At 63.2% G+C, this 100,646-nt stretch carries 73 protein-coding genes and 3 pseudogenes (1 of these 76 running past the window's edge); 27 read left to right on the top strand and 49 right to left on the bottom strand.

Annotation, left to right across the window (positions count from 1 at the left end; all coding sequences use genetic code 11):
- A partial coding sequence (locus VGO04_RS29215; protein ID WP_327499459.1) for a sulfate ABC transporter permease occupies positions 1–681 on the bottom strand: 681 nt, incomplete at its 3' end.
- Positions 671–1,531 carry a sulfate ABC transporter permease subunit CysT gene (gene cysT, locus VGO04_RS29210; RefSeq protein WP_327499458.1) on the bottom strand — a complete coding sequence of 287 codons (861 nt, stop codon included), beginning with the start codon at positions 1,529–1,531 and terminating at the stop codon, positions 671–673. The genes cysT and VGO04_RS29215, both read right to left, overlap by 11 nt.
- A 415-nt stretch (positions 1,532–1,946) precedes the next feature.
- Here cysT and VGO04_RS29205 point away from each other — a divergent pair, with 415 nt between their 5' ends.
- Together VGO04_RS29205 and VGO04_RS29200 are read left to right on the top strand one after the other, a co-directional pair.
- Positions 1,947–2,549, top strand: coding sequence for an RBBP9/YdeN family alpha/beta hydrolase (locus tag VGO04_RS29205; protein WP_327499457.1), 603 nt, complete (start codon positions 1,947–1,949; stop codon positions 2,547–2,549).
- 336 nt (positions 2,550–2,885) lie between these two features.
- Complete coding sequence (locus VGO04_RS29200; protein WP_327499456.1) at positions 2,886–4,292, top strand: FAD/NAD(P)-binding protein; 1,407 nt, start codon at positions 2,886–2,888, stop codon at positions 4,290–4,292.
- A gap of 10 nt (positions 4,293–4,302) precedes the next feature.
- Here the strand turns inward: VGO04_RS29200 and VGO04_RS29195 are convergent, their stop codons facing one another.
- The 4 genes from VGO04_RS29195 to VGO04_RS29180 form a co-directional block, all read right to left on the bottom strand.
- Positions 4,303–5,154, bottom strand: a complete 852-nt coding sequence (locus VGO04_RS29195; protein WP_327499455.1) for an ABC transporter permease subunit — start codon at positions 5,152–5,154, stop codon at positions 4,303–4,305.
- The gene (locus VGO04_RS29190; protein WP_327499454.1) at positions 5,151–5,942 is read right to left on the bottom strand and encodes an ABC transporter ATP-binding protein; all 792 of its coding nucleotides are present in this window, start codon (positions 5,940–5,942) and stop codon (positions 5,151–5,153) included. The genes VGO04_RS29195 and VGO04_RS29190 overlap by 4 nt, the downstream gene beginning before the upstream one ends.
- A 73-nt stretch (positions 5,943–6,015) precedes the next feature.
- Positions 6,016–7,023, bottom strand: coding sequence for a taurine ABC transporter substrate-binding protein (gene tauA, locus VGO04_RS29185; RefSeq protein ID WP_327499453.1), 1,008 nt, complete (start codon positions 7,021–7,023; stop codon positions 6,016–6,018).
- Positions 7,024–7,188: 165 nt separating this feature from the next.
- The gene (locus VGO04_RS29180) at positions 7,189–7,641 is read right to left on the bottom strand and encodes a flavin reductase family protein (protein WP_327499479.1); all 453 of its coding nucleotides are present in this window, start codon (positions 7,639–7,641) and stop codon (positions 7,189–7,191) included.
- Positions 7,642–7,916: 275 nt separating this feature from the next.
- Here VGO04_RS29180 and ssuD point away from each other — a divergent pair, with 275 nt between their 5' ends.
- Complete coding sequence (gene ssuD / locus VGO04_RS29175; protein ID WP_327499452.1) at positions 7,917–9,110, top strand: FMNH2-dependent alkanesulfonate monooxygenase; 1,194 nt, start codon at positions 7,917–7,919, stop codon at positions 9,108–9,110.
- The gene (locus VGO04_RS29170; protein ID WP_327499451.1) at positions 9,107–10,591 is read left to right on the top strand and encodes an FAD/NAD(P)-binding protein; all 1,485 of its coding nucleotides are present in this window, start codon (positions 9,107–9,109) and stop codon (positions 10,589–10,591) included. The genes ssuD and VGO04_RS29170 overlap by 4 nt, the downstream gene beginning before the upstream one ends.
- Here VGO04_RS29170 and VGO04_RS29165 read toward each other — a convergent pair.
- The 6 genes from VGO04_RS29165 to VGO04_RS29140 form a co-directional block, all read right to left on the bottom strand.
- The gene (locus VGO04_RS29165) at positions 10,581–11,294 is read right to left on the bottom strand and encodes an MOSC domain-containing protein (RefSeq protein ID WP_327499450.1); all 714 of its coding nucleotides are present in this window, start codon (positions 11,292–11,294) and stop codon (positions 10,581–10,583) included. The genes VGO04_RS29170 and VGO04_RS29165 overlap by 11 nt on opposite strands.
- Positions 11,287–11,643 carry a glutamine amidotransferase-related protein gene (locus tag VGO04_RS29160; protein WP_327499449.1) on the bottom strand — a complete coding sequence of 119 codons (357 nt, stop codon included), beginning with the start codon at positions 11,641–11,643 and terminating at the stop codon, positions 11,287–11,289. The genes VGO04_RS29165 and VGO04_RS29160 overlap by 8 nt, the downstream gene beginning before the upstream one ends.
- Positions 11,640–11,984, bottom strand: coding sequence for a glutamine amidotransferase-related protein (locus VGO04_RS29155; RefSeq protein WP_327499448.1), 345 nt, complete (start codon positions 11,982–11,984; stop codon positions 11,640–11,642). The genes VGO04_RS29160 and VGO04_RS29155 overlap by 4 nt, the downstream gene beginning before the upstream one ends.
- Complete coding sequence (locus VGO04_RS29150; RefSeq protein WP_327499447.1) at positions 11,981–12,571, bottom strand: redoxin domain-containing protein; 591 nt, start codon at positions 12,569–12,571, stop codon at positions 11,981–11,983. Before VGO04_RS29150 ends, VGO04_RS29155 begins: the two co-directional genes overlap by 4 nt.
- Before the next feature lie 107 nt (positions 12,572–12,678).
- On the bottom strand, positions 12,679–13,227 hold the full coding sequence (locus VGO04_RS29145) for a peroxidase-related enzyme (protein ID WP_327499446.1): 549 nt from the start codon (positions 13,225–13,227) through the stop codon (positions 12,679–12,681).
- 204 nt (positions 13,228–13,431) lie between these two features.
- Positions 13,432–14,088, bottom strand: a complete 657-nt coding sequence (locus VGO04_RS29140) for a MarR family winged helix-turn-helix transcriptional regulator (RefSeq protein ID WP_327499445.1) — start codon at positions 14,086–14,088, stop codon at positions 13,432–13,434.
- A gap of 193 nt (positions 14,089–14,281) precedes the next feature.
- On the opposite strand from VGO04_RS29140, the gene VGO04_RS29135 reads away from it, so the two are divergent.
- The 4 genes from VGO04_RS29135 to VGO04_RS29120 all read left to right on the top strand — a co-directional run bounded on the left by VGO04_RS29135 (position 14,282) and on the right by VGO04_RS29120 (position 18,224).
- Positions 14,282–14,683 carry a pseudoazurin gene (locus tag VGO04_RS29135; protein WP_327499478.1) on the top strand — a complete coding sequence of 134 codons (402 nt, stop codon included), beginning with the start codon at positions 14,282–14,284 and terminating at the stop codon, positions 14,681–14,683.
- Positions 14,684–14,750: 67 nt separating this feature from the next.
- Complete coding sequence (locus tag VGO04_RS29130; protein ID WP_327499444.1) at positions 14,751–15,278, top strand: MgtC/SapB family protein; 528 nt, start codon at positions 14,751–14,753, stop codon at positions 15,276–15,278.
- 258 nt (positions 15,279–15,536) lie between these two features.
- Positions 15,537–17,420, top strand: coding sequence for a patatin-like phospholipase family protein (locus VGO04_RS29125; protein ID WP_327499443.1), 1,884 nt, complete (start codon positions 15,537–15,539; stop codon positions 17,418–17,420).
- 333 nt (positions 17,421–17,753) lie between these two features.
- Positions 17,754–18,224 (top strand): histidine kinase, encoded by a 471-nt coding sequence (locus VGO04_RS29120; protein WP_327499477.1) that lies wholly within the window; start codon positions 17,754–17,756, stop codon positions 18,222–18,224.
- Positions 18,225–18,523: 299 nt separating this feature from the next.
- On the opposite strand, the gene ppk2 is transcribed toward VGO04_RS29120, so the two are convergent.
- The 4 genes from ppk2 to VGO04_RS29100 form a co-directional block, all read right to left on the bottom strand.
- On the bottom strand, positions 18,524–19,375 hold the full coding sequence (gene ppk2 / locus VGO04_RS29115; protein WP_327499442.1) for a polyphosphate kinase 2: 852 nt from the start codon (positions 19,373–19,375) through the stop codon (positions 18,524–18,526).
- Positions 19,344–21,137, bottom strand: a complete 1,794-nt coding sequence (locus VGO04_RS29110) for a SulP family inorganic anion transporter (protein WP_327499441.1) — start codon at positions 21,135–21,137, stop codon at positions 19,344–19,346. The genes ppk2 and VGO04_RS29110 overlap by 32 nt, the downstream gene beginning before the upstream one ends.
- Before the next feature lie 283 nt (positions 21,138–21,420).
- A complete protein-coding gene (locus VGO04_RS29105) occupies positions 21,421–21,891 on the bottom strand; it encodes a BA14K family protein (RefSeq protein WP_327499440.1) in 471 nt (156 codons plus the stop codon).
- Positions 21,892–22,020: 129 nt separating this feature from the next.
- Positions 22,021–22,713, bottom strand: a complete 693-nt coding sequence (locus VGO04_RS29100; protein ID WP_327499439.1) for a DUF899 domain-containing protein — start codon at positions 22,711–22,713, stop codon at positions 22,021–22,023.
- A gap of 222 nt (positions 22,714–22,935) precedes the next feature.
- On the opposite strand from VGO04_RS29100, the gene VGO04_RS29095 reads away from it, so the two are divergent.
- The 6 genes from VGO04_RS29095 (at position 22,936) to VGO04_RS29070 (ending at position 30,552) form a co-directional block, all read left to right on the top strand.
- Complete coding sequence (locus VGO04_RS29095; RefSeq protein ID WP_327499438.1) at positions 22,936–23,259, top strand: metalloregulator ArsR/SmtB family transcription factor; 324 nt, start codon at positions 22,936–22,938, stop codon at positions 23,257–23,259.
- A gap of 158 nt (positions 23,260–23,417) precedes the next feature.
- Positions 23,418–25,511 (top strand): carboxy terminal-processing peptidase, encoded by a 2,094-nt coding sequence (locus VGO04_RS29090; RefSeq protein WP_327499437.1) that lies wholly within the window; start codon positions 23,418–23,420, stop codon positions 25,509–25,511.
- Positions 25,512–25,666: 155 nt separating this feature from the next.
- A complete protein-coding gene (locus VGO04_RS29085; RefSeq protein WP_327499436.1) occupies positions 25,667–25,840 on the top strand; it encodes a hypothetical protein in 174 nt (57 codons plus the stop codon).
- Positions 25,841–26,060: 220 nt separating this feature from the next.
- Entirely contained in the window at positions 26,061–26,642 is a 582-nt protein-coding gene (locus VGO04_RS29080) for a sigma-70 family RNA polymerase sigma factor (protein WP_327499435.1), read from the top strand.
- Between the two features lie 44 nt (positions 26,643–26,686).
- A complete protein-coding gene (locus tag VGO04_RS29075) occupies positions 26,687–27,718 on the top strand; it encodes a FecR family protein (protein WP_327499434.1) in 1,032 nt (343 codons plus the stop codon).
- 143 nt (positions 27,719–27,861) lie between these two features.
- Entirely contained in the window at positions 27,862–30,552 is a 2,691-nt protein-coding gene (locus VGO04_RS29070) for a TonB-dependent receptor domain-containing protein (protein WP_327499433.1), read from the top strand.
- A 516-nt stretch (positions 30,553–31,068) separates the two neighbouring features.
- Here VGO04_RS29070 and VGO04_RS29065 read toward each other — a convergent pair.
- From VGO04_RS29065 to VGO04_RS29055, 3 genes and pseudogenes are all read right to left on the bottom strand, one after another.
- Positions 31,069–31,554 (bottom strand): hypothetical protein, encoded by a 486-nt coding sequence (locus VGO04_RS29065; RefSeq protein ID WP_327499432.1) that lies wholly within the window; start codon positions 31,552–31,554, stop codon positions 31,069–31,071.
- Between the two features lie 113 nt (positions 31,555–31,667).
- Positions 31,668–31,865 (bottom strand): annotated as a pseudogene (locus VGO04_RS33050) (helix-turn-helix domain-containing protein); the annotation flags it as partial.
- Positions 31,866–32,131: 266 nt separating this feature from the next.
- Positions 32,132–33,498, bottom strand: a pseudogene (locus VGO04_RS29055) (ISNCY family transposase).
- 362 nt (positions 33,499–33,860) lie between these two features.
- Here VGO04_RS29055 and VGO04_RS29050 point away from each other — a divergent pair.
- Positions 33,861–34,457 carry a DJ-1/PfpI family protein gene (locus VGO04_RS29050; protein ID WP_327499430.1) on the top strand — a complete coding sequence of 199 codons (597 nt, stop codon included), beginning with the start codon at positions 33,861–33,863 and terminating at the stop codon, positions 34,455–34,457.
- Positions 34,458–34,480: 23 nt separating this feature from the next.
- Complete coding sequence (locus VGO04_RS29045) at positions 34,481–34,831, top strand: ribbon-helix-helix domain-containing protein (RefSeq protein ID WP_327499429.1); 351 nt, start codon at positions 34,481–34,483, stop codon at positions 34,829–34,831.
- A 307-nt stretch (positions 34,832–35,138) separates the two neighbouring features.
- Here the strand turns inward: VGO04_RS29045 and VGO04_RS29040 are convergent, their stop codons facing one another.
- Complete coding sequence (locus VGO04_RS29040) at positions 35,139–35,798, bottom strand: invasion associated locus B family protein (protein ID WP_327499428.1); 660 nt, start codon at positions 35,796–35,798, stop codon at positions 35,139–35,141.
- Between the two features lie 70 nt (positions 35,799–35,868).
- Complete coding sequence (locus tag VGO04_RS29035) at positions 35,869–44,355, bottom strand: autotransporter-associated beta strand repeat-containing protein (RefSeq protein WP_327499427.1); 8,487 nt, start codon at positions 44,353–44,355, stop codon at positions 35,869–35,871.
- Between the two features lie 484 nt (positions 44,356–44,839).
- Here VGO04_RS29035 and VGO04_RS29030 point away from each other — a divergent pair, with 484 nt between their 5' ends.
- Positions 44,840–46,402: a tetratricopeptide repeat protein gene (locus tag VGO04_RS29030; protein ID WP_414650618.1), complete on the top strand. Its 1,563-nt coding sequence runs from the start codon at positions 44,840–44,842 to the stop codon at positions 46,400–46,402.
- A 407-nt stretch (positions 46,403–46,809) separates the two neighbouring features.
- Here VGO04_RS29030 and VGO04_RS29025 read toward each other — a convergent pair whose 3' ends face one another.
- The 15 genes from VGO04_RS29025 to VGO04_RS28955 all read right to left on the bottom strand — a co-directional run bounded on the left by VGO04_RS29025 (position 46,810) and on the right by VGO04_RS28955 (position 70,756).
- A complete protein-coding gene (locus tag VGO04_RS29025; protein WP_327499426.1) occupies positions 46,810–50,544 on the bottom strand; it encodes a DUF6519 domain-containing protein in 3,735 nt (1,244 codons plus the stop codon).
- Positions 50,545–50,554: 10 nt separating this feature from the next.
- Positions 50,555–52,765, bottom strand: a complete 2,211-nt coding sequence (locus tag VGO04_RS29020; protein WP_327499425.1) for a hypothetical protein — start codon at positions 52,763–52,765, stop codon at positions 50,555–50,557.
- A complete protein-coding gene (locus VGO04_RS29015; protein ID WP_327499424.1) occupies positions 52,758–55,844 on the bottom strand; it encodes a putative baseplate assembly protein in 3,087 nt (1,028 codons plus the stop codon). Before VGO04_RS29015 ends, VGO04_RS29020 begins: the two co-directional genes overlap by 8 nt.
- Before the next feature lie 2 nt (positions 55,845–55,846).
- Positions 55,847–58,351 (bottom strand): hypothetical protein, encoded by a 2,505-nt coding sequence (locus tag VGO04_RS29010; protein ID WP_327499423.1) that lies wholly within the window; start codon positions 58,349–58,351, stop codon positions 55,847–55,849.
- Positions 58,348–58,707 carry a GPW/gp25 family protein gene (locus tag VGO04_RS29005; protein ID WP_327499422.1) on the bottom strand — a complete coding sequence of 120 codons (360 nt, stop codon included), beginning with the start codon at positions 58,705–58,707 and terminating at the stop codon, positions 58,348–58,350. Before VGO04_RS29005 ends, VGO04_RS29010 begins: the two co-directional genes overlap by 4 nt.
- Positions 58,704–59,036 (bottom strand): hypothetical protein, encoded by a 333-nt coding sequence (locus VGO04_RS29000; protein WP_327499421.1) that lies wholly within the window; start codon positions 59,034–59,036, stop codon positions 58,704–58,706. The genes VGO04_RS29005 and VGO04_RS29000 overlap by 4 nt, the downstream gene beginning before the upstream one ends.
- Positions 59,033–59,545, bottom strand: coding sequence for a phage baseplate assembly protein V (locus tag VGO04_RS28995; protein WP_327499420.1), 513 nt, complete (start codon positions 59,543–59,545; stop codon positions 59,033–59,035). Before VGO04_RS28995 ends, VGO04_RS29000 begins: the two co-directional genes overlap by 4 nt.
- A complete protein-coding gene (locus VGO04_RS28990; RefSeq protein WP_327499419.1) occupies positions 59,542–60,714 on the bottom strand; it encodes a hypothetical protein in 1,173 nt (390 codons plus the stop codon). Before VGO04_RS28990 ends, VGO04_RS28995 begins: the two co-directional genes overlap by 4 nt.
- Positions 60,711–61,019 (bottom strand): hypothetical protein, encoded by a 309-nt coding sequence (locus VGO04_RS28985; RefSeq protein WP_327499418.1) that lies wholly within the window; start codon positions 61,017–61,019, stop codon positions 60,711–60,713. Before VGO04_RS28985 ends, VGO04_RS28990 begins: the two co-directional genes overlap by 4 nt.
- 9 nt (positions 61,020–61,028) lie before the next feature.
- Positions 61,029–61,676, bottom strand: a complete 648-nt coding sequence (locus tag VGO04_RS28980) for a hypothetical protein (protein WP_327499417.1) — start codon at positions 61,674–61,676, stop codon at positions 61,029–61,031.
- Between the two features lie 61 nt (positions 61,677–61,737).
- Positions 61,738–65,613: a DUF4157 domain-containing protein gene (locus VGO04_RS28975; RefSeq protein WP_327499416.1), complete on the bottom strand. Its 3,876-nt coding sequence runs from the start codon at positions 65,611–65,613 to the stop codon at positions 61,738–61,740.
- Positions 65,614–65,683: 70 nt separating this feature from the next.
- Positions 65,684–67,333, bottom strand: coding sequence for an eCIS core domain-containing protein (locus tag VGO04_RS28970; RefSeq protein WP_327499415.1), 1,650 nt, complete (start codon positions 67,331–67,333; stop codon positions 65,684–65,686).
- A complete protein-coding gene (locus tag VGO04_RS28965; RefSeq protein WP_327499414.1) occupies positions 67,333–67,617 on the bottom strand; it encodes a hypothetical protein in 285 nt (94 codons plus the stop codon). Before VGO04_RS28965 ends, VGO04_RS28970 begins: the two co-directional genes overlap by 1 nt.
- On the bottom strand, positions 67,614–69,494 hold the full coding sequence (locus VGO04_RS28960) for an ATP-binding protein (protein ID WP_327499413.1): 1,881 nt from the start codon (positions 69,492–69,494) through the stop codon (positions 67,614–67,616). The genes VGO04_RS28965 and VGO04_RS28960 overlap by 4 nt, the downstream gene beginning before the upstream one ends.
- Positions 69,491–70,756, bottom strand: coding sequence for a DUF4255 domain-containing protein (locus VGO04_RS28955; protein WP_327499412.1), 1,266 nt, complete (start codon positions 70,754–70,756; stop codon positions 69,491–69,493). Before VGO04_RS28955 ends, VGO04_RS28960 begins: the two co-directional genes overlap by 4 nt.
- A 420-nt stretch (positions 70,757–71,176) precedes the next feature.
- On the opposite strand from VGO04_RS28955, the gene VGO04_RS28950 reads away from it, so the two are divergent.
- Positions 71,177–71,377 carry a hypothetical protein gene (locus VGO04_RS28950; RefSeq protein ID WP_327499411.1) on the top strand — a complete coding sequence of 67 codons (201 nt, stop codon included), beginning with the start codon at positions 71,177–71,179 and terminating at the stop codon, positions 71,375–71,377.
- A gap of 211 nt (positions 71,378–71,588) precedes the next feature.
- Here VGO04_RS28950 and VGO04_RS28945 read toward each other — a convergent pair whose 3' ends face one another.
- The 4 genes from VGO04_RS28945 to VGO04_RS28930 form a co-directional block, all read right to left on the bottom strand.
- Positions 71,589–72,308: a hypothetical protein gene (locus tag VGO04_RS28945; protein WP_327499410.1), complete on the bottom strand. Its 720-nt coding sequence runs from the start codon at positions 72,306–72,308 to the stop codon at positions 71,589–71,591.
- A 2-nt stretch (positions 72,309–72,310) separates the two neighbouring features.
- Positions 72,311–72,838, bottom strand: a complete 528-nt coding sequence (locus tag VGO04_RS28940; RefSeq protein WP_327499409.1) for a phage tail protein — start codon at positions 72,836–72,838, stop codon at positions 72,311–72,313.
- Between the two features lie 16 nt (positions 72,839–72,854).
- Positions 72,855–74,426 (bottom strand): phage tail sheath family protein, encoded by a 1,572-nt coding sequence (locus tag VGO04_RS28935; protein ID WP_327499408.1) that lies wholly within the window; start codon positions 74,424–74,426, stop codon positions 72,855–72,857.
- Between the two features lie 93 nt (positions 74,427–74,519).
- Positions 74,520–74,894: a hypothetical protein gene (locus tag VGO04_RS28930; RefSeq protein WP_327499407.1), complete on the bottom strand. Its 375-nt coding sequence runs from the start codon at positions 74,892–74,894 to the stop codon at positions 74,520–74,522.
- A gap of 913 nt (positions 74,895–75,807) precedes the next feature.
- Between VGO04_RS28930 and VGO04_RS28925 the strand changes: the two genes are divergently transcribed.
- Positions 75,808–76,752 (top strand): helix-turn-helix domain-containing GNAT family N-acetyltransferase, encoded by a 945-nt coding sequence (locus tag VGO04_RS28925; protein WP_327499406.1) that lies wholly within the window; start codon positions 75,808–75,810, stop codon positions 76,750–76,752.
- Between the two features lie 50 nt (positions 76,753–76,802).
- On the opposite strand, the gene VGO04_RS28920 is transcribed toward VGO04_RS28925, so the two are convergent.
- A complete protein-coding gene (locus tag VGO04_RS28920; protein ID WP_327499405.1) occupies positions 76,803–77,717 on the bottom strand; it encodes a LysR substrate-binding domain-containing protein in 915 nt (304 codons plus the stop codon).
- Positions 77,718–77,817: 100 nt separating this feature from the next.
- Here VGO04_RS28920 and ilvD point away from each other — a divergent pair, with 100 nt between their 5' ends.
- Positions 77,818–79,491, top strand: coding sequence for a dihydroxy-acid dehydratase (gene ilvD, locus VGO04_RS28915; protein ID WP_327499404.1), 1,674 nt, complete (start codon positions 77,818–77,820; stop codon positions 79,489–79,491).
- Positions 79,492–79,566: 75 nt separating this feature from the next.
- Here the strand turns inward: ilvD and VGO04_RS28910 are convergent, their stop codons facing one another.
- Positions 79,567–80,145: an NUDIX domain-containing protein gene (locus tag VGO04_RS28910; protein ID WP_327499403.1), complete on the bottom strand. Its 579-nt coding sequence runs from the start codon at positions 80,143–80,145 to the stop codon at positions 79,567–79,569.
- 370 nt (positions 80,146–80,515) lie between these two features.
- Here VGO04_RS28910 and VGO04_RS28905 point away from each other — a divergent pair, with 370 nt between their 5' ends.
- The 7 genes and pseudogenes from VGO04_RS28905 (at position 80,516) to VGO04_RS28875 (ending at position 87,550) form a co-directional block, all read left to right on the top strand.
- Complete coding sequence (locus VGO04_RS28905) at positions 80,516–81,709, top strand: HlyD family secretion protein (protein WP_414650617.1); 1,194 nt, start codon at positions 80,516–80,518, stop codon at positions 81,707–81,709.
- Between the two features lie 62 nt (positions 81,710–81,771).
- Positions 81,772–83,376 carry a DHA2 family efflux MFS transporter permease subunit gene (locus VGO04_RS28900; RefSeq protein ID WP_327499474.1) on the top strand — a complete coding sequence of 535 codons (1,605 nt, stop codon included), beginning with the start codon at positions 81,772–81,774 and terminating at the stop codon, positions 83,374–83,376.
- 38 nt (positions 83,377–83,414) lie between these two features.
- Positions 83,415–83,882, top strand: coding sequence for a MaoC family dehydratase (locus VGO04_RS28895; RefSeq protein WP_327499402.1), 468 nt, complete (start codon positions 83,415–83,417; stop codon positions 83,880–83,882).
- Between the two features lie 120 nt (positions 83,883–84,002).
- A pseudogene (locus VGO04_RS28890) lies at positions 84,003–84,670 on the top strand (TSUP family transporter).
- 163 nt (positions 84,671–84,833) lie between these two features.
- A complete protein-coding gene (locus tag VGO04_RS28885) occupies positions 84,834–86,375 on the top strand; it encodes a sensor histidine kinase (RefSeq protein ID WP_327499401.1) in 1,542 nt (513 codons plus the stop codon).
- Positions 86,372–86,980 carry a response regulator transcription factor gene (locus tag VGO04_RS28880; protein ID WP_327499400.1) on the top strand — a complete coding sequence of 203 codons (609 nt, stop codon included), beginning with the start codon at positions 86,372–86,374 and terminating at the stop codon, positions 86,978–86,980. Before VGO04_RS28885 ends, VGO04_RS28880 begins: the two co-directional genes overlap by 4 nt.
- Before the next feature lie 87 nt (positions 86,981–87,067).
- On the top strand, positions 87,068–87,550 hold the full coding sequence (locus VGO04_RS28875) for a GlcG/HbpS family heme-binding protein (RefSeq protein WP_327499399.1): 483 nt from the start codon (positions 87,068–87,070) through the stop codon (positions 87,548–87,550).
- Positions 87,551–87,748: 198 nt separating this feature from the next.
- Here VGO04_RS28875 and VGO04_RS28870 read toward each other — a convergent pair whose 3' ends face one another.
- The 7 genes from VGO04_RS28870 to cyoB all read right to left on the bottom strand — a co-directional run.
- Complete coding sequence (locus tag VGO04_RS28870; RefSeq protein WP_327499398.1) at positions 87,749–89,953, bottom strand: TonB-dependent siderophore receptor; 2,205 nt, start codon at positions 89,951–89,953, stop codon at positions 87,749–87,751.
- A 176-nt stretch (positions 89,954–90,129) separates the two neighbouring features.
- The gene (locus VGO04_RS28865; RefSeq protein WP_327499397.1) at positions 90,130–91,014 is read right to left on the bottom strand and encodes an AraC family transcriptional regulator; all 885 of its coding nucleotides are present in this window, start codon (positions 91,012–91,014) and stop codon (positions 90,130–90,132) included.
- Positions 91,015–91,272: 258 nt separating this feature from the next.
- The gene (locus VGO04_RS28860) at positions 91,273–97,362 is read right to left on the bottom strand and encodes a putative Ig domain-containing protein (RefSeq protein WP_327499396.1); all 6,090 of its coding nucleotides are present in this window, start codon (positions 97,360–97,362) and stop codon (positions 91,273–91,275) included.
- 337 nt (positions 97,363–97,699) lie between these two features.
- Positions 97,700–98,455 carry an SURF1 family protein gene (locus VGO04_RS28855; RefSeq protein ID WP_327499473.1) on the bottom strand — a complete coding sequence of 252 codons (756 nt, stop codon included), beginning with the start codon at positions 98,453–98,455 and terminating at the stop codon, positions 97,700–97,702.
- 33 nt (positions 98,456–98,488) lie between these two features.
- A complete protein-coding gene (gene cyoD, locus VGO04_RS28850) occupies positions 98,489–98,893 on the bottom strand; it encodes a cytochrome o ubiquinol oxidase subunit IV (protein ID WP_327499395.1) in 405 nt (134 codons plus the stop codon).
- Entirely contained in the window at positions 98,890–99,510 is a 621-nt protein-coding gene (cyoC, locus tag VGO04_RS28845) for a cytochrome o ubiquinol oxidase subunit III (RefSeq protein ID WP_327499394.1), read from the bottom strand. The genes cyoD and cyoC overlap by 4 nt, the downstream gene beginning before the upstream one ends.
- Before the next feature lie 4 nt (positions 99,511–99,514).
- Positions 99,515–100,646 carry the 3' portion of a cytochrome o ubiquinol oxidase subunit I gene (gene cyoB / locus VGO04_RS28840; RefSeq protein ID WP_327499393.1) on the bottom strand. Its footprint extends 872 nt past the window's final position, so only the last 1,132 of its 2,004 coding nucleotides appear in the window; the start codon falls outside the window, past its right edge; the stop codon is at positions 99,515–99,517.

Genomic DNA, 100,646 nt, shown 5'->3' with positions numbered 1-100,646 from the left:
CAAAACCCCGTAGAGCAGCCCCCATTTGATGTTGGGCAGCGTCACATGCCAGAAGGTCTGCCAGCCGGATGCGCCCAAGGACAGTGCTGCCTCCTCGTCGCTACTGCCCTGTTCCTGCATCAGCGGGATCAGCTCGCGGGCAACGAAGGGGAAGGTGACGAAGACGGTGGCGAGCACCAGGCCCGGCACGGCAAAGAGGATCTGGATGCCATGGCTCTGCAGCCACGGCCCGAGGAAACTGTGCGAGCCGAACAGAAGCACGAAGACAAGGCCGGAGATAACAGGCGAGACCGAGAACGGCAGGTCGATCAGCGTCGTCAGGAAGGCCTTGCCCTTGAACTCGAACTTGGCGATCGCCCAGGCGGCGGCAACCCCGAAGACGAGGTTGAGCGGCACGGCGATGGCCGCGACGATCAGCGTCAGGCGGATGGCGGAAAAAGTCTCGGCGTCGCCAAGGGCGGAGACGAATTCGCCCAGACCCTTGCGCAGCGCCTCGGTGAAGACGGCGGCAAGCGGCAGAAGCAGAAACAGCGCGACGAAGGCGAGTGCTGCGATCGTCAACGTCAGCCTCGCAAAGCGGCTTTCCGAGGTGGCGGCCGCCAGTTCCGGCAAGGCCGGCTGGGGTGCGGCGGTGGCCGGACTGAGGCCGGTGGCCGGGCTGGCGGTCAGGTCATGCGACATAGACATATCTCCGCCGGCTCCAGGCCTGGATCGAGTTGATGAGGAGCAGCATGGAGAAGGAGATCACCAGCATGACCGCGGCGATTGCCGTGGCGGCCGGATAGTTGAACTCTTCGAGCCGGATGACGATCAGCAGCGGCGCGATCTCGGAGATGTAGGGCAGGTTGCCGGCAATGAAGATCACCGAGCCGTATTCGCCGACGCCACGGGCAAAGGCGAGCGCAAAGCCGGTGAGGCTGGCCGGCAGCAGACCCGGCAGAAGCACCCGGCTGATCGTCTGGAAGCGGCTGGCGCCGAGCGTGGCTGCGGCCTCTTCCACCTCCTTGTCGATCTCTTCCATGATCGGCTGCACGGTCCTGACGACAAAGGGCAGGCCGACGAAGATGAGCGCGATGACGATGCCGGCGGGGGTGAAGGCGACCTTCAGCCCGAGCGGCTCGATGAACTGGCCGATCCAGCCGTTCGGGGCGTAAAGCGTCGTCAGCGCAATGCCGGCAACGGCCGTCGGCAGTGCAAACGGCAGGTCGACCATGGCGTCGATCACCCGCTTGCCGGGGAAGCGATAACGCACCAGCACCCAGGCGAGGATGACGCCGAAGACAAGATTGATCACGGCGGCGACAAAGGCCGTGCCGAAAGAGATCTTTAGGGCGTTGAGCGTGCGCTGATCGAGCGCCAGCTCGAAGAACTTGGTCCAGCCGAGCCCGCTTGCGCGAAACACCAGTCCCGACAACGGGATCAAGACGATCAGAACCAGCCAGCTCAGCGTGATCCCGAGCGACAAACCAAATCCAGGCAAAATACTCGGCTGGCGAAACCGCCAGCGGTTCCCACTGCGTCGCTCCGTCAACTTCCCGTCACCTCATAAGCCCTGCGGCCGCTTGGCGACCGCGTATCCCCTCTTCCAAACCGATCTTCAAATCGCCGGTTGGCCGGCTTGTTCAAACGCCGGTGTATTTCGGCGCCAAACTACCAATTTCATGGGCTCCAACAACGCAAAATTTTGACGCGTGCGCGGCCCACAGGGAAACTGATTTCGCTTTTGGGCCGTGTCGAAAGAAACACTCTTCTCCGAATATTGTTCCATGTTGTTTGCCTAAAATACAGGCGCGAGTTCGGAGGCTGAAAAAAGTTATGCTATAGAATTTATAGATATTGGACGTTCCTTGCTTACGCACGGTGCCCGGCTCTCCCATAATCCTGCGATGAATCGGGCGGAAAAACCCCCGCCCAACTTTGAGGCGTCCTCGCAAACGGTTGAAGTCATGGCAAAAACGCTCATCCTCCCAGGGCTCTTTGGATCGGGGTCGGGCCATTGGCAACGCCACTGGCTTGACGATCATCCGCAAGCTGTCCTGGTCGAGCAATCTGATTGGGACCGACCGAATCTCGAAAGCTGGCGCGACAACCTCGAACGGGAGATCCTGCGCTATGGAACCGTCGACCTGGTCGCGCATAGTCTCGGGTGCCTGCTCGTTGCCAGTCTGGCGCGGCGACCGCTCGCCCGGCATGTCCGCAGCGCCCTGCTTGTCGCGCCGTGTGACCTCGGCGCGACCGACCGGCTGCACCCGGGCGCAGTCGACTTCGGCCATATGCCCGAACTGCCGTTGCCTTTTTCGAGCCTCGTCGTCGGCAGTCTCAACGATCCCTACATGCCCTTTGACCGTCTGCGCCATTTCTCGACGCGTTGGGGAAGCCGGCTCGTTGACCTTGGCCACGCCGGCCATATCAACATCGCCAGCGGATTTGGACGATGGTCGCACGGCTATGACCTGTTGAGGGTGCTGAACGGGATTGCGCGTCGAGAACCGCTGATGCAATCGAGTGACCGGCCGGAACGGTTGCCTTTGCCGGGCGGCGTTGCCTGATCGTATTGCACGGCGAAGTGAGGCGAGAAGCGGTGATTTAACACTCCCCTTGATGTCGAGGCAGTTTCGCGCTCTAATAGCGCACTAAGTTTATAGAGTATGCCGTCTAGGGATGACCATGCGCCAGGGTGCCAGGCCAACCAGGATAACGGATACGGGCTCGACCGTTGAAGCGGTCGGCGTTAGGTTCTCCCGACCCCGCAAACTTAGCGCAGATCACGGCTTGCGCACGGGCGGGCGTCGATGCCTTGCAATGCGGTCTGTATCTGCGTTGACGACCGAAACAGCCATGCATTTCAAACTCTGCCGGTTGGAGCCGGCCATAGGAGAGTGCAGATGACTGTCCATGGATTGTTCGCCAGCGTTTCCTCGATAGAAGCGGGTGCAAGAGCCAAACCACATATCGCCATTATCGGCCGTGGATTTTCGGGCGTGATGATGGCGATCGCGCTGATGAAGTCGGTGCGAACCGCATTCCATGTCCATCTCTTCGATCCGCAGCCAACGATCAGCGGCGGACAGGTGTTGGCGGCGGCGCAAAGCGGCGAGATCCTCAACAGTCGTGTCCGCGACCTCTCTGTTGCCGCGGGCCAGCCGGAAGACTTCAACGACTGGCTATCTGCCAACGCCGAATTTCGGGCGGCGGTTTCTGCGGCCATCCCTGGTTTCCAGCAGATTTTCGTGCCGAAGAGCATTTTCAGCGACTACGTCTATCAGCGTTTCTCCGAGGCGCTGACGCGCCGGCCTGACATTTCGATGCAGCTTTCCTGCCAGGCCGTACTTGGGGTTCGCAAACAGGCGAACGGGCGCTTCTGCGTGCTGCAGGAGGGCGCGGCGGTCGAATGCGATGCCGTTGTGCTGGCGACCGGTTTCGGCCTGCGCCGGGGCGAGATGCAGGTTGCCGAAGACGAGAAGCCCCTGGTGCGCGCTCGCCGCCTTGCCGTGCCGCGCCATACGGTGCTGCTTGGCAGTGGCGTGCGGGTCGTTGATCGACTGCTGCAGCTTCGCGACAACGGCTTTGCCGGTGAGATCACCATTCTTTCGCGACACGGCTTCCTGCCCCAGCCGCACACGCGTCTGGCTGCCGCGCCCACCTTCCCAGTCGAGCCGATGCCGACGCGACTGGGCGAGATTGTCCAATTTGTCCGGCATGCCTGCGCGGAGGCCGAGGCTGCAGGGCTTGGCTGGCAAGCGGCCATGAATGGTTTGCGGCGGCGCGCACGGTCCCTGTGGCAGGCGTTGCCTCAGGAGGAAAAGCAGCGGTTCAACCGGCATCTGCGATCAATCTACGACAGTCATCGCAACCGGCTGCCGGCAGCTCTGCATCTGCGTCTGCAGCAGGAGCTTGCAGGCGAGCGGACGGTCTTGCGAAAGGGCTGGGCGGGGCGTCGTCGCCCGGAAGGGCTGATGGTCCGCTGGGCCGGCGAACGCGAAGAAAGCCTGCTTCAAGCCGATCAGGTGATCGATTGTCGCTGTTCGGCGCCCGACCTCGATGCGCCGTTGATGCAAAGCCTCTTTGCCGGCGGCCTTGCCGAGCCCGACGAACTCGGCCTCGGCATTGCGGTCAGTCCGGCTGGAGAGGTTCTGACGGACGGACAGCCCACGCGCAATCTCTACGCGATCGGGCCGCTAGGCGTGGGCAGCCTGCCGGACATCGACCTAGTGCCCGAGATCGTGACGCAGACCTATGCGACCGCAAGGCTGATCGCGACCCGGCATCGGGTAACGCTGAAGACCGGTTGACGGATTTCCGTCAGCGTCGCGTCGACCACGGCACCAGCCAACGCTCGAGCAGGCGCGCCGTCATTTCGAAGACGAACGCGACGGCCGCGATCACGATGATCCCGGCGATCACCACATCCGTCACCAGAAACTGCGCGGCCGACTGGATCATGAAACCGAGCCCGCGTGTCGCCGCCACCAGTTCGGCGGCGACCAGCGTCGACCAACCCGCTCCGAGCGCGATACGGGTTCCCGTCAGGATCGAGGGCAGGGCGCTCGGCAGGATGACGTGGCGCAAGACTTGCTGCCGTGAGGCGCCGAATGCGCGCGCCGCATTGATATGGTCTGCCGAGGCGGACCTGACACCCGTCGCCGTCGACAGGATAATGGGCGGAAGCATCGCCAGCGCGATGACCGCGATCTTCGACGCTTCGCCGATGCCGAGCCAGATGATCACCAGCGGGAGATAGGCAAGCGGCGGCAGAGGGCGCAGGAACTCGACGATCGGATCGAGAATGCCCTTGCCGAGACGGCTCGTCCCGATCGCAAGACCGGCGGGCACGCCAAGGGCGATTGCAACCGTCAAACCACCGAAAATCCTGAGAAGACTGGCGAGCGCGTGCTGGGTCAGCGTCGCATCGACAAAGCCGGTGATGAGAAGGCCTTGCAGCGCATGAAAGACGGCGAGCGGCGAGGGGAGAAACAATGGCGACACAAGTCCATAGCTGGCGGCAAGGCTCCATAGAAAGAGCAGAGCGGCGATGGTGGCCAGCGATATCCATACAAGCGGCACCGGGGCGCGCGGCCGATCGATTTTTTCGCGGCTAGCGACGCCACGGGGTTCGGGCAGCGCAGATGCGGAGCTCTCCAGAGAAAGGCTCATGCGGCAATCCCTTCGTCTTCAGCATGGATGAGCGCGGTCAACTCGTCATGCAGGCGGTGGAACGCGTGGGACTTGCGGATTTCGGACAGCGGCGTCCCCGCGAGGTGATCGCGACCGAATGCCGTCGTGATTTCGTTGATAATCCGGCCGGGACCGGGTGCAAGCACAACCACGCGGGTCGCAAGCAGCAGCGCTTCCTCGACGCTATGGGTGATCAGCAGCGCGCCGACGCCGTTCGCCTGCCAGATGTCGAGGATAAAGCCCTGCATCCGGCTACGTGTCAGCGCATCAAGCGCGCCAAGCGGCTCGTCCATCAACAGGAACTTCGGGTCGGAGGCGAGCGCTCTGGCGATGCCCACCCGCTGGCGCATGCCGCCGGAAAGTTCCCAGACGGGTCTGTCCGCCGCCTCGGGCAGGCCGACGCTGAAAAGCAGCTCGCGCGCACGTTCGAGCCGACTTTGCCTGGGCACGCCGCGCAGTCGCAGCGGAAACGCGACGTTTTCGAGCGCGGTCAGCCACGGATAGAGCGCATCATCCTGAAAGACCACGGCGCGATCAGATCCGGGTCCCGAGACCGGTGTACCGTTGATCGCAATATGACCGCTGGTCGGAGCCACGAAGCCTGCCGCGAGATTGAGGAGGCTGGTCTTGCCCGATCCGGAACGACCGATGACGACGACGAACTCGTCGCGCGCGAGCGTCAGGTCGATTGCGGCGAGCACCGGCACGGCGCCGCTTTCTTTGGCCGCATAACGCAGCGTTACGTTTTCGAGGGAGAGAACGGACATGCGGATTTTCCTGGCCAGACGACGCGTGGCACACGCCCGACCTTGAGCCGGGCGAGTGCTGATCGATACACGCTCAGAACGAGAGCTTTGCAGCCTCCTCAGCCCAGCGAGCGGAGACGTAGGGCGCGTAATCAGGGAGCACCGCGGGGATCTTGCCCTGCTCGAGCAGGAAGGCCGAGGTCTGCGCGACGGCCTTGGCAGTGGCGCCGCCAAGCAGGTCGGAACTTGCCTGTTCCTCCAGCGACGGGAAGTAGTACCCCTTCAAAAGGCTCGGTACGTCCTCAGGCTTCGCGCCGGTGAGGCGGGCGATCTTTTCGGCCTGCGGCGAGCCCGCATTCCAGGCGTCGGGCTTGGCGCGGTAGTCCGCATAGGCATCACCCGTCACCTTGACGAAGCCGGTGACGATTTCAGGATGTTCCTCGGCGAACTTCTTGCTGACGATCCAGGCGTCGAAGGTCGGGCCACCCCATTTCGCGACGTCGGCGGATGTTGCAAGAACGGTTGAGGTCTTCTTGATCTCCGAGAGCACCGGATCCCAGACATAGGCGCCGTCGATATCGCCGCGTTGCCAGGCTGCGGCAATTTCCGGTGGTCTGAGATTGAGGATTTCGACAGACTTCGGATCAATCTTCCAGTGTTTCAGGGCGGTCAGCAGGCTGTAGTGTGCCGTCGAAACGAATGGCGTGGCGATCTTCTTGCCGGCAAGCTGCTCCGGCTTATCGATGCCCTTAACAGCCAGCGCTTCGGCATCGCTGATCAGGCCGACGACGAAAATGGTCTCGAACGGGAGTTGGCGGCTTGCGGCGGCGGCCAGCGGCGACGAGCCGACATAGCCGATATCGATCGAGCCGGATGCAAGTGCCGCAATCACGTCCGCGCCGCCGTCGAATTTCTGCCAGTTGATCTTTGCGCCGGTCACCTTCTCGTAGGTGCCGTCCGCCTGAGGCACGCGCGACGGTTCGACGATTGGCTGGTAGCCGATCGTCAGCGTCGTTTCAGCCGCATGGGCTGGCAGTGAAAACTGGGCGGCCACCAGAAAGGCGGCGCTGGTGGCAAGAAGGGTACGTCTGCGGATGGTCATAATGTGCTCCTCCGTGGGCGGGTTCCGGCCCCGTCACGGAGCCCTGTCGATATGATTATTAAAAAGGTAGATTTTATATAGAAAAAGCATTCCACATTTCGTGCGTTCGACGTGAGGCCATTCCAAAGTTTGCGTGCCGTCGCGATATACGGCACCACACCTGCGTCAGAGCTTGACGCCGCCATAGAGGCCGTTGTGATAGACGATCGGTTCGCCAGAGCCGGTGGTGATTGCAACAACCCGGCCGATGATGATCGCATGGCTATGACGCTCGATAATCTCTTCGACCTCACAATCGATGGCGGCGAGCGCGCCGATCAGTGCTGACGCACCGCTGGCCAAACGGATCCAGTCGGCGCCGTCGTAGCGCGCAGCCCCTTTCGCGCCGTCGATGCCGGAAAAACGTTCCGCAACCCGCTGCTGTTCGCGCGACAGAACGTTCACGCAGAAATGCCGGTAGCGTTCGATGACGGGCCAGGTCGAAGACGTCCTGTTGATGTTGACGACCATGGTCGGGGGATCGACGGAAAGCGCCGTCGCCGAGGTCACGGTGGCACCGGTCCGCTCGTCGCCGACGCCTGCGGTGATGACCGAGACACCACCTGAGAGGTTGCGCATCGCCGCTTTCAGCGCGGGCGGCGTGATCGGTTCATAGCCGTTGGTGTGAACGATGGCGTTGAATGCTGGAGAAGCGGCGAGCGCGATTGTCATGGCAAACCCTCGAAAAATTCCACCTAATTCCCGGTTGCAAACTGCCAAAGCGGGAAAAATTTTTCCTCGCACCAAAAATGAGCGTCCGATTTTTGATTGTCAATAAATTTTATAGAGTTTATGTTTTTCGCAATGAGGTGCGCGGCTCGGCCGCAATCGAGGTTGCAAGGAGGCTTTGCCAAATGGGAATTGTGCCTGAGACGTTCGCCACGAAAATTCCCGAAAAAATCAATGTGCTATGGTTCCTGCCGACCCACGGCGACAGCCGTTATCTCGGAACAACCCGTGGCGGCCGCAATGTCGATCTCAACTATCTCAGGCAAGTGGCACAGGCCGCCGACCAGCTCGGCTATTATGGCGTACTCATCCCGACCGGACGCAGTTGCGAGGATAGTTGGGTGGTCGCCTCGGCGCTGGCGCCGCTCACCGAAAAGCTGCGTTTTCTGATCGCCGTGCGGCCTGGCCTCCTGTCGCCGACGCTGGCGGCGCGCATGACGGCGACACTCGACCGGCTCTCGGGCGGCCGACTGCTGATCAATGTGGTCACAGGCGGCGACCCGATCGAGAACAAGGGCGACGGCATTCACCTTTCGCACACGGAACGCTACGAGGTGACAGAGGAATTCCTCAACATCTACAAGGCTGTGCTGCGTGGCGAAGAGGTCGACTTCAAGGGAAGTCATTTCGATATCGAAGGTGGGAAGCTGCTTTTTCAGTGCGTTCAGAGACCTCAGCCCCCGCTCTACTTCGGCGGTTCGTCGGGGAAGGGGCAGGAAGTCGCCGCGCGCACGATCGACAAATACCTGACCTGGGGCGAGCCGGTTGAGGATGTCGCAAGGAAGGTTGCGGAGGTTCGCGCCTTGGCCGAAGCCGAGGGCCGCGACGTCACGTTCGGCATTCGTCTGCACGTCGTTGTTCGCGAAACGGCAAAGGAAGCGTGGCAGGCGGCCGACGAACTGATACAATATGTGGACGACGACACGATTGCTGCCGCACAGAAGGTGTTCGAGCGCATGGATTCGGTTGGTCAGAGCCGCATGAGCCGCCTGCATGGCGGTCGCCGTGACAAGCTCGAAATCGCCCCCAATCTCTGGGCCGGCGTCGGTCTGGTGCGCGGAGGTGCCGGCACTGCACTGGTCGGCGACCCCGATCAGATCAAGGCGCGTATGGAGGAATACCGACAGGTCGGCATCGACAGCTTTATCCTGTCCGGCTACCCGCATCTGGAGGAAGCCTACCGCTTCGGCGAACTGGTGCTGCCGAACCTGCCGCTTGCCCATTCGATCCCCGCGCGCGAAACGTCGATCAACACCGGGCCGTTCGGCGAAACGATCGCCGGGGACCACCGCCCCAAGCTGAAGGTTTCGCAATCGTGACGGGCGTGCGTCGACCGGTCATTGCCATCGTCGGCGGCGGCTTTACAGGCGCGGTGATCGCAGGAAACCTCGCCCGCAACGCCGCCAGCGACGGGACGTCCATCATCATTCTTGAACCGCGCGAGCGCCTTGGCGCGGGCCTCGCCTACGACACGGCCAATCCGGCCCATCGCACCAATGTGCCCGCGGCGCGCATGAGCCTCGTTCCCGACGATCCCGACGATTTTCTCGATTGGCTTTCGGCCAACGGCGAGCCAAGTGACGACGCCGAAGCGCGCGCGGACGATGGCAACCTTTATGTACGGCGGGCGGTATTCGGCCGCTATGTCGGCGAATTCATCGCCCCGTTCCTGACGAGCGGCAAGGTCGTGCACCGGCGAGAGCGTGTGGCTCACATCGAGCGGCGCGGGAAGCGCTGGCGCCTGAGGTCTACGGCTGGCACGGACCTACTCGCTGACATTGTCGTCATAGCCACCACGCACCCTGCGCCGTGCGCACCGAAGGATGTGGTCGCAGCGTTGCAGGGACACCCGCGCTACGTGCCCGACTCTACGGCCTGCGATGCGCTTGCCTGTATTCGGCCGGACGACAGTGTTCTGGTGCTCGGCAACGGCCTGACGTCAGCGGACGTGATCGCCTCGTTGCGCCGCGCCGACCATCGCGGTCCGATCGTCGCCTTGTCGCGCAGGGGCTTGAGGTCGCGCGGTCATGCCGGCAGGTCCCAGGAACCGTACGGCGATTTCCTCAGCAATCCTGCGCGAAATGCGCTCGACCTACTGCGGCGCGTGCGCCAGGCCATCAGCGAAGCGGCCGCGACCGGGGCCAGTTGGCATGCGGTTTTCGACGCCTTGCGCAGCCAGGGCGGGCAAATCTGGCGTGCCCTGCCGGTGTCCGAGCGCCGCCGCCTCGTGCGGCGCTTGCGGCCCTTCTGGGATGCGCATCGGTTTCGTGTCGCGCCGCAGATCGAAAATCAAATCCGGCAAGCGATCGAAGCGGGGCAGCTACGCGTCCTCGGTGCGCCAATCGAAGGCGTCGAGAGAGATGGCGAGGTCATCGCTGTCAATGTCCGCCACCGGCAGACACGGGCACAGGAACGTCTGCTGTTTGACGCCTGCGTGGTCACGACGGGGCCGGCCCACACCGGCATCCTTTCGAGCCAGAGTTGGCTCACGGATCTCGCGTTGCAGGGCTGGCTGCGCCCGGACGACGTTGGACTTGGCCTTGCCTGCGATGAGGGGAGCCGTGCAATCGGCGTCGACGGGACGTCGGAAAAATCGCTGATCGTTGCCGGGCCACTGGCGCGGGGCACGTTTGGAGAGCTCATGGGGCTGCCGCAGGTCAACGACCACGCGATTTTCGTTGCCGATCAGATCGCCGAGATGCTGGTGCGCGAGGGCAAGGCTGCCGGTCGCCGGCGGGCAACGGCCTCGCAGGTTCGCCGGCAGCTGGCCGCAACGGTCGGCGGCAGCGCTACCCAGTGACGGGTTTGACCTCGCCGTCAAGGCGCCGCGTCCAGTCCTCGACCGCGCGCGTTTGCAGACGCTTGGCCGCGTAGTCGCGCCAGCTCGACGGCAGGATGTCGAGGCCGGCGATCTCCGCGAGCGCGTCGCGGTTCAGCGTATCGACGTAGAGATAGTGCCAGAGCCGCGCGATGGTCCATTCGGGGTGGCGGCGCTCGACCCGTTGCATGACGTCTCCGGCCGAAACCACGCCCTCTTCGATGACCCGGTAGTACCACCCGGTGCGGCCGGACTGCTGAACACGGCGCGCCATGTCGGCAAGGCCGAAACGACGGTTGAGTTTCCAGCAAGGCTGGCGGCCCTGACTGACCTCCAGCAGCGCGCCGCCGAGGCGAAACCGGTCGCCGACGGCCACATCCCTTTCTGTCAGACCCGATACGGACATGTTCTCGCCAAAGGCGCCCGGTTGCTCAAGCAGCGCAAGGAAGCCGATCTCGTCCGCCCAGGCTCGGTAATGGTCCCGAGGATAGTGATGCACGGCCTTGTCGATGCCGCCGTGTCTTTTGAGGTCCCCCTGCTGGTCGCCGGAAAGGCCGGTGGCGCCAAGATGCACCGGGCCAATGGCCGGTCGCTTGTCGATGCCGCTCAAGGTTCCCCGTTCGTCGATCGGGGAAAGCGTGCCCACGAGCAAGGCATCGAGAGGGATCGGCTGGCGGTCAACCATCTGTTGTCTCCAGCCATTCAACGATCATCGCGACGGCTGCCGTCGTCAGACGCGGGCCCAGGCGCCGGGCATCTGAGCGCAGTTCCTGCACCTTCAATCCGGCGGCCGCCAGTTCGCAGGCATGGCCGACGAGCCAGCGTTCGAACGCGGCGCCGGGTTCCGCTTCTGGGTGAAATTGCAGCCCTAAGACGTTCTTTCCGCGTGCAAAAGCCTGCTGGGTAACCTGTTGCGTGGATGCCAAAAGGTCTGTACCTGCAGGCAGGTCATAGGTGTCGCCGTGCCAATGGAGCACAGGGACGTCGACGAGATGACGAAGGCACGAGGTACGCCCCGCCGCCGTCAGGTTCAACGGCGAGAAGCCGATCTCCTTGATGCCTGACGGGTAGACCCGGCGCGGGCGATCAGTTGAGCGCCAAGGCAAATGCCGAGCGTCGGCCGATTGGCCGCAAGGCGCGCCTGGAGCATGGCGATTTCGTCGGTGACGAAGGGGTAGGCTTCGTCCTCGTAGACGCCGATCGGTCCTCCAAGCACGACCACGAGATCGGGCTCTGACGGATCGAAGGAGAGATATCCTTCGCTGCCGACATCGCGGCACTCGATGTCAAAGCCTGCTGAACGCAACGGGTCTGCGAAGCTGCCGAGGTCTTCGAAGTGGACGTGCCTGACGGCGACCGCCTTTCTTGTCGTCATTCTCTTCCAGTCTCCCTGTTGCCGATCGCCGTTCGGGCCATGTCCGGATCGATTGCGCAGCCGTCCGCCGTGCATCCGGTGCGTTCGGGACCAGCTGCGCCAAGCGCCGGCATTGGTTCAGCGAGCAGTGTGGCAAGACGTGCGCCGATGATCATGTCGTCCTCAATGCCGAAGCGATGGTATTCGACATGGCCGTCGCGACCGATGATGATCGCCGTCGGTGTTCCGCGCATACCGAAGCGCTCCATCGTCTTCGGTATCAGCCCGGTATCGGATGGCTCATCAACGGCGATCGGGAAGGTCAGCCGGTATTCATGAATGAAGGCCTTGAGCGCATCCGGGGTCATAACGGCATGATGTTCGAACACCGTGTGCAGGCCGATGACCTGCAGGTCGGTGTCGCGAAAAACGTTCTGGACCCGCTGGGTCTGCGGCAAGCCATGCGAGACACAGGCCGGGCAGAGCATTTGAAACGCGTGCAGAAACACCACCCGCCCGCGAAGCTTTTCCAGGCTCAGGGGTGCGGGTGTGTTGAACCAGGTCGAGACGGCGAGTTCCGGCGCCTTTATGCGAAAACTGCTGTTCATTGTCCTTGTCTCCGGAGAGCGCCGGACGGCGGGTCACCGTCCGGCTGGAACGGGAGAGGGGACGTGCGCGTCTCCTCCTTCCACGTCCCTTTGTGTGAGTGGATGTCTCAGGCCGCTTCGCGAACGAGCTTCACGCCGGGGAAATCGACCGGTACGGCAAGCGCGACGTTGATGTAGTTGGTGAACAGATTGAGCGAGACATGCGCAATGATCTCGACGATATCCTGGTCATCAAAACCGGCATCACGGAGTGCGCGGACATCTGCGTCTGCTATCTGCCCGCGGGCGTCGACGAGCGTCCGGGCAAAGGCGAGGGCGGCTGCCGTCTTGGGATCCGCCGACCTTCCGCGCTGCGCGCTTGCCATTTCGTCAGCGGTCGCCCCGGCCTTGCGGCCGAGAGCGGTATGCGCTGCCAGGCAATAGTGGCAGTCGTTGCGGTCCGCGACGGCAACGGCGATCTGCTCGCCAAGCTTGGCGCCAAGGCGCCCCTTGCCGAGTGCGCCGAAGGAGCCCCACATGCTGGCAAGGGCCGCCGGAGAGTTTGCGACCGCCTTGAACATGTTGGGCGCTACGCCGAAGGCCGAACGGATTTCGCCAAGCAGTTCGGCGCTGGTGCCGGTTGCCGAACTGGGGTCGACTAGATTAATTCTGCTCATGGTTTTCTCTTTCTGTTTGCGTGGAGGGAGAAAATTGCCGGTTCGACGATGGCAGTCGTCGGATCGGCGCCAACATCACCGGCAGTCCGATTGCGAATAGAAACAATGCTTTGGACGCCGATGCTGAAGCTTCGTTCGAAGGTGCCGCTACGGCACCTTCATTTTTAGCGTGTCCGGCCTTGGCCGCGGCCTTTCGCTGCCCGTTCAAGGCGATCCGCGGTTGAACACGCGCCATGCGGCTTGCTGGGTTTCCGGTTCGGCACCGTCATATTCACCGCAGTCGATCCGCAATTGCGCCGGTCCGAAGGCTGCATCGACAAATGCGCAATGATGCGGCGCCTGTGGGTCGTCGTGGACGTTTGGTCGGAAATACCGACAGTTGACGCACATGCGCTGTTCCGGAATGGCACCCGTCGTCTGCAGATTGCGGATGATCTTTACGAGATGGACGAGCAGGTCCTGCTGCTCCAGCTTTGACAGCGAGACAATGGCATCTTCTGTCGCGGAGGCAAGTTGTCCCGCCTGCCGCACCGCTGCTAGGCCCGCTGGCGTTGCAGCGACAGAAAGCGCGCGTGCGTCGCTGGGGTCGGCCTGCTTTTCGACCAGGCCCTTGCGCAGCAGCGCATTGACCGAGTCCGTTGTCGTCGGCTGGCTGACGCCGAGATAGGCGGCGATCTGTTTCACCCGCATTCCGCTCCGGCCGCGGGCGACCAGAAAGGTCAGGATCTGCAGCTGCGTCGGATTGAGGCCGATGGCGTCCGCGGCGGTCCAGGCTTCCGTGCGCATGGCGGTTGCCACGCGGGACAGCCCGTCGCCGATGCGATCAACCAGGGAAGGTGTGGCGTCAGGTTCGTTGCTCATGAGGTATTTATATAGGAATCCTATGTATTGTCAACGCGCATGAAATGCACAGTGAATTTGACGCGCATCAAAGTCGCTGAGACGCGTTCAGAATATCTCTCCTTTTGAACAACCCGGGCACGGGCTGGTCGATCAATTGGAGAAAACGATGTTGAATGCAATCAAGAGCGGATTGGGTGTCGCCATCCTGGCAATGCTTGTCTCAGCGCCTGTAGCCGCCGCAGACTTCGAAGTGCACATGCTGAACAAGGGCAAGGACGGCGCGATGGTGTTCGAACCGGCGTCGCTGAAGGTTGCGCCTGGAGACACCGTCACGTTCATTCCGACTGACAAGGGCCACAATGTCGAGACCATCAAGGGCATGATCCCGGAGGGTGCCGCGGCCTTCAAGAGCAAGATCAATGAAAACTACAAGGTGACCTTCACCGCGCCCGGCCTCTACGGTGTCAAATGCACGCCCCATTACGGCATGGGCATGGTCGGCGTCGTCCAGGTCGGCGAGAGCGCTGCCAACCTCGAGGCCGTAAAGTCCGCCAAGAACCCGAAGAAGGCACAGGAGCGCCTTAACGCGGCCTTCGCGGCTCTCGGAAACTAGGCGTCTGAGCCCCGGAGTGGGGCTATGTCCGTGCGGAACCAATGCGAAGGCTTTGCGTTGGTGCCGCATGGAACAGATCACCGCTGAATTCTTTCCGCCATCGCATATTCCCTATCCGATCATTGTCGCACGGATTATCGGTGCCCTGTTCATGGGTGCGGTCATTGGCTTCGAACGTGAGGCGAAGGCGAGGCCCGCCGGTCTCAAGACCCATATGCTCGTCTGCCTGGCCGCCTGCACCTTCAGCATCATTTCGCTTGAAAGCGTGGGTCTCCGGGGTTTCGTCGACGACCGGGTGCGGATCGATCCGCTGCGGGTTGTGGAAGCGGTGACGGCGGGTGTCGCTTTCCTTGCCGCCGGTACGATCGTGCTGTCGCGCGGCGAGGTCCATGGCATCACGACCGGCGCCAGCCTCTGGCTCGCCGGCGCAGTCGGCCTTTCGGTCGGCTTCGGTCATTGGATCGTCGCGGGCATTGCGGTTGGCGCTGCATTCTCGGTTCTCGTCTTGGTTGGTTGCCTTGAGCCCAAGCCGTCGCGGGAGGGGAACGCCCCAGCACCGCGCAAAGAACCGCTGAAGACGCAAGACGAGCTTTAGGACGCCGGAGCCGGAACGCCGGCAGGTTCCGCCCGCAACGCTGCTGACATTGCCAGATCGATACCCGTCGCAAGGGCTGAACGAGGCCGTCTGTCGCGGCCTTAAGCGCGTGCTGTTCGTCGCGACGCGGACCCACAGGTTGACTTTCGCTACGGGTCACCAGACCACCTCAAAACACGGCTCGAATAGGGAAAATCAGTTCGGCAATCCCTGTCGAAACGGGTTATGGTCAAGGGTGTGTCTTCGAAGGGAGGTTCGATGGACTCTGCCGGTTCTCTCGCCGCCAAGTTGCTATCGGCGACGCTCATGTTCGACAGGACCTCCTTGGCGGCACTGGAGGCCCTCGCTGCCAATTCCGATCGCCGGATCGTCCGACGCGGTGAGGTCCTGGTCCGCCAGGGTGAGCCGTCGGATCGGTTTTTTGTCGTCCTGTCCGGCCGCTTTACCGTGCACAGGGACGATGTGGCCGCCCCCGTTGCCGAGATCGCGCAGGGCGAACTTGTCGGCGAGGTTGGCTTCTTCGCCGGCCTTCCACGCATGGCCACTGTCGTGGCGGTTCGCGATTCCATTGTGCTGTCCATCCGCGATGACCAGTTCGAGGAGGCCGCAAGATCTTTGCCGAGCCTGCGCCAGTCGGTCACCACGTTTCTGGCGCGCCGGTTCGCCATGCAACCGCCGGCATCGCCCCGCACCAAAGATCCGTCTCGGATAAGAACTTTGGCGATCGTTGCGGCAGGCCACAACCGCATTTCGCCTGTTTTCGTCGAACGGCTTCGCAAGGCCTTCGCCGCCGGCACACGCACGGCCTTCCTCGCCAGGGCTGACATCGAGGGGCGTTTCGCCGGTGTGCCGGTCGACGATCAGCCGGTACTCGACTGGCTCAACCACCTGGAAACCAAGGCGGGGGGCATCGTCTACATCGCTGATGAAGAGCCGAGCGACTGGACGCGGGTCTGCATTCGTCAAGCCGACAGCGTCCTTTTGGTTGGCGAGGCGACGCGCTCTGCGGAGCTCAATCCGTCTGAGGAACTGGCGCTGTCGGTTCATCCGCCGTCGAGCCTTCGGCTCGTTCTCCTGCACGGTAAGCGCACCGCAACGGTCTCCGGAACTGCGGCATGGCTGAAGGCGCGTGCTGACATCAGGCAACATCATCATGTTTCGCTGGAGGATCAATCCGACGTCGAGCGGCTGGTGCGGTTCGTTGCGGGAGAGGCGAGGGGCTTCGTCGCTGCCGGCGGAGGTTCGCTCGGCTGCGCCCATCTCGGTGTCTACAAAGCCTTTGCGTCGGCAGGCGCCAGTTTCGACTATCTCGGTGGGACCAGTTCGGGAGCCGCGATGATGGCGGGTTTTGCCAGGGGGCTGGACGCAGACGCAATCGACCGCGCAACCCATCAGATCTTCGTCAAAAGCCGCGCCTTTCGTCGGCTTACGTTGCCGCAATACGCGCTTCTGGATCACAAGGTGCTCGACCGCACGCTGCAGGCGGAATATGGCGACGTCCTCATCGAGGACCTCTGGTTGCCGTTTTTCGCGCTTTCGACGAACCTCAGCAATGGGCAGCCACATGTCCACCGCCGCGGCAGACTCTGGCAAGCGGTCAGAGCGTCCGGCTCCATTCCGGGCGTGCTGCCGCCCTTCTTCACCGCCGATGGCGACATGCTGGTTGACGGTGCGATCATGAACAACCTGCCGCTTGAACAAATGAAGGAACTGAAGGCGGGCCCGAACGTCGTCGTCAGCCTCGGGGCAGATGGTCCGCGCAAGCACCACGTGGACTACGACAGCATCCCCGGCGCGTCCGAGCTGACGGTGCGGCTGCTGAACCCCTTTGGTCGCGCCGGTTTGCCGAAGGTCCCCAACCTGATCCAGGTGATCACGGCAAGCATGTTGGCGCACCGGCCGCACGAAGTTGAACTCGGCGAGAGAGACCTCCTGATGTCGCCACCGGTGTCGGCAGCAATCAGCTTCATGGACTGGAGCCGGCATTCCGAATTGTTCACCGAGGCTCACCACTGGGCGAGGGCGTGGATAGACGAGCGTCTTGGCGAAAACGATCCGAAGCTTCTGGCAATTCTTGGCGTTTCGCCGCGGCCCGAAACACCCGAGAGGCTCGGTATCGCAAAGGACCGGACCTCGCTCTAGCTCGCCATTTTGCTTTCGATCGGGGAGGGCGATCGGGCGAGTTTCACCATTGCTGACGAGTTGTCATCGTCCCCTTGCAGTTGTAGTATTTTAGGTGGGCCTTGTTTGGGAACGATGTTCTGCCCGACCACATGCTCGCCATCGAGAAGTACCATAGGCATAGGAGCCGCTCGGGATCGCAGGGGCTCGCATTCGAAAGTCGTTCGTCCCCGACTGGCGCACCCATCGGGTTCCCTTGAATGTACCTGCGGGACGTCGTTGGTCCATGTGATGCACGGTCATCGTGTGTTGCGGCGCGACAGCGTTCCCCTTTCCTTGAAGTGGATCAACGCGATGCCTGATAACAAAGACGATCTTGTCAACGCCAGCCCGGTCAGCGCCCAGGACCTGCGCAAGCAGATGCTTCAGCGCGAGATGGAGGAAATGGACAAGGAACAGCGGCTGCGGGCGATAGAGGAGCAGAAACACGCTGATTTCGCCGCAGATTTCCTCAAGAAGCATGTGACGGAAGATGAAATTGCCATGGTCCGCCGCCTGGTTGCCAATGCCGTCAAGGCGGGCAAGTTCGAGGCGATGGTCTACAGCTTCCCCTCCGACCTTTGCTCCGACAGCGGTCGTGCCATCAACAGCGGTGACCGCGATTGGCCAAATACGTTGCAGGGCAAGGCGAAAGAGTTTTTCGAACGCTATCAGACCTTTGGCAAGCCAAACGGCTACAAGCTGAAGGCGATGATCATCAATTTCCCCGGTGGCGTGCCTGGTGACGTCGGCTTTTTCCTGAACTGGGCGCCGGACAAGGCCTGAGCCTTGTGGCGATGCGGCGTTCAGTAGGGACGCCCTGAGGGTGTTCGGCGCAAAAGCTCAGCGGCTTTTGCGCGCATGGAGCGTCGCTCCGGTCTCGCAAGCCAAGCGTTTTTCCGTGCTGCGCTGCAGCTTCGCAGGCGCATGAACCGCGCGCAGTTGCGGCTTGAATTGCTGCTTGCTCTGGCCCTTCGTTCGGAGCCGAAAGAAGGACCAGCAATCACTTTATCGGGACAGTGAGATGATCTCCGCCTTGGCGTGTCCGCTGGCGGAGATCATTTCGGCGCGTTCCTGCATTTGAACTAGAACACGTTTGGCACAGTTCGGCGTGTCCGGTTGTCGTCGACGAAATCGTCAGGCCGTTTCTGGCGCTTGCCAAGGTCGGGTTCTACGAACTTGACGCGTTCGTAGGGGATCGACGAGAGAATGTGCGAGATGCAGTTGATGCGCGCCCGCTTCTTGTCATCCGATGGCACGACCCACCATGGCGCATACTCCGTATCGGTCATCCGCAACATCTCGTTGTAGGCGCGGGTGTAGTCCCACCAGCGCCGATAGGACTCCACATCCATCGGGCTGAGTTTCCATTGCCGCAGGGGATCGGCGATGCGTTGGCGGAAGCGCTTTTCCTGCTCCTTCTCGCTGACATCGAGAAAGTACTTCAACAGGATGATGCCGCTTTCGACCATGGCCGCTTCGAAGCGGGGCGCAAGCTCGAGGAAACGACGGGCTGAATCGTCCGAGCAGAAGCCCATGACGCGTTCCACGCCGGGGCGGTTGTACCAGGAGCGGTCGAAAATCACGATTTCGCCGGCTGCTGGCAGATGCTGGATGTAGCGCTGCATGTAGATCTGCGACTTTTCACGATCCGTTGGCGCGGGCAGGGCAGCTACCCGGAAAACGCGCGGGCTGACACGCTCGGTCAGTCGCTTGATCACGCCGCCCTTGCCGGCGGCGTCTCGCCCTTCGAACACAATGACGATGCGTGCGCCAGACTTCTTGACCCAGGCCTGCAGGTGGGCGGTTTCCTCCTGCAGTCGCGCCAGCTCTTTGGCGTAGCCGCTTGGCGAGGCGTCCTCGGAGACCGCGTCTTCGGTAATCCTTTCGTCGCCGTTCTTGCCTTTATTCTTCTTTTTCCCGTCGTGCTTGCCCATTTTTCCCTCCCTTTTCAAAGCGATCATTGCCGGGTTCGTTGCCGAGAGATTTGGTTGCCGCCCCTTCGACCTGCCCGATGCGGCCATAGCGCGCCTCATAGGCGTCGAGCGCATCCTCCATGCCCTCGAAGATCATGCCTGGCCCAATTTGTTCGATGGTGCCGGCCCGATCGAGCAGCGCGCGCGCGTCCGTATGCAATTCTGCAAGGCCAAGTGCGATACCGCGTTCCTTCAACTCGCCCTGCAGCTCTGCCAGCATATCCGCGGCGGTGCTGTCGATCTGGGGGATTGCGCTTGCGTCGATCACGAGCCAGCGGGCAGGCGGCGGCAGCGTCTCGGCGATCGCCGCCAATCGCTCGCGGACGTAGTCGGCATTGTAGAAAAGCAGGCTGTCCTGGATCATGCAGGCGCCGAAGCCCGGGATCGGGCGGGCGGCCGGCATGCGGTGCAGCTTGTAGAAGCCGTCGCGCCCGGGAATTCTTCCAAGCAGGGCGTCGTGCGGATACATGGCTTGCAACAGCAGATAGATGAGTGTTGCCGCAATGGCGATGACCACGCCGTTCAGCACGCCGAGACCGATGGGCCCCCAAAGGGCGATCAGCGCAAAAATGAACTCGATGCGGTTGACGCGCCAGATCCGTCTTAGCCCCCCGATGTCGATGAGGCTCAGCGCCGTCGCCGCGAGAATTGCGCCGAGTGCTGCTACCGGCAAGACCCGCAAAACGTTGCCGAGAAATAGCACCACGACCATCAAGGCCGCGGCCGCAACGATGCTTGCGATTTGCGACCGTCCGCCGACGGCAAAATTCACTGCCGTTCGGGAATCGGAGGCCGTTACCGGAAAGGTGCCGAACAGGCTGGCTGCCAGATTGGCTGCGCCGAAGCCTGTCAGTTCGCGGTTCGTATCGACACGGTAGCCGCCGAGCGCTGCGAAACTTCGGGCTGCGATGACACCTGAGCCAAAGCTCACCAGGAAAATCGCCGCGCCGCCTGTCAGCAGCGCGTCGATTGGGAGGTCCCCAAGGCGGGGTACGGCGAGCGCCGGCAACCCGTCGGGTATGTCGCCGACGACGGCCATGCCACGGCCTTCGAAATCGAAGAGGTACGAAAGCATGACCGCAAGGAAGACGACAACGACGGGTCCTGGAACCGGTGATTTATAGATGCGTGCAACCTGCAGCAGCGCAAAGCACGCCAATGCGAAGGTGAGTGTCGGCCAATGGATGGAACCGGCCTGCCGCATGAGTTCGATAAGGGGGGAAACAAGTCCCTCGGACTGGATATCGACGCCGGTGACGCGCTTGATCTGCCCGATGAGGATCGACAGCGAGATGCCGGCAAAAAAGCCCGTGAGGATTGGGCGCGAAAGAAAGGTTGCGAGCACGCCAAGCCGCACAAGACGGGCGATCAGGCAGAGGACGCCGACGATGAGGGCCAAGAGTGCTGCCGCCGTGACGCGGTCGGCGGTCTCAGCGGGTGCAGAGAAGACCGTTGAAAGGACCGCCGCCAACACCGTCATTGTTGCGGCATCCGGCCCGACAATCAGTTGCCGCGAGGGTCCGAAAAATGCGTAGGCGACCAGGGGCATGATGCTGGCGTAAAGACCGGTCTCCGGTGGCAAGCCCGCGATCGCCGGATAGGCGATGGCGCTTGGCAAGCCCACCGCCGCGATCGCGACGCCCGCCGAAACGTCGTTGCGAAGCCAGCTCGCCTGGTACCCTTCAAGGTTGGCAAGCAACGGCAGGCGAGGGAGGTTCAGCATGCTGATAACCCGGGTCCCTGTCTTCGTGAGAAAGCACTGTCCGCACACCTCAACGGCCGTGCCACGCGAGAAACGCAAGAAGCGCACTCTACCATTGCGTACATTAGCGATGCAAAACTTTTCGTTGGCGCGGGTCAACGCCGACGCTACAGCACGCCGATCGCTTGATCTCTTTCTGGCTTGTCCAGAACAGCGCACGCCAACCGATCGTCGACCGGGCACGTGCATGCCTTCGGACGAAGCCAGGGGATCCTGAGAACCGACTCACAAGCGCACAAGGGTCTCAGTAATAGGGCGAAACGCACGCCTGCCGCGGGCCATAATAGGGTTGGAAGCTGTTGTCGTAGGCCCGGTAGGACCGGTAGCGGGCGTAGCACCAGCGTGTGTGGGCGCCGCCGCCATAGTAGGTCTGGCGGTAGTATCGCGGCGCATAGTAACGCGGACGGTAGTAGGTCGGGCCGTAGTAGCCTTCCTCATAGTCGCCCGGCCCGTAGTAGGGCGGCTGTGCCAGCAGGCCGCCGATAATCGCGCCGGCGGCAAGCCCGCCAAGCGCCCAGGCCCAATCGTCGTTACTACCGTGGTGATGTCCGTGGCCGTAACCGCCGCCATAGCCACCGTAGTGTCGTCTGTATTGCACCTGTTGTGCTCGTGGCGCATCAATTCCCACCGAACCGGCGGTGGGAAAAGCCATGGCCGGGGCGATACTCGTCAGCGCTGTCGCCAGCGACAAGGCAAAGATTGCTAGCCTCTTCATTGGCCTCACCTCTTTTCCTGCCCTCACCTGATTATAGCGCGGAAGCGTTGACGTGGCACTGCGTTTTAGCGGCCTGAAGGGCGCCGGCGAGCATTACTCGCCGGGACTGGTCTACATCCCCGTGGCAGGTTAGCTGCCGTATTCATCGTGTCGCCGGTTCCATGTGTAAGGCTCGCTCTGCGGCCATCCTGCCGGCGAGTTTTCCCAGTGCTCCTGGCGACCGTAGGGGGTCAGATCCAGATAGGTCCAAAGACTGCCGAGATACTCAACGCCTCGTGCGCCGTTGAAATAGGTGCGATAGATGTCATCGCCGTCGCGCAGGAAAACGCTGACGCCGTGGTGTTCGGTCGTTCTGGTTGGATCGTCCGGGTTGCTGCGCGTGACGCCCATGTCTCGGTTGAAATCGCTGCCGAAGGATGAGTACCAGTTTGGGTGCTGCCACTGCATGCGTTGCTGATACTTTTGCAACTTGTCCAACGGTGCGCGCGAAATCAGGACGATTGACGTGTCGCGCGCGTTGAGATGCGCCGGATGGGTCATTGCGTCGACGACCCAGGAGCAGCCGTCGCAACCGGCCTGCCATTCGGGTGCGAACATAAAGTGGTAGACGACCAGCTGTCGGCGTCCTTCAAACAAGTCGGCAAGCTTCACCGTGCCCGACGGGCCGACAAACGAATACGTCTTGTCAATCTCGACCATCGGCAAGCGGCGTCGTTGGGCGTTCAATTCATCCCGGGCACGGGTGTGGGCCTTCTCCCTTTCAACCTGTTGCTCAAGTGCGGATAGCCACTCTTTCAGCGATACGATCTCAGGCAGCATCATCCATCCCTTCCTTTCGTTGTTTCTAAGCTCACCCCTGATCGAGGCTTGTTGAGCGCCGGGTCGCCAACGACCCGTGGCGAGTGGGGCGCTGTGCTTGTCGGCTTTGGCGGCCCCGTCAAATACTTTGCAAGCCTGTTGAGCGGACGCGGGCAAGCCCGCGGAACTACGCCCATTTTGATATTCATCGTTGCTTGCGATTTAAATATGTTGTAAAAACATAACATGTCAAGCGAGCACAATGAAGACCTGGTTTTTAAGGCCCTGGCCCACCCGCGCCGGCGCGCCATGCTTGATCATCTGAAGGACGAAGCGCGCACCACGGGCATGCTCTGCGAGGCCTTCGCAGAAATGGATCGCTGCACTGTGATGCAGCATCTCAAAGTGTTGGGAGAGGCCGGCCTGATTATCGCGAAGCGTGAAGGGCGGGAGCGCTGGAACCATCTCAATGCGCTGCCGATCAAGCGCATCCACGACCGCTGGATCAGCGGCTATGCCGCCCACGCGATGAGCGTCCTCGACAAGCTCAAATGCGATCTGGAAGGCTGAGGCCTTGCTCGGTCGCGAGAATGAAAAAGTCGACCGTAGACCGACGTCCGGCGGATCAATGCACGCAGATATGATCCAGCCGGTTGCCAAAAAACCATAATTGCTTCACGTAGATCCTCAATCGACACTTTTGGCACTAAGAATTGGGTCAACGCTGAATGCGCATATCATACGTCTTCCTCGGTGCATTTTTTGCGATCGTACAGCCCGTATACGCTGACGTCGCCTCGCCACCCGTGCTGGAACCGTTGAAGCAACAGGCGCAAGCCGCTCAGTTGAGCGCGAAGTTTCTCACGCGGTTCAGCTACAAACCTGTTCCGCTCGACGACGCCTTGTCGGCCAAGGTGATGGACAAGTTTGTCAAATCACTTGATCCGGATCGCATGCTCTTCCGGCAAGCGGACATCGACAGCTTCATGGCTGGACGCACCGAAATCGACGACGCGATAAGGCGGAGGGACCTGAAGATACCGTTTGCGATCTTCAATGTGTACGGCAAGCGCGTGGTCGACCGCATGGATTTCGCCCGCAGCCTGCTCAAGCAGGGCTTTGATTTCAATGCGCAGGAAAACTATCCCGTCGTGCGCGAGAACGCGCCTTGGCCGCAGTCCGAAGCCGAGAGTGACGATCTTTGGCGCAAGCGCGTCAAGAGCGACTGGTTGCGCCTGAAGCTGGGGGGAAGGGCCGACGCGGCTATCCGAGAAACGCTCGACAAGCGATATGCCAACGCTCTCGAGCGCGCATACAAGTACAAGAGCGATGATGTTTTCCAGCTGTTCATGGATGCATACACGACGTCGACTGATCCGCACACGGACTATTTCGGCGCGAATGCTTCTGCCGATTTCAATATTGCGATGAAGCTTTCACTGGTCGGTATCGGTGCGGTCCTGCAGGAGCGCGACGACTACACGACGATCCGCGAGCTCGTTCCCGGCGGGCCGGCACAATTGTCGGGCAAACTTGCGGTCGGGGACCGCATCACCGGTGTTGGCCAGGGCAAGGACGGGGCGATCAAGGAAGTGGTTGGCACGCGCCTGGATGAAGTCGTGCAATTGATACGGGGCAAGGAAGGGTCCGTCGTGCGGCTGGATGTCCTGCCTGCGGATGCCGGAACGGACGCCCCCCACCGCGTCGTCACTCTGGTGCGCGACAAGATCAGCCTTGAAAAGCAAGCGGCCCAAAAGGCTGTGCTGTCGGTGAAAGTGGGCGATTCCACGCGAAAGATCGGGGTGATTACGCTCCCGGCTTTCTACGAGGACTTCGATGCGCGCCGCAAGGGCGACAAGGACTACAGAAGCGCCAGCCGCGATGTCGCAAAGCTACTTGCCGAACTGAAGCAAGATGACGTCGATGGTGTGCTCATCGACGTGCGCAACAATGGCGGTGGTTCTCTGGACGAGGCGATCGATCTTACGGGACTGTTCATCGGCAAAGGCCCGGTCGTGCAGCAACGCGACAGCGACGGCAAGGTTGAGGTCAGAAACTCTGATTTTCCAAAGCCTGTCTGGACGGGCCCTGTGGCCGTTCTCATCAATCGCGGGTCGGCATCGGCGTCTGAGATTTTTGCCGCGGCAATCCAGGATTACGGTCGAGGTGTGATCGTCGGTGAACCCAGTTTCGGCAAGGGAACCGTTCAAGCCGTCGTCAATCTTGACCAGATGGTCGGCAAGAGCAAACCCGAATTCGGTGACCTGAAAGTGACGATCGCCCAGTTTTTCCGGGTCAACGGCGGCACGACGCAGTTGCGCGGTGTGACGCCTGATATCAGCTTGCCAGGGTTTTCCGATCCGACAAAGTTTGGCGAAACCAGCTATGACAATGCCTTGCCGTGGGCGCAGATCAAGCCGGCAAAGTATGCGTCCGCTGATACTGTAAAGGCGGCGCTGCCGACACTGAAAAGCCGGCACGACGCGCGGGTTCAGAGCGATCCCGATTTCCAACGCCTGTTGGAAGACATTGCAGACGTCAAAGCACAGCGCGAGAAAGCGTCTGTATCCCTCAACGAAGCCGACCGCCGCAAAGAGTTGGCTGCCAGGGAAAAGCGATTGAAGTCGCGGGCACAAGAGAGCGGCGCCGATACGGATGGGGATGATGGCCTCAATGCGAACGAGCGCAGCCTGAGCGCTGACATTGCCCTCGAGAACGCCCGCAAGAACGCAAAAGATATCGTGCTCAACGAGGCGGTCGCCATACTGGCAGACGAGGGGGATCTGCAAAAAGGCGTGCTGAAGGCGGCCACACAACAATAGGAAAACCGCCTGCGGAAGGTAACTGGGCGGAAGGCGATCAGGCTGAGCCGCGCAAAGCGTGTCACCGATACCATCAACCCGTCGGGCACGGCCGGACCGCGGTTGGTATTGGCATGTCGGGTGCTCAAACCTTCGCGATAAAGGCTGCCCCGAATATGACAGCTGTCTTCACGCCTCACCCGAATTACTGGGTTCTTTTCGGCAACTACCAGACCGGTGACGTCCTCGAGTTCGATGACGTCACCGGCGCTGTCGAAGTGACCTATGGCGGGGCCTTGACCGCTAGAACGGCAGTGCTCGGCCTCGACAATCTCATTACGGTCGAGTGACAGCAATTTGGGGAAGGCCGCTCACCGCGCGCCATGCCGGCGCTCCCGTGAGCGGCGTCACCTCGGCTTCGAATGCTCGCGCCGTGCGGGCATTCGAGACGCGTGATCCGCAGATCATGCGACGTTTTCGCGCAAAGGCGCTTGTCGGCGCTAAAACTTGAGTATAATACACAAGTATTAGCGTGTGGCCGCGGTCAGGCCGCAGGCTCTCCCTCGAAGTATGCACGATGCCTCTCAAAATGCGCTCCCACGACCACCGCATTACGCTTCACGAGGAAGGGGTAGGGCGGTGACGAAATCTCTCAACCAATGGCTGGGCCTGCTGTTCAGGCGTCATCACAAGGACGTGGTGCGTTACGCTTCACGGTTGATCGGCAATCGCCATGACGGCGAAGACGTCGTGCAGAACGCCTATCTGCGGATGGTCAAGGTCGATAGCCGAACCGTCGAGCATCCGCGCTCCTACTTGTTCAAGGCCGCGAGAAACGCCGCGATCGATTTTCGCATCAAGCTCGAGCGTGAATGGTCGCGTCGGGTGGAGTTCGATCAGGCCGATGCCCTGTCTTCGCCGGAGGATTTTTCGCAGCGCCTGGAGTTTCGCGACAGGGTTGCGACACTTTCAGTGCTGCTGAACGAGTTGCCCCTGGCCTGCCGCACGGCTTTCATCATGAACAAGGTCGAAGGCCATTCGCACCGGGAAATTGCCGAGACGCTGGGCGTTTCGGTCAGCATGGTCGAAAAACATATCCTGCGCGCCTTTTCCCATTGCCGCGATGTGAAACGTGAGATGGGTCATGTCTGATTGTTCCATCTCGCTCATCAGGATTTCCGGTCCGCGCGGCGTCCATGGCAATAGACCGGCATCTGTACCGGACAAAAACTTCGGGGTTCTTCTTGAAACAGACTTCGGCACCATCGCACTGTCCTGCGCGGCACATCTCGGACGAGGCGCTGGTATGGATCGTCCGTCTCCATTCCGGGGAGGCGTCCAGCGAAGACTGGCGTGCCTATCAAGATTGGCGCCGGCAAAGTGCAGAACATGAGATGGCCGCCGCCGAAGCGGAGGCGCTTTGGAGCGATGCGTCACACCTGCGCCGGGACAGCAAGTCTGGTCTTGTCTATCCGGGCCGGAGCAGGGCGGGTGTCTCTCGCCGGCACCTGCTGACAGGCATGATCGGCCTCACGGTTGCCGGCAGCGGGTTGGTCGCCGCGCGGCCGTTGCTGCGAACGCTCGCTTCCGACTATGCGACGGAAACCGCCGAAACGCTTCCAATCTCGCTGCCCGACGGTTCGCGCGTTGTGCTCAATGCCCTTTCAGCCATGGATGTTCACTTCAGTGCACAGGCGCGCCGGGTCACGCTGAAGGAAGGTCAGGCGTATTTCGAGGTCGCGGCAGACGCGCGGCCCTTCATCGTGTCTTGTGGCAACGCCCTGGTCGAAGCGGTTGGAACCGCCTTCGATGTCGATGCCAATGCTCCCGATGGATCGCTTGGCGTTGCCGTCACCAGCCATGCGGTCAGGGTGCGATCTGCACTTGGCGGCAAGCCGGACGGTATCACCCTGTCTGAAGGGGAGCGCGTGACGATCGAACGTGACGGCACCATGGGCGCACCCATCGCCCAGGACCCGGCCATCGCCCTTGCCTGGCAGTCCGGGATGTACGTGGCGGAAAACCGCAGACTGGGCGACGTTGTCGCCGCTCTTGCCCGCTACCACGACGGCTGGATCGTCTTTAGCAGCGACCGCCTCAAGTCGGAGCGCGTCAGCGCCGTACTGGATCTGCGGGCGCCCGATGCTTCACTTGCAGCACTTGCCTCCGGACTGCCGATCAGGGTCACCCGCATGACGCGTTTCATGACGCTGATCTCGGCGGCATGACTATAGCGACCTTTGAATTGCTGCATGTTTTTTCGCGACCCTCGTTGAGGATTTTCGCGCAGCGCCTCGTCTCGGCTAATGAGGGACATGACCTGGTACCAGGAACGCTGATCCCTCGCTCATAGCATGGGAATAGGGGTCAGATGTCCAGACAATCGGGGCGAAACAATTTTCTTAACGCGCTCGTGGTCGCAACCACGGCGGTCGGTTCAATTCACGCGGCCACACCGGCCGCTGCACAAGAGGCGCCTACGGCCCGATCCGGTATCGTCGCCTTCGACATTCCGTCGCAATCCTTGACCTCGGCTCTGACGGCGTTTGCCCGGCAGTCCGGGTTGAAACTCGCCTATTCCGCGTCGCTGACTTCAGGGAAATCCGCGCCTGCGGTTGCCGGATCAATCTCGCCGCCGCAGGCGCTTTCGCTGCTCCTGTCGGGCAGCGGACTTTCCTATCATTTGAATGGCGGGACGGCCACGATTACCGAACGCGTCTCCGGCGCCCATGCCGCGAGCCCCGTTGACGGTGCGACGATGCTCGAGCCGATCTCGGTTCGAGGCGGGATCACCGATCCGGTCGACGCACCCTATGAGACCGCAGCGCCGACGGCCTACATCTCCGAAGACAACATCGAGCGCTTTCGCGGCTCGAGCCCGGCCGACATTTTCCGCGGCACGCCGGGGGTCATGTCCGGGGAGGCGCGCAATGGCGCCGGCGCCGTCGACGTCAACATTCGCGGCATGCAGGGAATGGGCCGTGTGGCCGTTACCGTTGACGGCGCGTCGAACGCGGCAACGGTCTATCAGGGCTACCAGGGCATCTCAAACCGAACCTTCGTCGATCCTGATTTTCTGGGAGGTGTCGATATCACCAAGGGGTCCGATGCCGCCTCGAACGGGATCGCTGGCACGGTGGCGATGCGCACGCTCGACGCGGGCGACATCGTCAAGGAGGGGCGGACCTTCGGCCTGCGCGTCAAGGGTGGCTTCGGCACCAACACGTCGAGCCCACCGCCGGCAGGCACGACGGCCGGCTATGCCTGGCCGGGCGGTACATGGGCGCCGCCTGTGGCGACGGCAAAGAGCGATGGAATGGACCGGCCGTCCTTCCTCGACCCGACCAGCGGTTCAGGCAGCATCATTGGCGCGATGCAGGAAGAAAACATCGACCTCATCGCCGGATACGCCTATCGCCGTCAGGGCAACTACCATGCCGGTAGCAACGGGCCGTCCGCTCGGCCGGTCAGCAAGGGGCCGCAGCCCTATTGCTACGCGGGCGGCACATGCTCGCCGACCTTGAGATGGAAAGACTATATCGACAACGTCGGTATCGCCAATTATCGCGCCGGCGAGGAGGTCCTCAACACCCAGCTCCAGACGAAGTCGTTTCTCGCCAAGGGCACCTTCCGCTTCGAGGACGGCCATAGCCTGCAGATCGGCTACAACGGTTTCAGCAGCGAGGCGGGTGACCTGCTTGCCTCGCGCCTGACGTCGGATCGCGGTCAGGCCGTACAGCAGGGACAGACGGCAGGCACCAAAGTCGATGCCGGAACGCTTCGCTACGGCTGGAAGCCTGACGATAACGAGCTCATAGACCTCAAGGCCAATCTGTGGGCGACGCGGCTGGAGCTGCGCAATCCGCGGCGAAGCGGCGTCCCGTTCCCGCGACCGGAAGATTTCGGCCTGCCGGCAAACTATCGGACCGGGTCTGATACGATCATGTGGGGCGCGGATGTCGCCAATACCTCGGTGCTTTCGACCGACTACGGCGCGCTCGACCTCACCTATGGCTTGTCCTTCCAGAGCGAGGACACCAGGCCGAGTGCATTCACGCCCCAACTCGAGACCTGGCTCGACCTTCGCGACGGCACCCGGCAGGAGGCGGCCGCCTTCACCAAGGCTGCCTGGCAGGCGACCGATTGGCTGACGGTCAACGGCGGCCTGCGCTATCAACATTACTGGACGGAGGATAGAAACGCGCCAGAACAAGCGCGCCTTGGCTACACCTACGACACGGCCCTCAGCGGTGGCGGATTCAGCCCATCGGTGGGCGTGACGCTGGAACCGTTCGAAGGCACCCAGTTTTATGTGAACTATTCGAATGCGCTGCGTTCGCCAAGCATCATGGAAGGGGTCTCGGCCTTCACCATGAACGTCAATTCCAACCTCAGGCCCGAGCGCTCAAGGAACTGGGAAGTGGGCACCAATCTACGACGCGACGGTGTGCTGGCCGCAGACGACACAGCGATGATGAAGCTCGGCTTCTTCGACTGGAACGTCGACAACTACATCGCGCGTGAATGGTACACGGATGCTCGCGGCATATCCGGCATGCGCATCCACAACATCGCCGGCGCCCACTTCCAGGGCATCGAACTGTCCGCCCGTTACGAGCGCGGCGGGTTTTCGGCCGAGCTTGCCGCCAACTATTATACCGATGTCGAATTTTGCCGCACGGCCTCGACATGCGGAAACAAGTCGCTCTACGCCGACTACGCTACCAATCAGGTGCCGCCGGAGTACACGGTCGCACTGACGCTGGCGCAAACATTTCTCGACGACGCGCTGACGGTCGGCGGCCGGGTCTCGCGGACGGGTTCGCGCGCCATCGGTCATGGCGACGTCACCGCGCAAGGGGCCTCGCAGTTCATTTCGTTGATTGACTGGAGGCCGTACACGCTCGTGGACGCCTTTGCGGAATACCGCGTCAACGACAGCCTGACCGCCAGCTTCCGGATCGAAAACCTGACGGATGCCTATTATGTCGACCCCTTGAGCCTCGTCCAGCAGCCCGGCCCAGGGCGCACCTTCTACGCGTCGCTAAAGGCGGAGTTTTGAACGGTCTCCGTGAGAGGATCCGCAAGCAAGCATGCCGGTTTTCAAGTCCGGCATGTTCTGGGTCACGATCTCAACGGCGCAGGCCGTGGCGCGATTCAGTCAGTGCTTCGTGTCAAGCTTTGTCATGCACACGGCACGCCGAAAACTGGACCGTGGCGGACATCAGGGGTCGCTGCCGCAACTATACCGCTGCGACCATAGTCCCCAGGACCGCGCACAGCGCCAGGAAAGCAAAGCCATAAGTTAAGGGGCTATTGTCCAGGACCCCTCCAGCGAATGGTCTCAGCACTACGGTAGCGAATGCCGGTTTTAGGGGTAGGGGGCCGTCGTTTTGCTCCCAAGCGCCATGAACAATTGTGGCCGTGTCCCGGAGTTGACGCACTTTCTCGGCTGGTCGTTGAGATGGCGAGCGAGTTGGAACAGGTTGCTTTGCAATTCGGAATGAGGTGGCGAATGCGCGTGTGCCGGCCGCGAGGACCCGTTTGCCACAGCGCATAGACGTCACAGTAGTGGTCTCTATTGCCCGGGGGCGAACAGAGAGGCACTCCCTGTCGGTGACACGAAACCTACGATGCTCCAGCCCCCCGCGAGAAGAATGAGAAATGCGGCCAGCACGAGCTGTCCCGGCCACTGAAAAAGGTCGCGGTCGAGCTTCTTCATCCTTTCGCCAAACTTGTAGATGTCGAATGTCATGATCATTGAGAATAAAATCATTGCCAGTGCGAGAGTTTCGACAGTCATTCCTCCCAAAACAACCGGTCCGCTTTTGGGATCGCCAGTGAGCAATTTTCCAATCGCAAACGCGGCACCGTTCACTGCAAACAGCAAACCGTACCGACGGTGCTTTCCCTCCTCATAGATTTCGATGATGTCCTTTTCAGTTAGGTTACACACGTCTAACCTCCCCAAAAGATGATCCCACCCCGACTGATCGCGACTTCCAAGAACTTCAGTATATTCAGTTTCGCTTGTTCTGGCGAACAGGCGGCGGTTGGGCCGCAAGTCATGGTCCCGGGTGCACGCGTCGCATCGCCTGAGCTCGCCGGCGAGGCTGCTGCTTGCAAAGGATATGGTGAACGCAATGCGGCCATCTCGTTGGCCGTGACGCAGTGCTAGTCGCAGAGTTCCGACATCGGCAGGTCTTCGAAAGCAATGTGGCTGAGTTCACGGAAAACCGTCGAGCGATGCCGCCCAAGCTTCTTGGCGATGACCGTGGCACCAAGGCCGCCCGCCACGGACCGATCCGACGACGTTCGTCGATATCGATTTTGGGGGTAGGCGCGTCTCGTGCGCCGTTCCTTGCGAGTGACCATGGGTATCTATCGCAAGTCGCACTTCATCCTTGAACCCACCCCGACTACACGGGTTGTGGCGGCGAAGTTGAACTGTCCGCTTTGGCGCAAAGTAGAAATGTCACTTTGGGCGGCGCGTCGTCAGCCATTCAGACATGCGACACTCGACATCTCCGCTGGCGCTGAGGCAAGCCCCCGACCGAACCGGCTGGACCGGGTTGCAAGGGAAGGGAGGGGGCGGATGAGACGCACCCATCGGCTTTAGCTTGGACAGTTGAAGCAGCCGGTCATTCCGCCGCATCGAGGTCAGAGAGCGCCTGTCGCCGCCGGGCAATGACCGCAGGATCGTTCATGAAATCCTTCCGACGTCCCGGGCCGCGCGCGCGTCGAACGTAGCCGTTCTTCTCGCTGTTCGTCTTCACGGCGGACTTCGTCTGCTGCTCCTGACGTTCCTTGATGTAGGTCAGGAGTTCACCGAGCCGCTTGTTCTCGGTGATCGCCGCATGCGTCACCCGCTGGTCCTTGTCGAACACCCGGTAGGGTAGGGAATGCCCCTTCCAACGCACATCCAGCCTGCCGTCGGAAAGCGCGTAGGTCTCGACATAGAGACCGACCAGCCCGCGTGTCACCTCGTTCTCTTCCAGCATGATCCGCTGGCGCTCGTACGAAAACGTCAACTGGGCACCGACATAACGCTGCTCACGTTTGCATAGCACGTCGCGCAGCCGATCCGGGGCAAGGTTCAGCGGCCGATGCAGATCATCAGATCGGGCAGGGGTAATGGCAAACTGGCGGTTATAGCGCTCCATGAACCGAGGTAGGAAAGCGTTGCCGTCGTCCATACCGCAGACGCCCTCCAGACGCAGATCCTTAATCAACCGGTCCTGTAGCGTCCGGTTCATCCGCTCGACCCGGCCTTTGGCTTGACTACGCAAAGAATCTCGATGTTTAACTCTGAGAGTGCACGCCCGAACTCGGTCATGCCCTGGCCGCCCTTGGCATCCTTCTTCGCAACCCGGAACACCGAATGCTTGTCGGAATAGAAGGCGACTGGAGCGCCATGCGCCTTCAGATAGAGTTCCAGCGCCTCGAAATAGCTGAACGCACTTTCCGAGCGCACAAACCGCAACTGCATCAGCTTGCCGGTCGCATCATCGATGAACACCAGCAATGAACATGGATCACCGCGATCTTCGAACCAGCGATGCTCGGAACCGTCGATCTGAACCAACTCGCCGTAAGCCTCGCGCCGCAGCCGCGGCTGATGGAACGTCCGTCGCCGCTTGCGCGACAGCCACAGGCCGGCCTCTGACATCCATTGGCGCAAGGTCTCGCGCGACACCGTCAGACCATCACGCTCCGCAAGCTTCTCGGCCGCCAGCGTCGGACCAAAGTCGGCATAACGCTCGCGCACGATCGCCATGGCGTAATCGCGGACGCCGTCGCAGATCCGGTTGTTCGATGGCCGGCCGATCGCCTGGTGCCGGATCGACGCCGCACCGCCAGCGCCGATCCGCTCCAACAGACGACGCACCTGGCGGGTACTCAAGCCCAGCACATGTGCCGCCGACACCAGTGTCATCCGACCGGCAATCACTTTCGACAAGACCTCAATCCGCTGCAGGTCACGCTCGCTCATCGCAATCAATCCCATCCGCAATCTCCCAGGTCATCAAATCCGGGGACTGTGACATTCCAACTTTGCAGGATCAGGACACTTTAACTTTGCGGCTACACGGGTCGATCACATAACATACATTATGGAACTAATGGCGACCGTATCTGCTAGCTGGAGAAACAGCAGCTGATCATGAAATCTGACCAGTTGCAGCCAGTCGGCGATCGACGAGCCAAATCCCGCCGGAAGATCGGAGACTTTGAACCGCGCCGGATTTGCCGGAGGCGCGGCAGACGCTCATCCGATCAGCCGCCTTGAATTTTCCTTGTAGTATTCCGCTAGTACCTGTTCACGCGCCGCGCCTGCTAGGTTCTTGCCATTGGCTCTGGGAGGAACAAATGCCAGCTTCGAAAATTCTGATGATTACCGGTGATTTCACCGAGGACTACGAAACCATGGTGCCGTTCCAGACGTTGCTCGCCTGCGGCCACACGGTCCATGCCGTCTGCCCGGGCAAGAATGCCGGAGACACGGTCGCCACCGCCATCCACGATTTCGAAGGCGACCAAACGTACTCGGAGAAGCGCGGACACAACTTCGCGCTCAACGCCACTTTCTCCAATATTCGCGCTGAGGATTACGACGCCCTGGTCATCCCGGGTGGTCGAGCGCCGGAATACCTGCGGCTCAATCCGGAGGTCCTCAAGGCCGTCCAGCACTTCTTTTCGGCCGGCAAGCCTGTCGCCGCCATCTGCCACGGTGCCCAACTGCTTGCAGCGGCGGGCGTGCTGAAGGGGCGCACGTGCTCGGCCTACCCCGCATGCCGTCCTGAGGTTGAGCTGGCAGGAGGTGTCTATGCGGATATCGCCATCGACGATGCCGTGTCCGACGGCAATCTGGTCACCGCCCCTGCGTGGCCCGCGCACCCGTCCTGGCTGCGGCAGTTCATGGCTGTGCTCGATGCGTCGGCCCTGCTAAAAACAAACGCCGCCTGAGGAGGCCGACAAGGGAGGACGAGATGTGCGAACTGTTCATAAAGGCGGACGCGAAGCTTTGGGAAAGCGCCACGCGTTCGCTCCGTATCGACGGTATGGTGACGAGCGTTCGGCTGGAGAATTTCTTCTGGTCAAAGCTTGAGGAAATCGCGCGCCGCGATCGTATGAACGTTACACAGCTGATCACCAAGCTGCATCACGAGTCGATTGATGCCGGCCACGACCTTGGAAACTTCACGTCGTTCCTGAGGGTCTGCTGCGCGCGTTACCTCGACCTTCAGCTAGCGGGCGACATTCCGACGGATGTCAACCAACCGATCGCCGGGCTCAACGCCCCGGCGATCCTTATCCGAGAGCAGGAAAATTACCATTAGGGCAAGCCGGGCTGGTGATCGGACTCGCGGCTGGAAGCCCTCGGCATGTCTGTCGGCGGGGCCAACCGCCGCCGGTCTTGAGAGGCTCGGGCAACCAGCTCCTTACCTGTCCGGTCCGCCCAACGCGGGCTGGGTCGGCTGCGGGTCGGCCTTGTTTTTCTACAGGCTATACCCTCCTCCAACAGATGCCGCCGAGGGCCTGTCGTAACGCGTCCGGGCGGCTCGATCGGGCCCTGCCCTTTCGACGGGAAAGACGGCCTGCGCAATCGAGGGGCGCTGCAGACTGCACGCTTCGGTTCTGCCGATCTCAACCCGCAAGTGACTGGACTCGATCGAGTGCGGCGCCGAACCCACGCAACGAGATCGAGAACTGCGCCGGCGTCCCGTCGTCGGCGGTTGCGTTGACCTTCAGTGCCGTACCGGCACGCAGTGCAGTCAGGGTCGAAGCGTCCAAGGTCACTGAAACGAGGCAACCGACCGGGACGCACGTGCGGAAACGCAAGGGCTGCATCGCCGTGTTGTCATCGACCTGGAAGGTGACGCCACTTTCGAGCGCCAGGCCGAACGGCAGCACGAGGGTGCCTGACACAGTGTTTTCGGATGGTGTATTCAGTTCGATTGCCAGCACGCGCTGTCCATTTTGCTGTGCCTGGACCTGCGACTGCACGCAGCGTTTTGCGCCCGTATCCTGTGCGCAGGCCACGCGCCAGTCCTCATAGGTCTCGTTCAGCGCCGATGCGCCGCCGGGCAAGGACGACCCTGTCGCACTGCCGGAAGTTCGGCTATCGGTCTGCGCCTGAGCCAGCTGGAAATGCTGTGGTGCCGGGTCACCGTGGCCGCCGGTGCCGGTCGTCGCCCGGCTCGGCGTCGACGAGGCGAATTCCGGCACAAGGTAAAGCGCTGCGCCCACGGCAATCGCGAGCGCTGCGGAAGAGATCCCGAGGAAGCGGATGTTGCTGCTCGTCATGCATGCGTCTTTCGTTCGTGCGGGAGATGGGGTCCTTGCTTGTCTTCGGTCACAGTCAATTCGGTCACCTTTAGAACTTGACGTTGAGGTTGATGCGGGCCGACTGGTCGGCCATGCCTGAGGCGAACTGGCCGGCATAGCTCACGCCGACCGTCGCGTGTGGCGACAGCGCATAGTCGAGGCCGGCTTCGACCACGGCGACATCGCGAGCAATCGGAACTCCGGCGATCAGGAAGGCGTCGCCGCCTCCGACAAAGCGCATCGCCGAGAGCGGCAACGTATCGCCGAAAGCGTGGCGCCAGCCCGCCATGCCATTGGCCGTCACGGTTGCGCCGTTGAGGTCGAAGGTGGTCGAGGCGCGAAGGCCCAATGTCGTCAGCGTCGTTTCCGTCGTGTCGCCTTCGCTGCCGAGCGCCGCCGCCCCGCCCCGCTCGGTGAAGTCATCCGTCTGAACGCTGACATGCGCGAGGTTGGCGAAAGGCTCGAGCCGTGCCGTGCCCATGTCGAATTCGTAGCCAAGTTCGCCGAAGACCTGCGCCGTGCGGGCGTCGTAGTCGCCGTTCAGGGCGTCGCTGAACCCGGGGATCGTCACGCTGCGGGAGGTCGAGACGTCATGCCAGGTGTAGGCTGCGCCGGTCCGCAAGGCGAAATCACCCCAATTCGTACCGCCATAGAGGCCGACGTGGTAGCTTTCGCTCGAGCCGGACGCGTGGCGATCCTTCACGTCGAAACTGGTGTAGCTGTAGCCTGCGACCGCGCCGAAGCGCCAGCTGTCGAATACCGGGACGTCCGCGCCGGCGAAGAACCCGCCCGTCGAGCGGTCGAGGCGCGCGGCGTTGCCGTCGCCATCCGTGTGCCCCCAGGAGCCGAAGCCCTGGCTCCAGAATGCGAGGCGCTCCGTTGTCGCGTCGTCTGCTACCGGCTTGCCGTCGACATAGCTGGTGACTGTGCCGTTCGAGGCGCCGGCGCTATCGAAGGCCGCACGGATACGATCATTGATCGCGTTGCGGATGAAGCGGCTGTCTTCGGTGAGCGCCGACTTCGCCGATGCGTGGATCTCGCCCGAGAGCTGGTCGAAGGCGTTTCGCGCCTGCGGCGCAGACAGGTTCAAGACGGCGTTGTTGACCGGATTGATGCGACCGAGGCTCTCCACTCCGTTGCCGGTGGCAATCTGGTTCCGCGTCTCACCGACACCGGAGAAACTCACATTGTTGCGCGACAACTTGAGATAGGCGTTGTTTGCGTCGTAGCTGAGCGAGGGATCGAGGAAGGCGAGGTTCGAGGTCACGCCGCCGAAAGTGCCGCTCCTGCCGCCATTGGCGGTGAGGATCGTATACTGTGTCTGCGGCGCATAGCTGCCCGTATCCGCCAGTACTTTGACCGAGCTGCCGGCAATGGTCGCCGTGCCGCCGGCGACGATCTTGTCCGACTGGCCGGCCGCGTTCACCTCTACTTCGTAGATCGAGCCCGCCGCAAGGGTGACGTTCCCGGCGACGTTGAGCGTGCCGATCGAGTTGCCCGGCGCCACGGTGCCCGAAACCTTCACGTTGCTTACCGAACCGGAACCCTGCAGGCGGCCACCCGCCAGCACGTCGACGGTGCCGCCAAGTGAGCCGTTGACCGAGAGTGTGCCGTTGCCGACCGTGGTCGTCCCGGAGAAAGCGGAGGAATTGCCGGTCAGGTTAAGCTGGCCGAGGCCGGTCTTGTTAAAGCCGCCATTGCCCGAAACCACGCCGGCATAGGCCGCGTTGGCGTTCTGCTCGAACATCAGGGACGTGCCCGAGGCGATGGCGGCATTTCCTGTGAAGCGTTCGGCCGAGGAGACCAGCGCACCGGCGTCAATTGTCCAGTCGAGCGATGACGTGCCGGTCAGGGTGAGCGCGCCCGCGCCGCGCTTCGTCATTGTGCCGCGCGTGCCGTTGAGCGCGCTGATGTCGCCGGCAAAGCGCGCGTCACCGGTCTGGTCGAAGGCGACCGATGCGGCATTGCGAATATTGCCCGAGATCGAGCTTGCATTGCCGATCAGCGTGCCGGCCGCAACCAGGGTGTTGCCATAGGCGTTGGCGCCATTGTCGAGCCGCAGCGTGCCGCTGCCCTGCTTGATCAGGTCGCCGCTGCCGGAGACGATCCCGGTCAGGCCAAGCTCAGTACTCGCTGCAACATCGATGCGGCCGGCCTGCCCAAGCGACACGGCACGCGTCGTGTCGAAGCTGGACGTGGTCGACAGGGTCCCGCCCGTGAAGCTCAGACCGCCCGCGGTCGCGCCGAGATTGGCGTCGCTTGAAACGGACAGCACGCCGCCTGCTATCGTGGTGCCGCCCGTGTAGCTGTTGCTTCCGGTCAGGATGAGCGTGCCCGCGCCGGCCTTGGTGAGTGACGCGCCGTTCCAGCCGGTGGTGGAATTCGCCACCTGGTCGGCAAGTGCTGCGCTCACCGTGAAGCTGTCGGTGGCATCGGTCAGCGTGAAGGTGCCATGGGCGAGATTGTTGCCGGCGGTCCAGCTCAGGCCATAGCTTGCGAGGTACTGCAGGCTGTCGGCGGATTTGCGGGCGGATACCGTAAGATAGTCCACCGTGCCGTTGAAGCCGCCCACGGTGACGCCGGCGAAGTCGCCGCTGATCCCGGAGCGGGTGTCGATCAGCACCTTGTCGAGCTGGCTCGCATCGTTGATGCCACCAATGCTGAGGCCGACGCCATTGCCGATCGTCACACGGTTGGCGGTCAGCGTCGGGCTGCTTGTGCCGGCGACGAGGGACAGTGCGGTGTTGTCGGCAAGGGTGACGGCCCGTTCGACGGTCAGGGTTGCCGGCGTCTGGATCGCCAGGGTGCCAGCGGTCACGTTCAGGTTTCCGCCCAGAGCGTTGCTAACGCCCGCGCTGCCATCGCCAAACTGCAAGCGCCCGCCGGAGACGGTGGTGTCGCCCATATAGGCATTGTTGCCGGTCAGGATAGTCGTGCCTGAACCGATCTGCCGTATTGAGCCGCTGCCCGAGATGGCGCCTGAGACGGTGACTGCGTCTGAGCGGTTGAAAGCGAGCACACCGTGGTTCACGACGTTGCCGGTGATCGAGCCGGCTGCGCCGCCATTGCCGATCTGGAGCGTCCCGCCCGTGATTGTGGTGCCACCGGTATAGCTGTTGGTTCCGGTCAGGATCGTGGTGCCTGTTCCGGTCTGCCGCACTGCGCCGTTGCCCGAGATGGCGCCGGCAAAGGCGAGCGTGTCCGAGCGGTTGAATGCAAGCACGCTGTCGTTGACGACATTGCCGGTAATCGAGCCGGTCGCGCCGCCGTTGCCGATCTGCAGCGTGCCGGCTGCGACCGTGGTGCCGCCACTATAGTTGTTGGTTCCGGTCAGGATCGTGGTGCCCGACCCGGTCTGCCGCACCGCGCCGTTACCCGAAATGGCCCCGGAGAAAGTGTGCGCATCGCTGCGGTTGAAGGCGAGCACACCGTCGTTGACGACGTTGCCGGTGATCGAGCCGGTCGCGCCGCCATTACCGATCTGCAGCGTGCCGGCTGCTACCGTGGTGCCGCCGCTATAGCTGTTGGTTCCGGTCAGGATCGTGGTGCCTGTCCCGGTCTGCCGCACTGCGCCGTTGCCCGAGATAGCGCCGGCAAAGGTATGCGCATCGCTGCGGCTGAAGGTGAGCACGCCTTCGTTGACGACATCGCCCAGGATCGAGCCAGTCACGCCGCCGTTGCCGAGTTGCAAGACGCCGCCGGAAATCGTCGTCCCGCCACTATAGGTGTTGCTCCCGGTCAGGGTGAGCGTGCCCGCACCAGCCTTGGTGAGTGACGTGCCGTTCCAGCCCGTCGCGGGGTTTGCCACCTGGTCGGCAAGTGCCGCGCCCACCGTGAAACTATCGGTGGCGTCAGTCAGCGTGAAGGAGCCGTGGGCGAGATTGTTGCCGGCGGTCCAACTCAGGCCGTAAGTGGCGAGGTATTGCAGATTGTCGGCTGATTTGCGGGTGGACATGGTGAGATAGTCCACCGTGCCGTTGAAGCCGCCGACGCTGACACTGGCGAAGTCGCCGCCGATCCCGGAGCGGGTGTCGATCAGCACCTTGTCGAGTTGGCTCGCATCGTTGATGCCGCCGATGTTGAAGCCGACGCCATTGCCGATCGTGATACTGTCGGCCGACAGCGCAGGGCCGCTCGTGCCGGCGACGATGGATAGCGCCGTGTTGTCGGCGAAAGTTACGGTCTGTGCGACGTTCACGGCCGCCGGCGCCTGAATAGCCAGCGTTCCGCCGGTCACGTTCAGCCTGCCACCGAGCGTGTTGCTGCCGCCTGAGCCGCCGCCGCCGAACTGCAACTGGCCGCCCGTGACCGTCGTGTCGCCGGCATAGGTATTGTTACCGGTCAGGACCGTCGTGCCCGTACCGATCTGCTGCACGGCGCCGCTGCCCGAGACGGCGCCGGAGAAGGAGACGGCGTCGCTGCGGTTGAAGGCCAAATTGCCGTCGTTGACGACATCGCCCAGGATCGAGCCGCTCGCCCCGCCATTGCCGATCTGGAGCGTGCCGCCTGAAATCGTCGTGCCGCCGGTGTAGGTGCCGGCGCCGGTCAGGATCGTGGTGCCTGAACCGATCTGCCGCGTCGAGCCGTTGCCGGAGATTGCGCCTGAGAAAGTGAACGCGTCGCTGCGGTTGAAGGCCAAGATGCCGTCGTTGACGACATCGCCCAGGATCGAGCCGGCTGCACCGCCATTGCCGATCTGGAGCGTGCCGTGCGCGACCGTCGTTCCCCCCGTATAGCTGTTGGCTCCGGTCAGAACTGCTGTACCGGAACCGATCTGCCGCACGGCGCCGCTACCCGAGATGGCGCCTGAGAAGGTGTGCGCATCGCTCCGGTTGAAGGCCAACACGCCGTCGTTGACCACGTCCCCCAGGATCGAACCGGCCGTGCCGCCGTTGCCGAGTTGCAACGTGCCGCCCGTGATCGTGGTGCCGCCGGTGTAGGTGTTGCTGCCCGTCAGGATGGTGGTGCCTGAACCGATCTGCCGTGTAGAGCCGCTGCCCGAAATGGCGCCCGAGAACGTGAATGCATCACCTCGGTTGAAGGCCAAAATGCTGTCGTTGATGACATCACCCAGGATCGAGCCGCTCGTGCCGCCGTTGCCGAGTTGCAACGTGCCGCCCGTGATCGTGGTGCCGCCTGTGTAGGTGTTGGTGCCCGTCAGGATGGTGGTGCCTGAGCCGATCTGCCGTGTAGAGCCGCTGCCCGAGATGGCGCCGGCGACGGTGACGGCATTGCTGCGGTTGAAAGCCAAAATGCCGTCGTTGACGACATCGCCCAGGATCGAGCCGCTCGCGCCGCCATTGCCGATCTGGAGCGTGCCGCCTGAAATCGTCGTGCCGCCAGTGTAGGTGCTGGTGCCGGTCAGCACCGTCGTACCGGAACCGATCTGTCGCACCGCGCCGCCGCCGGAGATCGCACCGGCGAAGGTGACGGCATTGCTGCGGTTGAAGGCCAAAATGCCGTCATTGACCACATCGCCCAGGATCGAGCCGGCCACACCGCCATTGCCGATCTGGAGCGTCCCGCCCGCGACCGTCGTGCCGCCGGTGTAGGTGTTGGTGCCCGTCAGGGTCGTGGTGCCTGAGCCGAGCTGCCGAACAGCGCCGATGCCGGAGATCGCGCCGGCGAAGGTGACCGCGTCGCTGCGGTTGAAGGCCAAAACGCCGTCGTTGACGACATCGCCCAGGATCGAGCCGGCCACACCGCCACTGCCGATCTGGAGCGTCCCGTCCGCGATCGTCGTTCCGCCGCTATAGTTGTTGTTTCCGGTGAGGATGGTGGTGCCTGAACCGGTCTGCCGCACCGCGCCGCTGCCCGAGATTGCGCCGGCGAAGGTGACCACATCGCTGCGGTTGAAGGCGAGCACGCCGTTGTTGGCCACATCTCCCAGGATCGAGCCAGCCAAACCGCCCTTGCCGATCTGGAGCACGCCGCCCGAAATCGTCGTCCCGCCGCTATAGGTGTTCTCTCCTGTCAGGGTCAGCGTGCCGGTGCCGGCCTTGACGAGCGAACCACCGTTGCCGCTGATGGTACCGCTGACTTCTGTCGACAGGTTGTTCGAACCAACTGTCAACTCGTTGTCACCAAACAGATAGGAACCGCCGCCGGCGATCGAGCCGGCGGTGAGTTTCTTGTTGATGGCGGATCCCGTCGAGCCCGAGAAATCGACAATGCCAGCCGCGCCATTGGTGATGTCGGCGTTGCCGGCATTGCTGTTGTGAAGGAATACCAGGCTGGAGTTGTTGGTGATCTTGGCGCTGCCTGCCGTGGTGGTCGAGCGGAACGTCAGGTTGCCGTTGTTCGTGATCCTGGCGCTGCCCGCACCGCTCGCATCGTAAAAGGTCAGATCGCGGTTGTTGGTTATGTCCGCGCTGCCGGCCGTGCTGGTGTCGTTGAAGGACAGGAAGGCATCGTTGGTGATGCGGGCGTTGTCCGCGGAACTGGTGTTGTGGAAATTGAGAAAGCTGCCGTTGTTGTTGGCGATGGTCGCGGTACCAGCCCGGCTGTTGTCGTAGAACATGAGGTCGCTGTTGTTGGTGATGTTGCTGTTGCCAGCGGTGCTCGTGCCGTAGAAATCGAGGAACCTGTCGTTGGTCACGGTAGCACTGCCAGCACTGCTGGCATTGTAGAAGTAGAGTTCGCCCGTGTTGGTAATCGCCGCACCGGGTGCGCTTGAGGCATTGTAAAGATGGGTTTTTCCGGCATTGGTGATACCGGTGATGCCCGTGGTGTCGGCATTGGTGAGCGTGAAGGTACCGGCACCGTTCACATTGACATGACCCCGGATCGAGCCGGCGGTGCCAAGTGTGCCGAGTTGCAGTTCGCCGGCATTGATGGCGGTGCCGCCGGTATAGGTGTGATTGCCCGTGAGGATCGTTGTCCCGGGACCACCTCTCGTCAGATTTGCCGTGCCTGCAAGTGTCGCGCCGACCGTACCAGTGCCCCAGAGGTTGAACGCACTCGCAGCCTCGATCGTGCCGGTGCCCGAAACGGTGCCGCCGTTGAAGGCCAGGGTCTGCAGGCTGAGCTTGCGGCCCGCAGCAATGTTCAGCGTCGCCGTGCCGGAGTTCGTAAGTGTAGACACGCCGAACATATTGCCGCCGGTGAGCGACACCAGGCCATTGCCTTGGTTGTTGATGTTGCTCATCGTCACATTGACGTCACCGCCGACAACATTGATCTGGCCATTGTTGTTGACGTTATTGGTTCCAGGCGACAGTTGCGCAGTACCGCCCGGGCCATTGAAATTGATGATGCCGGCGGCGTTGTTGTTGATATCGCCATTGTCCATGACGACACCGTCGGTGCCGACATCGATGGTGGCATCGTTGTTCAATGTGTTGCCCGTGCCAAAGAGCACCGAACCAACGCCTAGGGTGATCCTCCCTCCCGAGAAGTTGGCGATCGTTCCGGCCGACAGCATGTTGCCGTCGCCGATCGTGATCGTGCCACCGGCATTGCTCAGACTGGTGAAGCCGGTCGCGTTGCCGGCCGCGCCCAGAGCGAGGGTGGCCCCGCCGTTGACCTGGACTGTGCTGTTGAACTCGCCGGCAAGCGTCGTTGCGCCGCTGGTGAGTTCAATCGCACCGATATTGCTGCCGGCAAGAGCCGTGATGCTGTTGGTGCCGCCGGTAATGACGATGGCGGATGAGAGGTTACCGGATAGACCGCCCGCCCCGCCGCGCGCACCGCCGGCTATCGTTCCGCTGTTCGTGATGGTCAGATTTTGGCCGATGATGCCGTAGCCGCCGGCCTGCGGGCGATAGGGCTGGACGTTGTGGTAGTCCGTTCCGCCGCCACCGCCTTGAATCGTGCCGGTATTGGAGATTGTCAGTCCGCTGGACGCGGTTGCGGTGATGCCGTTGCCGCCGTTGCCGCCCACGCCGTTGCCCGAGGGGTTGGCGAACGAGTTGGGGATGCCCGGTCCGCTGACGTCAGCGCCGCCGCCACCGTTGCCGCCCGATATTATGCCTGCATTGGTGAGGCTGGCTCCGGTCGTGACGATAATGCCTGACCCGCCGCCACCGCCGCCGCCGCCGCCGGCATAGTACCAAGACTGCGCCCAATTGGCGCTCCCAACGCCACCATTGCCTCCATTGCCTCCCTTGATTGTCGCATTGTTGACCAGGTCGGTGGATAGCGTGAGGCCCCTGCCACCCGCGCCGCCGCCGCCGCCGCCCGCGCCAAGTCCGTAGCCGCCACCACCTCCGCCGCCGTTGTCCGATGCGCCGCCCGACCCGCCGCGATTGCCCGAGCCGCCTGTGGAGCCTCCACCACCGCCCGAGCCGGTCGCCGAGCCGTCGCCGGCAGCCCCCGCACTGCCCCCGCCGCCCGGTGTCATGTAGTTTCCTGCATATCCGCCGCCGCCACCGTTCACGCCGATGCTGTCCGCCAGCGCGGGCCTGGACGCGACGATCAGCGCCAGTGGTGCGACGGAGTTTGCAAGGGTGGCAGCCAAAGAGGCGACGAGACCCAAAGCGGGGACACGCAGCGCCGACCGGTTGGTGCGGGCCTCATAGTTCCTGACAATCTTCACAAAGATGCTCCGCATGCCCTGGTGCCGGTGTTGAAATCGCCGCTGCCGGGGGTGGCCAGCCAACGGGCATTCTGCGCCAAAGCCAAAAGCACTCGTGTAGACATAGGGTCCCTCCGCCTGGATCCGGGCTCGCATTCCCGCCGCGCATCAGGGCCCCTGCCCTCTACGCGCTTGCCGTGAATCGAGATCTCCGCGATCGTGTTCGTTGTGTTCTTGCGCGGTATGTCAGTGCGGGCCGGGAAAAGTCCTGAAAGAGCATCGGTGAAATTCTGAAATTTTGTTGAATTTGGCCTTTCCCGCAGGAAAACGAATGGCTTAATTATCAATCTTCTTGTTCTTGGCAGAACGCCGGAGTTCCGGGAATATCATCGCGGGAGGCGGAGGCCCGGTGCTCAGATTTGTTGGATATGAACTCGATCCGCAGCGGTCCGAACTGCGTGGGCCCGGCGGCGAAACAATCAAGCTGAGGCCCAAGGCTTTCGATTTGCTGCAACTGCTCGCCGCCAACCCGGGAAGGGTCATCGGCAAGCATGAGCTGATGGCAGCGGTCTGGCCAAACGTCCATGTCGGCGAAGACAGCCTGTTCCAGTGTGTTCGGGAAGTTCGCGCAGCCCTCGGTGATGAGAGCCGTCAGTTGATCAGAGCGGTCTCGGGCCGCGGATACCTGTTTGAGGCAGAGGTATCGACAGCGCCGGACGTCATCGCGCCGGAGAAGTCTACACCGCAGGTCGGTCCCGATGCCGAAAGTGGACCGCCGGGTCGATGGCTTGACGTCAAGATACGCCGCCGCGCCGCACTCGTGGCTGTGGCTGGGTTCGGTCTGTCGGCGTTGGCTGCCGCTGCGACGCGGTTCCCGGGTTTCGTCACCGGTTCGCCCCTCACTGTCGCCGTGACCCCCATGACGGCGGCAGGCAACGATCCACTGGCCCTGCGCATGGCGGCAGGCGTCACCCGCGACGTCACCGATGGCCTGGCGAAAATCGAGACGATCCGGGTGGTCATTCCGCCGGGCGGCGCTGTGGGGGCGGCCGACTTCGTCGTGAGCAGTGAACTGGAGAAAACGGAAACAGGGTGGAATTTGCGCGCCCGCATGACCGAACTGGCGACTGGCGCGGTCAAGTGGACCAACTCGCTGTCGGTTGGTCTGTCCGGCGCTGACGCGCAACTGCAGCAAACGCGCCTGACGGCCGGCATGGGCCACGCGCTGGCCCTGCGCATCAACGTGCTCTTGAATGCTGGGGAGCGCTCGGCCGATGGCTTGCCGGCGGGCAGTACCAAAGCGGCGATCGAGCAAGCAACGGCCTCGATCAACCAAACGACGCCGGAGCGCTTTCGCGCTGCAAAGGCGATGCTGGAACAGGCGCTTGCTGACGACCCGGAAAATATCGACCTGCAAGTTGCGCTCGCGGCATTTCAGTTGCGCGGGATCCAGATGGATTGGTTCCCCGCCGCGGAACGCGAAACGGTCGAGAACCGGGTCGGCGAGATTCTTGAGCGCGCCCTGCGCGCGAAGCCGAATTATATCCCCGTGCTCGAAATGCATTGCCGGTACCTGTCTGCGACCAACCGCTTCGTCGAAAGCCTTGTGGCCTGCGGCAAGGTACTCGCCCTCGATCCTTGGAACGGGACCGTGCTTTATCTGGTTGGGCTTTCCCAGGTCTTCCTGGGGCGTTTCGACGAGGCACTTTCAACGTTCGAGCAAGCCGACAGGTTCGATACGCCCCAGGTCGCCCGCTGGACGTGGGCGATCGGCGCTGGCTGGGTCCACATGTTGAAGGGCCGGGCAGAAGAAGCATTGCCTTGGCTTAAGCGCTCGATCGCGATCACGCCGGCGAGCGGTCGCACGCATTTCCTGCTGGCTGCCGCCTATCAGCAGTTGGGCCGAACCGACGACGCCAGGGCTGCGATGGCTCAGGCGATGAAGCTGAGGCCGGGATCGACGGCGCACAATCTGCCACCGCCCACCAAGAACACCAGCCCGGTCTATCTTGGCGCCACCGAACGCGTCGTGGGCCTTATGATTGCCGCGGGTTTGCCCGAGGGTTAAACGGCACAAGAGTGCAAGGTTTGCAGCCTTAGCCGTAGCCCTGCCCGGTCGAAGGAAAGTGTGCCTGAGGTTGCCTGTGCGCGCTTATGGAAATCGTTTCAACGCGCTAAGACCAGCGAAACAACCGAGCGTGCAAAAGAGCCCAGTTGGCCACTCCAGGCTTTCGGCCAATCTGCGGCTGGCGATCGGCCGCCGGTAGCCCCTACCGTATCCGCCTCACCAAACGTCGAGGGCACCCAAAGGCTGGCAGAAAGGTCTTGCATACCCCTAAAATGCGGGAAGCGGACCGGGTGTCCCGCTCCGCTTCGCTTACCTGACAGGGACTCGAACCCGGTGGCACCGAAAATCATTTGCCATTAGAGTCAGGAAATATACTCATACACCAAAAGGCGCATTCGGGCCACTCCTTAGACGCTGCGCGTCAGATTGTTCTGGTCGATCAACGGCCAGGATGGCGTCACCTTCCAGTTGCGGATACCGGCTGGCCCCTCGATCAGGTTTTCGCGGAACACCCACAGATGCGGGTCATTGTTGTCGAACCTGACGACCGAGACCAGACGGATCCCCATCGTCGCCATCGAGATCCGGTTTTCCGCCACCAGGACCTGATGGCCGATGAAACCCCAGATGCGGATGCCCTGCGCAAAGTACCTGGCGAAGTTCGGTCGGCTCGACAGCGCCATCTCGTTGCCTCGGATGCGCAGCGTATCGACATTGCCGACCATCACGCCGTAGCCGGCATAGGCTTGTGCACTGGGCGCCATCAGCTCCATGCGGTTCTCGTCGATCGATACCGATCTCGCCTTGACGTTCAAGCTGCGCATGTGGCTCACCGCCACCCGCACCCCCACCTGGAAGCCGCGTATCACATTGCTGCGGATCGAAACGTTGTCCATGCGCCGGCCACCGCAGACGATACCCTGCGCCCCCAGGCTGGCCGAGTTCTCCCCAAGCGCTTTCAGCCAATTCTGGATTGAACCCAGATTGGCACGGAGCTCCTTGTCCACAAGCGCCTTCTTCGCCATCGCGTAGCTGAGCCCCAGCAGCTCGTCCGCGTTTGCGATCTTGGTGGCCTCACCGCTGCGGGAGATCAGCGTGGTCCAGTCCTTCTGGTTGAAGGCACTGTCGAAGGCGACGACCTGACCGTTGGCTTCGACCACGACATGGCGCTCCGCACCCGATCGCGCGTCGAATCGCTGCACGACCGGATCGCTTGAGACGAGCAACGTCGTGCGCACTTTCGGATCGTTGAGCCTTTCGCCGTTGGCGCCGAACGAGTCCCCCACCCGCCGGAGCTGCTTGCGGAAGATCGGCATCCTGTCGGGGTCCTCGGCAACCGCGGCGAGCAGACCCTGCGCCCAGCGGCTGAACGTATCCTGGTTCCGGACGTCCGCCGCCGCAGGTGGGTTCTTGGCGACCAGCTCGTCCCAATCCTTCTGCGGCACGGGGCTGTCGAAGGTCATTCGCCACTCCTTGGCGGCAATTTCCTTGAAGCCGGTGCCCCGGCCGACATTGCCCTTCGCGGGGCGGGAGATAAGGCTGTTTGCGGTTGCCGCCAACCAGACCTTGTCCGAGAGGAACGCGTCGATGTTGAGGGAACCCCTGCCCGGCTTGGCGCTCAAGAGGTTGCCGGATATGTCGACGTCGAGAGCGTCGGTCACGACGATCCCCTCCTGGAGGTTGCCGACCGTCAGGCTGTTGTCGGTGATCCGCACCGATTGCGTCGCCTGCAGGGTCTTCAGCGTATCGCTGTAGCCCCGAACCGTTATGCAGGTGCGCTCGGTCGAAGTGCCGCCGCCGCAGCTCAGCGTGCAGCCATGGACCTCGACCTCGTCGCAATGACCGAAGTCGAGGGTGCCCTGGCGATGGCCCTTCAGGGCGGGGTCGACGGCGGTATTCGCGTCGGGCGTTGCAAATTCCAGGCCCCTGATCGCGACGCTCGCGCATGCCTCGAAGGCGAGTGCCGCCTCCGTGCGGTTGGCGACGATCCGGACGGTTCCGGGCCCGGCGCCACTGACGCGGATATGCCCCAACTTGTTCATCCGCACGGTGCGCCCGGTGGTGTAGGTGCCGCGAGCGAAACAGATCGAGGCGTTCTCGTCCGGTTGCAACGCTTCCAGCCGCGCGACCCAGTCCTGCCCCGGCTGGATGACGATGGTGGTGCACCCGACCTGCTGAAGCCCCGCCAGCGCCTCGATGGCCTTTTGCACCGTATTGGCCTGCGCTAGTGCGGGCGTGTTGGCCGGGTCGAAGCTCACATGCGTGGCGCGTGACAGCGTGGCGTTGAAGGCGATTGGCGCATGGGTCGGGGTTCCCGCGGCATCCAGCCGCTGGGCAAAGGCGCGCTGGACCCTGGTCGTGCCATCGAGGCTCCAGGCCACCGACGCAACGCCAGTGGCGTCGGTGGTGGCTTCTTCGATCGGCTGGCCGTTGGCGAACTGCCCGGCACCCTCCACCACGGTGAAGCGGATGGTCTCGCCCGCAATCGGGCTGTGACCCCGCACCACAGCCACCGAAAGCTCCTTTGGCAACGGCACCAGGGCGGCCGCGTTCAGCGGATCATCCAGCGTCTCCTGTCCGTCACCTCCGGCGTAGAGCACCTGCTTGGACCGGGTGATCGGCGGGAAAAGCGGGCGGCAGTCTTCGGTCACCGTCCAGGCGCCGGCCGCGTCAAGCGCAAGCCAGGCGAGCGCGGCATAGTTGCGCCGCGGTCCTTGGGCCGGTTTCGACATCGGCTCGCCCGTGACCGGATTGCGTGGCCATTCCACATCGCCCGACACGGCGCGCGCCGGGATCGTCCAGTAATCTCCGGATTGGTATTGACCGGCCGCGAACCGGATCTGAACGCCGCTCTCCAGATCGCCCCAATCGCCCGTGGCATCATCCACCTGCACCGGCAACCCGCCTTCCCAGCGGGTGACGAAAGCCTCGGTCGGAAGCTTGTCGGTGTCTGGAAGACCGTTGTTGAGCAGTGGCGCCAGCGTCAGCGGATCGCGCAGCTCGGCGAGCGAGACGCGCTGTCCCACCACCTCGTCGATCCGGGCAAAGAACCCCGGCGCTTCACCATAGATCGCAGCCTGATCGCGTATTTCGATCCAGTCGCCGGTCTTCAGTGCCGTCACCTCATCCCGGCCGATGCTTTCCACCACCAAAACGCCCGCGTCGATCGCGCGGTAGCGCGTGCGGTGGATGGCGTTCTCACGCGACCATTTGTAGAACGCCGCAGCCTCGTCGCCGCCCAGATGGATCTCGACGCGGAAGAGCAGGTTGTCGAGACTGCGATAGCCCGCCGCGGGCGGCAGGGTGCAGGGACCGGCACTGAGGTCGGAGAGCTCGGCCCGCGCACGCATCACGCCCCGCGGTCGGCCAGCAAGAACAGGATCGAACCCCTTGGAGAGCGCCGGGCAGGTCAGGTCCGCGGCCTGGAATCCGAGTGCCAGGAGCGCCGTGCGCGAGACCAGCGAGACCTGCCAGATGGTGCGTTCGCGATAGGCCGTGTCCGGCCCATCGAAAGCAACTTCGCGCAGCAGCGTCTCGTCGAGCGCGGTCACGATCTGATCCGTGGACTTGAGCACGGCAAGGTAGTCGCCGGCGATCTCGGGAAGCGGCGTGCCGGCGCCGTAAAGCTGGCGGGCGAAGCTTGCCGGGCGGAAGGCGACGGTCACAGCGTCGCCGAGGGCGGGCGTGGTGCGGAAGGTCCGCACGCCGTTGGCGTCCATGGCGAAGTTGCGCACTTTGACGAAGGCGGTCAGGCCCGCCGGGTCCGTGCTCAGAACGTCGTCGTTGGCCAGTCCTTGACCGTCGTCGATGCGCCAGACCGCGTTGCCGCCCGCGCCCGACTGGCGCGTCAGCGCGTAAGCGGCGGGCCAGTGCAACACATGGCCCACACCCGCCACATAGCCGGTGCCCGGCGTGATCACGAGCGTTCCGGTCCCCGCATCCGGGATCAGTCCGAAGCCCGCATCGTCATCCGGAAAACCTGCGGGGCCGATGATGTCTGCCGCGGTCTCCCGGTCCGAGGCGCGCAGGATCTCGCCCTGTTCGTTCCAGTCGGCATCGGTGAACAGGCGGCCCTGCTGCATCCCCACGAGGCTGAAATCCTTGGCAGGATCAAAGGTCTTTCTTGAAATATCGCCGGTCATGGCAGGCCTCCTAACTCATGTAAATGAAGCCAGGAACAAGGCCGAACGGCGCGAATTCCTCGACGGCATCTCGGATGTTGGCGCGACGGGCAGGGTCGCGGTTGGCGTAACCCACGCCCATTTCCATGCCGTCCTCGGCCCCTTCGAGGATGGCCTCGGGCGTGCGCAGGCTGAGAAGCCCGAATTCGGGATCCTGGAAGCGGGTCGAGACGAAGACCGGTCGAGGCTTCGGATCGTCACTGGCGCGCGGCACGCAGCGGTATCGACGCGGCAGGACTGAGGTTTCGTCGGCATAGCAGAACCGGACGCAGCCAGTTTGCCGGTGTTCGACCGTGATCTGCCCGGTCAGGATGCTGTTTTCTGCCTGCAGGCTGCGGCAGGTGGTACGACCAAGGACGGTGCTGCCGCTGCAACTCATGTCCATCAGCGGCACGCGCAGGACCAGGGTGCCGGCCCCTGCCCCGCCGCCGCCCGCGGTCTGATCCTCGCCAATAATCGACCGGGTGATCTCTATTCCACCGGTCGCTTGCGGCAGATCCACCTTCCCGACGATGCAGCGGTCGAGCACGAGGCTCATCCGCTCGTTCTCGGTGGTGGCGCGCACAGAACGGTCGAGTGCCGTGCCCGAGGCGCCGATCGTGCAGTTGTAAAGCCTGAGCGCTCCGAGATCGCCTCCGGGCCTGGCGGTAAGATTGCCACTGATGACCAGACCGTCGATCACCAGCGAGCCGGCCGGGTCATCGCCCGCGTCGGCCGCGTCTATCATCACAGGTGCAAGAACCAGCGGGCGGCGGTGCATCGGCGATAATTGGCCTGGAAAGCGGCGCCGCACGCCTCCCGGCTCCTCCACCACCGGCCAGGCCGCAGCGACGATGGCCAGCGTCGCGCCTTTCGGCAACGTGATCGCATGGGTGGCGGTCAGCGCCTCGGCATGGGTTGCGTTGTCCATCACCGCGATGATCCCGCGCGCGCCCTCACTTGCCTCAGCGTTCCAGCGATCCACCGCGTCGCGCAGGCTGGCTACGACCGGCCCGCCCTTGAGCGGGTCGTCGGTCACATGGCCTGCCACCTTGGTCACGCCGATCTGAAAGGGCGGTGCCTCGCCGGGGATGACGAGGTCTGGGAGCCATTTCTCGAGACTGGAGCGCCGGTCATAGGCGCCACCACCGATGTCGAAGGGCTGTGCGATCGCAAATCCGGTTTCCACCGCCTTGCCCTCGTCCGAGGCGTGCAGCGAGAGCCGGCCAAGTTCCGGGTCGACCATGACGGCGCCGGCGGCGGGCCGCCGCCAAGTGCCGTCACCGGCCTTCTCCAGATTACAGCAGAAGAGCTTATCCGGCGGCACCTCGGCGCCGTCCAGGCGAACCCGAAACGGCGGGCCTTCCTCGAACCAGCGGCCCGCAGTGACGCCCTGGCTGCGGGCGGCGTTGAGGGTGGCAAAGACCTCGTCGCGGGTGAGCGGCGCGGGCACCGTGCGCGGGCTCATGCGTGCAGCCAGGCTGAGATCGGCCGCCGGGCGGTTGACCAACGGCATGTCGCGGCCGAGCGGGTCAAAGGTCAAAAGTCCGGGGTCGGGCGCATCCGGGCGCGGCACGGCGCCGCCGAGGTACCCTGTGTCCGGATTTTCCACCGGCCAGAGTGGCGCCGCCACGTGTCGCCAGATGAACAGCCCCAGGTGCGGAATGTTGTAGCGCCCGGCAAAAGCGTCCGCTTGCCCCGCAGCCGATGAATGCACCATGGTCGAGAATGGCGACCGGCTGGCGCGGCAGCGCGCGGCGTTACGCAAATCTGCAAAGGCCGGCGCGTCCAGCCGCACATGGTTCATGTGTTGCGAGGTGGCAAGTCGCTGGAAGAACTCGACCGCCACCACCGACCATCCGGACACTTCACGCGCCACCTGCTCGACTGCAGCGGCTGTGCCCTTGGCCTGCCGGTTGCGCAGGACATTGGCGATGTATCCGCGCAGAAGGCCGGCCTCATCCGAGCCGATCTCGCGCATCGGGCGCGCCCCGACCAGAGCGGCGATATAGGGCAGCGCCCAGGGCTCGCAGGTCTCCACGAACCAGTCGTCATAGAGCTGGTCGATGTCGCGCTCCAGGATGACGAGTTCCTGCGCCATGATCTCCATCAGCGCCTGTAGTGGGCGGCCTTCTTCGGCATCTCGGGTGCGGAAATGGCTGGGCAGCCGCTCGAACAGGTTGCCGGGTGCGCGGTTATACATCTGCGGCCTCCATGATCGTCAGGGTGACAGCCGACGGCAGAACGGTCAGCAATTGGGCCGGTGCAAAATCGGTGCGCTGCCCACGCTGGCCCGGCCCCGTGGCCGGAAGCGAGGGCAGCACCGAAGACAGTTCCACGGCAACCGAGCCGGTGGCAGAGCCGTCGAGCAGCACCTCGAGCGCATCGAGATCGACCGAGACGACACCCGTCGCCCGATGGAGCGCTGCGATGATTTCGGCCGCGCTTACCGATTGCGCGAGCTTGCGCGCGTCATAGCCGAAAAGGGCCTCGATCTGCTGGCGCGCCCAGAGCGTTACATCCTCGGACCGATAGGCCGGATCGGGATAGATCTTGGCCGTGACGGCGAAGAACTGGCGCGCATAGGGTTGCAGGATCAGCGGGCGCGACGGATCGCGTGCCTTGGCCATGGCATCCGCAAGATTCGATATCAGCGGATCGCTGACCGTCAGCTCGGCATCCGCCTCAGGCGCGACCGTGACGTGGATGACCTTGTTCTGTCCCGACCAAAGTTCGCGCGCCTGCGCCTTGCCGACGCCCGCAAAGCTGCGCGCAAAATCGGCGTAGTCGGTCAGCGATACGATGCGCCCGAGGGTCTTCACCGTCCCCGGCGCGGTTTCTCGCGCGCTATCCAGCGTCTCGGGATCGGCCGAACCTGTCGCCGGCGACGGGTTTACGACGGCACGCACGCCGAGCGGCCGGGTCCTGAGTTGGCTGATCGCCTCTTCCGGCACTTCGCCGGCAATGCCGATACCGCTGCGGTACTGCGCCTTCACGTTCAGCGACCCCGTGGGCAGGCGACGCCCGGTCCGGCCGTCGCCGAACCGCACATGCGCCTTGCCGTCGTCGGACAGGCGAACCTCGTAGACGGCATCCTCCGGCCCGGCTTGTCCGAGCGCAGGCACTTCGTCCCACAGCGCGCCGTCGACGCGGATTTGCAGTGTCGAGGCCCGACCGGTCTCGTTGGCTGCAGAGACGTAGGTGAGTGGTGGCTTTTTCAGCGTGAAGGTCTGGAAGGTCAGCCGCGCGTCGCCGTTTCCGAGGTCTTCGGCCGCCGCCTCGCCGTGCGTGGCAAGCGCCACATTCGCGTTGATGCGCACTGTGGTGCGGTCATAGGGCCATGCGGTCTCTCCGGTCAGCAGCAGGCGGGTGATCCCGTCGATATGCTGGACCTCGTCGATGATATGGGTCTCGCGACCGGTGATCCCCTCTGCATCGTTGCGTGCGCCCGAAAGCGAGACGGGCCGTCCGCGTTCGAGATCAAGATAGAGCCGGTCCAGCTCGACCGAGGCGGATTTCTGCGGCAGTTCCGGTGACAGAGGCACACCGGCAAGCGGAAGGTGCGTGCTGACCGCGTGGATTTGTGAGCCCCTGAACAGGAAGGAATTGTAGATATTGGTCGAACCGACGTCGCCGAGGTCGATCGTATCGTTGTTGGCGGTTCGCAACCCCACGCCGGTCGTCTTGCCCGTGATTGCGTAGTCTGCCCGCGATTCCGCCGCTGCGTGGGTGACCCGCAACCCCAGAGATCCGCCGGAGGCGTTTTCGATGATCGCCCAGCCGTTTGGCTGTAGCTCCTTCAGTTCGCGGTCGAGGTAGACGTGGGAGGCGCCATTTTCGATGTATTTCGCACCCATCCCGTCCATCCAGATGGTGTTGGGTGACCCGCCTGTGGCCCCATCCCAGTTATAGGTGTAGGGGCCTTTGTCGTAGGCGCCATTGGCCTTGGTGCCATAGTTCACCGTGGCATAGAGCGGCGCGGTGTTGCCGAAGAAGCCGGAGCTGTCGCGCATGACATGAAGGCCCAGTGCAGGCACTTCGCCATCGTCCTTTTCCGGCGGCGGCAGAACAAGCAGGCGGACCAGCGTCATGATCTTGGCGCGCTGCCAGGCTTGGGACTGCACCAGTGCCGAGAGTCCGTCGCCCGACCAGGTTCGACCACGCACATGCGTCTCGATCGCTTGGGTCCCGAGTGCGATGCGCGCCGAGGGCATGATGCCGATCAGCAGCTTTGCGAGCCGGAAAGGCGGCGCACGGCGCACCTTTTCGGGCGCGGTGCCGCTGCGCGTCAGCACGACTTTCGTCAGGCCGAAAGCGCGGTCTTCGGTCACGGAAACCACCCGCATCGGCATGGCCGTGACCGGTGCGCCGTCGTTTGCCGCCTGGGCCACCGCCAGCATCCGGGTGCCCCTGCGCAGGTTGAGACCCAACCCGGTGAGGCAGACCTCGTTCACAGGCAGCGCATAGAGCACCGGATCGATCTCGTCGTTGGTCTCGTTATCCTCGATGCGCTTGGCGAGCGAGGCGGGCAGGTCGAGCCGCCGGGTCATCGGGTGGTAATGTTCCAGTTCACCCTCGGCGGCAATGGTGACGAGGTCCGGATCGGCCAGCGTGGCGTCGTCGAAGGAGTTGTCGAGATCGAAGAGGTAGAGCGTGCCGTTGGCGGCGTCATCGTCGTTTCCGAGGTTGTTGTAGAGCACCAGGTTCTGGGGCCGCTCGGTTCGGGCGTGAATGTCGTTCCATTCGGCGCGCGCGGTGATCTCCTCCACCGTTTCGAAAATCTGGGGCAGCTTGCCCTTCTCGTGCGGGATCGACATGGCCTGCACGCCGATGCCGATCTGAACCACGCGGTACGGATTGTCCGCATCCTCTACCGAGAAAGCCAGATGCGTGCTGGACGCCACGCCGGGGGCGAGCTCGTAGCCGATCATCCGCGCGAGTTCGAGGACGGAACGGCGCTGGGTGGCCGTGTCGATGAAGCCTTCGTTGGCGATGCGCTCCGAGTAGAAGGAGACGACGTCGCAGGCCATGGCCCAGGCACCGAGCATGCTGATCGTCGGGTCGCGCGGATCGCGGGTCCGCAACGCCTCGAGCGGCTGGAGCTCGGCTCCTGTCTCTGGGTCTGTCACCCCGTGCCGCGGCAGCAGGTGAAGCATCCGCGCCAACGCCTCGGGCTGCGTGGTGATGCGATAATCCAGCTGCGAAAGCCCGGCACGGTTGGCAGGGCGATGCGGGCCGAGGTCGGTGCGGCCGCAGGGCGAGGTCTTGTCGCGCGTGGCCATGACTAGCGCCCTCCTCCGACGATGAAGCGGACCCGACCGTTCTCTGGACGGCTCGGGTCATTGTCGAGCCTTGCAATCTCGGCGCTGGCGATCGGCACGATCGCTTCGGCGGCGTAGTCCACCCCGGGCTGATCCATCCGGGCGAAGTGCCCCACGGCCACGTTGTTTTCGTCGGTGGTGCCGATCCAGGACACACCGTCGATCCGCATGGCGCGGGCGATCATCGGTGACAGCGCGACGTCCGCCCCGAATTCCAGGACATCGGGATGAAAGAGCCCGCGCGTTCCATCTGGCAGATCTCGATCCGAAAAGAGCGCCAGAAGATCGCGATTGATGTCCGACGCATAGGCATCGGGCGACGCACAGACAAAGAGGATGATGTCGAGCGGCACGAAGACCGGCGAAACGAATTCCAGATCGTGGCCGGCCAGACGGTGGTCTTCGATGAAGGCGCGTAACTCGGCCTCGACTGCGGCGTCTACCTCGCCGCCACCGACAAGGTCGAGTGCCAGTGTCACAGTGTGCCAGCTGCCGGTCCAGCGGCGGCGAGCGAAGGCGCGTGCGACGCGGGGATGGCGGCCGGCGACCTCGGCGTAGTCGGCCGCGGTGACCGCGCGCCGCGACACGCGCAAGGCCTGCGGCGCGGCGACGTGCACGGCCGTGCGCGGTTCGGGCACGGTGCCGCCGGCGGCAGGCACGGGATTATCCAGCGCGGCGATGCCGCTGCCGTCGCCGGTCACGATATGGGCAATCGCGCCAGCCCCGACGTTTCCGCGCAGGCCACCGCCGTGGCGGATGCGCGCAACGAAGGTGGCTCCGTCGGTCGGGCGCCGACCCAGCACACCGTCGCCGAAGCGGATATAGGCCGCCCCAGGTGCTGTCCCGGGCTCCACAGCCACATGCGGCGCGAAACGTTCAGACGTCAGAAGATCGGGCACCGTCGTCCAGAGCTCGCCGTCGCCGACGAGCGCGACCTGCGCCACCGGTGCGGCGATCGGAAAGAGCGACGAAGCGGCAGATGCACCGCGTGCGGATTCCGGATCGAAAGGCGCTGCGCGTACCACCTGCTCGGCCGCCAGCCGATAGCGGGGCGTCTGACCCGGCCCATCGTCCGGCAGAAGGCCACCGGCAGGAAGAGTTTCGAGCACGATCGCGTCCTCGGGCGCGGGGTCTCCGTGATCGACGGTGCGGCCTTCGTCCACCAAAAGAACGTTGCCACGCGCCACCGACATCGGTGTCCCGTTGAGTGTCCCGATGGGCAGGGCGAACCGCAGCGCGTCCTCGGCAAACCAGCGCACTTCCGTCAGGGCAAGTCCGAAGATCGGGTCGCTGGCCGGTGCTGGGTCTTCCGACAGGCGCACGACCTGACGGTGGGTGGGATCGGGCGGATCCTCGGCGCTGCCGCCAAAGGGAATACGCTCCTCCAGAACCAAGAGATCGCCGGCGGCCAGGTCGAGTTCGCCGGGCGCCTTGGTCAGGAAGGCCGAGGTCGCGCCCTTCCTGAGGCAGCAACCCTCGTCACCCCAATCGTGGAACCCCGCATCGTTGCGTGCAACGCGCAAGGACTTCAGCGGCTCCAACGCCTCGAACACAATCGATCCGCGACGGGTCATGTCCTCGAACAACTCGGCGTCCGGTGCCACCACGGTAGGCCTCCCCTGCCCCCTGGCCTCGGGCCGGGTCAGGAGCCTGGTGCCGCGGGCAATCACGTCAGGCGCGCCGTCCCGATCGAGGCCCGCCGTCACCGCGACGGCGGTGCGCGCATTGCAGCCCTCGCCCGGGCGGTAGCCGAGCAGTCGCGCGTGGCGCACCAGCGACTGTCGAAAACGCGTACGCTCGAAGAACGCTTCCGTTCCCACGGCGTCCTGAAACCAGCTCGCCTTGTCGGCGGCATCGGCCAGCACCTCGATCAGCGTCACGCCCAGGTCCGCCGGGTTGCGCTCGGACCAGTCGACCATGGTGGCGGACATCCGATCGAGCATCATGGTGCGGAAGCCAGAGAAGTCTCGCGTCAGGTAGTCGGTCGGAGGCCCCTGAGGACGCCGCGGCATGGGTTGTGCGGGGTCGGCGCAATCGAAGTCCGAGGGGCATTCGACCTTGAAGGAGAAGCTCACGCTCGAAAGTTGGCGATCCATGTTGGCGGGCGGTGCGGCATTGACCGGTCCCTGCCGCAGCGACAACACGTAAGGTGAGAAGTCCCCCGCCTGGTTGAGCGTCAGCCGCTGGGTCAGCCCGTCCGGCTGCAACGCCAACGACAGCACCTTGATGCCCTTGATCCGCGTTCCACCCGTGACAGCAAAATTGTCTTCGGTGAGTGCGGCAACGCCGTCGGGCTTGAGGAAGGTGACGTCGAGCAGTTTCTGCGCTAGGCCTGCCGGCGCGAGGCTATCCAGCACTTCGACGAAGTCGATGCCGTTGATTTCAAGCCCGCCGCCCATGTCGACGTTGCTGTCGAGGACCCTCTGCCGGCGCAGCGACGTTCCGCAATGGCACTTGCACGTCGTCATATCGCGCCCTCCACGACGGCGTGGCGGATCTCGTCGTCGCCGAGCCGGCTGTAGACAACGGTGACGCGCAGCTGGCTGTCCACCGCCTCGACCCTGACGCCGCGCAACTCGATCACCTCGACCAGCCATTGCTGAAGCGCGCCCTGGACCATGTGCTGGACCGCGGCGGCAATCTCGGGCGCGTTCTCCGAAAACAGCATCTCGTGCAGTCCGGCGCCGAATTCCGGCCGGTTGATGCGTTCGCCCCGGCGCGTGAACAGCACCTGTTCGATCATGTCCCGGATCTGCTGGTCGCGGTCGGCCTCGGCCGTGGTTCCGGCTGCCGAGATCCTGTAGGGGAAGGAAAACCAGGTCATATCGCCACGACCTTGGTTTGCGGTGAGGACCAGACCACCGGACCGTTGGGGATCTGGCCGGATTTGCACAGGTCGCCGGGGTTGACCAGCAGCACCGGCGTGCCACCCGACTGCACCTTGGTGGCAGCCTTGGTGAACTCGGCAATGAGGCAGGGCTGGGGTTTGGGCTCCGGCGTGGTGAAGGGGCAACCGGCAATCGTGCCCTTGTCGCCCATAAGCGCCGCTGGCGTGCCGACGATCAGCAGCTTCGTGCCGGTCGCAGCGATCGTGATCGGGATCGAATGTGGGCAGCTGGCGACGGTTCCCTGCGTGACGATCGGCGTGGTCATGGCAGCACCTTCAGGTTTCCGTTGTTGATCGTGACCCCATCGGCGGCAAGCTTGACCGTCGCACCGGCAAAGCTCAGCTCCATCGCGGCCGCCCCGGCCTTCAGCACGGCCTCGCCGGTGGCTGTGGTCACGCTGAGGGTGAGTTCGGCCACACCGGGTGCGTCGAGCACCTTCAGCGTGAAGTTGTCCCCCTTCCAGACGCGCGTCAGCGCCTGCGTCGGCCCCATCGGCGCGGGCGTGTCCCCGGCATTCCAGAACCCGCCCGACCAGATCGGATAGTCCGTATCGCCGCGCTCGAACTCGACCCAGACATTGGCGCCTTTCGGTGGGATGGCGAAGATGCCGACACCCGGCCCCGCGCCGGGCAGACAGGGCATGGCCCAGGCGAGCGTGCCGTCTCCCATCACGTCCGGCACGCTGACCTGGACCCGGCCAAGTCCCATGGGGTCGATGGCGAGCTCGACCTTGCCGCGGTATTTGCCGAAGTATTTTTCGTCCGCGCAGCTCATATCGGCGATACCTCCGGTGCGACTGCGGGCAGGATGGGATAGAGCCCGTCGCGCTGAAGTGCGAACGTCTGGGTGTAGGATCCGGGCTTGAGGACGTGTCTGACTTCGGACACCGTATAGGTGCCGTTGTAGATCATCCCGAGACCGCGAACATCGACCGCGTAGTAGGGTTTGAGCACTGCGTTGTAGCGCGTGTTGTCGATGGTGCCGGAGACCTCCAGCACTCTTTCGGCCGGCTCGTTCACTTCCGCCATCAGCCGCGCGAGCACCTGCGCGGTGTTGAGACCCGAGGTCTCGATCTCCTTGGTCTTGGTGTTGCCCATCTGCGTCAGCGCTTCCGAGAGCGCCGAGAGCGGCGTGTTGGTCGAGGTGGGAATTTCCAGTGACACCACCTGCCCGGTAGAGCGGTCGTGCACCTTGGCGCGCGCGGCCGTCAGGGTCTCGCCATCGTGGTTGACCGTGACATCGTAGGCGTCCGACATCGGCCCCAGGTTGACCGAAATCGGCTTCTGCGGCATGCCCGGACGCGGCACCGGGCCGAAATAGAGCTGGCTGATCCCCGGCACCGGGCCGGGATCGATGAACACCTGGTAGCCGTGACGCTTGGCCATTTTCTTGGCATAGGCAAGGTCCGAACAGGTCTGCTGCGGCGTGCGATCGACCGGGATTGGCGGATCGATCACCTGCGGCGGCATGATAACCGGGATCACGCCATAGGTGGCGTATTGCAGCGCCATGGCATTCATGATGATGGTTTCGTCCTGAGCCGGGTGCTGGGTGCGCTTTTGTTCGCGGTCCATGACGAAGGTCAGGTCGCGACCCAGCATGAGGTACTTGCCTTCATTCGAACCTTCGCCCGGGATGTACTGGGTCTTGGTCACCATTCCATCGAAGATCGGCGTCGGCAACACCCCGTTCCAGACCACCACCACCACGCGCGCGCCGCGCTGGAACAGCGGATTATTGACGAACGGCGGTCCAAACGCGCCAAGCGGGCCCTCGCGTCCGGCCAAAAGCGTGATCTTGAATCCTGAGTCCTTCTTCATCGCCTGGCGCACCTCGATCTCCTCGATCGCCTCCATCGCCTCGAGCGGCGCCGGCAGCACGACGGCTTCCTTGCCCAGAAGCAGGGTGGCGCGGATGCCGAGGATGTTGCCGAAGGCGCTCACGTGGTCCTGCCTCCGTTCAGATCCGGCATGGGAATGGCCAGCGGAGCGCCGGGCACTTGGGTCAGCTGGTCGGGATGTGCGGCGGAATTGGCGTTGGCGATCATCCACCAGGCGGTCGCCTGGCCATAGGTCTGCGCGGCGATGATGTCGGCGCGGTCGCTGTCGGTGACGCGATGCTGGCGCGCGACGGTGTGATCTTCGGGATGCGGCAGGATCGGCGGCACGATGTGGCGCACCGTACTGCCGTCAGGCCGGGTGAACTCGGCTTCGGTCGCGTGGGCGTATCGGCTTGTCGGCGTGATCATCGTGCCCTCTCAGATCTCCAGATTGCCCGCCACATCGGCGATGTTGTTGACGCTGGCGACGGTTGCGAGTGTCTCCTTGACCACCTGATGGGTCAGAAAGGCCCAATAGCCCGGGTTGGTCATCGACAGGTCGTTGTAGGTCAGCACCTTCATCGAGAGCGCAACGTCGGCGCGGATCGGGTTCAGCGCCGGGTCGTGGGCTGTCTCGGTAATCGACAGGCTTTCGATCTTGACCGGCAGCACGCGCTTCCAGCCGTAGATGAAAAGTGTCAGCGGTGCTGCGGGCGGCACCACCTCCATGGTTCCGGCCAGCATCAGCGCCTGGTTGATCGCAACGGCAATGGTCTTGGGGTAGACCATCATCTCGAGTGCTGCGAGGTAGCCCGAAATGCCGCCGCCCAGAGGTCCGTTCTCGCCCTCTTCCATCTGGTCGATCAGGTCCATCTTGAGGTTGGCGCTGATCGTCTCGGTGGGAGGTCCGGCCAGCCGCAACGGTTCGGCCCGCCCGTTGCCTGCCTGGCTGTAGTTCGGCGCGATCGACCGGGTGATCTGGTCGGGGTTGTACTGGAAGATCGCGACCGAAGAGAGCGGGTTGAAGAGATCAAGCCCGACAAGGGCGCCCTTCTGGACCTGGGGAGATATCGTAAGACCGGTCATAGCAAGCTCCGATCTGAGACGCCGGACGTGGAACGAGTGAAGTCATTCTTGGGAAACGGTCTCATCTGTCAGCACTCAGCTTTGCCCAGAACCCGTCGCTGCCCGCCGGATCGATTTCGATTTCGGTATCGTTCTTCAGCACATAGGGGCCGTCCGGGAGGTACTTGATCCAGTCGCCGGATTTGTCGCGCCTCACCTCGATGACCTTGATCCGGATGGGCAGCGGTCCGAAGGTCTTCAAGTCCGACGTCTGGACGTAGAGGTAGACGTCGAACAAGGTCTTGGCGTCGCCCCGTCCTGGCGCGAAACCACCGGAAGGCCCTGGCAGGATTGTGTGATAGCCCGTTACCGTCCCGCTCGGATCGGCGATTTGCCCACGACGAATGGACTGGGTCGTTTGCCCCCCGGATCCAGGCTGGCCGCCACCGCCGCCGGTCGCGCCGCCTGCGGGCTTCTGCTCGGGGGCCTGTCCCGCGGGCTTGTCTTTTGCCGCGTCGGGTACGGTTTGCTTGTCCGCGGGTGGGCTGCTTTTGACGGTCGGCGGGCTGCTTTTGTCTGGTGGGTCCCATACCTCCGGAGTGCCCGGCGGCGGCGGTGCTTGCGGTTCGAGCAACTTGCGGAATTCTTCCGGCAGTTTGCTGCGGTCGACCTTGCCGGCGTTGTCGACGATTCCAGTGCCCAGGCGACCATGTTCGCGGATTTCCTTCTGGGTCGCTCGGCGCTCGTTCATGCCCGGCGGGAAGCCCGGCGGCGGTTTCGAGAGGTCGCTGCCGCCCCGTCCGCTGCCCGGATTGTCGATGTCCTCGCACGGGACCTCGGCCGCGTCAGGCAGATCGGGCGCATCGCCGATATGATCGCAAAGCAGCGGCTTCACCTCGGGCGGCAGAATCTCCTTGAGATGGCTGCGGATCGTCTCGGCGATTTCCTTTGGCAGGTTCTGGATGATTGCCCGACCGAGGATGAACTCCTTTATCAAGTCCTGCGCGACGCACGAGCCCAACAGATGCGACAGCAGATACTCGCTGGGTGAGATGTCGAAGAGCGAAAGGATGTAGTCCACACCGGCAACGACGCAGGAAATTCCCACCGTCTCGAGCCCGCCGGCGGCGCAGGAGGCGATGCGGGCGACGTTGAACACATGCCGGGCGATGCTGATCAATGTCTTGGCAGCTTCCCAGGTGTCCATCACGGCTTCATAGATGCTGCCGAAGCGGGTCTTGATCGCTTCTGCGGCCTCTTCGACCTTGGCTTCGATCTGGGCCGCGATTTCCTCATACTTCTTGACGAACTCGCCTTCGATCGGGTCGGTGTATTTGCTGAAATCGGCGCCGATCATCGACTTCAGCAGCGACTTGAACCCTTCCTCGACGCAGTCGACCAGATAGGCGCCAACCTGCGGCAGCATGACCTTGATGATGGCGCCGAAGATCACGCCGCCGACCTTCATGATCGCCTTGCCGATCTTGCCGCCGCTGGTGCGCTTCTTCGCGCCCGCCAGGAAGTTTTCGAACTTGGTCTTCAGCCGGTGGTAGATGTTGAGCGCCTTGACGAAGGTCGCGCCAAAGGTCTTGCGCATGGCCCCGAGCATCCGCCCCGACCGCCCTTCCATGAGTTCGGCACGGTTGAATTCGGTTTGCGCCTTGGTCAGCGCGGCTGTGTCCTGCACCGGTCGCGAACCGTCGGGACCGGTGCCACCCAGCAGCTTGACGGTGTTCTGGATCGCCGTGTCGAAGGCCAGCTTGGCGATGTCCGCCTTACCGGTCCCGGTCTTGATGTTGGTGTATTCGGCAAAGGTCCTGGTGAAGGTTCTCTGTTTTTCCTTCCAGGTGTTGTACTGCGCCTGGAACGGATCTTCCTGTGGCGGCAGCGGTTTTTTGGGCTTCTTGGGTTGAACGCGGGCATTGGCATGGCGAAGCGGCATGACCTTCTTGCCCGTCGGCGAAGAGACCATCTGGTCGTACAGGGTCTGGCTCGCCTCGGTCAGCTTGTCGCGCCGGTTGGACCGGGATGTGCTGGTGTCCTGTTCCTTGATTTCATCTGGCCAGAAAACATACTCCCACAGGTACTTGGCGCCGCTTTTCTGCCGGTAATAGGACTTCCCCGTATAGGTGAACCCGGTAACGTTCTCGTACTTGTCACGACCAAGGATCGTCTTGCTGTACTTGTTGAGGCGCAGCCTCAATGCACTTTCCAGAGGGATGAAGTCGCCGCTGCTGGCCGAGCTCGTCATCTTGGCGGCGCTGAAGTTGGTCCTGGCGAGCGAATTGCTTCGCGACGACCCGGTCAGGGTTCCGGCTGGCGCGGTGCCATTCTTGACGGCCTCGCTCTGTTCCACCGTCTTGTTGTAGCGCCGGGCAGCTTCATTGAAACCGGTGGCGTAGTCGCCAACCTGTTTTTCCGCGTCGCTCATGCGATCCCGGTCACCGGCGAATTTTACGTCGCCAATCTCGTAGCTCGAGGGCGCATCGAGTGCGGATCGAATGAAGTCGGTGGTAGCCCAGCGAGGGCTCGATTCCGTGCTGTATTTCTCGTAGCCTCCGCCCGGTCTCAGGGCGGCGCCGCCGATGTGAAGCGACTTTCTTGCGTCGTACCCCAGGCTCTTGGGTACGACGTTCTTGCCACCGTCCGACACGACGTACCACGGCAGCGCGGTCGGCCCGCCAGCGCCAGTTCCGGTCCCTGTCCCGGTGCTGCTGCCAATGCCAGTGTAGGGCGCAAACCGCAGTCCCCAGAGTTTGTTGGGATCTGAGATGACCAGGTCGGCATAGCCAAACCCGTCGTCCACAGCGCCCTTGTCGCGCTGCGCGTTGGGCACCGCTACCTCACCCATGAGTTTTGCATTCTTCTTGACCGCATCGGCAACGACGAGGTCGTGGGTGGGTGTCTTTTGGGGGTCCTCTCCGAAGTAGAGCGTTTCGCTGATGATCTCGGATGGGGCGCGGCGCACCTTCGGCTGCACCTCATCCGGCTGGGTCTGCTGCAGCACGTGTGTCAACTCGTGTGCCATGGTGAAGGACGGCGTGTCCGCTTCGTTTCGACCCAGCCAGACGTGGTTGCGGAAGGTAAAAGCGCGCGACGAGATGCTGTCATTCAGCGCGTCCGAGGCGCTGCCGCGGTGGATGCGCACGGCCGAGAGGTCGCGACCCATACGGCTTTCGAAGAAGTTGCGTGTCTGGGGCGAGAGCGCGCTGCCACCGGATTCGAGCTGACCGGCCGAAGCGGCGATGTGTTCGGTCCCGGCCGCAGTGGCGGGCCGCATCCGCGGCATCTCGGCGAGGTCATGCAGGGTTTCGCGATCAAGCAGCGACGCCGGCGCGCGCTGCACCGTGGCGCGGGACCTGCGGGGCATTACCGGCATCTCGTCATCACGAGCGCTGCAGGCGGCGCATTTGCGTTGAACGGCAGATCTGCGCGCCATCACCTCCGGCTCGTCATCCTCACTCAGGCGCTGAAGACCAGAGCCGGCGCGGCCAGCCACGACCGTCTCAGCGACAGCATCCGCTTCGGTCTCGTGCGGATGATCGACCGGTCCCACCGAAAGCCTCGGCATGACCGGCGTCTCGTCGCCGCCGCAGGTCGCGCATTTCCGCCTGACACGGCGGGCCATGACATCAGGCGTCTCTTCGCCGATCCCGCCGGTCTGAATGGCCTGCGGTCCGCGCAACGCCATGACCCGTCCGGCGATGTCGTCCGCCTCGCGCTCGAACGGGTCATCCACCGGACCGACTTCGAGCTTCGGCATGACCGGCATCTCGTGCTCGTCGTCTTCTCCGCCGCATTCGGCACAGACGCGCCGGACAGGAGGTATTGAGGTCAGCGAGGAAAGCAGGCGCCGAGGCGCTTCGTCCATGTCCGGCGACGGCTCGGCCTTGCGTTGCGCTGGCGTCGAGAAGGCAACGGCGGGCGGCTTGGCGGCGTGGGCGACACTCACGGGCATGGCGGCCACCCAGTATGAGGGCGAGCGCCTTGGGCGATCGTGGGCGCAGGCGCCCTTATGTCGCCCGGGGCTACCATTCGAAGCCGATCCCGGTCAGGACCTGATGCGCCTTTTGGCGTTCCGGTTGCCCGGTCGTAGCGTCCGCATCGCCCAAAGGTGACAGGAAATTGTAGAGCACCTCCATCTGAACCGGACCGAAATCATAGCCGAGCCCACCGCCGGCCTGGAGCCCGAAGCCGGCCGGAGTTTCGCCGCGTGAAGACTCGTAGTAACCGCCGCCGAAGATCCGTCCGTACAGGCTGCGATACACGCGGTATTCGGCCCCGCCGCGCAGCCCCGCGCGGATAAAGGCGTCGCGATCGTCGACCGGCACATCGACGTGGATGCCGGCGGTCAGCGCGCCGCCCGCCCAATCCAGGAGCGCGTTATACTGCAGCGAGGCGACGAAACGTGTCCTGTCGCCCGAGAATTCGGCGCCAGCGAGACCTGTGCCCTGACTGGTGAAATGGAACCCCTGATAGGCGAGCGCACCGCCAAGCCCGGTCCAGAACCCGACCCTGGTCGCCGCGTCGGTATAGGCGACCTTGAGCGTGATCGGCCTCGTATAGCCGCCAAGGAACGCGGCCAGCTCGTCGAAATTCGTCTGTATGTCGATGCAGCCCGAACTGCCGCGCAACAGCCCGCCATGCAGGAAGAACGCGCTTCGTCCCTTGGCGTTGCCACATGGCCCTTGCCTGACCGCGACGGGATTGAGGTGTACCCGCCCTGCTCCCCAATCGCCGGGATGCATGCCCTGTCCCTGGACCGTGACGCTCGCTTCGCCGAGGATGCCGCCAACCAGAAGGTCCCACTGCTCTCCGGCCGAGAATTCGGTGATGCCCGGCGGCGAAAAGGCATAGGTCCCTTCAGGGATCGGCCCCTTGTCCTTGATGCCGGTGAAGCGCCGGTCGTTCAGGTAGGTGTCGTTATCGACATCGGCGCCACAGGCCTTCGCATCCTCTTCGGTGATCTTGATCGGGCGACCGGAATCGGAGCCATAGCGCATGATTTCAGCGCCATCGCCGTAGACGATCAGGTCCTCGCCGTTGAAGGCCATTTCGATTTTCTTGAAGTCGGTTGCCTTACGCCCGCGATCCGGTTCGCGGCGGATGGCCTGTGCGCCGGAGGTTTGCTGCAGGGTATGCGTCAACTCATGCGCCATCAGGCGTCGGCCTTCGGCGGTCCCAGGGGTGTACTCGCCCGAGGCGAGCGCAATGTCGTTGCCAAGGGCATAGGCGCGCGCACCGATCGTGGCGGCGGCCTCATCCACTTGCGGACCTTCATGGATGCGGACATGCGAAAGATCTCGCCCGAAACGCGGCGCGAAGAAGCCGGTTTCGGATCGGCTGAGCCCGCGCCCACCCGAGGAAACCGCCTTGGCCGCGGTGGCAGCGCCGGATGAATTCCCTACCGCGGCTCCGTCGCGTTGGACCGCAGCGGCGACCGTCGGTGTGACCATCCGTGCATCACCGCCCATGGCGACGGTGTCTGCGATTTGGTCGGCTTCGCGCTCGTAGACGTCGTTTGCCGGACCGACCATCGGCTTGCGCTGCAACGTGCCGGGCACGCCGCCCAGCGATCCAGGCAGCCGCATCCTGGGTTCGGATCCGATCGCACCACCGCGGTTGCCTGCAGCGCGAGGCATCGAGCGGTGGGCGCGGAGAGCGGTATGCAGGGACATCAGCCACCTCCTTTCGCGCGGGTGAGCGCACCTGCGATCTGGTTGCCGGTCAGGCGCCCGAGTGCTGCCGGCCCCTGCCCGCGTCCGTGCGACGGGTTCACGCGCACATGATCCGCGCTTTGCCCGCTCAACGCGCCTGGCCTGGTCAGTTCGCCAGGGTTGGCGGCAAGCTGCGCTCTGAGAGCCGCCTTCAACCCCTCGGCGAACGCGGCCGCATCGCCTGCTCGTGCCCCATGAACGCGAAGGCGATCGATGTTGACGGTGATGCGTGGATCGGTTGTCATTGCAGCCACCCTGCCCGTTCGGCATCGGTCATGGACCGGCCAACCTTGTCGTACTCCAGCTGCGCCGCCTGAAGGATTTCGGCCATCGACACCGCGCAACCCCGATCCGCCGCCAGGAAGGCCGCACCGAGCGCGATGTTGCGGATCGATCCACCCGCCAGGTTCAGTTGCGCCAGCTTGTCGTAGTCCAGTTCTTCCAGAGGTTGGGCGTCCGGGAAGATCCGCCTCCAGATCGCCCGACGTTCGGCGAGATTGGGAAACCGGAAATCGACGATGAAACGCAGGCGGCGCAGGAAGGCGTCGTCGATATTGTCGCGCATGTTGGTGGTCAGGATGCAGAGCCCGCGATAGGCTTCGAGCCGCTGCAGCAGGTAGCTGACCTCGATATTGGCGTGGCGGTCGTGGCTGTCCTTGACCTCCGACCGGCGACCGAACAGCGCATCGGCCTCGTCGAATTGCAGGATCACTCCGCCATCCTCGGCCGCATCGAAGACACGGCGCAGGTTCTTCTCGGTCTCGCCGACCCACTTCGACACCATCGCCGAAAGATCGACGCGGTAGACATCAAGCTCGAGCGCGTTGCCGATGACCTCGCCCGCCATCGATTTTCCCGCCCCTGACGGGCCTGAAAACAGCGCCGAGACGCCCAGCCCCTTGTTCTGAAGCCGCACGCCAAATCCCCAGTCCTCGTAAACCTGCGCGCGGTTGCGCACCTGGGCGACAATGCTGTCGAGCACGTCCTTCTGGCGCGGTGGCAGGATCAGGTCTTCCCAGTGCGCAGGCGAGGCCACGCGGTGGGCGAGGTCGTCCATGCGCGGGCGCGCGGCGCGACGGCATGCCTCCCAGGCGCGGGCCGCCAGATGCGCCGGATCGCGGTTGTCTTCCAGCGACACCTCGGCGGCGATGACGCGTGCGACTTCCGGGGCCACGCGGAAGGCTGAGGCAAGGCGCGGCAGCGCCGGGACCAGATCGGCGTCGTCATCTCCAAGAACGCTGTACCAAACGGCAAGCTGTTCGGAGGCTTTCAGGCGCGGCATCTCCAGGCGCAGCGCCAACCGATGACCGACCCGCATCGGCTCGGCCGAGGCTATTGCCAGTGGACCGCCGTAGGTTTCGGCAAAGAGCTGCGCGGTCCGGGTCTCACCCATGTCGTCATGCACCAGCACCAGCCGTGCGGCGCAAAGCGTCATGTCCCGCGTGAGCCCGGCAGCGAATTCCACCAGGTCGGCAGGCGTCTGGGGCAGAAGTTGGGAGTTGAGCGCATAGGTGATGGTGCCCATGGCTGCCGCAGCCTCGGCAAAGGCGCAAAGCTTGCCGTCCGGGTCGCCGCCGGTCAGATGCAGCATCGGTGTGTCCGGCAGCGACAGGCGGGATCGGATCTCGTGGGCCAGCGTGGCGCGGTTGGGGGCGAGCGACGTCGGTCGGGGAATGCGGCGAAGCACGGCGGCCGCGCCTGGCTCCAGCGTCGGCGCGCCGAGAAGGCGCAGCAAGACCGTGTCCGGCAGGCGCAGGCGCGCATCGACCAGCGAGTTGTTGCCCTCGATCCGGACGAGACCCGCCCGACGCAGTGGCGCCTCGGCAGACAACCCCTGCCAATGTGCGCCCGGCAGACGCGCCAGCGCCAGCGCCACTGTTGGGGCCGAGACAAGCGGATCGTCCAGCAGCCGCGCGACAACGTCACGCCCGTCCGGCTCCAGGGTGACATAGGCGCAGAGCAGCAGGACGTTGCGCCCGAACGCGTCCAGCCCAAACGTTTCGGCCAGTTCACACGCGGCGGTCCGTGGAGGCTTGTTGTCGGCGGTGGGGCCGTGTTCGAGCCAGGCCCGCACGGCCGGGAAGGCCTCGGCCAAGGAGGCGATATGGTCGGCGCCGTTCACAGCGAAAGCTCCGGGCCGGTGATCTGGCCATAGGTGGCGCTGCCTGGGGTTCTGTCGAGCGTGACGGGGCTCAGAAGCCCGTCGACATCCGCCCGAACGAGATAGTCGCCGCGCGGCAGGCTGACGAAGGAGAAGGTGAGCGAAGCGGCATTCGGCCCGCCCGCCACGGGGATACGCCCAGGCAGAACGACCTGTGCCGGCGTGGCCGGGTTGCGGTCATCGAGAAGCAACCGGACTGCCTGATCCGACAGGATCGACGGGGTAAAGCCGATATCGACGGTCCCGGTCGCGGTGGCGCCGCCAGGTGGCGCACTGATCGCGCCGACGGTGATCGCGGGGCTAAGCGCGAAAGCCAGTGCGTTGGAGCGGGTCCGCAGGTGATCCGGCTGATCGGCGCGGATCTTCGGCACGATCGCCTGGAGCCTGTGAACGCCAACGGTCAGCTCCGCCCCACCGAAAGTGGGCGCATCGAGGGGCACCGTCAGCGTCGTCTCGGATTGCGTCACACCGGTCATGACAAGGCCGCCGCCGTCCACTTCGAGCTCGAGCCCAGGCTTGCTCAAACCCCTCCCCGCGACATGCAGGGAACTGCCCCAGACCGGGGGTATGCTGCTAGCGGGCGCGGTTCCGGCTGCGTCGAGCCGGAGCGTCGACACCGGAGAAACCCAGAGGCCGGGATGGGCCACGGGGGTCGCAATCGGCGGTCGGTCCGAGGTCTCGATCACCACATGGTTGACCTCGTAGGACAGCGACAGCGCATAGGGCACCTGGTAGAAGATGGACCAGATCTTCGAGAAGTCGTCGATCGTCATCAACTGGCGGGTCACCCGCAGCCGGGCGAGCGCTGCTTCGAGATCGCTATCCTCCAGCTCTTCGTTGTCGTCTATGGCGTTGCGGATCGTGGCCTTGCTGAGCAGGGGCTCGTGCTCCAGTGCCAGCATCACTTCGCCCAGCATCAGGTCGGGCTCGAACGTATCGTGATTGCCATAGAAGCTCATGACGTAATGGAGGTTGAGCGCCAGCTTGCTGGGGCCGCGCATCTGCCCGGTAGCACCGCGCGTTGGCAGGTGATCGTTGGCATGCGCGGCATTGGGCTCGACCCGGTAGAGATGAAGATTGACCAGCGGCGCTGCATCCTCGGCGAGCTTGGCTGTCGGCGCGCCCAGCCGCACCTTGGCATTGGGCACGGCTGCGTTGGCCGCCGAGAGAATACGCCGGAGAAAGGCCGCGCTGACGGTGGATATGGCCAGCGGATTGCTCATCGCCCACCTGTCCCGTCGAGAAAGTCGTCGAGGCTGATCCCCCGATTGCGGGGCGTTGCCGGGGCTGGGTGGATGGCGCGTGGCGGGTCCATCACCACTTCGATTGTGCCGATATGGACCTCGACCGCGGGCGACTGCTGCGGCGTCGCAGTCCGGAGGGTGCCCTTACCTTGCGGGGGCTCCACGGCCCGCCTCGGCGCCGTGTCCTCGTGGGGCAGCAACGGCGCGGGTGGGCTGGGCACCGGGGCAATCGACGGCAGCGAGGCTGGGGGAGCATCGGCGACGGCGCGGAGGGTGTCCCGTTCGCGAAGCAGTTCCCTCGTGCGGGGCATATCCTGGACGACGTCACGCGCGGTGCCTGCGTGTGCTGCCGGTGCTGTGGACGGTGAGGCGGCGGCGTGCGCTGCTGCTGGTGTCTCGTTGGTCATAAGAGCATGCGGCAACGTCGCGGCCCGCGACGTGACCGGCTGCGTGGATGTCAGCGCTGCAGGCCCGACCGTTGCGGCGGGAGGCGAACTCGTCATGCGCCGCGACAGTGCAGCGGGCGCGGGTGTCGTATGGGGCACCGGTGGTGGCGGGGGCGCTGCGTTGCCGGCTGTGGCGGCGGCCGGGACGAACTGACGTGCCGTGGGAGCGAACGACCTCAAGGGAGAAGCCGCTTCTATGGCGGCTGGCGCACTGGCCGGGGTCGCGACCGATACCGGAGATGGCGCGCTGTCATTCTGAGCGGGCTCGGCCCTGTCGCCAAGCGTTTCAAAGGGAGCTGGCCGGCGCGGCGCCAGTCGGGGCAAAGTGCCGCGCGCACGCGCGGCGAGGTTGTTCAGGAACCCGCTCATGACAGCGCCTCGGCCACGTAGAAGGCGCGTCGATGCTCCGGCAAGGCGAGGATCTCGGCCTCGGACCAGTGGAAGACCCGCGCGATGTCCACGACATCATGCAAGATCTGGCGCGAGATCTGGCGCAGCTCGTGGGCGACGAAATGCACGCTGTCGAAAGCGACAGACTGTCTGGCCCCACACTCCGGGCAGATGGTTTCGAGCCACACATCTGCGCCGGGATCAATCGCCTCCAGTGCCTCGGCCAGCGCATCGAGCGGCAGATCCACCGCGGTCCCCTGAACCCGAGCCGCCAGCATCCGCGCGGCCGTTTCAGGCAGCGCGATGTTCTCGATGTCCAGAATGTCGCCGAGGTTCACCGGGCGCACGATTGCCTGCGCGCCGCCGATCTCGACCTCTTGATAACCCGGGTCCGGCCAAGGCGCCTCGCCCGCCAGACCGAACGCGGCGGGGTCGAGCGCCAGTTCGTAGATCTCGCCGCAGTCCTCGCAGGCCGGTTCCGCCCGGAGCGGGCCGGGTTTCAGCCGCGCGCGGACCTCAAGCACCAATCTGTCACGCGCACCGACCGGTAGGGCGAGCAAGGTCTCGCGGGTAGCCTCCGGATAGGCGCGCTGCAGCAGTGCGACGGACCATTGCCCCGGCGAGAGCACGCTCGCGCGGTCCGCAAGCTCGATCAGCGCGGAAGCGTCCAGCCGTGAGGGAACTCCGATGGTCATGGTCAGGCCGGAACTTCGAAGCTGGGCTCTTCAGGCTCGGTCACGTCTTCGTCGCGTTCCCATCCCTCGTTTTCCAGTTTCAGCGTCTGGATGGCGATGGCGCTGGCCGAGGCATCCATGTCGGAGAAGGCCGAAAATTCGGAGGGCCAGCACCGGTAGAGCTTGTAGGCGAGGACGATCTGGCCGGCCTCGTTGTAGATTTCGAGGATCAGGTCCTTGCGGAAGTCCTTGAGCGAAACTTCGGCCCCGAGACCCGCCCCGTAGTTCCAGACCTTGTTGGCCCATTGCTCGAACTGCTTGGAGTGGGTGACGCCGCGCTCCAGGGTGATCGCCTCGTACTCGGTCTGGCCGGGCGACTTGCGGCTGGTCGAGGGATCGCCGCCTTCGCGGTGTTTGACCACCTCGGTCGACCGCTTGAGACCGGAGCACTTGCTGACCCCTGCAACATAGTCGCCGTCCGGTAGGCGCAGGCGGAACTTGTAGGTCTTGTAGGGGTCGAAACGTCCGGCATTCGTGGTGAACTGTGGCATGTTTTACCCCTCCCCTTTAGGACGCGCTGCGGATCTGCTGGATCGAGATGATGACGAATTCGGCCGGCTGCAGCGGCGCGAAGCCGACGACGATGTTGACGATGCCGCGATTGATATCGTCCTGCGTCGTCGTCGAAGCGTCGCATTTGACGAAATACGCCTCCTTGGGGCTGGCCCCCTGGAAAGCGCCCTGCCGGAACAGCCGCTGCATGAACGAGCCGACCGAGAGACGGACCTGCGCCCAGAGTGGTTCGTCATTGCCTTCGAACACCACCCACTGCGTGCCGCGGAAGAGGCTCTCCTCGATGAAGAGCGCAAGGCGGCGGACCGATACGTATTTGTAGTCGTCCGACAGCACGTCCGAGCCCGCCAGCGTGCGCGCGCCCCAGACCACGCGGCCTATGTTCTGGAACGACCGCAGGCAATTGACGCCGATCGGGTTGAGCAGGCCGTTCTCCTGGTCGGTCAGTTTCACGGTCAGCCCATGGGTGTTCGACAAAGTTGCCGCCAGACCGGCGGGCGCCTTGAAGACCCCCCGATTGACATCGGTCCGCGAGATTACGCCCGCAACCGCGCCGCAGGGCGCGAAGGCGTCCACCTGGCCACCGCGCAACGGATCGCGTTTCAAGAGCCGCGGGAAATACAGCGCGGCGTTGCGGGCATTGGTCAGTGGAAGCACCTGGTCGGTGGCATCGAGCTGGGCGTTCTTTGCCGTCGTTGCCGCTGTGTCGGGGCTGGCGTCCCATTCGTTCGGCGGATCGACGATGTAAAGCGCGCGCCTTTCGGCGCAAAGCGCGGCCGCGGTTTCCCTGACCGCCTTGGGAAGCGTGGCCTCGCGGGTGTCGGGAGGGATGCAGAGAAGGTTGAAGATGTCCGCCTTTCGCAGCCCCTGCATACCGGTCTTCAGGGCCGGATCGCCTTGATAGGTCCCATTGGCGAGCGTCGTTCCATCGTCGCCGCCGGAAGCATTGCCGGTCGCGGCATCTGCGGGTCGGTTGTTGGCAAAGGTCGGCGCCGGCGGCGCTTCAACCAGGTTGCTTTGGGCGGCGAGTATCCGGTCGAACCGGCGCTGGCCGGCATCGCTTCTCATCGACAGGGTGCGCAACACCTCGCGTGTGTCGGTCGCCGTGTCGACGATCTCCAGATCAAAGATATCGTCGACGGTGAGCCCGTATTTCGCGGCCGCGGCTGCCGCACCCTCGGGGTCGGCGACGTCGGGATGCGAGATTCGTCCGGTCAGCGAATTGCCCCAGCCGCCGGGGCTCCTGGCCCGAAGGATCAGGGTGCCGACTGTCAGCCCCGCATAGCCGTCGCCGCCATCCTGTTCGAACAGCCGCAGGACCAGGCATTGCCCACCGCCATTGGCGAAGAAATCGTCGACAGCGTAGGAGACGTTGCTGTCGGTCCAGAGCCCGCCGAAGCGGCGATTGAACTCGCCCATGTTGAAGCAGGGCGTCGGCTCGCCGACGACCCCCTTCTTCGTTCGCCCGACGAAGGCTGCAATCGACGTCGGCACACCGGCGACGGTACGCACGCCCGAGTCGAGTTCTTGAATGTAGACACCGGGATAGGTCGGAGAGATGGGCATACGCGGCTCCTGTTTTCAAACGGATCGTGAATGCAAATGCGAGCGACGCATCGGGCGGCCCCTTCGGGCCGTCGAAACCGGATAGCAGTCAGATCAAACCGTCAGGCCGATCAGAACCGTGACCTTGGCGGGCTTGCCCGCGGATGTGTTGTGAACCGTCAGCGTGGTCAAATCGTCCGCAAACAGCTTGACCGCCTCTCCGAACAGAAGGATCGGGCCGCTGAGTGCGGAGGCGTTCGGTCTGTCTGCCTTGACCGTGACCGAACCGTCGAGGAGATCGGACGAGATTGTGAGGAAGGCGACATTGTCGACCTTGTCGACCTGCAACGCGAGATCACGCGCAGCACTTCCGGCATCGAGATCGACGGAGACGGAAACGATGCCGTCGCCGATCGATGCGCCTTTGGCCTGGATGGCAGACCCTGACTTTCCGGCGGCGGTGAGAGACCAGGTGATTGTTTCAGACATGAAGGCACCTCGGTGAAAAAGTTGCGCGATCAGTCGGAGAATTGAGAACGCAATCATGCATTGCGCCAGCCAACGCGGGCGCATCGGGCATGTCTGCTGATTTGAGGTCCAGCCCCTCGGCTACGACTTATGGAAATCCGAACGCATTTGCCGCGTCAAACATCGAAATGTGGCGCTTGAGATATACTTTCAGAACGTAAGAAGATAGTTATAAAGATACAGAACATGGAAAAAGTCAACGGAGATATTTTTAACCTCAACGTTGCGATGTTTAATTGAACTAAATTTTTGGTGGTTTTATTTAGGTATAATTTCCATATAAAATCTAAGGGCCGAGAAGTATACCTCAGGACTTTCGGCGCAGACGGCGAGACGCGTGTCGCACGCGGTTTAGAATGAAGCGCGTAGTGTCCGTGATGTGCGCCACTTTTTGCGAGATTAGGAGGCTCCAAGCGGCGTCGGCACTACATGGAGTATCGCTGCACCTTCGACTGCCGCGAGCGATCTGGTAGTTCAGCGGATGCTTTATGCGATGTTTTTTAGACCAGCGCTTGTACATCCATGCATGCACAGCTGCACAGAAGTGTGGACCGCTTCCATCCCATTGAAATCTTTTTAAAAAAGCGTCGTTGTTCCGTTTTGATGTGGTCGCCGTCTGGCAAGTTTGGCACGGGGCCGGCGTCAGGAGCGTCGGTTTCATATTCCGCCGTCTCTTGTTCTGGATGGTTGCTGCACAGCTCCGATCCCAAGCGTTTTGATCGCGCTCGCCTTTTCATGCGCGTCGCCGGCTGAGCGCCGGTGCTGCCCACGAATACGCCAGGGCTCCGCCCTTCCCTCTTTTTGCTCGCGACACTCTTCACAGGAACCGGTAAATGCGCATATAGTTGTACCGTACAACTATATGCGAGATTTCATGGTGTTGAACACGACCGTTATCGACCGCGTCCGTGACGCCTCTCGCCAGCTCGTCCGCGAGCTTGGTTTCATGAATGGATCGCTCGCAGGAACGGACCTGTCGCCCTCTGCCGTCCATGCTCTGATCGAGATTGAAACTTGCGACGGCATCACGGCCCGTGCACTCAGCGAAATCCTTCGGCTGGAAAAATCCAGCATCAGCCGGATGCTGCGCAAGCTTGTCCGCTCCGGCGACATCATCGAAGGGCCAGGTGAACAGGATGGGCGTGAAAGAAGGCTCTCGCTTAGCGCCGCCGGCCGGAGCCGGGTTGCGGCAATCCATGCGTTTGCGCGGGGCCAGGTCGCCGACGCGTTGGGTCGACTGTCGCCGCAAAAATGTGATGTCGTCCTTGACGGCCTGCGGCTTTACGCCCAGTCGCTTGCCGCAAAGCCAGACGATGTTCTGGCTTCCTCCCCGATCCAGATCAGCACCGGTTACCGCCCGGGCCTGATCGCCCGTGTCACCGACATGCATGGGCGCTACTACGGGCGCGTATCGGGCTTTGGTCAACGCTTCGAGACTGTGGTTGCAGGCGGTCTCGCCGCCTTCTGCGATCGTCTCGACAATCCCCGCAATGCGATCTGGACCGCCGTCCGCGACGACGAGATTATCGGCTCGGTCGCCATCGATGGTGAGGATCTTGGGCCCGGCATCGCGCATCTGCGCTGGTTCATTCTTGCAGATGGTGCGCGCGGCAGCGGCATTGGCCGCCAGTTGCTTTCGGCAGCACTGGACTTCGTGGACCAGAACCAGTTCAAGGAAACGCAGCTCTGGACCTTTGCAGGCCTTGCCGCAGCTCGGCATCTCTATGAGGCCTACGGCTTCACGTGTGTTGAAGAGGGCTCAGGCACGCAATGGGGGAGCGAAGTGCTGGAGCAGCGGTTCGCAAGGGCTTGCCCCTGAAGGTCTCGCCGCAATTGAGCGTGGCGGACACGCACAATACCCGGCTTGGATCATTGCGCCGAGGACGCGAACGTGTTGGCGATGCTGCGAAAGTTCTGGAGGGCTGCGTTTCCGTCGTTGCTGCGCCAGATCAGCCCGGTTTCGACAGTGGGAACGCGCCCTGAAAGCGCCAGATAGGTCACGCCCTCCCGTTGCAGCCGGGTCATGGACTGTGGAACGAGCGCGACCCCCATTCCGGCGGCGACGAGCCCGATGATCGTCTGCATCTGGATGGCTTCTTGGAAGACGGCGAAGGCCGCGCCATGGGCGGCGAAATAGCCGGAAACGAGATCGTGAAAGATCGGCGCGGATCGCCGCGGGAAAAGGATGAGCGGTGCGGCGAAGAAATCATGCGGATCAAGCGTTTCGCCACCGAAGCCGGTGCGCCTAGAATCGATCCACAGCGACGGAACCGCGGCGACCAGCGGTTCACGCAGAATGGGGCAATAGGTCAGCGTTTGGCTGAGCGAGGTGGATGGCGGCGCGATGACGAAGCCGGCGTCGACCTCTCCGCGCAGCAGCGCGTCGATCTGCACGTCGCTCGTCGCTTCCCGCAGAGACAGCTCGACCTGCGGGTAGGCAGCGCGGAACCGACTGACGATCGCCGGCAGCAAGCTGTAGTCGACAGTGCTGACGAAAGACAGGCGCAAGAGCCCCATCTCGCCACGGGCGAGCTTCCGTGCCGTCGCGGGAAGAGCCGTCGCCTCGTCCAGGACGCGCCTGGCATGCACAAGCCACTGCTCGCCCAGCGAGGTGAGCTTCACATGGCGCTTGGTTCGCTCGAAGAGCAGCAGGCCCAGCTCTTTTTCCAGAAGCTGGATCGATTGGCTGAGCGGCGGCTGTGTCATGTTCAGCCGTTCAGCGGCTCGCCCAAAATGAAGTTCCTCGGCAACCGCAACGAACTGGCGGAGCTGTCTCAGTTCCATGTTGCTCTCTGATATCCCTGGCGACCTAATATGATGTTATAAATATATTTCACAACCCTCCACGGAGCCAATAGGGTGCCGACAGTTTCGGGAGGCAGTGATGACCCACAACCAAAGATCAAAGCACATTACGCAAGGCATCGCCCGTTCGCCGAACAGGGCGATGTATTATGCGCTCGGATATCAGAAGGCGGATTTTGACAAGCCGATGATCGGCATTGCCAATGGGCACTCGACAATCACGCCGTGCAATGCCGGGCTGCAGCCTTTGGCAGATGCGGCTGTTGAAGCCATCAAGGCTGCCGGTGCCAATCCGCAGATATTCGGGACGCCGACCATTTCGGACGGCATGTCCATGGGCACGGAGGGTATGAAGTATTCCCTCGTCTCGCGCGAGGTCATTGCCGATTGCGTCGAGACGACCGTGCAGGGGCAGTGGATGGACGGCGTGCTCGTGCTTGGCGGATGCGACAAGAACATGCCCGGCGGCATGATCGGCATACTGCGCGCCAATGTTCCGGCGATTTACGTCTATGGCGGCACGATCAAGCCCGGCCATTGGAAGGGCAAGAGCCTGTCCGTTGTCTCGGCATTCGAGGCCGTCGGCGCCTACATGGCCGGAAAGCTGAGCGAAGAGGATTTCGAGGGGATCGAGCGCAATGCCTGCCCGACAACCGGGTCCTGCGGCGGCATGTATACCGCCAACACGATGAGTTCCTCATTCGAGGCGCTGGGCATGTCGCTGCCCTACTCCTCGAACATGGCGAACCCCGACAGGGAGAAAATCGACAGCACCGTCGAAAGTGCACGTGTCCTGGTCGAGGCGGTGAAGATGGGCATCAAGCCGCGCGACATCGTCACGCGACAGTCGATCGAAAATGCCGTTTCACTCGTCATGGCAACGGGTGGTTCGACGAATGCGGTGCTGCACTATCTCGCGATCGCGCATGCGGCCGAGATCGACTGGACGCTGGAGGATTTCGAGCGCGTCCGGCTGCGGGTGCCGGTTCTCTCCGACCTCAAGCCTTCGGGTCGCTACATGGCGGTCGACCTGCACCGGGCCGGTGGCGTTCCGCAGGTCCTGAAACTGCTTCTGAACGCAGGTCTGTTGCACGGGGATTGTCTGACCATAACCGGCCGGACACTGGGGGACGAGCTCTCGAGTGTGCCCGACGAGCCTCGGGCGGATCAGGATGTTATCCGGCCACTCACTGCGCCGCTCTATCGTGAAGGACATCTCGCAATCCTTAGGGGGAACCTGGCCGAAGGCGGGGCGGTGGCCAAGATCAGCGGCCTCAAGCATCCGGTCATCACCGGCCCGGCCCGGGTGTTCGAGGACGAGCAATCCGCCATGGACGCCATTCTGTCGGACCGCATCAAGCCCGGCGATGTCGTCGTCCTTCGTTATCTCGGCCCGAAAGGCGGTCCGGGCATGCCGGAAATGCTCGCGCCTACGTCTGCCATCATCGGTCGGGGTCTTGGCGAGAGCGTCGGTCTCGTCACCGATGGACGGTTCTCCGGCGGCACATGGGGCATGGTGGTCGGGCACGTCACCCCGGAAGCGTTCGAGGGCGGAACCATCGCGCTCGTTGAAGACGGTGACCAGATCACCATCGACGCGCAGCGCCAGTTGCTGCACCTCGACGTTCCGGACGAAGAGATCGCGCGACGGCGGGCGCTGTGGCGACAGCCCGAACCACGATACCGTCGCGGCGTCCTGGCCAAGTTTGCAGCCTTGGTCCGCCCGGCGAGCGAAGGCGCGGTCACGGGGTGAGGCTCCGGGCTGACGGCGGGCCGAATACGGAGCGCATGTCGCGCAGATTTGCGCCAGTGCGGCGGCCTCTGGTTCTCAAAAGAGGTTCAACGCGGCGTATTGCAGCAGCATGATCGTCTTGCCATCGCGAATGATCCCCTTTCGGACCATTGCCAGCGCCTCGTCGATGTCGATCTCCATAACAGCGATATCCTCCCCCTCTGCCGCGTTGCCGCCGCCTGCAGATGCCCTGTCGCCCGGCTTGTACTCGCCGACGAAGAAGTGCAAGCGCTCGGTAACCGAGCCGGGGCTCATGAAGGCGTCGAAGACCTGGCGCACGTCGCGCACGCAAAAGCCCGTCTCCTCTTGCGTTTCCGCACGGATGCGTGCCTCCGGTTCGGCATCGTCGAGCAGTCCGGCCGGCGCTTCGATCAGGAGGTCGTCATGACCGTTGACGAACGCCGGATAGCGGAACTGACGGGTCAGGATCACCGTGCGGCGGGTCGGATCATAGAGAAGGATCGTGGCACCGTTTCCGCGGTCATAGGTTTCGCGCGACTGTCGCTGCCAGCTCCCATCGGCGCGCAGAAAGGAAAAAGTCGTCTTCTTCAGGACGTACCAGTCGTCCGAGAGGATGGTGACATCCTCGACGCGAACACGGTGCGCAATCGTCATTGTAGCCTCCTTCACTGTGTCAAGGTCGGCAGAAGACGCCGCCCTGAGCTGGCATCAATTCGTGCATTAGCGTGCAATGTCAAGATATTTCGTGCATACACAGGCGCGGGCTCACCAGATGCTGTTGGCGGCTGCTCCACTGTTTCGGAGGCATGACACGCGGACATCAAGCGCTTCGTCGAGGAAGCGATCATTGCTGGCCGGGTGGCGCAGGTTCTTCGCTGCGGCCTGAGCGCCGATCCGATCGCCGCGTGAATAATGAAAATATCCATTTTCCAAAACATGTTGACATCGTCAGGTCGCGCGCTTATTTTAGAAAGCGATTAGTTTCCTATTTACGAGCCCCACAGGATGGGGAAAGGGACCGGCAATGAGCCAGCTTCAAGCCGTTATCAGCCACGAGAATGCAGCGCCGGCGATGGAGATCGTTCCGACGCTGGAGGCGTCGCGACCGTTTCCCGCGGTCCCTGCCCCGACGGCCACCAAGCCGCGCCGGCGGTGGCTCCGCGGGCTCCTGTTCGCTTCCGCCGCCATTGCAGTCGCCACGGGAGCCGCCGATTTCGGTTGGCGGTATTGGACCACGGGGCGTTTCCAGGTTTCGACCGACGACGCCTATGTGAAGGCCGACAGCACGACGATCGCGCCCAAGGTTTCCGGCCATATCGCCGAGGTGCTGGTCGCGGACAACGAAAAGGTGAAGGCGGGGCAGATCCTTGCCAAGATCGACGATCGTGACTTCAAGGTCAGCCTGGAGCAGGCCAGAGCCCAGGTCGAGGCGGCCGAGGCCAATATCACCAACAAGCAGTCCGCGCTTGCAGCCCAGCAATCGGCGATCGACGCGGCGAAGGCGACGGTCGAGGCGGATCGGGCCGATCAGACCTTTGCCGAACAGGATGACAAGCGCTACTCGGAACTGGCGAAACAAGGCTTCGGCACCATTCAGAACGCGCAGCAGGCCGCTTCTCGCATCGCCGCTGCCCGGGCGGCGGTAACGCGCGATGGTGCAGCGCTTGCCAATGCGGTCAAGCAGCTCGACGTCATCAAGGCTGAAGTTGCCCAGGCCAAGGCGGCGCTCGACAGCGTCAAGGCCGCCGAGCACCAGGCCGAACTCAACCTGTCCTATACCGCGCTTGCCGCGCCGATCACGGGCGTGATCGGCAACCGTACACTGCGCGTCGGTCAGTATGTGCAGGCGGGAACGCAGCTAATGGCCGTGGTCCCGACCGACGAAGCCTATATCGTCGCCAACTACAAGGAAACGCAGCTCGCCGACGTTCATCCGGGTCAGGCGGTGACGATCGAGGTCGACACGTTCCCCGGGCAGCTCTTCGAGGGACATGTGGACAGCATTTCGCCCGCAAGCGGCCAAGAATTCGCGCTGCTTCCGCCTGACAATGCGACGGGCAACTTCACCAAGGTGGTCCAGCGCATTCCGGTCAAGATCGTGCTCGATCGCAGTGCGCCGGTTTCGGTAGCGCTCCGACCCGGCATGTCGGTTTACCCGACCATCGACACCAAGCGGGAAGCGACCGAAGTCGCTGCCGTACCGAAGATCATAAACTGAAGGCGCGCCTGCCCTAAAACTCGATAGCCAAGTCCTGGCAGGAGGATCGGATGTCCACCTCAATGCAAGCGGCTTCACCGAGACCGCTCGGCGCAGTCTCGACGACGGGCCCACTCGAAAAGGCGAGCACAAAAGCGTGGATCGCGGTGCTGGCCAGCATGATCGGCGCCTTCATGGCGATCCTCAACATCCAGATCACCAACGCCTCTTTGCTCGACATCGAGGGCGGCATCGGGACGGGTGTCGACAACGGCGCCTGGATTTCGACCTCCTATCTGATCGGCGAGATCGTCGTCATCCCGCTCACCGACTACCTCAGCCGTGTGTTCTCGTTCCGCCGCTACATGTTGGCGAACGCCATTCTGTTCCCGCTGCTTTCGGCGGCCTGTGCTTTTGCGCACGATCTTGGCTCGATGATTGCGCTTCGCGGCCTGCAGGGCTTTGCCGGCGGCGTGCTGATCCCGATGGCCTTCACCATGGTGCTGACCCGGCTGCCCAAGGGCCAGCAGCCATTCGGGCTGGCGCTCTTTGCGCTATCAGTCACTTTCGCGCCGGCTATCGGCCCGACGATCGGCGGATACCTGACTGAAAATTATGGCTGGCAATCGATCTTTTTCGTCAATGCCCCGCCGAGCCTGCTGATGGTCGTTGCTCTCTGGTTCACGCTGGAAAAGGCCCCCATGCAATTGCGGCTCCTTAGGGAGGGCGACTGGGCCGGCATCTTCACCATGGCGATCGGCCTCTCGGCGCTGCAGACCGTTCTTGAAGAAGGCAACAAGGATGACTGGTTCCAGTCCCCCTTCATCGTCAAGCTCGCGTTGACGGCGGCCGCGTTCCTGATCGCTTTCGTCATCATCGAGCTTACCGTGGCAAAGCCGCTGGTCCAGCTGCGTCTGCTCAAGCAGCGCAACTTTGGTGTCGGAGTGCTTGTCAACGTACTCGTCGGTGTCGCCCTGTTCGGTACGGTCTATATCCTGCCCCAGTATCTTGGGCAGGTGCAGCGCTACAATGCCGAGCAGATCGGCCTGGTGCTGGCGTGGACGGGCCTGCCGCAGCTGCTGATCATTCCCCTGGTGCCCATGCTGATGAAGAGGTTCGACGCGAGCTATGTCGGCTTTGTCGGCATCAGTATCTTTGCGGCCAGCTGTTTCATGAACACGACCCTGTCGTTCGATAGCGCCGGCGACCAGTTCTTCATTCCCAACATCGTGCGGGCCATCGGCCAGGCGTTGGTGCTGACGCCGATCTCGGTGATTACGACGGCCGGTATCGCGCCAAGTGAGGCGGGTGCCGCATCGGGACTGTCGAACATGCTGCGCAACCTCGGTGGCGCGGTCGGTACCGCCACGCTCGCGACGGTGCTGACCAAGCGCGAGCAGTTCCATTCCAACATCATCGGCCAGTCCGTGACGATCTATCGGGACGAGGTCCGCGACCGGATCAGCGACCTGACGCAACACTTCATGGCCCGTGGGGTGTCCGACGTCGCCGTAGCGCAACACAAGGCGATCGCCACGATCGGTGCGACCGTCCACCGTCAGTCGCTGATCCTCGGCTTCAGCGATACCTTTGCGGTGATCGGCATCGTCCTGGCGCTGGCCGCAATCGCGTTGCTTTTTACCCGCAAGGTCTTGGCGCCAACCGGGGGTGGTGGCGGTGCGCACTGATATAGATAAGCCCAAGGCAAGCTGGAAGGAGACAGGAGATGAGCAGGCCCAATAGGCTCTATCTAGATGATCTCGACGTCGGGCGCCGTTTTAAGAGCGGGAGCTACACGATCGATGAAGATGAGATCAAGGCATTCGCTGCGCAGTTCGATCCGCAGCCCTTTCACCTCGATGACGCCGCTGCCAAGGAAAGCTTGTTTAAGGGGCTTGCCGCCAGCGGCTGGCACACGGCCGCGATTACCATGCGGCTCAACGTCGAGACGGGCCTGCCCTTCGCCGGTGGCCTGATTGGCGCCGGTGGCGAGATCAGCTGGCCAGCGCCGACTCGGCCCGGCGACAGCCTTCATGTGGAAAGCGAAGTGGTCGAGGTCATCCCGTCTCGCTCGAAGCCAGACCGCGGCATCGCGGTCGTCGTGAGCCGAACGATCAACCAGCGCGACGAGGTCGTCCAGATTCTCAAGGCGAAACTTGTCGTCGCACGGAGGGTGGCAGGCGGGGCGTGCTGAAGACCCCTGCGCTTTCTAGAAGGCAACCACATGCAGCTGACGGCCACCACGATCCTCGTCGCCTTTGCCGGGGTTTTCCTGATCTGTTTCATGAAGGGCGCGTTTGGCGGCGGATTTTCCATTATCGGCATCCCGCTCTTGTCCGAGGTGATGGATCCGGTCACCGCTGGCGGTCTGCTGGCGCCACTGTTCGTGGCGATGGACCTCTACGCGTTGCGATACTTCAAGCGCTCGACCTGGTCTGGGCCCGACCTCCTGCTGCTTTTGCCGGGGCTCGTCACCGGCATCGGCCTAGGTTACCTGCTGTTTCGCCTTCTCGATCATCGAGCCATTGCGATTGTCATGGCCGTAACCACCCTTTGCTTCGTCGGTCTGTGGCTTGCAAGGGGGCTGCGGTCACGGCACGCCCGCGCTCGGCGCCGAAGGCAATCACGGCCGGCCTTGCGTCTGGCATCACGACAATGGTGGCGCATTCCGGCGGACCGCCGCTTGCGATGTATCTCCTGCCGCTTGGGCTCAGCAAGGACGTTTATGCTGGAACCACCAGCATGTTCTTTACCGTCGGGAATGCGACCAAGGTGTTGCCTTGGCTGCTATTGGTCCGCCCGGCAACGGATCTATGGGTGCTGATGGCGGCTTGCCTGTTGGCGGTTCCAGGCGGCGTATCGCTTGGATGGCGCCTTCAGAGCAGACTGGACCAGCGCCAAGTCTATCGGGTCTGTTACGGGCTGCTGGTCCTGGTGGCCATGAAACTGTTGTGGGATGGTCTCTCCGGCTATCTCGTCTGACGTCCGGCCTGGCACGGCGATGCGCAAAGCCAGAGCCTCTGGATTTCCGATGACGTGGATCGTAGTGTCGTCTTCGGTCCCGCGCATCGTCGCATTTGGCCGCCCGCCGATGAACTCAAGCCAGCGCAGGCAACGCGCGCGTGCGAACGACAAGTATGTGTAGATGACACTGAACAGCCGCCCGACGCTTGCTCGGCCCCTCTATCTGGTCGTCGTTTGGTGGCTTCTCCTGCTTGTCGGCGCCGGAGCATTGGGCGTTTGGGAACGCCAGGCGCTCGTCGCCGAGCTGGAGCGCGAGAGCACGGCGCTGCATAGCCTCGCCTCCCAGCGCGCAGACCAGCACGATGCGCATTTGACGGCGCTGTCGGCAGTCGCCGTCGCGTCGGAAGGTCGCCGGCATGACCTGTTCCTGGATGTGGCGCGAACGATCATCCGCTTCTATCCGCGTATCGACGAAGTGCAGCTCGTTCCCCTCGATCCGACGGCGGAGGTGATCGGGACCGCTTCACTCAACGCCGGCTCCGCCGAACTTGTCCGCACGGTTGCCCGGGCATCGGACGGCAGGATCGCTCTCCTTGCCCATCCGCAGCGGCCTGACCACTACATCATGATCAAGCGCAGCCCCAACACCGCCGAGGCGCGCTACGGCCTGATGTTGGGGATCGACGCCGCAAAGCTGATCGGCGACGGAGGTCCGTTCTGGTCGCGCCCTGGGATGGCGGTTCGGCTTTCCATGCCGGACGGCCAATCGCTTCTGCGGCCGCCCGCCCTGCCCGAGGCGATCCGGTTTTCGAAGGCGCTCGGCAGCGCTTCCCAGCCGCTGCTGCTCGAAACAGGAATGGAAATCGGGCTCACCGACATGTTTCCGCCGGTGCGGACCGGCTTGACGCTTCTGGCGATCAGTCTTGCCTATCTGGCCGCGCTTGCGGCGTTGCGCCAGCGGGCACGCACCCGCGTCGCGGTCGAGCAGGCGACGTTGAGCGCGCTGGAATCGCGCCTCACCCACGCGTCGCGCGTCAACGCGCTCGGCGAGATGGCAAGCGGCATGGCGCATGAACTGACCCAACCGCTGACGGCGATCCTCGCACAGGCGCAGGCCGGGCGGCGCCTGCTTGCCCAGGGACAGTATGAGGCGCTCGCGCCGGCGCTGGATGACAACGTGGCGCAAGCGCGTCGGGCGTCCGCCATATTGGAGAGGTTTCGCAACTGGTCCCATCCGCACGCAGCACCTGTCGCGGCCTTGGACCTGCGTGGCGCATTGGCCAATGTCAGGGCATTACTCGAACAGGAGGCAAATTCCCGTGGCGTTGAGATCGAATTTCGCGCGCCGGAAACGCCTGTGACTGTCGTTGCAGACCCTGTGGAAATCGAACAGGTGGCATTCAACCTGGTGCGAAATGCCCTTGAGGCGCTGGACGGGGGGGCGCGAGACAGAGGGCGGATCACCGTCACCCTGACAGACGAAGGCTCGACGGCGGCTTTCGAGGTCTCCGACAATGGTCCAGGCATCGCGCCCGAACTTCGCCCCCGGCTCTTCACACCGTTTACGACGACCCGTGCCGGTGGAACCGGCCTTGGCCTTGCGCTGAGCCAGCGCCTCGTTGAACGTGCCGGCGGAGACATCACCCTTGTGGAGACCGAAAACGGTGCGACGTTCCGGGTGGCGTTGCCAAAGCGTTCACAACGCGAGGAGACGCGGCGATGAGTGTTCCTGTCTATCTCGTCGACGATGACGATGCGGTCCGTCGGGCGCTAAGCCTGCTGCTTTCGACTGTCGGTATCAAGGTCACGGGCTTTGCCGACCCGCAAGCGTTTCTCGCGCAGCTGCCACGGCTTGATCCCGGCTGCCTGATCCTCGATATCCGCATGCCCGCGATCTCCGGGCTGAAGCTGCAGGAGAAGCTCGCGGAGCGCGCGGTCGATTGGCCAACAATCGTCATTTCCGGTCACGGGGACATCGAAGCCTGCAGACGGGCCTTTCGCAATGGTGCGATCGATTTCCTGTCGAAGCCCATCGACGAACAGGACCTGATCGATGCGATTCACAAAGGCCAGGAAATGCTCGTGCGAACGATGCAGAAGCGTGCCGAACGGGCAGAGACGCTGGCGCTCCTGTCGGCGCTGACGCAACGTGAGCGTGAGGTCCTTGACCGGATCGCTGCGGGATTTACCACGCGCCAGATCGCCGAGGGGCTCGGGCTGTCGCCACGTACGGTCGAAAGCCATCGCGCCGCCATCGGCGCCAAGATCGGCAGCACGTCGCAAGCGGAAATGACGCGCATCTGGCTCGAAGGGGCGGACACTCCGTAGAACTACGGAGATTGCGGAAAGAGCTACGAATGTCGGTTCTGCACGAAGCCGAATAACCTTTCCATATCAACAGGAAAGGAACCACTGATGATCCGCAATATCATGCTTGCAGCAGCCCTTCTCGCCCCCGTTGCCGCCACCGCCCAGGAACTGCCGACGACCGCTTACCTGCCGCTCGACATGGCCGTGAAGGCCGCCGACGCTGCTCTAAAGGCATGCGCAGCCGAAGGTCACAACGTCAGCGTTGCCGTCGTTGCCCGTGACGGCGCGACCAAGGTCCTGCTGAAGGCCGACAATTCCGGTCCGCACACCGGCAACAGCGCGCAGGGCAAGGCCTTTACTTCGGCTGCGATGGGCCGCGACACGGCTGGCCTCGGCGAGTTCATCGCGTCCAAGCCTGCCAATGAGGGCCTTCGCGACATGGATGCGCGCATGGTGATCCAGGCCGGTGGCGTTCCGATCAAGTTCGGCAAGGCACTGGTTGGCGGCATTGGTGTCGGCGGCGCGCCGTCGGGAGACGTCGATGCGGCCTGCGCGAGCGCCGGCCTTGCAGCAATCGGCGCGAAGTAAGTTGGCCTGTGGAAGGTCCCTGCCCTTGAAAAGGCGGCGGACCTCTCCATCTTAATGCCATTGCCCGTTTCGAGAACCCAGACTATTGCCGCCTTTGGCGTGCGAATGCGGGTCTCCGGGTCTGACAGGGCGCTCCCCGGCAAGGGTTGAGCGCCCTGTTCATTTTCCGGCCATCGCCACGCTGTGCCGACGATCAGCCTACCACTTCTTGCTGAGCTTGAAGGTGATGGTTCGGGCGTCGCCGTACCCGCATACGAGAATGCCGCCGCAACCGCTGACATACTCTTTGTCGAACAGGTTGGTGACATTCAAGGCAGCGCCCCAATCGTTCTTTTCATAACGCAGGCCAGCGTCAAAGACCGTCGATGACGGCACCTTCGCCGTGTTTTCCTTATCCGCCCAGCTTTCGCCGCGATAGCGAACGCCGGCGCCGAGGCTGACACCCTCGAACAGACCCTGCTGAACCGTGTAGTCGATCCAGAGAGAAGCCTGCTTATCGGGAACAAGATAGGGCGTCGTGCCGATGAGGGCCCTGTTCGTGTCTTCGGTGACCTCAAGATCGATGAAATCGAGGCCGGCAATCACCTTCCAGCTTTCGCTGATGTTGAACTTGCCTTCGAGTTCGATGCCGCGGGAGCGCACCTCGCCTGTCTGGGTGGAAATGCTGGTCAACGGGTCGGTGACCAGTGCATTGCGCTTGGTCAGCTGGTAGAGCGACGCCGTCAGCACGCCATCGAGGAACGTCGGCTCGTACTTGATGCCGGCTTCGAACTGTTCGCCTTCTTCGGGCTTGGTGTTGCCGGTGGCAGTCACCGCAATGACGGGATTGAAGAATGTCGCGACACTGACATAGGGGGTCAGGCCGTTGTCGAATTCATAGGCGAGACCGGCGCGGCCGCTGACCGCCCCTTCGCTGTAGTCGAAGGTCGAGTTCTGCGCCGGTGCCCAGAATGTCGGGCCGTTTTCAGTCTTGGTATCGACGTAGTCGTAACGGCCGTTGAGCGTCACCAGCCAACCGTCGCCAAAGCGGATCTGATCCTGAGCGTAGACGCCCAGTTGCTGCTGCGTGACCACCTGGTTGATGTAGATCGCGTTTGCAGGCTGCGGTGCGCCGTAGATCGGGTTTGTCGCACTGATCGGGGTTCCGGCCGAGGACGCCTGGACATGGTCGAGGCGATAGAGCTTGTAGTCCAGGCCGACAAGCAGCGTGTGATCGAGGGCTCCAGTCTCGAATTCGCCCTCAAGTCGATTGTCGACGGCGAAGGTATCGACCTTGGAGGTTGCCTCGAAACCAAGCCGGTAGAGCAGATTGTCTGGCGTAGCCGGTACGGTCGATACCGGGAAAGGCAGGCTCGAATCGTAGTAGCCGTAGGTATAGGGCCCGTTCTCGTGCTTGTAGAGGTGGCCGTAGCGCAGGTTCTGGCTGAACTGCCAGCCGCTGTCGAACTCGTGCTTGAACTCGTAGCCTAGCATCTGCTGGACATAGGTACCGGTATCGATGTCCGGTTCGCCGAAGAAGGCCTTGCGGTCGATCTTGCCAAAAGGCGCGTCGACGACCGTGCCGACATAGGGCAGAAAACCATTGCCGGTATGGACCTGGTCGAGGCCTTGCAACAGGCCGTAAACCGTCAGGCTCGTCGTGTCGTCAGGCTGATAGGTGATCTGCGGCAGGATGAAACCGCGCAGATCCTCGGAATGGTCGTTGTAGTTGTCGCCGCCGGAGACCTTGCCAGTAACGCGGTAGTTGATGGCATCGGTCAGCGGACGGTTCACGTCGATGCCGAGGAAAGCGTTTCCGTTGTTGTTGATGCCGGTTTCGGCATAGGTGAAGGTCTCGTCGAGGGGGCGCTTGCTGACAAGGCTGACGATGCCGCCCGGGTCCGCGCCGCCGTATAGGACCGAGGCCGGTCCCTTGAGCACCTCGACGCGCTCGAGCATGAAGGGATCGACCTGGAAACCGCCGAAACCGTAGGAGAACAAATTGAGGCCGTCGAGAAAGACACCGGTCTGCGCCGCATCGAAGCCGCGGATGTAGAACCAGTCCGTGTCCGGATCGACGCCGTAAGGCTCGGCCATGACGCCCGGCGTATAACGCAGCGCCTCGTCGACCTTGGTGACGACACCGCGATCGTCAAGTTCCTCCCGCCCGATGACGGAAACGCTCTGTGGCACCTCTGAGATCGGCGTTGCGGACTTCGATCCTGTCGTCGTTGCTTTGGCGACATAGCCTTCAACCGGTCCAGTCGCATCGGCCTTGGCCTGCGTGCCGGTTGCCTCGATCTTTTCCAGCCGCGTTACCGGCGCATCCTGCGCAAACGCTGCACCGGCAGAGAGAATGGCGATGCAGGCGACCCCGCTTGCCAACCGTTCCGTCCATCGCGCCGCCATGCCACTTACCATCATTGTCTTGTCGCCCCACACGCCGTCCGCTGCGCTGCCTTTGGGCGACGCCGGCCTTTGATCCGTTTATAACGTGAGTGTTTAATTCAACTATTCCGGCAACTCTTGTCGCGATCTGCGGAAATTGAACGTTCCTGGGCTATTCGCAGCGAAGAAAGGCCCGACGAGGCAGAATTTGCTCAGCTCAATCGGCTGCGTTTCCACAGTGCCGGCGTGGTGCCCACGACCTTGCGGAACACACGGGTGAAATGTGCCTGGTCGGAGAAGCCGCTTTCGGCGGCGATGGCCGTCAGCGACGCTTCGTTCTTCATGAGGAGCATCTTGGATTTTTCAATGCGGGCGTTGGTTTGCCATTGATGCGGAGCCATGCCGGTCGACGCCTTGAAGGCATGACTGAAATGCGACTGCGACAAGCCGGACAGGGATGCCAGTTCCTCCAGCCGGATGTTGCGGCTGCTGTGCTCGTCGATGTACTCGACGGCGCGGCGAAGCTGCCAGCTGGCAAGGGGGCTGCGCTTGCGCGCATCGCTGCGATTGAGCTTCATCAGGTCGATGAACAGCGCCACGGTCAGCCCATCACCATAAAGATCATGCAAGGGCTGTGGATTGAGGCATTCGGCAGCGATCAGGCTTGCGAGCTGCAGAAAGCGCTCGTCATGGAACATCAGACGGGGCGTGTCGCAGCGGCCTGCATCGAGGTCCTCCATCAGCCGTCGGCTGAGGATCTCGAGGTTGAAATGCAGGTCGAGGTGGCGAATGTAGCTGATGTCGACGACATCGGCCCAGACCTCCATGCCTGCAGGAATGTAGGAGAGCGCCGGTTGGCGATCGTTCTGCACCGATCCGCGACCATCGGGCGATAGCCGGACGTTGCAGCGCGCCCCGCCCTTTGCTTCGAGCACGATGAACATGCGCGGATCGTCCGAGAGGTAGTGCCCCCCTGCCCGCGCTTCGCACTCGACATCCCAGACGTCGGCGATGATCCCGTTCCATTCCCGGCGGTTGAGTCCGCCAAGCACCTTGAACCCGGAAATCTTGTTTTGCATCCGCGGTTGAAACGACATCGAGGCGTATCCAAAGCTGGGCGATGAGGCAGCGTGCCCCAGGACTATTCCTTCCTCTATTACTCATCTTTAATGTTTTGCGGAAGCCCGGAAGACATGATGGGCGACGGAAACTGCCCCTGCCAAAGCGCGATCGGCGAGCGATGCCATGGCTGACCTCGAGCGGAGGGCGAGCATGGCCGATTGCCTAGATGCATCCGCCCATGATCGAAACCGGTTCAGGACGGCGGCGCCGCCCCGAACCGTCCTTCGTGTCGTTTAGAATCTCACCCGCGCGCCGACCTTGGCGCCGGCCGATTGCGATCCATCGCCTTCGATGTTGAACAGCAGCGAGAAGTCGAGATCCCAATTGTCGTTGTTGGAGAGAGCAAGCCCGGCCGAAACCCGCCCGAACAGGCCTTCGCCATCGAGCGAGGCGAAGCCGACATCCGCACCGACCGTCGGCGACAGGATCAGGCCGTTTTCCAGTTCCAATGTGCGCTCGACATCGAAACCGACGCTGAAGCGTGCCTGTTCTTCGATGAAGCCCTTGAGATCGATCGCTTCGCCGAGCGCGTTCTTCACCGTGTAGTCGTCGGTCTCTTCGTTGAAGTAGACCGCCCTCAGCTTCGGCATCAGCACGGTGATCTCGTCCAACTGCCATTCGCCGGTCAGCTTCACGTCCGCCATCCAGCGCGTGGTGTCGAAACTGCCGTGGAAGATTCCGGTGTCGATGTCGTTCGAGGAGCCGCCATAGAGCAGGTTGGCATCGAGGAACACACCCTTGCCGATTTCGAACGAGGCATAGGGACCGGCAAGCCAGCCATTGCCTGTCAATTCGGCGTCTTCGTCGGTCGGGTCCGTCATGTAGTCGTAGTGGAACGACAGGCCGACTAGCGCGCGATCGTTGACGAGATAGTCGGCGCCGAGCGAGAACAGGGCGAAGTTGCCCCATTTGTCGCTCTTGTCGTCCTCGTCCTTGTGGAACAGGAAGCTGCCGTTCATCCAGATGTCGAACGGCCGGTCGGTGGCGACGAAGGTTTCGCCGGCCGCAGCCGCATCGGCCGCATCGCGTGCCGCCTGGATCTGGGTGAGACTGGTCGAGAATCCGAGACGGGCGCCCTTGTCCGAAGGCGTGACCGCCGTCGTCACCGGATCGGTGTTGGCCGCGGCCCGGCGTCTTTCAATGAGCCCCGGCACCTTCACCGTTGACGACAGCAGGTTCTGCCGGTTGCGGACGAAGTCGCGAACGAGACCGTCGATTTCCTCGCCGGCCGCAACGCGATCGAGCGCGATCTTGTAGGTGACAGAGCCGACATTGGAGGAGCCGAGCGCGCTCTTCAGCGTATAGCTCACCACCGCCGAGCCGGAATAGGCCGGGTTTGGCGTGAACTTGAGGTAATAGCCGACCGGGGTGAAGCTACCCGCGGCCGCCAGTTCGCCCTCGATGATCTCGGCCTTACCGGCAATCGGCGGCGAGACCGAGGCGACCGCGGCGTCGACGAACGGGCCACCGGTGGCGCCGCTGTTGAGGTAGACGTTGTTGGGCGTCGTGCCAGTCGGCACGTCGACGGAGATGTTGGGCACCGTCACGGCACGTGCGTTCACCTTCAGATTATAGGCTGCCGAGCCGCTTGCTCCCCGACTGTCGACGACGCCGATGGTGAAGTTGTAGGTGTCGGGCGTCGCGTCCGCTGCGAGCGGTCCGGTCAACTCCCCGGTCGAGACGTTGAGGATCATGCCATCAGGCAGGTTACCGCTCTTGACGCTGTAGATCAGCGCGCCGACGCCGCCGGTTGCCGAGATTGGCGACGAATAGGCCTCACCGACCATCGCATCCGGCAGGCTGCCGACCGTCGGGCTGAAGACGAAATTGCTGGAGACGACGGCAATCAGGTAATTCGCCTGCCCCGTCGCGCCATTGGCGTCCGTCGCCGTGACGGTGAAGCGGAAGTCGCCGTCGGCCGTTGCTCGTCCTGAAATCGACCCACTTGCGCCATCCAGCGTCAGGCCGCCGGGTAGAGCGCCGGACGAAACTGCATAGCTATAGGGTGCGGATCCCGCGCTCGCGACAATGGTCTGGCTGTAGGCGACGCCGGGCACAGCGTTGGCGAGCGTGCCGCCGGCCGGTGACAACACCAGCGCCGGCGGCGAAACCGTGACGGTGACTGTCGCTGGTACCGACGTGCCGGTCGCGTTTGTCGCCGTGTAGCTGAAGCTGTCCGAACCGGAGTAGCCGGCATCCGGCGTATAGAGGATCGACGTTCCCGAAACGGAGGCGGTGCCACGTGTCGGCGCGGTGTCGATGGCAACCGCTGTCGCGAGCCCGCCGGAAAGGTTGAGGGGAACAACGTTGGCCGCCGAGTTCGCGGCGACCGTGACCGCCGTCGCACCGGCAATCGGTGCCTGAACCGCAATAGCAAGGCTGTAACTCGCGGTGCCCGTCGCCCCGTTCGCGTCGGTCGCGAGAACCGTGAAGTTAAAGGTTCCGTCTGCGGTCGGTGTACCCGCTATGGTTCCGGTCGAAGGGTCGAGTGCCAGCCCGGACGGCAGAGAGCCGGTCGAGATCGTGTAGACGTATGGCGCCATGCCGTCGGCAGCCGCAATCGTCTGGCTGTATGCGGTTGCCACCGTGCCGCCCGGCAACGCGCCGGCAACTGGTGTGAAGTCGAGTGTCGGCGGCGTGACGGTGATCGATACGGTGGCCGGAGCGGAAACGACGGCGCCGTTCGCTGCCGTGTAGGTAAAGCTGTCGACGCCTGAATAGCCGGCATCCGGCGTGTAGGTGATCGCCGTGCCGGACGCAGTCGCTGTACCATGGCCTGCATTGGTGGCGACGGCAACGGAAGTCGCGGCGCCGCCGGTCAAGCTGAGCGTGATGGCATTGTTGGCCGAGTTCGCCGCAAGGCTCACGGTAACCGCATTGGCGACCGGCGCCTGCACCGCCACGCTCAGGTCGTAGGTTGCCGTGCTCGCCGCACCGTTCGCGTCGGTCGCCTGAACCGTAAAGTTGTAGCTCCCGTCGGCCGTCGGCGTTCCAGCAAGCTCGCCGCTCGACGGGTCGAGCGTCAGCCCTGGCGGCAGGGTGCCGGCTGATTTCACGTAGCTGTAGGGTGCCATGCCGTTGCTGGCCGAGATCGTCTGGGTGTAGGCGCTTGCGACAGCAGTGCCCGGCAACACGCCGGCTGCCGGCGAGAAGGCCAGTGTCGGTTGGCTCACGGTGATTGAAACGGTCGCCGGGGCCGACGTTCCAGTCCCGTTGGTCGCCGTATAGGCGAAGCTGTCGGAACCTGAGTACCCAGCCGTCGGTGTGTAGACAATGGATGTTCCGGAGGCTGTGGCAATGCCATGTGCCGGACCGGTCGAGACTGCAACCGAGGAAGGCGCTCCGCCCGAAAGACTGAGCGTTACCGGGTTCGCAGTCGAGTTGGCCGCCACCGTGACAGAAACTGCGGCCGAGACTGGTGCTGCGATCGGCGTGACGGTGTTAGACGGCCCGGAACCCGAGCTTGTGCCGGTGCCATTGTTCGCTGTGACCGTAAAGCTGTAGGGGGTGCCGTTGCTGAGACCGGCCACCGTGATCGGGCTTGCCGGCCCACTAGCGCTGATACCGCCGGGGTTCGAAGTCACAGTGTAACCGGTGATCGCTGCGCCCCCGGTGTTGGTGGGCGCGGCGAACGATACCGTCGCCTCACCGTCGCCGGCAGTAGCGCTTGCGGCCGTGGGCGCGTCGGGAGCGACAGCACGGACCGTAAAGCTGTTGCTGACGGTCGCTGCTGCGAGGTAGGCCGCGTCACCACTCTGGTCGGCGTTGATGGTGCAGGTGCCCGCTTGCAGGAATGTCAGATTGCCATCGTTGGTGACCGTGCAGACGGCCGCAGTCGAGGAGGTAAAGGTCGGTGTAAGCCCGGAATCCGCCGATGCGGTCAGTATCGGCGTCGTGCCGAAATTCAGCGTACCAGGATTGGCGAAGGTGATTGTCTGAGGTCCCTTAGGCGTGACCGCATTGGACGCGCTCGATGCCGGACCCGGTCCCGCGCCGTTGGTCGCCGTCGCTGTGAAGGTATAGGAAACGCCGTTGCTGAGGCCTGTGACGGTGATCGGGCTTGAGCCACCCGTTGCGGTAATGCCGGCCGGGTTGGACGTAAGCGTATATCCGCCCGGCGCTTCGCCGCCGGTTGCTGCCGGCGCGGTGAAGGATACCGTCGCCTGTGCGTTGCCGGCCGCGGCGCTGAGATCTGTGGGCGCGCCGGGAGCAACCGGGGTGACGATGAACGTCTGTGTCACCGTCGTTGCGGCAAGATAGGTGGCGTTGCCAGGCTCGTCGGCGCTGATGGAGCAGGTCCCGGCCTGCAGGAAGGTCAGTTGGCCGTCGCTCGTAACGCTGCAGACAGCGGCGGTTGACGAGGTAAAGGTCGGCACCAGGCCGGAGTCGGAGGTCGCCGCAACCGTGGGTGTGGTACCGAAGCCTTGCGAACCGGGATTGTTGAAGGTGATCGTCTGTGTCGTTCTCGGGGTGACCGAATTCGAGTCGGCCGACGGTGTGCTTGTCCCGGCGGTGTTGGTTGCGACAACCGTGAAGGTATAGGCCGTACCATTGGTAAGGCCAGTCACCGCGATCGGGCTGGATGACCCGTTTGCCGTAATACCCCCGGGGTTCGACGTCACGGTGTAGTCTGTGATCGCCGCACCGCCGGTAACCGCCGGCGCGGTGAAATGCACATCCGCCTTACCATCGCCTGCCACGGCTGTGCCAATGACCGGCGCATCTGGCGCGATCGGAACGACGTTGAGGGTGAGGACGCGGCTTCCGATCTCACCATTGGCATCTGTTCCCGTCACGGTAAACGTGAACGAACCGGCGTCCGTCGGCGTCCCCGAAAGCGTTCCGTCGCCTGCCAGCGTCAATCCACCAGGCAGTGCGCCTTGCGTGACGGCAAGCGTATGCGGGTTCGCACCGCCGGAGGCCGTCATCGCCTGCAAATAGGCAGTACCAAAGGTCGCATCCGGGAGCGTTGCAGGGGCAACAGCAATCGTCGGCGCTGCAATGGCCACGGTATAGGACCGCGATGCTGTCGACCCCTCGGTGTCGGTCGCAGTCGCGGTGAAACTGAAGGAGCCGCTGGCCGTCGGCTTACCCGAAAGAACACCACCGCTCGACAAGGCCATTCCAGGCGGCAGGGTACCGGCGGTGTGGGAGAACGTCAGTGCGCCCGATCCGCCGGTCGCCGCCAGCGTCTGCGCCGTATAGGTCTGATTGTAAACGGGGTCCGGAACTGTGGCCGTCGAGATGACGATGGGCGCGAAGGTAACGGTATTGTCGGTGCTGGTCGATGCATCGTTGGTGAAGCCCGCCACGCTTGTGGCCTTGCCTGCGGGGATGTTGGCAACAACTGTACCGGCCTGCGTCATGCCGCTGACGGTGACGGTATAGCTCGCTCCCGAACCGGAGACGCTTGCCGTCGTCGCGCCGGCGCTACCGGAAAGCTGGACGTCGCTTCCATTGAAGCCAGTGACCGCTTTGTCGAAGGTGACGCCAAAGAGGACAGATGCTTTCGCGCTGGGGTCCGCTTGCGACCCCGCCTGGTTGATGGTGACGGTCGGCTTCGTGTCGACCCAATGGTTCGTTCCGGTCTTGGTGCCCGTGCTGCAGCCGCTGCCGCCGCCATAGCTGACCGAAACGGCATGCTGGCCAAGGGGCAGCGTCGACGTCTGGAACGTCGCGGACGAAGCCGGACTGACAGGTCCCGTCGGCGCGAGCCCAAGCGTCGCCGATTGAGCGCCGATCGAAATCGTCACGCTGCCTGTTGGAGACTGGCCGGCGTTGCAGCCCATGGACGAAACCGTCGCCGTCACCGACACCTGCTGACCCGGGAGCGATGGGCTCGGCGAGGAGACGACATCAAGCACGACGGGGCCGCCGGTCGCGGCGCGCACGACAATCGTGTTGCTGTTGGCGGTGAAGTTGCCGCCGGTGCGCGTGCCGGTAAACGTCACGAAATCTGAAAACTGGCCGGACATCGCGTCCAGGGAATCGACCCGATATGAACCGGTGCAGGTAATCGATGAAGAGGTTCCGCCGCCGGGGATGGCGGGGCACGACACCGCCACGCCCTTGATCGCCGTCGAGGCCGGAGCGATGCTCAGGATGTTGTAGGACCCGGGGTTCAATACATAGCTGAAATTGATCGTGTCACCGGCGGCATTGAAAGTCGCCGGGGAGGCCGAGATTGTCACCGCCTGCGCCGAAGCGGCCGAGACCGTCGCCAGAAGCAGACCGACTACCGCAAAGGTTGATAGAAAAACGCGACGCAAAAAAGCGGACGACAACGACCGTCCGTCTGCGGTGTTGCCACCCCACAGCCCCATGAATACCCCCAAAATATACCGGGAAATTGCCCCGCACCCGGCAGAGGCAGCTAATTAAGCTGGGGGGAAAGAGTCAATCACACAACTCTCCATTGTTGCGCAAAGCGCAATCCGAACGTGCTATGTGGCTTATTCATCACACTTTTTGACGCGGCCGCAACCAATGGCTCGCCGATCTCGCGCAGGAATTGCTGTGTCTGCAACTTGTGTGGGTGTTTCGCTTTGAATGTGGACCGACTGGCGGAGAACGAGAATCGAAGCGCGATCGGCAAGCATTCTTGACCTCGGGACAGTTGCTCAAATGCGCTGGCGCGCACCTGGAGCCGCCCGCCTTCGCCTATTGCTTCGGCGGACCTGATCGCTTGTGGCGCAGGACAATGTAGGCGCCCGCCGCGCTCATGGCTGCCAAGGCGAACCATGTCAGGGCGTAGACCAGGTGGCTGTTGCGGAACTGAACGACCGTGAGGCCGCCGATGGGCAGGCCACCCGGATTGGGCGTCGCATCGGCATCGATGAAATAAGGCGCCACTTCAGTCAGTGCCTTTGACGTGCCGATGGCTTCGACGTCGCGGGAAAACCAACGGTCGTTGGCCGGATCATTGGAACGCAAGAACGCGCCGCCCGGTTCGTTCAGGCGCAGGAGGCCGGTGATCGTCGTGGTGCCGACGATGTCGCCCTTGGCGCGGGCGGCCGGATCGCGGCGATCGGAGGGCACGAAACCGCGATTGATGATAATCGTCGCGCCGTCATCACGCCGCATCGGCGTCAAAATCCAAAAACCTGCGCCGCGCTCGGTGACTGCCTGCACCAGCACGGATTTGTCGTGGAGGAAGATGCCGGTTGCTGTGACGCGGCGATATTCGTCCTCGTCCCCGTCCACATGTGCCCAATCCGCCTGCGGCGGCGCCGGCACTGCGGCGGCGTGGACGCGGGCGTCGACGCGCGCAATCAGATCAAGTTTCCAGGCGAGGCGCTGGAACTGCCACGTTCCAAGTGCAATGAACGCGACGGCGAGGACCAGCAGCGCGCAAGTCAGCGCGAAACGAGCGCGGGACGAGGACGGTTTTCCGTCCCCGCGCGCATGGCTTTCCATGATCATGTTCTTTGCTGCCTGCGTGACCGGTCGTCAGGGCATGTTCTTCATCATCTCGTGCGTCATCGGCATCATGTTCGTATTCAGGTGATGCATGACCCACAGAGATCCGGCGAGCGCGATGCCGACGATGATGATCGTGAAGATCAGTGCCATCAGCGTCCAGCCGCCTTCCGAGCGCGCGTTCATATGCAGGAAGTAGATGACGTGCACGACGATCTGGACGACACCGATGCCCATGACGAGCACGGCTGTGAGAAGCTTGCTGTCGAGCGCGCCGCTCATGACCAGCCAGAACGGAATAGCCGTCAGGATGACCGACAGGGCGAATCCCGTCATATAGCTCTTGAGGGAACCGTGGCCGGCGGCGTCGCCGGGGTGGCTGTGCGCGTGATGTGGTTCGAACGCGCTTTCGTGGCCAGGATGCTGCGAGCTCATCCGAGTACTCCAAGCAGGTAGACGAAGGAGAAGACGCCAATCCAGATGACGTCCAGGAAGTGCCAGAACATGGAGAGGCACATGAGCCGGCGCCTGTTTTCCGGGATCAGCCCGTGTCTGGAGACCTGCACCATCAGCGTGATCAGCCAGATGATGCCGAAGGTGACGTGCAGGCCGTGGGTTCCGACCAGTGTGAAGAACGACGACAGGAAGGCCGACCGGGTCGGGCCTGCACCCTCGTGGATCAGGTGGTAGAACTCGTAAAGTTCGAGCGCCAGGAAGATCGCGCCGAACACGCCGGTGACGCCGAGCCAGAACAGCGTTTCCATTTTGGCGTTGCGCTCCATCTGGAGCATGGCAAAACCATAGGTGATGGAAGAAAAGAGCAGCATCGCCGTGTTGATGGCGATGAGGTTGAGGTCGAAAAGGTCGGCCGGCGCCGGACCTGCCGCGTAGTTGCGACCGACGACACCGTGTGTGGCAAACAGCACGGCGAAGATCAGGCAGTCACTCATCAGGTAGAGCCAGAAGCCCAGCATGGTGCTGTGCTCCGGATGGTGCTCTTCCGTGACGTAGAACTGTGGCTTTCCGGTTTCTTGGACTTGGGTTTGGCTCATCGTCTCAGGTCCGTTCCGCAAGCAGCTTGGAGCGCGCGTCCTCGGTCGCCGCCACTGTCTCGGCGGGAATGAAGAAGTCACGCTTGTAGTTGAATGTGTGGCCGATCGAGACGGCAACAATCGCGATGAAGGACACGGCTGCCAGCCACCAGATGTACCAGATCAGCGCGAAGGCGAGAACGACGCTGATGCCGGACAAGATAATCCCCGTACCGGTGTTCTTCGGCATGTGGATCGGCTTGAAGCCTTCGAGCGGGCGCTCGTAGCCGCGGTTCTTCATGTCGTACCAGCTGTCGTGGTCGTGCACGACCGGCGTGAAGGCGAAGTTGTAGTCCGGCGGCGGCGACGAGGTCGACCATTCGAGCGTCCGGCCATCCCAGGCGTCGCCGGATGTCTCGCGCAGTTGATCGCGCCGGAGGAAGCTGACGACCAGCTGGATGATGAAGGACGCGATGCCGATCGCGATCAGGACGGCGCCGAAGGCGGCGATGATGAACCAGATCTGCAGCGACGGGTCTTCGAACTGGCTGACGCGGCGGGTGACGCCCATCAGGCCGAGCACGTAGAGCGGCATGAAGGCGAAAAAGAAGCCGATCTGCCAGAACCAGAAGCTCATCTTGCCCCAGAACGGGTCCAGCTTGTAGCCGAAGGCCTTGGGCCACCAGTAGACGAGACCGGCCATCAACCCGAACAGCACGCCGCCGATGATGACATTGTGGAAGTGGGCGATGAGGAACAGCGAATTGTGCAGGACGAAGTCAGCCGGCGGGATCGCCAGCATGACGCCGGTCATGCCGCCGATCACGAAGGTGAACATGAAGCCGACGGTCCATAGCATCGGCACCTCGAAGCGGATGCGGCCGCGATACATGGTGAAGAGCCAGTTGAACATTTTGGCACCCGTCGGGATCGAAATGATCATCGTGGTGATGCCGAAGAAGGCGTTGACCGAGGCGCCCGAGCCCATGGTGAAGAAGTGGTGCAGCCACACGAGGTAGGACAGGATCATGATCACGCAGGTGGCGTAGACCATGGAGGTGTAGCCGAACAGGCGCTTGCCGCAGAAGGTCGCCACCACCTCGGAAAAGATGCCGAAGGCCGGAAGAATGAGGATGTAGACCTCCGGATGACCCCAG

The sequence above is a fragment of the Ensifer sp. genome (assembly GCF_035999185.1).
Taxonomy (GTDB): Bacteria; Pseudomonadota; Alphaproteobacteria; order Rhizobiales; family Rhizobiaceae; genus Ensifer.
Note: the sequence above shows the minus strand (reverse complement) of the source record. Positions and strands in the feature narration are given on the sequence as shown.

Bases quoted from the DNA above. Each gene is read 5' to 3' on its own strand.
- VGO04_RS29205 (WP_327499457.1), top strand. From the start codon at position 1,947: ATGGCAAAAACGCTCATCCTCCCAGGGCTCTTTGGATCGGGGTCGGGC.
- VGO04_RS29200 (WP_327499456.1), top strand. From the start codon at position 2,886: ATGACTGTCCATGGATTGTTCGCCAGCGTTTCCTCGATAGAAGCGGGT.
- VGO04_RS29195 (WP_327499455.1), bottom strand. From the start codon at position 5,154: ATGAGCCTTTCTCTGGAGAGCTCCGCATCTGCGCTGCCCGAACCCCGT.
- VGO04_RS29190 (WP_327499454.1), bottom strand. From the start codon at position 5,942: ATGTCCGTTCTCTCCCTCGAAAACGTAACGCTGCGTTATGCGGCCAAA.
- tauA (WP_327499453.1), bottom strand. From the start codon at position 7,023: ATGACCATCCGCAGACGTACCCTTCTTGCCACCAGCGCCGCCTTTCTG.
- VGO04_RS29180 (WP_327499479.1), bottom strand. From the start codon at position 7,641: ATGCGCAACCTCTCAGGTGGTGTCTCGGTCATCACCGCAGGCGTCGGC.
- ssuD (WP_327499452.1), top strand. From the start codon at position 7,917: ATGGGAATTGTGCCTGAGACGTTCGCCACGAAAATTCCCGAAAAAATC.
- VGO04_RS29165 (WP_327499450.1), bottom strand. From the start codon at position 11,294: ATGGTTGACCGCCAGCCGATCCCTCTCGATGCCTTGCTCGTGGGCACG.
- VGO04_RS29155 (WP_327499448.1), bottom strand. From the start codon at position 11,984: ATGACGACAAGAAAGGCGGTCGCCGTCAGGCACGTCCACTTCGAAGAC.
- VGO04_RS29150 (WP_327499447.1), bottom strand. From the start codon at position 12,571: ATGAACAGCAGTTTTCGCATAAAGGCGCCGGAACTCGCCGTCTCGACC.
- VGO04_RS29145 (WP_327499446.1), bottom strand. From the start codon at position 13,227: ATGAGCAGAATTAATCTAGTCGACCCCAGTTCGGCAACCGGCACCAGC.
- VGO04_RS29140 (WP_327499445.1), bottom strand. From the start codon at position 14,088: ATGAGCAACGAACCTGACGCCACACCTTCCCTGGTTGATCGCATCGGC.
- VGO04_RS29135 (WP_327499478.1), top strand. From the start codon at position 14,282: ATGCTTGTCTCAGCGCCTGTAGCCGCCGCAGACTTCGAAGTGCACATG.
- VGO04_RS29130 (WP_327499444.1), top strand. From the start codon at position 14,751: ATGGAACAGATCACCGCTGAATTCTTTCCGCCATCGCATATTCCCTAT.
- VGO04_RS29125 (WP_327499443.1), top strand. From the start codon at position 15,537: ATGGACTCTGCCGGTTCTCTCGCCGCCAAGTTGCTATCGGCGACGCTC.
- VGO04_RS29120 (WP_327499477.1), top strand. From the start codon at position 17,754: ATGCCTGATAACAAAGACGATCTTGTCAACGCCAGCCCGGTCAGCGCC.
- ppk2 (WP_327499442.1), bottom strand. From the start codon at position 19,375: ATGGGCAAGCACGACGGGAAAAAGAAGAATAAAGGCAAGAACGGCGAC.
- VGO04_RS29110 (WP_327499441.1), bottom strand. From the start codon at position 21,137: ATGCTGAACCTCCCTCGCCTGCCGTTGCTTGCCAACCTTGAAGGGTAC.
- VGO04_RS29105 (WP_327499440.1), bottom strand. From the start codon at position 21,891: ATGAAGAGGCTAGCAATCTTTGCCTTGTCGCTGGCGACAGCGCTGACG.
- VGO04_RS29100 (WP_327499439.1), bottom strand. From the start codon at position 22,713: ATGATGCTGCCTGAGATCGTATCGCTGAAAGAGTGGCTATCCGCACTT.
- VGO04_RS29095 (WP_327499438.1), top strand. From the start codon at position 22,936: ATGTCAAGCGAGCACAATGAAGACCTGGTTTTTAAGGCCCTGGCCCAC.
- VGO04_RS29090 (WP_327499437.1), top strand. From the start codon at position 23,418: ATGCGCATATCATACGTCTTCCTCGGTGCATTTTTTGCGATCGTACAG.
- VGO04_RS29085 (WP_327499436.1), top strand. From the start codon at position 25,667: ATGACAGCTGTCTTCACGCCTCACCCGAATTACTGGGTTCTTTTCGGC.
- VGO04_RS29080 (WP_327499435.1), top strand. From the start codon at position 26,061: ATGCACGATGCCTCTCAAAATGCGCTCCCACGACCACCGCATTACGCT.
- VGO04_RS29075 (WP_327499434.1), top strand. From the start codon at position 26,687: ATGGCAATAGACCGGCATCTGTACCGGACAAAAACTTCGGGGTTCTTC.
- VGO04_RS29070 (WP_327499433.1), top strand. From the start codon at position 27,862: ATGTCCAGACAATCGGGGCGAAACAATTTTCTTAACGCGCTCGTGGTC.
- VGO04_RS29050 (WP_327499430.1), top strand. From the start codon at position 33,861: ATGCCAGCTTCGAAAATTCTGATGATTACCGGTGATTTCACCGAGGAC.
- VGO04_RS29045 (WP_327499429.1), top strand. From the start codon at position 34,481: ATGTGCGAACTGTTCATAAAGGCGGACGCGAAGCTTTGGGAAAGCGCC.
- VGO04_RS29040 (WP_327499428.1), bottom strand. From the start codon at position 35,798: ATGACGAGCAGCAACATCCGCTTCCTCGGGATCTCTTCCGCAGCGCTC.
- VGO04_RS29025 (WP_327499426.1), bottom strand. From the start codon at position 50,544: ATGACCGGCGATATTTCAAGAAAGACCTTTGATCCTGCCAAGGATTTC.
- VGO04_RS29020 (WP_327499425.1), bottom strand. From the start codon at position 52,765: ATGTATAACCGCGCACCCGGCAACCTGTTCGAGCGGCTGCCCAGCCAT.
- VGO04_RS29015 (WP_327499424.1), bottom strand. From the start codon at position 55,844: ATGGCCACGCGCGACAAGACCTCGCCCTGCGGCCGCACCGACCTCGGC.
- VGO04_RS29010 (WP_327499423.1), bottom strand. From the start codon at position 58,351: ATGACGACGTGCAAGTGCCATTGCGGAACGTCGCTGCGCCGGCAGAGG.
- VGO04_RS29005 (WP_327499422.1), bottom strand. From the start codon at position 58,707: ATGACCTGGTTTTCCTTCCCCTACAGGATCTCGGCAGCCGGAACCACG.
- VGO04_RS29000 (WP_327499421.1), bottom strand. From the start codon at position 59,036: ATGACCACGCCGATCGTCACGCAGGGAACCGTCGCCAGCTGCCCACAT.
- VGO04_RS28995 (WP_327499420.1), bottom strand. From the start codon at position 59,545: ATGAGCTGCGCGGACGAAAAATACTTCGGCAAATACCGCGGCAAGGTC.
- VGO04_RS28985 (WP_327499418.1), bottom strand. From the start codon at position 61,019: ATGATCACGCCGACAAGCCGATACGCCCACGCGACCGAAGCCGAGTTC.
- VGO04_RS28980 (WP_327499417.1), bottom strand. From the start codon at position 61,676: ATGACCGGTCTTACGATATCTCCCCAGGTCCAGAAGGGCGCCCTTGTC.
- VGO04_RS28975 (WP_327499416.1), bottom strand. From the start codon at position 65,613: ATGCCCGTGAGTGTCGCCCACGCCGCCAAGCCGCCCGCCGTTGCCTTC.
- VGO04_RS28970 (WP_327499415.1), bottom strand. From the start codon at position 67,333: ATGTCCCTGCATACCGCTCTCCGCGCCCACCGCTCGATGCCTCGCGCT.
- VGO04_RS28965 (WP_327499414.1), bottom strand. From the start codon at position 67,617: ATGACAACCGATCCACGCATCACCGTCAACATCGATCGCCTTCGCGTT.
- VGO04_RS28955 (WP_327499412.1), bottom strand. From the start codon at position 70,756: ATGAGCAATCCGCTGGCCATATCCACCGTCAGCGCGGCCTTTCTCCGG.
- VGO04_RS28945 (WP_327499410.1), bottom strand. From the start codon at position 72,308: ATGACCATCGGAGTTCCCTCACGGCTGGACGCTTCCGCGCTGATCGAG.
- VGO04_RS28940 (WP_327499409.1), bottom strand. From the start codon at position 72,838: ATGCCACAGTTCACCACGAATGCCGGACGTTTCGACCCCTACAAGACC.
- VGO04_RS28935 (WP_327499408.1), bottom strand. From the start codon at position 74,426: ATGCCCATCTCTCCGACCTATCCCGGTGTCTACATTCAAGAACTCGAC.
- VGO04_RS28930 (WP_327499407.1), bottom strand. From the start codon at position 74,894: ATGTCTGAAACAATCACCTGGTCTCTCACCGCCGCCGGAAAGTCAGGG.
- VGO04_RS28925 (WP_327499406.1), top strand. From the start codon at position 75,808: ATGGTGTTGAACACGACCGTTATCGACCGCGTCCGTGACGCCTCTCGC.
- VGO04_RS28920 (WP_327499405.1), bottom strand. From the start codon at position 77,717: ATGGAACTGAGACAGCTCCGCCAGTTCGTTGCGGTTGCCGAGGAACTT.
- ilvD (WP_327499404.1), top strand. From the start codon at position 77,818: ATGACCCACAACCAAAGATCAAAGCACATTACGCAAGGCATCGCCCGT.
- VGO04_RS28910 (WP_327499403.1), bottom strand. From the start codon at position 80,145: ATGACGATTGCGCACCGTGTTCGCGTCGAGGATGTCACCATCCTCTCG.
- VGO04_RS28905 (WP_414650617.1), top strand. From the start codon at position 80,516: ATGAGCCAGCTTCAAGCCGTTATCAGCCACGAGAATGCAGCGCCGGCG.
- VGO04_RS28900 (WP_327499474.1), top strand. From the start codon at position 81,772: ATGCAAGCGGCTTCACCGAGACCGCTCGGCGCAGTCTCGACGACGGGC.
- VGO04_RS28895 (WP_327499402.1), top strand. From the start codon at position 83,415: ATGAGCAGGCCCAATAGGCTCTATCTAGATGATCTCGACGTCGGGCGC.
- VGO04_RS28885 (WP_327499401.1), top strand. From the start codon at position 84,834: ATGACACTGAACAGCCGCCCGACGCTTGCTCGGCCCCTCTATCTGGTC.
- VGO04_RS28880 (WP_327499400.1), top strand. From the start codon at position 86,372: ATGAGTGTTCCTGTCTATCTCGTCGACGATGACGATGCGGTCCGTCGG.
- VGO04_RS28875 (WP_327499399.1), top strand. From the start codon at position 87,068: ATGATCCGCAATATCATGCTTGCAGCAGCCCTTCTCGCCCCCGTTGCC.
- VGO04_RS28870 (WP_327499398.1), bottom strand. From the start codon at position 89,953: ATGATGGTAAGTGGCATGGCGGCGCGATGGACGGAACGGTTGGCAAGC.
- VGO04_RS28865 (WP_327499397.1), bottom strand. From the start codon at position 91,014: ATGTCGTTTCAACCGCGGATGCAAAACAAGATTTCCGGGTTCAAGGTG.
- VGO04_RS28860 (WP_327499396.1), bottom strand. From the start codon at position 97,362: ATGGGGCTGTGGGGTGGCAACACCGCAGACGGACGGTCGTTGTCGTCC.
- VGO04_RS28855 (WP_327499473.1), bottom strand. From the start codon at position 98,455: ATGGAAAGCCATGCGCGCGGGGACGGAAAACCGTCCTCGTCCCGCGCT.
- cyoD (WP_327499395.1), bottom strand. From the start codon at position 98,893: ATGAGCTCGCAGCATCCTGGCCACGAAAGCGCGTTCGAACCACATCAC.
- cyoC (WP_327499394.1), bottom strand. From the start codon at position 99,510: ATGAGCCAAACCCAAGTCCAAGAAACCGGAAAGCCACAGTTCTACGTC.